The following is a 115343-nucleotide window of genomic DNA, read 5'->3' as shown; positions in this document are numbered from 1 at the left end:
TTATCCAGCGACAATATGGTATTGGAAACCAGATTGATTGAAATACCGGTGCTTTACAACGACCCTTGGACCAATGAAACCGGTGCCAAATTCAGAGAAAGGCATCAAGATCCTAGTTCTACAGATTTGGAATACGCTGCCCGCATCAATGGTTATCCAAGCATTGATGATTTCATTACCGCCCACAGTGCCTCGCCATGGTTTGTATCCATGGTGGGGTTTGTGGCGGGTCTGCCGTTTATGTTTCAGATGGTAGAGCAGGCCAAACAATTGCAAGTGCCCAAATACCTGCGTCCGCGCACCGATACCCCCAAGCTGACTTTGGGCCATGGCGGCTGTTTCAGTTGCATTTATTCGGTGCGTGGCGCTGGTGGTTATCAAATGTTTGGGGTCACTCCCGCACCCATTTATGACCCTGAACAAACCTTGCCTTATTTAAAAGAAATGATGGTGTTTTTCAGGCCGGGTGATGTGGTGAAATTCAAGCCCATTAACCGTCAGGAGTACGATATTGCCATGGAACAAGTGGCGGCTGGAACGTTTGATCTCACGGTCAAAAACATCGTTTTCAATTTGCATGAGTTCTTGGCGAACCCACATCAATATAACCAACAATTGATAGGAGCCCAAGCATGAAGCGCACAGTAAAAATCATCAAACCGGGTTTGGCCATTTCCATCCAAGATCAGGGTCGTCAAGGCTATTACCATTTGGGCATCCCACCTTCCGGTGCCATGGATCAATACTCGTTTGTCGCGGCCAATTTATTGGTGGGTAATCCCAAACATGCGGCGGTTTTAGAGTGCACACTGATGGCGCCTGAATTGGAGTTTAGCGCGGACACGGTGATTGCCATTACTGGCGCGCAACTGGTTGCCAAAGTCAATGGTGAAGAGATTCCAACCAATGCCACTTGTCGCGTGCCAGCTGGCGGTGTTTTGACCTTGGGTTTTATGACGCTGGGAGCCAGAGCCTATATCGCTTTTGATGGTGGTATTGATGTGCCTGAAGTATTGGGCAGTCGCTCATTTTATGGTCTTGGCAGTTTGGGTGGGCTCAATGGCAAAAAGCTGGAAGCTGGGGACGTGTTACCACTCGGACACGCTCATGCAAAAGTGCATGAATGTGTGTTGCCTGAGCATTTGCGTGCACCCTTGAACAAACACCAAGAAATTCGTGTGATTAAAGGTTTGTATGACCACCGCTTAAGCGATACAGGCCGTGACAGTTTTTATGCTGATGAGTGGAAGGTGGCCAGTGAGGCCGATCGCATCGGTTATCGCTGTAAAGGTGGTCAAGCGCTGACTTTTATAGACCGAGAGCCACCTTTTGGTGCCGGATCAGACCCTTCTAATATCGTCGATGCCCCATATCCGATAGGTTCGATTCAAGTTCCGGCTGGCGTGGAACCGATTATTTTGCACCGTGATGCGGTGTCTGGTGGTGGTTATGCGATGGTGGCGACTGTCATCAGTGCCGATATGGATGTCATTGGGCAGTTACAGCCCAACTATGTCATGAAGTTCAAGGCGGTTTCTATGGACGAAGCTTTATTGGCTCGCGCCCAATACCAGCAGCGATTGCAACAATTGGAGGACTTTTTTACGCAAGCATAAATACCATTTTTAAGTATTGAGTAGTTCGCCCGCAAAAAAAGAGATAAAAAAATTCTACTTAGGAGAAAGTCATGGCAGGTGTAATGAAGAATAGCAACGAGCATGAAACAAGCGATGCTTCCACCCAAATCGTCAGTGAACAGGACCGGGCCAATAAAGGGTCTCTGACCATGGCGTGGTGGGGCGTCTGTAGTGCTATGTTTTACATCGTGGTGGGTGTCGCCATGGCCAAAAGCTATGGCACCGTCAATGCCATCATCGGCTTGGTGATTACGGTATTGGCCTATGGCATCATCAATGGCATCATCAGCAAATATGCGATTGAAACAGGTTTGTCTGTGGGTTTGTTTTCACGCGTTTTGTTCGGTTCCAAAGGGGCGGCTCTGGCCACCTTAATCTTTTTTGCCACCGCAACGTATTATGCCATTTTTGAAGGTTCGGTCATTGCCGTCACGCTCAATCATATGTACCCCTCTGTTTCCTATACGGTAGCAGCTTTGGTGGTGGTCTTATACAGCGTGCCATTGATTTTTGGCAGTGTGCAAACATGGTTGGATAAGTTTAATGGGGTGTTGCTGCCATTTTATATTTTAGGTTTGATTGTGGCGGTGATACTGGCCACCAACACCTATGGCTACAGCGATGCATGGCTCAGAATGGGTCCTGAAAATCCATCTCCTACCGGCTGGTGGAATGTCTCTGTGTATTACATGGGTATCTGGGTATTGATGATGTTCACATTCGACTTTGCCCGTTTTGGCAAGAAAGAAGACGTGAAATACCATGTGTTGTTTAATTTTGGAGTGCCATTTTATCTGTTGGCCTTCTTGCTCAGTGGTTTGGTGGGCATTTATCTGGTGGGTACCATGCCGCATTCTGGTGATTTATCAGAGGTGTCGGTGGCTTTCGATTTGGTGAAATTAATGGGTGTTGCCGGTTTGGTGTTTGTGTGGATTACCCAAACCCGTATCAATACCGCCAATTACTTTTTGGCCACCACCAACTTGCAAAGCTTTTTTAAGGATGTGTTCAATATCCATTTAGGTAAAATCGCTTGGGCAGTGGTCGTGGGCATCATTGTCTACCTGCTGATGTTGGTGGATGTGTTTGCGTATATCTTGCAGGCTTTGGCTTATCAAGGCATTTTTGTGGTGGCGTGGGTCGCGATTGCGTTAACCCACATCTTGCACCCCAGACGCAAAGAAATTTTTGGCGACATTCCAGAAATCAGAGCCGAAATGTTACCAAAATTCGATAAAAGCGGCTTGATTGCATGGCTGAGCGCCTCGATTTTGGGTTGTGTCTTGATGAATTTGGGCGACCAGTTTGTGAATTGGTACGCAACAGTCACATTTGTGGTCGCAGCGTCTATGTATTTAATGTTGATGCCCAGAAAGAAACAAATCTTAGTGACGCCATAATGGCTGACGGTTGAATGCCCTTAAGTGAATTAAGGGCATTTTTTAATTCCGTTAGCTTGCATGTGGGTGGGTGTTTGCCTGTGTGTGTCAACTATGGTCCGAGCCATTCTATTCTGGGCAAGCACCGCTGTTTAAGATGAGGGCAAACATCTTAAACTGGGAGAAAAATATGGCTACAGCAAAAGGCTATTGGATTATTGAATGTCAGCCCGTGACCAATCAGCAGGCGATGGCGGCGTATGCGGCTGCATGGGACAGCATTGCCGAGCGTTTTCAGGCGCAGATGCAAGTGTGTACCAACGAATTGCAAGTGGTGGAAGGTGAGGGTGCGACGCGGGTCATTGTGGTGGCGTTTCCCAGCTACCAAACCGCACTTGCTTGCTATCACAGCACGGAATACCAACAGGCCAAAAGCCATGCGCTGCAAGCCATGCAGCGCAGATTCACCATTGTGGCGGGCATGGAAGAAGCCGCGTAGTTCACACCAGTGCTGTGTCAGTGGATGGCAAAAACTCAAGAAGGTATAGCGGCCTGTTGTAAGCCATTTACAGGCCGCTTATTAGCAAAAGTAACCCTTAAATGAACCGCATTCACTGGTATTGGGCAGTGAAAAGTGTGAGGTTAGGTTCTTCAATGGGCAGATTGAACGTATGCAATGCATGCATCGAATGTCAGACAGATGCTGCCTGTAAAGTACAGTCAAACCGAATTTAGAAAATGACACGATGGATGAACCGCATCTTTAAGCCAAGAGCGAGAAGCAGGTGCATGCTGAATCACATGATGAAATAACTTAAACCACACATGAATTGACTCCTAAGCTAAGCAATCCTAATAAGCGGCCTGTAAATGTTTTACAGGCCGCTTGTACGTTAGAACACAGCAAGGTTTAAGAGCAGTAATCGCTTTGTTGGTGGGCAATCAAAGAAACGGCGGCGTCCCACACCATTTGCAAATACTGTGGGGTTTCTTCGGCTTGGAATTGTTGGGCGGTAAATTCACACACTGCGGCATCAGGGTAAACCAATTCGCTGCCAGAAGAGGTGGCTTTGATTTGGGCTTGGCAAGCCCGCTCCAAGAAGTAAATGGTGTAAAACGCATCGGCCACACTGTTGCCGGCGGCGAGCAAGCCGTGGTTGCGCAAAATCATCGCTTTGGTGTTGCCCAAGTCTTGTACCAAGCGCTCACGTTCATCCAAAGACAAGGCGATGCCTTCGTATTGGTGGTAAGACAGGCATTGGTAAAATTTCAATGCGTGTTGGGTCAGGGGCAATAAGCCGTGGGCTTGGGCGGAAACGGCCATGCCGTCGGCGGTGTGGGTATGGATGACGCAATGGATGTCTGGACGCGCATGGTGTATGGCCGAGTGGATGACAAAGCCTGCCACATTGACGTTTTTGCCTTGGTCATAAGCGGCGACGACCTGGCCATCGTGGTCGATTTTGACCAAGTCTGAGGCCTTCATGTGCTCAAACATCACGCCGTAGCGGTTGATGAGAAAGTGATTGGGTTCATCGGGCACGCGTATGCTGATGTGGGTGTCGATTAAGTCGGTCATGCGGTAATGGGCTATCAAACGGTACAAAGCGGCCAAATCACAGCGTGCTTGCCATTCTGCTGCGGATACCGTTTCTTTTAAATTCACTGCGGCTAACATGTTTTCTCCTAGGGATGGTATGGGATTAAACAGCGGATTGCATGGGTTGCTGGCTCACAAAATCGGCGATGTTTTGCATGGCTTGGTTGATCAGGCCTTGCATCGCGTCTTCGCTGCTCCATGCCACATGCGGGTTTAAGATGAAATTGGGCTGTTGGATGAGCTGAAATATGGGATTGTCTCGCTGTATGGGTTCGTCCAGCACCACATCCAAAGCCGCACCGCCCAATTGTTGCTGCAAGATGGCATCAATTAAGGCCGCTTCATTGACAATGCCACCGCGGGCGATGTTGACAATCAAGGCATGGCGCTGCATTTGGGCAATTTCGGCGCGGTCTATCATATTGGTGGTTTCGGGCGTCAACGGACAACACGGGGCGATGACATCGCATTGTTGTAACAAGGTGTTTAAGCTCAAATATTCCGCGCCTGTGTATTTGCCATTGCGGTCGAAATAAAACACCTCCATGCCGACATTGCGCGCCAATTCGGCCAAACGGGTGGCGATGGCACCGTTGCCGATGATGCCGAGTTTTTTGCCGCGCACGTCGCGGATTGGGTAATCAAAATACACGTTTTGCACTGGGGCGGCACCGGTAGCGACGCGTTGCATCAATTGGTGGTAACTGCCGGTTTGGCGCATCAGCATGAAAATCATCGCCAAGGCGTGTTCGGCAACGGTATTGCCAGCATAATCAGGCACGTTGGTGACCCGTATGCCATGTTCTTGGCAATAATCCAAATCCACCATGTCCATGCCGGTTAAGGCCAAGGAGATCATCTGCAATTTGGGCAGTTGTTGCAGCTGTTGGCGTTGCAAAGGCACGGTGCCACAGGTGAGTATGATGCTTGCATCTTGTAGGCGGCTTACAGTATCTTCTGCTTCCGTGTGCTCATATTGCGTCCATTGGTGCGCAAAAGGCAGTTTCAGCAAGTTCACGTTGGGGCTGAGACCGTCAAAATCAGGAAATACGATGTGGTGACTCATGCGAAACCTTTTTGATGTGTGGTGTTGTTGGCGCTTAAGACTCAGACCCGTATGTGGCCATGTTCCAAACGCTATGAAGGTGCAACAGCGGTGTGTTCAAGCACTGACTTTGATTTTAAGCTGAATAAATTATGGCGATAGTAAGAAACGGACAATCCATTGTAGTTTTGTCAGTCGTGCTCAGACAGCAAAGGGCGGCCTTGCAGTGATGGATGTGGCAACAGCAGGGTGGTCTGGCTTAAATGTGCTATCTTCAGTCTTAAATCTCCTATTATGCCGGCCTGTAAAGCCCTATATTGTGCTTAGGGTAATGAAATTGTTTGTGATAAGTTTTTGATATTAATGAGTTATGTGTGAATTTGGGTGGGCACGGTCAATATGCCTACTGGAAATGCGCACACAGTCTATTGAAGGTGGTCATAACCATGATTGAATTGTTCGACAGTCCTTACGATGAGCCCTTGCCTTCGGCAGACGTGTTGTCTGAGTTTCAACCCGATATGCGGGTGGCGTTTATTTTGATGGATAAATTTACCTTGGCACCGGTCACCGGCTTGGTAGAGTCGCTGCGTTTTGCCGCCGACCAATCGTTCCGCAGCCACCAACTGTATTGCCGCTGGGATTGGATTACCATCAATGATGAGCCGATTTTGGCCAGTTGCGGTCTGTCCATCAATCCGACCAAAGCCTTTGATTTGCACAGCTTGAAAACCGAATACGACTATGTGGTGCTTGCCGGTGGTTTGTTGAGTGAAACCCGCCAACCATCCGAGCAATTGCTGCATGTGGTCAAAGAAGTGCATGCGGCCAAGATTCCGCTGATTGCGCTGTGTTCGTCGTCGTTTGTGCTGGGCAACGCCGGCATTTTGGATGGGCGCAAATGTGCGGTGCACTTTGCCATTCGCGATGAATTCATGCGCCGCTTTCCCAAAGCCATCGCCTTGGTGGACAAGAGTTATGCCGAAGACAAAGGCGTGTTTACCTGTCCCGGTGGCATTGCCATTGATTTGGCGGCCAATTTAATCCGCCACCATTGCGGCGATGTACGCGCGCAAAAAGGCTTGGAATACCTGCTGATTAACAATGAAAAAAATTGGTTCAATCCGCACAAAGCGGCGGTGTTTGAAAGCCCAGACATTTATGAAAATGCGCTGGTATCGAAAGCCATTGCCTACATGAGCGACAATTTGAGTGCGCATGTGACTTTAAAACAAGTGGCCGAGTATGCGCGCACCAGTCCCAGACAGTTGCACCGTGCTTTTGTTGCCAGCACCGGCGAAGCGCCGGCCAATTATTGGCGCAAACTCAGGCTAGAACACGCGCGCAAGCTGTTGTCCAACAGCAATATTTACGTCACCACCATTGCCAATGAATGCGGCTTTTCTGATGCCTCGCACTTTATTTTGTGGTTTAAGAAACAATATGGTGAAACACCGTATGCCTATCGCAAACGCCGCCATGGTGTCGACATGCTCAAAATCATCAAAAGCATCTGATTATTGATTCATAAGCGGCCTGTAAACCCGATGCGATGGTTTACAGGCTGCTTTTGTATGGCTTAACAAGGCTTTAAGCCGCCGGTGGTGTTTGGCGGTACACGCTTTGGGTATTGGCTTCAAAATAGGCTAATTCATTCAAACGACGCTGTTCCGACCAAGCCAATATCTTAGCGGCTTGGTGCGACAAGGCTTCGGCGCGGTCTCTGCCCAAATCTGGATTGAGGCCATCGGGCAAACGGCGGCGAATCAAATCCACCAAACGCACCACATGCTCGGTGGCGATGATGTGCTCGATGTCATCCAAGTGAATTTGTGTGCCCTTGAGCAAGCCTTTGGGCGCTGGTTTGCGCTTACCCAAGCGTGCTTCCACCGCTTTGGCCAACAGGCGTCCAGCGTGGCGGTGCAACATGATGGTCGAGCCAGTTAAAGTCAAAATATTGGGGCGGTGCGCCTGCTCACTGACGCGCACCGGCAAATGGGTGGTTTGCCCATCCAAGGTCGAGGTGGGGCGCACGCCGCACCAGCTGTGATGCACATCTTGGCGGCTGAGGTTTAAATCGGGAAACAGCAGATTCATTTCCTGCAAGATGTAGTCGACCTCATGTTCTTGTACTTGTACGGTGTCGGGATGGTCTTTGAACACGGTTTCGGTTGGGCCGATGAAATGGTAATCGCGCCACGGGAACACGTAAAACGGCTCGCCCTTGCTGGAAAACGCTTCCAAGCCGTGTCCTTTATAGGCATCGGGCAGTCGTATCATCACGTTCACCCCTTTGACTCCCAAGACCCGTTGCTCGCTGCCACCACCGCCGGCCACTCGGTCTACCCAAGGCCCGGCGGCATTGATGACCAAAGCGGCCTGTATCACGGCTTGGCCGCTGTGTTCGGGCGTGTTGTCTTGCACGCTCACTTGCCATTGTTGGCCGCAGCGCTCTATGCCGGTGACTTCAGTATAGGTGCGAATCACGGCACCGCGTTGCTGCGCATCCAAGGCCGTGTCAACGCAAATGCGCTCCGGCCAAGCATACATATACTCATCAAACACACCGATGCTGTTCACTTCGGCATTCAGGCCGCTGACCAAGGCGCTTTCGTGGGCGGCCTGTGCTTTTGACAAACGCCGATAGCTTAAAGGAATTTTCCATTTGCCCAAGGCTTCGACCACGCGAAAGCCCATGTCTACCAACCACGGTGGGTAACGGTCATGGCTGCGAAACGGGTAATGGAAGCGGTGTTTGGTCAAATGACTGGGCATGTCTATGGCCAATTCGGCGCGGCAATGCATGATGGCGGCGGTATAGCGCAGGCGTTGCAACACATCCAAAGGGCGAAACAGCATTTGCCATAAAGGATAACGCACCGCCAAATAGCCCAAACCCGAATACAGCATGCGGCTGGAACGGGATGAGGTGCCTGAGGCGATGTCGGCGCGGTCGAGCAACAGCGTTTTGTAGCCCCGACCAGCCATCTCGCGCGCAGCAGCGCAGCCGACGGCGCCCGCGCCGATGATGACCACATCAAATTGGCTTTGGTGCAGTGTGTGTAAGTCCAAATGAGGCATGGGTGTCTTCTCCAACAAGGGCAGTGATAGGGTCTTGTGATGATGAGGCAGAGGACTGCAAATCTGTCCTCAGTGTGCAAGTTATCGGTGGCGGTTTACAGGCCGCATGAACACAGCAAGCGGCCTGTAAACCCAGTTCTCAGCCTTAATCAGGCAAATACGCCGTGGCCTGTATTTCAATCAAATAGTCTGGGCTGGCCAATTGTGCACCGACACAGGCGCGGGTGGGTTTGGCGCTGTCGCTGAGCCAGGCATCGTAAACTTGGTTCATGGCCTCAAAATCGGCCATGTCGGCCAGCCAAATTTGGATGCGCGTGAGTTGGTTTTTATCGGCACCGACGGTGTGCAATAGGGTTTCCAATTGCTTTAACACGCAGCGGGCTTGTGCACCGATGTCGTGATGGCCGTCTTGTGCCACCAAGCCGGCGGTTTCGATGCGTTTGTCACTGATGATGATTTGGCTGATTCTGTCGTTGCTGTGGTAGCGGGTAATCGCGCTCATGGGCTGGCCTTTTAAAAAATGCAATAGGTTTTGCGAAAGTCGGCTTTGATGTCCCACACGCCTTGGGTATGGGCTGGAAAAAACACCGCATCGCCGGCGTGTAAGGTGATGGCTGCTCCTTCATCAGGCGTGAACACACACCAACCTTGTAAGATGTGGCTGAATTCGCGCTCTGCTACCGCACGGCGAAATTGCCCCGGTGAGCTTTCCCAAATGCCAATTTTGGTGCCACTGTCGGTGGCGGTTTGGTCTTGGGCGGTGCGGAAGTGGGCGATGGGTGTGCCCAGTGGCAACAAGGCGGCTTGGGCTGTGCCCAACTCTGCCATCTCGGTTTGTTGCAATACCAAAATATTCTGATTCATCGGCTGCTTTCTGCTAAAAGAGTGCTAAGCGGCCTATAAGGTGTATTACAGGCCGCATGGAGATTAAGCGTTGGCCTTGTTGATGCGTGAGGCTGCATCCAAATCCATGGCATCCACATCGGGTGCCAAAGCCCAAGCCGACCATGCACCAATGAAACAAATGACAGCGGCGACGATCATGGTGGCACCTATGCCCCAATTGACCAAGGCGAAAGGCAATAAATACGTACCTATGGCCGCACCGATGCGAGTAATGGAGGTACCCAAACCCACTGCCGATGCACGCACTTCGGTTGGAAACAATTCATTTGGATACACGTATTCCATCACTTGTGCACCGCCAATAAATACCGCATAGCCACCAAACAACACCAAGACGATGAGCGGCGACGCATCTGGATACAGGCCGAGCAAGAACAGCATCACCCCAGACCATAAAAAACTGTGGAACAACATGCGTTTGCGTCCCATGACTTCAATCAACAAAGTAGCCGCAATACAGCCTATCAAGAATAAGATGGTGATGGCCACTGAGCCCCAAGCGGCCATGTCGCCGGTCAAATGCAAGGCTTGCAACACTTGTGGCGCAAAAGCATAGATGGCGAATAAAGGTAAGATGGCGCAAGTCCAGAAAATATTGACGAATAACATGCGTTTGCCATAGCCAGAGTGGAACAATTCAGATACCGTAACCTTGCTGTCTTCGTCCACATGCTGCTCAGACAAGTCGATAATTGAGTATTCTTGCCCATATATCTTTTTGATGACGTGGTCGGCTTCTTCAATACGGCCTTTATTGAGCAACCAACGCGGTGATTCAGGCGTGCCCGCACGGGCAATCAAGAAGATGGCACCAGGGATGATGGAGCTGGCCAGTACATAACGCCAAGCATCGGTAATGCCAGAACGCATGATCAATTCACCGACAATGTAGGCCACCGCCGCGCCTAAGAACCACACCGATACCATGGCTGCCAAACGCGGTCCACGGCTTTTGCGTGGGAGAAACTCGGCCAGAAAAGAGGTGGCGATGGGGTAATCGGCGCCGACAGCGATGCCGATGAGCAAGCGCCAAACAAACAGCATCCATGCCGATTCCACCCAGAATTGGGCAACCGAAAAGCCAACTATCGCCACCAAGTCTAATAAATACAATACTTTGCGGCCGTATTTGTCGGTAAACCAACCGCCCAAAAAGCCACCGATGAACACACCGATTAAGGCTGAGGCGGCAATCAGCCCTTGCCAAGCGGTCGACAATTGCAAATCAGTGGAGATTTGCAACATCACCACGCCCAAGATGCTCAACACATAACCATCTAAGAATGGGCCACCGGCTGAATAAAAAGTCAATTTTTTGTGAAATGCATTTAATGGAATGTCTTCTAAGGGTATTTTGTTTCTCATGCTGATTTCCTTTTCTCTTTTGTATCGCTAAGGTTGTGGCCTTGCTATTGTTGTTATGCATTGCGCTTTGTTTGGCAATGGCACATGTTCACAGTAAGACTCGTGGGCTGAACACATTTTTATTATTGTCAGGTTTGTGGGTATGGACATATAAAGAGCGAGGCAGAATCTAGTACAAACGGGACAATGTGATTTTCAGCTGGTATCAGACGAAAATAGCGTTTATGTGGCTTGTACAGGAAATAAAAGTGTAGCCAACTGGGTTTGTGCCAATACTGCGGTATTTTCTGCCAATAAGGTGCAGAACTCACTGGCAAATTAACAGTTTTAGCGTGTGTGTTGTGCACCAAATGGGTAGCAAAGTTGAGGTTGATTGGTTTTAAGCAGCACCATGTCATGTTCATACCATATCTTGTGCGATATATCCTATTTCTCTGTCAGATTGCGTTCAATAATGAAGGCACATAAAAACAATCACCGGAGAAACAGACATGAGCACCATTAAGCATTTGCCTAAAGACAACTTAGCTTGCGGTTGGTACCACACCAGTGCCAAACGCACCCCAAAACCTGCATTGACCGGCAATATCGCGGCGCGTTTTGTGGTGGTAGGGGCGGGTTTAACTGGCTTGGCCGCCGCCCGCCAATTGGGTTTGCGTTTTCCCAATGATGAAATCGTGTTGGTTGAAGCGCAAGAAGTGGGTTTTGGTACTTCGGGTCGTAATTCTGGCTTTGCCATCGACTTGCCCCATGATGTGGGTTCGGACGATTACATTGGTGAAATCAACAGCGCCAGACACCAATTAAGATTGCAAAAGCAAGCGCAAGAAATCATCAAATCTGTGGTGGCCGAACACAATATTGATTGCGGTTTGGAACACGCTGGCAAATACCAAGCGGCGATAGAGCCAGAAGGTTTGGCGGTATTGGAGTCTTACAAAAGTGGCTTAGAGCGTTTGGGTGAGTCTTATACCATTATTGAGCAAGACGAATTGCCACAGCATTTGGGCACCTCGTTTTACAAACGCGCCTTATTCACTCCTGGAACCATTTTGATACAGCCCTCGGCCTATGTGAAAGGCGCGGCCGACAGCTTACCCGCCAATGTGACCCTTTATGAGAACACCGCCATTACCTCGGTGGATTACGGTGCCAAAGTGACCTTAGGTCATGCCCATGGCACGATACAGGCCGATAAATTGGTGTTGACCAACAATGCGTTTGCCTCCAGCTTCGGCTTCTTAAAAAATCGCTTATTGCCCATTTTCACCTATGCCAGCATGACCCGCCCGCTGAATGAAGAAGAGCAAGCGGCTTTGGGTGGCAAATCGACTTGGGGCATCATTCCCGCCCACCCATTTGGCACCACGTTGCGCCGCACGCCTGACAACCGTTTATTGGTGCGCAATTCCATGACTTTCAATCCCAATGGCAAATGCACCGATGCGCATTTGAAAACCGCCTATCAGCGCCATGTGCAATCGTACCAAAACCGTTTCCCGATGTTGCCGAATGTGGAATTTGAATACACATGGGGTGGGGCGATGTGTTTGTCGCGCAACCACATGACTTTCTTTGGTGAGTTGGCGCCGAATGTGTATGGCTCTTTGTGCTGCAATGGCTTGGGTATTACCCGTGGCACCATAGGCGGACATTTGTTGGCGGATTGGTTGGCTGGCGATCGCAATGAGTCTATCGATTACCTGCTCAATGCCGAAAAACCATGCGCCAATCCACCCGAGCCTTTGTTGTCTACCGGTGTGAACGCCAATTTGATGTTGGGGCAACGCAAAGCCGGTTTGGAAGCCTAAAGCCTGAGTGATATCAATCTCGATAACAAGCTAAACCAAGCGAGCATCTCACTGTCACTGGGTGTATCGCCAAGATAAGCACATAAGCGGCCTGTAAACCCACATAAGGCTTACAGGCCGCTTCTATCAGCAGGTGTTATGGAGTAACCATTGATTGGAAAGCATGAGCATGAAATTAAACCTGACCCCACCGTTAAAGCGCAGCCATTGGTTGCAAGAAACCTCATTTGCCAACGATGCCATGACCTGTTTACAACACACCGAAGAAGCCGATGTGGCCATCATCGGCGGCGGTTTTGTCGGTTTGTGGACGGCGTTGAGCATCAAAGAGCAAGCGCCCGATTGTAAGGTGGTGATTTTGGAACAAGACGTGTGCGGCGGCGGTGCCTCGGGACGCAATGGCGGCTTTGTGATGTCGTGGTGGCCAAAAATCGCCTCGTTGCGCAAGTTTTGTAGCGCCGAGCAAGCCTTGTTTTTGGCGCAAAGTTCAGAAAACGCCATCAGCGAGTTAGGGCAGTTTTGCCAACAACATGGCATAGATGCCCATTTTACCCAAAAAGGCTGGATTTGGACCGCCACCACCGCGGCGCACATAGACACATGGCAAGACACGATGGCCGCATGTGAGCAATTGGGTGCACAGCCGTTTGAGGTATTGGACGCAGCCGATGTGGCCAAGCGCACGGGTTCCAACAAACATTTGGCCGGTATTTTTGAACAAAGCAATGCCACGGTACAGCCGGGCTTGTTGGTGCGCGGCATGCGTCGCGTCGCTTTGGAACAAGGGGTATTGGTATACGAGCAAAGCGGCGTGAGCGAGATACAGGCGGGCTCAACGGCCACTTTGCTGACGGCGCAGGGCAAGGTGTTGGCCAAACAAGTGGTGTTGGCCAGCAATGCTTGGGCCGCCTGTGTGCCCAGTTTGCAGCAGGCAATGGTGCCGGTGAACAGCTCCATCGTCTTGACCGAGGCCATGCCCGAAACCTTGGCTGACATCGGTTGGGATGGCGAAGAAGCGCTGACCGATTCGCAATTGATGGTGAATTATTACCGCACCACCAAAGACGGGCGCATTGCTTTTGGTAAGGGCACGGGGGCGATAACATATGGTTCGACGATTGGCCCATTGTTCAGTGAGGATGCGGCCTGTATCGATTTGACCGAGCAGCATTTTCGCATGACTTACCCGCAATTAAGCCACATCCGTACGGTGCAAGCATGGTCAGGCCCGATAGACCGCACTTATGACAGCTTGCCGATTTTTGGCCAATTGGCAGGACACAGCAATATTCATTACGGCATAGGCTGGAGTGGCAATGGTGTCGGGCCCAGCCGCATCGGTGGACGCATCTTGGCCAGTTTGGCCTTGGGCAAACAAGACCAGTGGAGCACCTGTGCCTTGGTTAACCGCCATTATCAAAAATTCCCGCCTGAGCCGCTGCGCTATTGGGGTGGTAAAGCGGTGAGGTTGGCCGTGATGAAAAAAGAACAAGCCGAAATGCAAGGGGCAACGGCGCCTCGATTGGCGTTGTGGTTGGCAGGTTTTGCGCCATCGGGTTTGGAAGACAAGGCTTAAGCTGACCATGCTTAAATCAAACCCAGACATGACTAAGATATTGTTTGTTTTGCCATGTATTTGCTGATTTTTTAAGTTTCTATCCTCTCCTTTGTAAGCCGATAGCCCATGACTGCCAGTGGGATATCGGCCTTTTTTTGTGGATTGAGAAACGGTTTGTGCTGTGCTGGCGTTGCGTCATGCCCATTAGTGGGCATCAATGCAGCAAACACGGTATGGCAGCCATGTCTATGGGATGGTTTAAGCGGCCTGTAAATACTGTTTAAAATATCGCATATACTTTTCTGACCGTTTCCAACACGTCCCAACGCCCCGTCCAACCCACTGGCAAAATAATCAAATCGCCGGCGCCGACGGTGGTTTTTTCGCCGGTGCTGTCGTCGGTTAAGATGGCTTTACCGGCGATGATGTAGGTGAATTCGGTGTCTTGGCGGTTAATCACGGGCCAGCCACCGGGTTGGCATTCCCAAATGCCCAAGCTGCCATTGGCTTCGGGCGCCAATTCTTGGATGCCCAATTGTGGGTCGCCGCTATCGGCGCCAGCGCGTTGACCGGCGGCCGCCAAAACGGTTTGGGTGATGTGAGCGTTGTTAACAATGGTCATTTTACTCATAAAGCTCTCCTTGTAAGACTAATGTGCGCCAGTGATGGCGGCTAAAATGGCGGCGATGTTGGAGCTGCGCCGGGTCAGGCGTTCTTCGCTATCGGCCAAAGCGGTGGCGGACAAACCCATGTTCACGCCCAACCAGCGCAGCGGCTCCGGCTCCCACAGCGGTGAGCGGTGGTTGACAATGGGCAAGCTGTTGATGGGTTCATCCAGTTTTAAAATCAAATTGCGCAAGATGCGACCGGCCAAATTGCTGGTGGCAACGCCATCGCCGACGTATTGCCCCGCCCAAGCGATGTTGCTGCGGGCATCCAAGCCGACCGATGGACACCAATCACGTGCCACACCCAAAGCGCCGCCCCAGCGATGGGTAATCGGGACATCACTCAATTCGGGAAAGAAATCGTTGATGCAGGCGCGCAATTTGAGGTGGATGGCATCAGCCAAATCGTATTGCGGCGAGATTTTAGAACCAAAATGGTAAGGTTCGCCACGTCCGCCAAAAATCATGCGGCCATCGGCGGTCATTTGTGCATACACCCGCAAATGGCGCATGTCGTTGAAGGCGAAGCGTTGGTGTAAACCCAAGCGTTCACGCACATCGGCCGCGATGGGTGCGGTCGCCAACACTGAAGAGTACAGCGGAATGACTTGGCGCTGGTGCGCCGCTTGTTGGCAGGTATAGCTTTCGGTGGCGCGCACGATGGTGCTGGCGCTGATGCTGCCGCTGTGGGTGCGGATTTGCCCAGCCGCAATGTCGGTGGCGGCGGTTTGTTCGTAAATCTGCGCGCCCATTTTTTCGACGGTCTGTGCCAATGCACGCACCAATTTTCCCGGATGGACGACGGCGCAATGCGGCGTGTACAGGCCGCCCAAACTGCGACTGATGCCTATGCGTTGCTGCGTTTCTTGCGCGTTTAAAAACTGCCATTGCTTAGGCAAGCCAAAAGCCGTACTGGCCGCCACAGCCGCTTGCGCGCGCTGCAATTGTGCGCTGGAGCGGGCAACCGATAAAAAGCCGTGTTTGCAATAGTCGGCATCTATGTGTTCGGCCTGTAACACTCGCGCTAGCTCATCGACAGTATCGTTGAGCGCGTATTGCAGGTCTAATGCTTGTTGGTGGGAGCTGTTTTGCGCCACTTTGTGCAAAGAGATGGGGAAGATGGCCGAAGCCCAACCGCCATTGCGGCCTGACGCGCCATAGCCAACGTGTTCGCGCTCGATGATGACCACGCGCAAGCTGGGTTGCTGCTTGAGCAAATAATACGCCGTCCACAAGCCAGTATAGCCGGCGCCAACAATGGCGACATCGGCGCTGATGTCTGCGCTCAGTTGCGGTCTTGATGGTGTTTCTTCAAACCAATACGGTTGATTGGGTAATTTGCACAAGGCATCCATTTTGCTGCGCTCCTTCGGGTTTTAGGCCTGCTTATTATTGATTGTTGAGGCATACTAATGGGCGCAGATGCAACAGTCTATTGGCAATGTTAACAGCATAAGCATGATTAATCATACAATTGTCTAATATCTCAATTTGTGGGTGACACATGATTACGGTGCAAGAATTGGTGGACAAGCCTTATTTGGGTTTGGCGTTTCAAGCAGGACAAAGCGGTGGCAATAAAGTGGTGACTTGGGCGCATGCGGTAGATTTGCCCGACCCGTGGCGCTGGATAGAAGCAGGCACTTTGGTGATGTCGACTGGCGCTGGTTTACCCGAAGATGCGGCGGCACAAAGCCTGTGGATACAGCAATTGCAGCAGGCGCAAGCCAGTGCCCTAGTGTTTGCACCCCAACCGGGAGCCGTGAGCCTGACGCCGGCTTTGTTGGCCAAGGCCGATGAAATTGGCTTGCCGGTGTTGAGCGCCAGTTTTGAATTGGAATTTGTCAAACTGTCGCGTTTGGTCATCGAGCAGGTGTTGCGGGCACAAAAAGAGCGTTTTGATGCGGGGCAACGCCTGTTTCAAGTGTATGCAGATGTGTTGTGGCAAGCAGCGGATTTGCCCGAGCGCTTGCAATTATTGGGACAAAAATTGGCCAGCGATTTGCGCATCGTCGATGCGGACAGCGGCGCGGTGTTGTTGACGACAGCGCCAGCCAATTTTGATCAGCCCCCGTTGCTGCGTTTGCCCATTCCCGGTCGCGCCCATGCCGTATTGGAAATGGGCAAGGTGCGCAGCAAATGGGTGGACGATCCTTTATTGGCACGGGTATTGGCCGGCTTGCTGGGGGTGGAATTAGACCGCGCTATGATGGCGCGCAATGACAAACGTGATGAGGGCAAGGCCTTGTTACAAGACTTGATTGCGGGCGAAATGGATTTTAATACCGCCAAAGTCATGTTGGAGCGCCGTGGTTTGCGCGGTAGCCTCGTGATGGTGGCACTGCGATTGCCGGCAGCGCTTACAGGCCGCTTTGAGCAGCTGCACCATGTGCCCGAGCTGTATGGCTGTTTTCCCTTAATGCTGCAAGCCGAACACACCTTATATTTGCTCATCAATGATGATGTAGATTTGCTGCAACACTTGCTTGCCAGCTTGGGCACTGATGCGAAAATGGGCATCAGTCATCCCATTTCTGCGATGATCAGTGTGCAAGAATCGGTGCAACAAGCGACTTTGGCGGTGGCACATGTGGCCGAATCAGATAATACACTTGTGCACTATGCCGATTTGGCCTCAGAATTTGCCTTGGGTCCCAAAACGGTGTCGCAAGCGCAAGCGGTGGTGCAGCATTATTTGGGTCGCCTACTGGACTATGAAGCACAACACCAACTGCCTTTGCTGCAAACCTTAAGCGTGTTTTTACACCAAGATGGCAACTGGAAAACCAGCGCCGCCCAACTGAACATCCACCGCCAAACCTTGGTTTACCGCTTGAAATTGGTGGAAGAGCTCACCGGCATCAAACCCACCAGCAGCCACGGCATCAGCGTGTTTTGGCTGGCTTTGCAGGCACAGCAAAGTTTGAAGTGATGTCTGTATGTCTGCTTAATACAACATAAGCGGCCTGTAAACCTGATAGAGCTTACAGGCCGCTTATGGAAGCTGTAGTGTACAAGAATTTGATATGGCTATCGTTTGCAAAGATTGTGGGTATCGCTTATTTCATCACACCACTAAGTCTGTGATAACAGGTCTATTTCACCAAAAGGGTATGGGTATCAAACATCCCCGCCAATTGCATCAAATTCAATTGCGCCATCAGGTATTGGTATTTGGCTTGGGTGCGTTTGAGTTCGGCATCGTAATACTCTTTTTCTGAGCGCACGCGGTCGGCATTGCTGAGAAAGCCGTATTGGTTGCCAAGTTTGCTGGATTTGACCTTGGTTTGGTTGGTGAGCACCAATTTGTCCAAAGCTTGAATGCGGATTTTACCAGCGCGTACTTTGGCGAAGTTTTCTTTCACGCTCAGCGCCACTTTTTCTTGCGTCACTTGCAATTCTTGTTCGGCTGCATGATAGCCAGCGCTGGCTTGTTTGCTTTGTGCGCGCAATTGCCCGCCAGTAAACAAAGGCAGACTGATACCGATACCGATGTAATTGGCACGGGTTTCATAATCTTGGATGGTGTCGGTGGACTGGTAGTCATTGGGATTGGTGTAATAGCCGGCCGACATTTCCACGGTCGGGTAGCGGTTGGCTTTGGTGGCTTTCATGTCTTGCTCGGTGCTGAGCACAATCAAGCGTTGCAAACGGATTTCGGCATTGTTGGCATCGGCTTGTTCCAACCATTGTTCGGAGCTGAGGCTGGGGAATTGGGCGACATCATGGATGTGGATTAACTCGATTTGTTCGGGATTGAGACCCGTATACGTCTCTAATTGCGCATAAGCCTGTACCAATTGTGAGGTGATTTCGATTTCATCGGCCAAGGCGGATTCGTAACCGGCTTGCGCTTCTTGCACATCGACAATGGTGGACAAGCCTTTTTTAAACAAGGCCTCGGCTTGGGTTTGCTGGGCGGCGAACGATTCTTTGGATTTTTGTACCGTCAGCAGCGATTCTTTCGCCACCAACACATTGAAATAAGCCTCGGCCACTTTCAACAACAATTGCTGTTCGGCCAAATCCAATTGCTTGCCCGCGGCATCGACGATGATTTTGCTTTGTTGGTATTTGCGCCATTTGTTGAGATTAAAAATGGTTTGGCTGGCCGACACTTTCCAGCTGGAGCTGTCTTTGGTGATTTTGCGGGGCTCAAATTGGTTTTGGCGCTGGTGCGAGGCACTGATGGACACTTGCGGTAATAAGGCAGCGCGTGCAATCGGCTTTTGCTGCTCATACCCTTGAAACTGGTATTGTGCTTGTTTCAATTCGGACGAATGCTCACGCGCCGCTTGCCACGCATCGCTCAGATTGAATGCCCATACAGAGGTGCTGCTCAGCAACAGTGTGCTGATGAAGAAGCTCAGTTTTTTCATGTTAGCGCTCCCTCAGGCTTTCATCCACTTTGGTTTGCAGTGGGCTGAGCAAGTAAGAGATGACGCTGCGTTTGCCGGTTTTGATTTCGGCAGTGGCATTCATGCCCGCATCCAAACGCACCGGTTTGCCTTCAATATTTAAGGTGTCGTGGTCTAAGGACACGATGGCGGTATACACCAAACCCAAGTCTTTGTTCTCCACCGCATCAAAGCTAACGGTTTTGACCTTGCCGGTGAGGTAGCCATAACGGGTGTAAGGGAAGGATTCAATCTTCACCACCACTTCTTGGCCGGCCTGTACAAAGCCAATGTCTTTATTGGGCACGATGGCTTCGATTTCCAATTTGTCTTCGCTCGGTACGATGACCATGATCGGCTGTGCCGCCGTGACCACGCCGCCTATGGTGTGGGTAGCCAATTGCTGTACCGTACCATCGACGGGCGCGGTTAAGGTCATCAGTTTTTTGCGCTGTTCGGCTTTTTCGGCTTCGGGCTCGAGTTGGCCAATTTGCTCATTCGCTTGGCGCAACACATCCAAGGTATCGCGTTTGATGGTTTGGGTATTGAGAATGCGTTCGTCTTCGGCCTGCTTGATGGCTTGGGCGATTTGTTGCAGCGTGCTTTGTTGGCTGGCCAAATCGTTCTTGGCTTGGATGTATTTGCTTTCTTGTTCGAGCAACGAGTGTTTGGCCAAATAGTCTTGCGCTACCAATTCGCGGTAATCGCTGACGCGTTGGCCTTCAATTTGCGTCATCGCCGCCAATTTGCTGATTTGCGCTTGCGTGGATGCGCGTTCGGCGATGCGCTGTTCTTTCACCGAGGCCAGTTGTTGGTCTTTGGTCGCCCAAGCTTGGTATTGATTGAGCACCAAGGTCTGAGCTTCGATGATCGCTGATTGTGGGATGGAAGCAATGATTTGCTGTTTGAGATTTTGCGTTACAGATGCTGCCTGTAAACTGTTTACAGCACTGGCAGCGGTGTTGTCTTGATTATGGGTGGTTGACTCTTGTTTGTCGGTGTCTATCGAGCTGCTGAGGCGGGGCGAGTGGCCGTTTTCTATCGCGGCAAGCAAGGTTTCTGAGCGCCATTTGTTTAAGTAGGCGGCGCGCAAAGCTTCTAATGAACGGTTGTAATCGCTGTCTGAGCCTATGCCTGCCAGTTCAAGCAACACCTCGCCTTTTTTCACGGTTTGGCCGTCTTTGACATTGATGCGCTCTACTACAGCAGTTTCCAAGGCTTGGATGGTTTTGCTGCGTCCACCCAAACTGGTTTTGCCTTGGGCGACGGCGACGATGTCGAGTTTGCCAAAGATGGCCCACAATAAGGCAATCAAGGCGAAGAGTATGACCAAACGCGCCGCCCATTTTGGTGCTGCCGACAACGGCGACTCGGTCAATTCCAGATGTGCGGGTAGAAATTCGCGCTCGTCTTGTTCTCGTTTGGGTGGGTCGAGCTGGTCGCGTACCGCCCATACCTGTTTCCACACGCTGCCATAGCGCTGGATGAATTCTTTGAATGCTTGCAAACGCATGCCCATAATGCTGATTCCCTTGAGTCCAAACCTGTGCTGTTTGCTGCTGCACGAGGCTTGGAATGTAATGCGAGTGATGTTGTTGTTATGGTTTAAGCGGCCTGTAAATCGTGCAGGTATTTGTAATAGCCGTTTTGTTCCAACAATTGCTTGTGCGTGCCTTGTTCGATGATTTTGCCCTTGTCCATGGCGATGATGCGGTGACAACGGCGCACCGTTGACAGCCTGTGCGCAATGATGATGACGGTGCGGCCCTTACAAATGCTTTCCATATTGTTCATGATGGCGCGTTCGGATTCATAGTCCAGCGCACTGGTGGCCTCGTCCAAAATCAGTATGCGTGGATTGCCAACCAAGGCACGGGCAATGGCGATGCGTTGGCGCTGTCCACCGGATAAACCCGCTCCTTGTTCACCCACCATGGAATCATAGCCTTCAGGTAATTCCATAATAAACTCATGCGCACCGGCCATTTTAGCTGCGTGCATGATGCGCTCCAGCGGCATGCCTGGATCGGCGAGGGCGATGTTGTCGCGCACGCTGCGGTTCATCAAGATGTTCTCTTGTAACACCACACCGATTTGACGGCGCAGCCACGCTGGATCGGCCAAGGCCAAGTCGTTGCCGTCTATCATCACCCGCCCGTGTTCCGGCACATACAAACGCTGCACCAATTTGGTCACGGTGGATTTGCCCGAACCAGAACGGCCAACAATGCCCAATACTTCGCCAGCACGGATGTTCAAACTGAATTCGCGCAGAATCTCTGGCGCATCGGGACGGTAGCGGAATGACACCCGGTCAAAGCCGATAAAGCCTTTGATGTCGGGTAGAGCCATGCGGCTGGTTGGGTTTTCAGTTGGGGTATTGAGGATGTCGCCCAAGCGCGCCACCGAAATGCCCACTTGTTGAAAGTCTTGCCACAATTGCGCCAAACGAATCACCGGTGCGGCCACTTGACCAGCCAACATATTAAACGCAATCAATTGACCGACGGTCATGTCGCCATTGATGACCAAACGCGCACCAAACCACAGCGTTGCCACTACCACCAGTTTTTGAATCAGCTGCACCCCTTGTTGGCCGATGGTGGCCAAACGGGTGACTTTGAAACCGGCGGCGACATAAGCCGCCAATTGTTGGTCCCAACGCCGCGTCATTTGGGGTTCTACCGCCATGGACTTAATCGTGCCCATGGTTGTGACCGATTCCACCAGGAAAGATTGGCTGTCGGCATTGCGGGCAAACTTGTCATTCAAACGCGAACGCAAGATGGGGCTGATGGTGGCCGACCAAATGGCGTAACAAGGCAGGGAAATCAATACGATCAGAGTCAACCAGCCACTGTAATACCACATCACCGCAATAAAGATGAACGAGAAACACAAGTCCAATACCGAGGTTAAGGCTTGGCCAGTGAGGAAGTTGCGGATTTGCTCCAGCTCGCGCACTCGCGCCACTGTGTCACCGACACGGCGGTTCTCAAAATAGGCAATCGGCAAACTCAACATATGGCGGAACAAGCGCGCACCCAGCTCCACATCAATGCGCGAGGTAGTATGGGCGAACACATACGTGCGCAAACCGCCTAAAACCACTTCAAAAATTATCACTACCAAAAACGCAAACGCAATCACATCCAAAGTGGAGAAGCCGCGGTGCACCAATACCTTGTCCATCACCACTTGAAAGAAGATGGGCGTAATCAGTGCAAACAGCTGTATGACCACAGACACCGCCAACACTTCCATAAAAATGCGGCGGTATTTGATGACGGCAGGGATAAACCAAGTGAAATCAAACTTGGCCAACGAACCCATGATGGAAGCGCGTGAGGCTACCAGCATCAACACACCCGAATAGCGGCTAGCAAATTCTTCCTTACTCAAAATCACCGGCCGACCTTGTTGCAAATCTTGAATCAAATAGCGTTCTTCATCGACCTTGGCCAAGATAAAGTGCTCGCCATCTTCACGCCATACCAAAGCCGGCAAAGCCGCCATGTGCATGCGTTCGAATTTTTGGTGAGAGACTTTGGCTTTCAAACCAATTTCACGCGCCGCCAGTAACCAACCTGATTGGTCGAGGCCTACTCCGTTGACATCGTAGCGGTGTTGGATATCAGCCGCGTTGACGGCGATGCCGTGGAATTGGGCTAAGATGATTAAAGCGCTCAAGGCCCAATCTTGGTAAGCCTGTTGGTCATTATCTGTGACAGGTACGGCCGACGGTGCATCAGGCTGTGGGCGTTGGCTGGAATCGGGTATGTTATTCATAAATATTTAAGGCATTCGCATATTTTGTGATGAAGTTTTATTCCAACGCTGCAAGGGTTGTGGCGGCGATTATAAGCAGCAGTGTGTTGCCTAGGCTGTGTATTCTAGCAATTAAACAGGATAATGTTATTTATGTAAATACAGGTTAATGTGTAGTGAGCATGAAATCAGGATTATTTGCAGTTTGTGCAACGCAGTAATGCGTTGGTATTGCAATAAGCGGCCTGTAATGTTTACAGGCCGCTTGTGTTAATGTTCAGCAGAATGCGCTACCGAAGTATCGTTGACCAAAGACTTGCTTAAAATCAAGCGCAAGGCGTAGATGAGGGCGATGGCGAACACGCTGTAGCCGATGTCGCTGGCAAACAGCGGCACGGTCAATACCGCAGCGGCGGACAAGGGGTAGAGCCATTTGCCCAGACCGTGTAAATGTTGCACCTCGTGCAATACCCACAAGCTGGCGCTGTAAATCAGCAAGGGAATGATGACCAAATATGCGGCCAGCACATCGCTGATGTGGGCTTGGTGGGTGGCGACATCGACGGCGGCGGCCAAGCTGGCGCCTATCATGGCAATGCTGAAGAAGATGAAAAAATGGCCATAGCCCCACACAAAAGCGCGTTTGCGGTTGTGGAGTTTTTCGACGGCGCTGTGGTCGAAATACGCCCACCACATGGTGAACATCAATAACAGACCGCCCACCATCAAAAACAGTAACTCTATGCTGAACAATTGGTTGTTTAAGGCATCGCTGATGGCAATAAAACTGCCGACGATGGACTCACCCAAGACGATGATGGTCAATAAGGCATAGCGTTCAGTGATGTGGTGCGGGTGCCACGGCGTCATCGCCGGCGCTTCGGCCCAAACGGGCACGGCCAATTCGGCCACGACCAAGATGAAAAACAAAGTCACGGTAAAATTGATGGGCGAGAAGTGGAACAACACCCACGCGATTTGCACCAGAAAAATGCCCAAGGCGTAGCGCAAAGCGGTTTTGCGCCGCGGCACATCGCTGTAAGCGGCGCGCAGCCATTGCACCACCAAACTCAAGCGCATGATGGCATAACCGATGATGATGACATCAAAATCATGGTGTTGGAACGCGCTGGGTATGCCGGCGGCGATGACCATGGAACCGATGATTTGGACAAAGGTGAGGATGCGGTAAACCGCATCGTCGTTGTCGTAGGCGGAGGAAAACCAAGTGAAATTCATCCACGCCCACCACAAGGCAAAAAACACCATCAGGTAATTGAGCAAGCCACTGCCCAAGTGGTTTTCTACAAAAGCGTGGTGCAATTGTTGCCCGGCGGTGGCGATGGCGACCACGAAAATCAGGTCAAACAACAATTCCAATGGAGTGGCCACGCGGTGGTTTTGCTGTGGGTCACGGGGTTTTAAGGCCTGCAAGCACGGTGCGAGTTTGATGTGTATGGACATGGAATGCCTCTGTTTTTATTTAATTTGCCAGTTTAGTATGCAAGAAGAATGCCTTGATGCGCTGCAAAAATGTGGGTGTAGGCAGAAAAGTGTGGTGTGGATTTTAGAGAGGTGAGCGTGGTCAGGCTGTTATGTCTCTGGGACTAAGCCTCTGGGTTTTGACTTTGGTAGATGAATGATACGGCTGTGTTCAGCTTAAGCCCTAAAAGAGACCAATGCTGTATGGAAAAATACACAGTGTATGGATAAGGTATTGTATCAGCAGCACACACTTAAGCGGCCTGTAATTAGTTTTACAGGCCGCTTAAGTGTTGCCAGTGTGTTTATTAGGGAAGACTTACTCAGCTGCTGGCGGCGCTGGGTTGTAATTGCTTTTTGCAAATTTCGGCCGCTTGTTCTGGGTCGAGTTTGCTGAATTCGCTTTCAAAGCCTTTGCGGGCGGCTTCGATTTCGGCGTCGCTGCGGTCTTGTTGTTTGAATAATTGCACTTGTTTTTCGACCACTTCATTGCATTCCAATGGCAATTCGCCGCTGTGGGTGCTTTCGCTGGCGCCACCACAGGCAGTCAATAAACTGGTGGCTGCGAGCAAAATAAGGGTTATGCCTTTCATTACATTGTGCTTTCTGAAAAACGGGAATGCTTCATCTTAAGTAGATATGAAATACTTGTCTATGGCATGAACATTTCTTTACGAGCGTTGTCAATGCGGCCTGTAAGCCCGATTTTTTAAATAAAATCAATTGTGATGGGGCAAAGTGGGAGAGAAACATAAGGTATGCACAAGCGCACACCACCGCTGTGAGCGGCATGGTGTGCGCTGCTTGAATGGGGGGCTTAATCTTGTTTCGGAGGCTTAATAAAGCGCTCGCAATAATTGAGAATTTTGACCACCACAAAGGCAATCGGGCAGGCCAAGGCCAATACCGCCAAAAAGCCCAAGGGAGTCGCAGGTTGCAAAATCAAATACGCCAAAAAAATGGCAATCACTACAGGCAGCATCATGATGTGGCTTCTCCATGTTTTGATGTGTAAGGTGGTGGCGCGCCTTTTTTCGTTGGCGCTGCGCCACACTTCATCATAAGCCGTGCTCATAACAGATGCGTTGTGCTGTATCAGACAGCGGTGACAAATAGCTTGAAATAGTCGTTGCCAGTGGCCTGTAACTGTAGGCAAGTCGAAACTGGGCAAGGGCAATAGATGCTTGCGCAGATGCATATCATCTGCGCCTTGGCATGCTATTCGGTTCAGGCTGGCTTGTTGCGCGCCCAAGCCAGTCCCTGCCAGCATAAGAGCACCCAAGCCCATCCAAGTCGAGGATATTACTCAATACAAATCAGTCATTTTGAAAATGCTGGCGCAAGCGCTCGATTTCTTCCAAACGGGTTTTGGTCTGTTCCCAATGCACATTATTGAGCGCGGCAATCAAGGCATCCATTAACAACATGGTGGCGACATTGGTGTCCCAACCGCTTTTACCTTCGGTATACGCAGTTAAGGTGATGTCGGCATGTGCGGCCAAGGGTGAGGTCCATTGGTCGGTAATCAAGATGCGCTTGCATTTGCGCTCGCTCGCCAATTTCATCAAAGGTTGTAATTCTGGCCAATAGCGGCGGATGTCAAACATGATGATGACGTCGTTTTTGCCCATATCGACCAAAGAATCGGCCCAAGTGCGCGGTACCGGCCGCAATAAAGACACTTGGCCACGAATGGTTTGCAAGTGGTTACAAAAATACTCGGCCAAGGGCCCGGTAACGTAACCACCAAGCAGCCACAAACGGTGCCGTGGCTGTGCCAACCAATCGACCACCGTATCAAAATCCTCAGGCAGCAAGTGTTGCGCGGTTTGTTGGATTAATTTTTGGATATTGCTGCTGAAATGGTGCACAAAACCTTGTTGATGGGCATCGGTATTGGGGTCGCGACGCAATAAGGGCGATTGCAATTGTGCATCCAATTCCAAACGCAAGGCTTCTTGAAAGCCGGTATAGCTGTCAAAACCCAATTTGTTCACCAAGCGCAATACCGATGGGCCGCTGACGGCGGCTTTTTGCGCCAATTGCGCAATGGTTTCCAAACCGGCTATCGGGTATTGATTGAGCAGCGCCCGCGCCACTTTGCGTTCGGTCGGTGAGAAAGTGTTGTAATGCTCGCGCAAGCGCACGGCGATGGTGTCCTCACTCATAAGCAACCTGTTATCTCGTTGATTCTCATGGCATGAATTATAGCGCATTTATACTCAAATGCGATGTAATATTTGTTACAAAAACGTATTGACATTGAAAAATATAATAATTATTCTGAGCGAAAATCAGGCGTGGTCGCACCCAAGCGCCATCACCATTCGACTGGAGGAGTCTCGTTATGACCAAGGCGACAAGGAATGAGAATGTGAATACGGCGGCTGACATCAGCCGTTTGATCAGTGAACGCGGCATTACCCATGTCAAAGTCGGCTTTTTTGACATAGATGGGGTGATGGCGGGCAAATTCATGTCGGCGGCGAAGTTTTTGGCGGCATTGGAAAGCAATTACGCGTTTTGCGATGTGGTGTTTGGTTGGGATGTGAACGACCAATTGTTTGACAACATCAAGCTGTCGGGCTGGATTACCGGTTATGCCGACTTGGAAGTGCGTTTATTGCCGGAATTGTGGCGCGAGTTGCCATTGGAAAACAACACCATTTTAGTGCCGGGCGAAGTAGTCGGACGCATGCAGCCTTTGTGTCCGCGTCAGATATTGAAGCAAGTGATGGCACGCGCCGAAAGTATGGGTTTTACAGGCCACGCTGGCTTTGAATACGAATTCTTGGTGACCGATGAAGCGCATGGTGATTTGCGTGCGCGCGATTTTCTCAAGCCCAAACCGCTGGGCGATGGCGCGTTTGGCTATTCGATTTTGCGCACCGCCGTTAACAATGATTTCTATGAAGGTTTGATTGATGTGTGCAATGGCATGGACATACCGATTGAAGGCTTTCATGAGGAAACCGGCCCCGGTCAATTGGAAATCGCCTTGCAAAACATGGAAACGCTGCGCGCTGCCGACGATGCCGCCATGTTCAAAACCTTCTCGAAAGTATTGGCACAAAAACAAAAACGCATGATTTCCTATATGGCCAAATGGGATGAAAGCCATTCTGGTCAAGGTGGCCATGTGCATGTGTCTTTGCAGCGTTTGGATGGCAGCACCGTGTTTTACGATGACAGCAAACCGCACAATCTCAGCGACGAAATGCGCTGGTTTGTCGGCGGTTTGCAAACCTTGGCGCGCGACTACATGGCCATCCATGCGCCCAATATCAACAGCTACCGCCGCTTGGTGCCCGGTTATTGGGCACCGACTTCAGCCTTGTGGGGTGTGGACAACCGCACCACTGCCATCCGCGCCATCACCGGCAGCCCCAAATCCCAACGCATCGAATACCGCGTACCGGGTGCCGATTGCAATCCGTATCTGGTCGCTGCCAGCATTTTTGCAGCCGGCCTGTACGGCATAGAACACAAAATTGAGCCACACCAAGCGTTTGCGGGCAATGCATATGCGCACACGCCGCCACCGGAATTGACTTTGCCACGCACTTTGTGGGAAGCGGCGCAATGTTTGCGCGCTTCGAGCGCGGCGAATGAGTGGTTGGGCAGCGATTTTGTCGACCATTTTGCCGCCACACGTGAGTGGGAAGAACGCGAATTCCAAAAACACGTGACCGATTGGGAGCGCAACCGTTATTTCGAAATCATTTGATGCCGTAGTGGATGGCATTTTAAGCGAGGACAGTCATGAGTGAACGTTTCAGTGTGGTGACCCCGATAGATGGCAGCGAGTTGTGCAGCCGCGAATACGCCAGCAGTGCGGAGATTGCAACGGCGGTACAGGCCGCTCAAGCCGCACAAGCGCCGTGGTTTGAACTGGGTTTGGCCGCGCGCAAAGCCAAAATTGCCGCGGCCATTGATTGGTTGGTGACGCACAAAGATGAGGTGGCGGCGGCGATTACCCACAGCATGGGGCGGCCGATTAGCCAGTCTCCCGGCGAAGTCAAAGGTTTGGAAGAACGCGCCCGCTACATGCTCAGCATCGCCGATGCGGCTTTGGCCGACATCGTGCCGGAAGAAAAAGCCGGCTTCAAACGCTTTTTGCGCCGTGAGCCAGTAGGGCTGGTGTTGGTGATGGCGCCGTGGAATTACCCATTTTTAACCGCGGTCAATGCCATCGTGCCAGCGTTGGCGGCGGGCAATGTGGTCTTGCTCAAGCACTCTTCGCAAACACCGCAAGTGGCGGAATTGTTTCAGGCCGCTTTTGATGCTGCTGGTTTGCCTGCCGGTGTGTTTCAAAGCCTGCACATGAACCATGCCGACACCGATGCCTTATTGCAATCGGATGCGGTGGATTTCGTGGCTTTTACCGGCTCTGTTAACGGCGGTCATCAAGTACAGGCCGCTATCAGCAAACGCTTTATTGGTGCGGGCTTGGAGTTGGGTGGCAAAGACCCTGCTTATGTGCGCGCCGATGCCGATGTGGCCAGTGCGGCAGAAAATTTGGTCGATGGTTCCTTCTTCAATTCTGGGCAGTCTTGTTGCGGCATCGAGCGCATTTATGTGCACGAATCGGTGTATGAACCGTTTTTGCAAGAATTTGTGAGGGTGACCAAGCAATACCGCTTGGGCAATCCTACCGATGCCAACACCAATTTGGGGCCCATGGTGCGCAGTTCGGCCGCGGATTTTGTGCGCGCGCAAATTGCCGAAGCGGTGGCACAAGGGGCGAAAAGCTTGGTTGATGAGGCTGAGTTTCCCGCCAGCCAAGCAGGTACGGCTTATTTGGCGCCGCATGTGCTCGCCGATGTCACCCATGACATGCGTGTGATGCGTGAGGAAAGCTTTGGGCCGGTGGTGGGCATCATGGCGGTCAAAGACGATGCCGAAGCCATCCGCTTGATGAACGACAGCGATTACGGTTTGACCGCATCGATTTGGACACAAGACGCGGCCGCGGCCGAAGCCTTGGCGGCAAAAATCGCCACCGGCACGGTGTTCATGAACCGCTGCGATTACCTCGACCCTGCTTTGGCATGGACGGGTGTGAAAGACACGGGGCACGGTATATCTCTGTCAGAATTGGGCTATGCGCAGTTAACCCGCATCAAGTCTTACCATTTGCGTGTCGCTTAAGGCACAAACAACTGACAGCTTTTGTTTTTTTAATCATTGAATTGCCACACGAGGATGCACACCATGAGTTTAAGCGCTAATTGGAATTACCCCACTGCCATTCGTTTTGGCGCGGGGCGCATCAAAGAATTGCCACAATTGTGTGCAGAATTGCACATGAAAAAACCGTTGTTGGTGACCGATTCAGGTTTGGCCAAGCTGCCGGTGCTGGATGAAGTCAAAGCCTTGTTACAGGCCGCTTATCCTGATTATGGCTTGTTTGACAGCGTGCGCCCCAATCCCGGTGGTTCAGATGTGAATCGAGGCGTAGAACTGTACCGCAGCGGTGGTCACGATGGCGTGGTTTCCATCGGTGGCGGCAGCGCCTTGGATGTGGGCAAGGCGATTGCCTTGATGGCAGGGCAACAGCGGCCGCTGTGGGATTTTGAAGACGTGGGCGACAATTGGACGCGGGTCAATACCGCCGGCGTGGCCCCCAGCATTGCCATTCCAACCACATCGGGAACGGGTTCGGAAGTGGGGCGGGCTTCGTTAATCATTGATGAAGAAGCGCACCGCAAAGTGATTATTTTCCATCCGTTGATGTTGCCCAAAATCGTGTTGGCCGATCCGGCTTTAACCGTGGGTTTGCCGCGCCATTTGACTGCGGCCACTGGCATAGACGCGTTTGTGCACAATTTGGAAGCGTATTGTTCACCGTTTTACCACCCAATGGCGCAAGGCGTGGCCTTGGAAGGGATGAAATTGGTGCACGATAACCTGCCGCAAGCCTGCGCCGATGGCACTGACATCGTCGCGCGCTCGAACATGTTGGCGGCGTCCATCATGGGTGCGACCGCGTTTCAAAAAGGCTTGGGCGGTGTGCATGCGCTGTCGCATCCGATTGGGGCGGTGTTTGATACCCACCATGGTTTGGCCAATGCCATCATGCTGCCCTATGTGTTGGTGCGCAATCGTGAGGCAATTGAGGCGCGTTTGAGCGATGCTGCTCGCTATATTGGCTTACAGGACGCTTCTTTTACTGGTTTCTTGGATTGGATTTTGCGCTTGCGCGCTGATTTGAACATTCCACACAGCTTAAGCGACATCGGCATCGATGACAGCCGCGCCGCTGACATCGGTGCCGCAGCCAAATTAGACCCGAGTGACGGTGGCAATCCCATCAATCTTACCCCCGCAGATTACACAGCCATCTTCATCGCTGCGGTGAAAGGCATCGTATGAAAAAACCCATTATTGGTTTAACGACTTACCCTGCCAGCGCGACCCACGGTTGGCACACGCCAGTGTTGTACGTGGAGGCAGTATTGCGCGCGGGTGGCGTACCGATGATGTTGTCTGGGCAGTGCCCAGATTGTGCCGGCGATTGGTTGGCTGCCTTGGATGGGGTGGTGTTAATCGGCGGGGGTGACATCAATCCTGCCGAGTTTGGCAGTGCCGGCCATGAAACCATTTACAACTTAAGCCCTGAACGCGATGCGATGGAGCTGGCTTTGATGCAAGCCTTATTAGAGCAGCCCAAACCTGTCTTGGCCATTTGCCGTGGCATGCAGATTTTGAACACGGCCTTGGGTGGTACTTTGCATGTGCATTTGCCTGATGTGGTGGGCGAAAGTGTTCTGCACCGAGCGCCGCCGCGCGACCCTATCCAACACAGCATTAAAGTGGCAGCAGACAGTGAGTTGGCCAAAGTCATAGGCACGGAAGTGAGCACGGCTTCTTGGCACCATCAGGCCATAGACCAATTGGGATGCGGCCTGAAAGCGGTGGCGTGGGCACCGGATGGAGTGATAGAGGCAGTGGAATTAGAGGGGCGCGATGATGTGTTGGCGGTGCAATGGCATCCCGAAATCACCGCCGCCGCCGATGTCGGCCAACAACAAATGTTCGATTGGTTGGTAACACAAGCACAGAAATAAACAGAAAGCCATCTTGAAGTTGAATACACAGCATTGCGGGAGGTGAGTAGCTAGGCCTCCAAACAGACATGTTTTAGCACAAACATCAATACACTCATTTGGAGGACTGACTCATGAGCGAAGTAAAACTCAATCAAACCAAGGTGGTGCGGGAGCTGAAGCCCACGTTGGGAGCGATACATTTGTGGGGCATTGCCGTAGGTTTGGTGATTTCAGGCGATTATTTTGGCTGGAGTTATGGTTGGGCTTCGGCGGGAACGCTGGGCTTTTTGATTGCCGTGGCCGTCATCGCCTTGATGTATGTGACGTTTATTTTCAGCTATACCGAGTTAACCACTTCGATTCCACATGCCGGTGGGCCATTTGCCTATGGCTTGCGTGCCTTTGGGCCGACTGGCGGCTATTTTGCCGGTATGGCCACTTTAATTGAATTTGTGTTTGCACCGCCTGCCATTTCCTTGGCCATCGGTGCGTATTTGAATGTGCAATTCCCCGCGTTAGACCCGAAAGTGGCGGCAGTAGGGGCTTACATTGTGTTCATGACTTTGAATATTTTGGGCATGCGCATCGCTGCCAATTTTGAATTGTTTGTCACCATCTTGGCCATTGGTGAGTTGCTGGTGTTTATGGGCGTGGTGGCGCCGCAGTTTTCCATGGCCAATTTCACTGCCAATGGTTGGGCCGGTGGCGAGGCTTTGAATGGCACGGCTTGGATGGGCATTTTGGCATCGATACCGTTTGCGATTTGGTTTTTCTTGGCCATTGAGGGCGTGGCCATGGCAGCGGAAGAAACCAAAGACCCGCGCCGCACCGTACCCAAAGCGTATATTTGTGCCATTTTGACCTTGGTGGCCTTGGCTTTGGGGGTGATGTTTTTTGCCGGTGGTGTTGGCGATTGGCGTCAATTGGCCAATTTGAACGATCCTTTGCCACAGGCGATGAAAGCGGTGGTAGGGCATAACAGTGGTTGGTTGCACATGTTGGTGTGGTTGGGCTTGTTTGGTTTGATTGCCAGTTTCCACGGCATCATCATGGGGTATTCGCGCCAAATCTTCGCCTTGAGCCGCGCCGGTTACATGCCATCGTATTTCTCCAAAGTGAACCACCGCTTCAGCACACCACACCGTGCGGTCATCTTGGGCGGCATCGTGGGCATCATCGCCATCTTCAGTGACAGCTTGATTGTCATCGGTGGCCAACCGCTGACCGCCAACATCATCACCATGTCGGTGTTTGGCGCCTTATTGATGTACATCATCGCCATGTTAAGCCTGTTGAAATTGCGCCGCACTGAGCCGAATTTGGAGCGCCCGTTTACCGCGCCTTTGTATCCCATCTTTCCATGGATTTCGTTGAGCATCGCCGTGGGCGCATTATTGGCCATGGCTTGGTTCAATACCGTGGTGTTCATCATCTTCTTGGCCATCTTGGCATTGGGTTATGTGTATTTCCGCTTGACCGCCAGCCAACGTGCTGCCGCGCCGGTGGATGAAATGTTGGGACAGAAGGCCGAGTAATGCGGCCAGTTTTGTATGTTGGACACTGAGTTTGCAATGTATTGGACAAAACCGCCTGTATGGGCGGTTTTGTTTCGTGTAGAGCGATGCTGTGTTTACAGACCGCATAGCTAGATAAGCAATGATGATGGAAACCACCATAGCGGCCTGTAAATAACAGCAAGTGGTGTCAGAAACATGTCGTCGGTGGCTAAAAATCGGCATTTTTGACTGAAATCAGTGCCCATATTAAGAGGGCAATCTGGCTTGCAAGTGTGTTAAAAATGCGAATATCCGAAAAAATTACCATTTAGCTTTAGTATTTTGGCATAAAACGAGGTATATATAAGCCATGATAACAAACCGCGATGAGGTTTTTATCTGTTTGAAAACAGAACAAATATTTTGGTGTTACCAGCCAAAATGCTGAGTTTAGGCTTGGGTTCTGAAGTATAGAATCAAAACTGTGAAAGTGCGCTCTTTACCACAATTGTGGGAAATATTTCATGATTTAAATCAGTATGCTTACAAATATATTTTGTATAAGCATAAAGTTTAAAATACAATATATTACCTTTTCCAATAAATCAGATGGGAATACATTATGAATTACAATGAATGCGTAACAGAGTTGTTGAAAACAGACGGTGCTTTGGCAGCTGCTGTGGTGGATTATTCTAGCGGTATGTTGTTGGCTGGTGGTGGTAATTCGTCTGTGGATTTGGAGATTGCTGCTGCAGGTAATACTGAAGTGGTGCGCGCTAAAATGAAAACCATGGGCATGTTGGGTTTGAATGACACCATCGACGATATTTTGATTACTTTGGGTGAGCAATACCATTTGTTGCGTCCTGTCAGCAAACAAAATGGTTTGTTCTTGTATTTCGTATTGGATAAAGCCAAATCAAACTTGGCCTTGGCTCGTCGTGCTTTGACAGCAGTAGAAAAAGCCTTGAAATAATTGTGTTAACCGTACTGTAAAAAGCCATGTATATTACCAAAGTATGCATGGCTTTTTATGTTTTTAAGTGTTTGTATCCATTGCTACATTGTGTGCGACTGCAAGCGCAATGCCGTTTGCAGCAAGCTTTTCCAAGCTTAATGAAGAGGCTAAGTTAGGTGCAGACTGAGCGGCTGTTGCGATAAAATGCGTGTTAAAAAGCCCATGCTGGAAAACGATTATGCAAGAACGTTTAAACAATTTACATGCTTTTATGGTGGTCGCGCGTGAACAAAACATCACCCGTGCCGCAACCATTTTGGGCATTTCGCAAGCCTCGCTCAGTCAAATCATCAGTAAGATGGAGCACCAACTGGGCATCAAACTGCTGCACCGCACCACGCGCAGTTTGGCCTTAACCGAAGCCGGCGAACAATTCATCACCTTGATAGGCCCTGCGGTAGAAGAAATTCAACGCGGTCTCAATCAAATCATCGACACCAAAAACAAGCCCAGTGGTACGTTTCGCATTGTCGCCGACGATTTTGTCATCCACAGCTTGTTTTGGCCAAAAATTCAGTCGTATTTACAAGAATTCCCAAACATCCACATCGATGTGGTTTCCGATTATGGCGAAGCCGACATCAGCAAAAACCACTGTGATGCCGGCATCAGCCGTGGCGATTTGATTGCCAAAGATTTGGAAACCGTGCAAATCAGCGCGCCTGTTAAAATGGTGTTGGTCGGTGCGCCCAAATATTTAGAAGGACGTGATTTACCACAAAAGCCCAAAGATTTGGTCAAACATGTGTGCATCAATCAGCGTTTACCCAAACAAGGGGGCATGTTGTACACATGGAAGTTTGTCGAGAAAAAGCGTGAGGTCAAAATTCACGTCAATGGCCGTCTGACCTTCAGCAATATGCACCATGTGTTGGATGCGGCGATAGCCGGTTATGGTTTGGCCTATTTGCCTAGTGCGTTGGTCGCGGATGCCATATCCGTGGGGGATTTATTGACGATGATGCAAGACAAGTGCGTGACCTTGCCGCCGTATTTCATCTATTTTCCCAGTCGCTTGCGCGAGTCGATTGGCTTCGTCAAATTATTGGATGTGTTGCGTCACAGTGATTAATGCTTGATGCGGCCTGTAAGGCAGCTGCAATAGTGATTTCATGCAATGTGGGTTACTGTTACAGGCCGCTTGTTACTTAATCTATCTGTTTTATTTGTTAAAAATTCCATTTAAGTATGTATTTGTACTAAGATGAAGCCGTCGTGGTTTCATCGTTGCTCTTTTTCTTAGCGTTTTTGCTTCATCTGTTTGTCCCCTCAGTCTGCTGCGACAATATGCCACATGTCTTATTAATATGTGCATAGATATAATGAAGTAGCCATCAATTCAGCCAGTTTTATATGACGAAAGAGTGTATCGCTATGCGTAAAAATCGATTGGCTAAGGAAATTGCCGTGATATTGGTGATTAAAATCGCGCTGTTGTTGACCATCAAAGCGGTTTGGTTTGACAAGCCAACCATTCCTAAAAATTACACACCAGAAGTACAACAACATTTACTTGGGACTGATCAATAAATATTTAGGACAAACAAATGATATCAGAAGCCGTTGTAGACCTGTCCAGATTCCAATTTGCAATGACCGCAATGTACCACTTTATTTTTGTGCCATTGACATTGGGTTTGGCTTTTATTTTGGCCATCATGGAAACCACTTACGTCATTTCGGGTAAAGAAATTTACAAAGACATGACCAAGTTTTGGGGGAAATTATTCGGGATTAACTTTGCCTTAGGCGTGACCACGGGCTTGACCATGGAATTCCAGTTTGGCACCAACTGGGCGTATTACTCACATTATGTGGGCGATATTTTTGGTGCACCGTTGGCCATTGAAGGCTTGATGGCGTTTTTCTTGGAGTCCACATTCATCGGTCTGTTCTTTTTTGGCTGGGACAGATTGAACAAATTTCAACACTTGGGCGTGACTTGGTTGGTGGCTTTGGGCTCCAATCTGTCGGCTTTGTGGATTTTGATTGCCAATGGTTGGATGCAAAATCCTGTCGGTGCCGAGTTTAACTTTGAAACCATGCGCATGGAGTTGAGCAGTTTTTCGGAGTTAATCTTTAACCCCGTGGCGCAAGTGAAGTTTGTGCACACGGTTTCTGCCGGTTATGTGACTGGGGCGATTTTTGTGTTGGCCATTTCCAGTTATTACCTGTTGAAAAAACGCGATTTGCCGTTTGCACGCCGCTCGTTTGCCATTGCTGCCGCATTTGGCTTGGCTTCAACCTTGTCGGTGATTGTGTTGGGTGACGAATCCGGTTATGAAATCGGTGATGTGCAAAAAGTGAAATTGGCGGCGATTGAGGCCGAATGGGAAACCGAGCCTGCGCCGGCTGGGTTTAACCTGATTGCCTTTCCTGACCAAGAGGAAATGAAAAACGATTTTGCCATCAAGATACCGTATGTGATGGGCATCATCGCCACGCGTTCTTTGGACAAACAAGTGGTCGGCCTGAAAGACTTGATGGTCAATCATGAAGTGCGCATTCGCAATGGCATGGTCGCTTATGGCTTGTTGCAACAATTGAAAGCGGGCGACAAATCTGAGCAAGTGTTGGCGGACTTTAAAGCGCGCCAACAAGACTTGGGCTATGGCTTATTGGTGAAAAAATACGCACCGAATGTGGTCGATGCCACTGAGGCGCACGTACAGGCCGCTGTGAAAGATTCCATCCCGAAAGTCGCACCGTTGTTTTGGTCTTTCCGCGTGATGGTGTTGTGTGGCTTCAGCATGTTGTTGTTGATGGTATTGGCGGTGTATGCGGTGGTGAAACGCAATATTGAAAAACGCACTTGGTTGTTGAAATTTGCCTTGTTCAGCTTGCCTTTGCCTTGGATTGCGGCACAAACCGGTTGGATCGTGGCCGAATATGGTCGTCAACCGTGGACCATTGCCGAAGTCTTGCCAACGCATTTGTCAGTGTCCAGCATCAGCGCCGGCGATGTGTGGGGTTCGATTACCGCTTTGGTGGCGTTTTACACCGTGTTGCTCATCATAGAAATGTATTTGATGGTGAAATTCTGCAAATTGGGACCGAGCAGTTTGCACACAGGCAAATACCATTTTGAAACCGAAAACCCAGTTGCAGCCAGCAAGGAGTAAAACATGGAATACGAATTATTGCGCGTGATTTGGTGGGTGTTAATCGGGGTCTTGCTCATAGGCTTTGCGCTCACCGATGGCTTTGACATGGGCGCGATGGTGGTGATGCCGTTTGTGGGTAAAACCGACCAACAACGCCGCGCCTGCATCAACTCCATCGCCCCACATTGGGACGGTAACCAAGTGTGGTTCATTACCGCCGGCGGTGCCTTGTTTGCCGCATGGCCGCTGGTGTATGCGGTGGCATTCTCAGGCATGTATTGGGCCTTGTTATTGGTGTTGTTTGCCTTGTTCTTGCGGCCTGTAGGCTTTGATTACCGTTCTAAATTGGACAATACCCGCTGGCGCACAGCTTGGGACTGGGCTTTGTGCATCGGTGGCGCGGTGCCAATACTGGTGTTTGGGGTGGCGTTTGGCAACCTGTTCTTAGGCGTGCCATTTCAATTGGATGAATTGATGCGCTCAACTTACCACGGCAGTTTCTGGGCCTTGCTGAACCCATTTGCCTTGTTGTGTGGGATCGTCAGTTTTGCCATGTTGTGTGCCCACGGTTGCTCGTGGTTGCAAATGCGCACTGAGAAAGAAGTGGAATTGCGCTCACAAAATTTGGGTAAAATCTTTACTGCCGTGTATTTGTTGGTGTTCAGCGTGGTCGGTTTGTGGTTGGCGTTTGGCAATATTGAAGGCTATGCCATTACCTCGGCCATCGATGGCAATGCCCCGATTAATCCTTTAGGTAAAGTCGTGGCGGCCAGTAACCATGGTTGGATGAACAATTACAGTACCTACCCAGCGTTTATGTTGGCACCGGTATTGGCCTATGTCGGCGCTTTGCTCGCTTTGTTGGGCTTTATCAAATCCAAATCGGGCGTGAGTTTCTTGGGCACCAGCATCATGATCATCGGCACGATTTTAACCGCCGGTTTTGCCTTGTTCCCATTCTTATTGCCTTCAAGCTTGGACATGGCATCCAGCCTCACCATGTGGGATGCGACCGCCAGCCATTTGACCTTAACCGTGATGTTTGTGGTGGCCTGTATTTTCGTACCACTGATTTTGATTTACACCTTGTGGAGCTATGTCAAAATGTGGGGACGTATCCACAGCCATGACATCGATGCCAACCCACATGGTTTGTATTAGGAGAACGTGCAATGTGGTATTTTGCTTGGATTTTAGGCGTGTTACTGGCGTGTGCTGTCGGTGTTATCAGCGCACTGTATTTGGAAAACCACCAACATTTGGATGAGTGAATATGGACGCTGGCTTGGTTAAATCGGCACCCATCACCTCATGGTCAAAAATGCCGTGGCGCTTGCTGTCATGGCTATTGGCCACACCGTTAGCGTTGATTCTGTTGCTGCATCCCGCCGCCATTTTGGGTGAGGATGGCAGTTACAGCCACAGCTTGGTGATGTTGGTCATGTATGGCACCAGCATTGGCTTTACCCATGCAGTTGGTTATCGGCCTGTAAAACCGATATTTCGATATTTGATGTATCCGTTGCTTGGTTGGGTATTGATGCTGTGGGGTTATGTGGATTGGTTCCGCTAAACCGGTAAACTGGTAAAAAACAAAGAGGTGATACCGATGTATCACCTCTTTTTTTATGGCTGCGATAACTTAACGCATATGAAACAGCTCTTGGTGAAACTGCTTGCCCAACATGCCGTGTTGTTGTAGTTGTTTTTGTAAAGCCACGCCAAACGGCATCGGTCCGCAAAACCACACACTGGTGGTGTGCCAATGTTGCACTTGGCCGGCGATGGTGTCGGCGGACAACAAGCCTTCAATTTCATCCCGATACCAATGCAAAGTCACCTGTGCTTGTTCGGCCAAAGTTTGCAATTGTTGCTGCGCCTCACGGCTGATGTGTTTTACACAGTGGTATAACACAATGTGTTTGCGCTCGGTTTGTGGCTGTGCGCGCAATTGTTCCAAAGCGGCGATAAACGGGGTAATGCCTATGCCGGCGCCAACCCAAATTTGCGTGTCACAAGTATCTTTGAAGGTAAAGCGGCCATATGGGCCTTCAATGCGCACAGGCATGTTTGTCCGCAGTTTTTGCTGCAAACCTTGGGTGTAATCGCCCAATTCCTTAATCACAAAAGTGAGTTTGGCTGCTTGTGTTTGCCATGCCGAAGCAATGGTAAACGGATGCGCACCGTCTTGGCCATCAAAGCGCAAAAACGCAAATTGCCCCGCTTGATGGCCGCCCCAAGTGTTGCCCGCGACACTGACATCGACAGTGGTGGTTTGGTTGATGCCGTCGTGTTGCAGCGCCGAAATCACGCCAGTGTGGCGGTATTTCTTGCCGATTTTGCCGCATAAGGCCAATAACGCGCAGCAAACGGCGCACAGCGTCAACACCGCCATCACCATGCCTATGGGTTGACGCCAATAGTCAAAATTCATCAACACCACAAAGTGGAAGGCAAAAATCAAATACACAACGCTCATTAATTGGTGGCTGTATTGAAACCAGCGATAGGGAATGCGTTTGTACAAAGCCACTATCATCATGATGACGAAAAAGTAAAACGTCCATTCGCCCAAGGTTTCGGCCAAATGGCGTTGGCTTTGCAACCAGCCTTCAAGCGTGCTCAAATCGGGCAGGCCGCGTTTGGGGCGGTGAGGGCGCTCAAACCAGCCCCAGCCCACCATCCATTTGGTGCCTTTGGTAAACCACCAGTGCACGATTGCTGCACTCAAACCGGCGATGCCCAACCATTTGTGCAAGCGGTACATCTTGTCCAAACCGTGCAAACGGCCTTCAAGCCAGCGCGGTCGCAGCGCCAATACCGTGGCCACACTCATGGCAGTGAAACCGATGATGCCCGAGTATTGGATAAACGGTTTGCGAAAGCTGAAGAAGTTTAACGGGTGCGGTAATAGCGAGTCCGCCATCAGCCACAGTGCAGTTACCACCAAAAAAATTGCCACGAAGGCAATTTTGAAATTTTTCATTGTGTCGTCCTTACCGCTGCTTGTCCGAGTTCGTTTCTAACAAGCCGAGGTTTCATGCTGTTTGTTAGCGGCGTCTGCCGTTAAGAGGCAACAGCATATAACCAGAGTGCTAATTTAGTAAATGATTTTAATTATTATTACAATTGTGGTTTAGAGTGTTGCATACAGCAAAACTGAGAACAGATGTTAAAACAAAGCATTGATAAAAAATCTGAATTTGAGCATCAATCTGAGGTTTACCACAACATAAAGATGTGAATATAAGCGCTCAGATGATGACAGGTACAAAGTCTGCGTATGGCACTCGTAATTAACTGGATGCATCTGCATGATAGACAACCTATTGTATAAATAGGTGTAAGCGGCCTGTAAACCCTATTTCAGGTTTACAGGCCGCTTATATTGCTCATACAAGCAATCAAGCAGGTAAGAATGGTATGGATAGTCCATGCGAAAGCAATGTCCTTGCAGTCACAATGACGGTAGGCAAACCAGTTTTAGGATTGCCATCAGTTAGAAGAAGATTTGTTGCTGTGGGGCGGGGTATAGTAAGTGCGTAATGAGTTGGTCTTAGACTTAGTCGCTGAATTGACTGCCTTTAAGCAGCGGCACCAAGCCGCTGTGATTCGGCATAAGACATCATAATGTGACGACAGCATTGAATGTTGCATGTGCATGTGAGCATACAGACACAGCTAGATTAATCACTGACCTAAGTGGCCATCAATCCGCCAAGATTTTTGCCAATAAAGGCCGCCATTGATCTTGTACTTGGGCGTATTGTTTTTGGGTTTTGTCGAACACGCTTAAGCCTTCTTGCGCCAATTGGTCGTAACACGAGCGCTCCAAAATGGCGGCGGCTGGATTTTGTTCGATTTGCGCAAAAAAAGCCTTGATGTTTTCAACACTGGTGGTATTGGGTTTGAGGCGGTTGGCCAGCAGCAAGATTTTCACCTTGCCTTTGCGGATGCGTTTGATGTCTTGTAAGTGTTTCAAGAAGCGCTTGGTGCTGTCTATGTCAAACACCGACGGTTGCAGCGGCGTGACAATAGCATGGCTTTCGCTCACCAACAATTCTGCATGTTCACCCGACAGCGCACCGGGGGCATCGACAATCAAATAATCCAAGTCTTTCGGCGCATCGCCTATGGCTTTTTCTTGGCGCCAATCAATGGCGACGATGGGAGCGGCGGTATCTGGGCGGTATTTCAACCACTGCAAAGACGATTTTTGCGGATCGGCATCGGCCAAACCCACACGCAAGCCACGATTGGCCAAAGCCGCTGCCAAAGTAATCGCCGTCATGGTCTTGCCACAACCGCCTTTTAAATTCGCCACCAAAATCGTTTTCATCAATCCCACACTATGTTAATTGCCTGTGTCTAGCTTAGCATTATTTGATGACTGTATGCTGACCACAGCCGTATTTATTGCATGTGCATGCAGCCTGTAAAACATGATGGCATTTACAGGCCGCATTCCAATTGTGAAACCGCTTACATGCTTAATACTTCGGCGCCGAATTGCTGCACTTTGTTCCAATCGGTGAATTCGATGTGGGCGTGGGTATTGGTTTCGCCTTTGTTGATTTTCATCACCAGTTTCATCAAATAGCGGTCGACCAAATGGTATTTGTGGTAGGCCAATTCACCGGCAAAAATGCCGATGTGTTTGGGCTGCCACGCGCTTTGTTCTATGAATTTGCGCGTGTAAGTATGGGTTTCAGGGGTAGATTTGTGTGCTTTGTTGGCCAAGATGCTGACGCTGAAAAAGGCGCTGGGCAGGCGATTCAATACTGGCGCTTGCGCCGAGGTAAACTCTGCTAAGCACTTGGCAAAATGGCCGTAACGTATCGAAGCGCCGATGACCACTTTGTCAAAATCACCGACATGCAAATCCGCAGTGTGTTCCAAATTGGCCAGTGTCACTTGTGCGCCTGCATCCAGCCATTGGTGTTTTAAGGCTTGGGCGATTTTCAAGGTTTGGCCAAAACGGCTGGAATACAGAATGAGAATGTGCATGGTGGGACTCAAATGACGACAAGTGCATGAAAAAGCCATTATAACCACTATCTTGGGGCTGTGCATGGGAGTCATGCAAGCAAGTGGTTTACAGGCCGCATCAAATATCTCAATGCGGCCTGTAAACGGTTAGGGTCATGCCCATAAAGGCTTAATGCAGTGATTTCATTGCCACAGGATAGTATTTGCTGATCAATTGCTGGCGGTTTTTGCACTCGGTTTTGTACAAAATGTGGCTGACATAGGTTTTGACAGTGGTGATGCTGCAAAACGCTTGGTCGGCGATTTCCTGATTGGACAGGCCCATGCACAGCATTTTCAAAATCATCATTTCTTTTTTGGTCAAAGCTGGCGCTGCTTGTTCATTGTTGGCGGGCAATTCCATTTTACCGATGAAATGCAGACTGAGTTTTTGAATGGCTTCCAAATAGGCGTAATCACTGCTTTGAAACAAGGGATGCAATTTGTCACGCACCAAGCTGATGCCAAACTGAAAATTTTGATGTGGGGTAATGATTTCGGCCGAGTCTTGAAAATTGAAGAAATTCAAAAAGCTCAAATAGGTTTCGTTCATCGAATACTGATTCAGAAATGAAATTGAGGCTTCGTTTTGCGGCAAATGGGTATAGTGCACGGGGTCGTATTGGTAGGCGAAAGCGGTGTATTCCTGTACCGAATCGTTGTTGACAAAGACTTGGGCATAGCGGTTAGTTTGGGTATTGCGATCGGTCACAAAACACAACAAACCATCAAAAGGCAAGTTCAATGCCAGTACTTGGTAAAAGTCTTGGCATACCTCATGCCATTGTTGCAGCAGTTTTTCCATGATGTGTCTCACTTTGTTGCCAGTATTATTGTTTTTATTGGGTTTTTGTCGCGTTGGTTTGGATATGGATACGCTCTCACCTGTGTCTAGATTAGCGCTTGATTTGACAAAAGTAAAACTTTTTTTACGCTTAAAGTGGATTTATTAGTGGAAAAATACAGAGAGTAAGGCATTGAGTACAGTGATGAATTCCGCTAAATACAGCACTGCCGTGCTTTTGCTGTGGCAAAGGTGAAAATCAAACACCATGCCATAAAAATCATCCTTAAGTAGGATATTGGCGGCGTGAAAAATTTTTTATGATGCGGCTTACCAAAACATAAAAACGAGTGAGAAACCCGCCATGAATTCCCTGTTCCCCCCTTCATCAATCAAAACCCTCAGCGCCTTGGTGTGCGCCGCGGCCTTGTTGCACAGCCCATTGGCTTTGGCGCACGGTCAAGCTGCGCACATGATGCCAATTAGCGAACAAGTACAGGCCACTGGTGGCAGTGTCAGCGTTGACGATTTCACCAAAACCATCGTGTTGCAACAAGACGGTGTCGAAGCGCGCATCAAAATGAACAGCAACCAAGCGCTGGTGAATGGCAAAAAAGTCAAACTGAGCGTGCCGGTGAGCCAAAAAGACGGGGTGTGGGTGGCAGCAGACACTTTGGTGAACGAATTGTTCACGCCGACTGCAGACAAGAGTTTCAAAGTGGAGCAGGTATCGCATCCACTTGACAGTTTGACCGCGAGTGAAATCACCGAGGCGGTGAAAATCATCAAAGCGTCTGGCAACGATGTCAGCAATTACCGCTTTTCGGAATTGCGTTTGAAAGACGAAGACAAAGACGCGGTGTGGGGCAGTGTGTTGGACAACAAACCGATGCAAGCCAAACGCAGTGCGGTGTTCTCGATTTTGGACAAAGACAGCATTGTTGAAGGTGAAGTGGATTTGGCCGCCGGCAAGGTGGTGAAATGGGATGTGCAAAAAGGCAAACACGGCATGGTCTTGCTCGACAATTTCGCTACCGTACAGCAAGCGATGGAAGCCAGTCCTGAATACGCCGAAGCCTTGAAAAAACGTGGCATTACCGATGTGAAAAAAGTGGTGACCACGCCGTTGACCGTCGGCTATTTTGGCGATGAAGACGATTTGAAGCACGATTTGAGCGTGTTGAAAGTAGTGTCGTATTTGGACACTGGCGATGGCAATTACTGGGCGCATCCCATTGAAAACTTGGTGGCAGTGGTGGATTTGAACGCCAAGAAAATCATCAAAATTGAAGACCAAGGTGTGGTGCCTGTGCCGATGGCGGCGCGTCCTTATGATGGCTCAGACCGCAAAGGCGTGAAAGTGAAGCCTTTGTTGATTACCGAACCAGAAGGCAAAAACTACAGCATCAATGGCCGCCAAATCGAATGGGGCAATTGGAAATTCCATGTCAGCTTGGATTCGCGCGTAGGCTTGCAATTGGGCACGGTGACTTACAATGACAAAGGCACGGCGCGCAAGATCATGTACCAAGGCAATTTGGGCGGCATGGTCGTGCCTTACGGTGATCCAGATGCGGGTTGGTATTTCAAGTCTTATCTGGATTCGGGTGAATACGGCATGGGCACGTTGACTTCGCCAATTGAAAAAGGCAAAGACGCACCGACCAATGCGGTGATGCTGGACGCGGTAATCCCAGATTATTTGGGTCAACCGAACAAAATCCCGAACGCGATTGCCGTGTTTGAACGCTATGCCGGCCCAGATTACAAACACCAAGAGATGGGCAAGCCGAATGTCAGCACCGAGCGCCGCGAATTGGTGGTGCGCTGGATCAGCACCGTTGGCAATTACGACTATATTTTTGACTGGGTATTCTCACCAAATGGCACCATAGGCATCAATGCCGGTGCAACCGGTATTGAAGCGGTGAAAGGGGTGAAATCGCGCACCATGCACGACGCCACCGCCAAAGAAGACACGCGTTATGGCACCTTGATCGACCACAACATCGTCGGCACTACCCACCAACACATTTACAACTTCCGTTTGGACATGGATGTGGACGGTGCCAACAACACCATGACCGCCATCGACCCTGTGGTGACCAAAAACAGCCGCAAAGGGCCGCGTAAGAGCACGATGGAAACCGAAACCAAGGTGTTGACTACCGAAGCCAGCGCTTCGCAAAAATTCGACCCAGCCACAGTGCGTTTGATTTCCAATTACAATAAGGAAAACCGCATGGGCAATCCGGTGTCTTACCAGTTGATTCCGTTTGCCGGCGGCACACATCCGGTAGCCAAAGGTGCGAATTTCAGCAAAGACGAATGGTTGTTCAAGCGCTTGAACTTCATGGACAAACAAATTTGGGTGACCGAATACCAACCTAGCGAATTGTACCCTGAGGGCAAATTCCCTAACCGCTCCGACCGCGATACTGGCTTGGGTCAATTCACCTCTGACAATGGCAACATCAATAACAAAGACTTGGTGGTATGGTTAACCACTGGCACCACCCACATTGCCCGTGCCGAAGAATGGCCGATCATGCCGACCGAGTGGGTGAATGTGTTGCTCAAACCGTGGAATTACTTTGACGAAACCGCGACTTTAGACCGTCATTGATTCTGATAAAAGAAGCCCATAAGCGGCCTGTAAAGTGTTACAGGCCGCTTTCAAGATGAAAGAGACCCATGAACACAATCCATTTCCCCGATTACAGCATCATCGCCGGCAAGCAAGTGCGCGGCGAGGGCGAACGCATAGACATCATCAACCCTGCCAATGAGCAGGTATTGAGCAGCATCAGCGCCATCAATCCTGCCCAATTCGACGCCGCTGTCAGCGCCGCGCAAGCGGCATTCCCGTTGTGGCGCGATTTGGGCGATGGCAAACGCACGGAATTATTGTTACAGGCCGCTGATGTGTTGGAACAACACGCCGATGAAATCGCTACTTTGATTACCTTGGAACAAGGCAAAGTCTTGGGTTTGGCACAGTTTGAAATGCAAGGCACGTTGGCATGGTTGCGCTATACCGCCGGTTTGCAGATTCCTGTCGACATCTTGGAAGATTCAGACAGCAAGCGCATTGAATTGCACCATGAGCCCATCGGTGTGGTCGGCTCGATTACGCCGTGGAATTGGCCGGTAATGATTGCGATGTGGCACATGGTGGCGGCGCTGAAAGCCGGCAATGTGGTCATCAACAAGCCGTCTGAATACACGCCGTTGTCGACGGTGCGCATGGTGGAGGTGTTAAACCAAGTGTTGCCTAGCGGTGTGTTGCAAGCGGTGGTGGGCAAAGGCGATGTCGGCGCGGCCTTCAGCGCCCATGCTGGCATCCAAAAAATGGTCTTCACGGGCTCTACCCCGACCGGACAAGCAATCTACAAGAGCGGTGCGGCGTTTATGCGCCCATTGACGTTGGAACTCGGTGGCAACGATGCCGCCATTGTGTTGCCCGATGTCAATGTGGCCGAAGTGGCGGCGAAGATTTATGGCGGCGCCTTCATCAATGGCGGCCAAACCTGTGCGGCTTTGAAGCGCTTGTATGTGCATGAGTCGATTTATGCCGAATTGACGCAAGCCTTGACCGACATTGCCGATGCGGTGGTGTTGGGCGATGGCATGGACGCCAACAGCCAATTGGGCCCAGTACAAAACAAAATGCAGTTTGACAAGGTGAACCACTATTTACAGGACGCTTTGAATAATGGCGCACGCGTGCTCACTCAAAACAGTGCCAAACCTGAATCCGGCTATTTCATCCGTCCAACCATCGTCGTCGACATAGCCAATGCCGTGGCCTTGGTGCGCGAAGAGCAGTTTGGTCCAGTGTTGCCAGTAGTGTCTTACAGCAGTGTTGATGAAGCCATAGCCATGGCCAATGACATGGAATTTGGTTTGGGCGGCTCGGTGTGGTCGCAAGACTTGGCCGCTGCACAAACCATCGCCGCCCAAATGCAAACCGGCACCGTTTGGATTAACGGCCACGCCGAAGTGGCGCCGCACGCGCCGTTTGGCGGTTGGAAGCTGTCGGGCTTGGGCGCTGAATTTGGCATCGATGGTTTGCTCGCCAACACACGTCAGAAAGCGGTGCACGTGTACAAGGCGTAACAGCAAGACATGGCAAGACTATGTGTCGTTGTGGTATTTGGCTGCTTGTTTCAAGCAGCTTTTTTCATGCCAAATGCGGCCTGTAAATCAGGACAGGAGTGGATATGCTATGATGCGCGCTTAAGGAGTGGCTATGGATGAGTTGCGTGAAGTGTTGCCTGCGTGGGCGCACGATTCTTTGGATTTGTTGTTGGTGGCCATCGAAGTCGGCTGCATCGTGTTGGTGGCGTGGTTATTGCGCCGCTATGTGGGCAAATTGTTCGATAAAATCGTCTCCCACCACAAAGTACCGGTGGACGTGGCTGTGCCGATGAAGACCATAGGCGGTTGGGTGATTATTTTTGCCGCTGGCTTGATGGTGTTGGAGCGCTTGGGTGTGTCTGGTCGGGTGTTGTGGACGGCGATTACCGGTTTCGCGGCGGTGGCGGCAGTGGCATTTTTTGCCGCGTGGAGTGTGTTGTCCAACATATTCTGTGCGTTTTTGATTTTTGCCACGCAGCCGTTTCGCGTTGGCGACGAATTGGAAATACTCGATGCGGCCGACAAAGTTGGCATGCACGGCCGTGTGGTGGCCATACACTTGCTTTATACTGTGCTCGAAGAAATGGGGCGTGAAGACGGTCGCGAGACCTTGATTCAAGTACCTAACAGTGCATTTTTTCAAAAAACCATACGCCGTTGGCAACAAGGCGATGGCGAACCCTCAATTTAATGGAACAGAGGACACACATGTCAGAAAAAATTTATGGTGATGCGGCGTTTCGTCGCCAAGGTTTGTTTGGCTCCGCCACCGAAAACACTTACAGCGGCGCCTTGTCGTTTATGCGCCGCAATTACTCGCGCGATTTGACCGATGTCGATGTGGTGGTGTCGGGCGTGCCTTTGGATTTGGCCACCACTTTTCGCTCTGGTGCGCGTTTGGGCCCAGCTGCGGTGCGCGCCGCCAGTGTGCAATTGGCGGAATTGCTGTTGTTCCCGTGGGGTTTTGACCCGTTTGACGATTTGGCGGTGATTGATTACGGCGATTGCTATTTTGATGCCCACAATCCGTGGACGATTAAAGACTCTATCATCCAGCACGCGCGCGACATCATCAACAACAGCCAAGCCAAAATGCTGACGTTTGGTGGCGACCATTACATCACCTATCCCTTGTTGCTCGCACATGCAGAAAAATACGGCAAACCCTTGTCGTTGTTGCATTTCGACGCCCATTGCGACACTTGGCCAGACGATGACCCAAATTCATTGAATCACGGCACCATGTTTTACAAAGCGGTCAAAGAAGGTTTAATTGACCCGAAAACCTCGGCACAAGTCGGCATCCGCACTTGGAACAGCGACTTTATGGGCATGAACATGTTGTTTGCACCGTGGGTGAATGAAAACGGCATCGACAAAACCGTCGAGCGCATTTACGAAACCATAGGCGACAATCCGGTGTACATCACCTTCGACATCGATTGCTTAGACCCAGCATACGCACCAGGCACGGGCACGCCAGTGGCGGGCGGCTTGAGCAGTCACACTGCATTGGGCATTTTGCGCAAGCTGGAAAACCTGAACATCGTCGGTGCCGACGTGGTAGAAGTAGCGCCGGCTTATGACCAAAGCGAAATCACCGCCATCGCCGCCGCGCACGTGGCTGCGGACTTGTTGTGTTTGATGCGCAACCGCAAAGTGGCTGGCAAGTTGTAATCGGTATCTGATGCGGCCTGTAAACTTGAGACAGCATCTTGCTGGTCTGCAAGTCGCATTGAAGTCAGATAATGCTGCAAAGCATTAAAAAGCGGCCTGTAAACATTTACAGGCCGCTTTTGCGGTTCACAACACTTATTGTGCGCTTTGTTCAGGCGCAATCAACACAGGAGGTGGTGCGTCTACCGCTTGCACGCGCATGGCTTTGCGTTCACGTCCGGTGTGGCTGCTGATGGGCCCGCCTTTATTGGAGCTGCATGCCGTTAACACCACCATACACGCGATTAAACCACATAACCATTTCATCTTCATTCCTCTCTGCAACTGGGTTTTAACACGCTGGCCACATTGGCACTGCTGTAAGCGGCGATGTCTTGCCAAGCGCATTGGTAAAAATCTGCTAATGTTTCTGCCACAGCACGCACGAATTTCGGTTCGTTATATGCTTGATTCATGGCAGACGATACCATATACGGGGCATCGGTTTCCAGCACATAATCGCTGCTTGTCAGGTGCGGCAACAATTGGTAAATCTTGCGTGCATTGGGTTTGAGCAAGACCGAGCCCAAACCCAATTTAAACCCCAATTGCAACCACGGCCGCGCTTGCTCTATGCTGCCACTGTAACCATGCAAAAAGCCACCATATTGGAATTGCTGTGTCTTCACCACCGCCAACATGTCATCCAAAGACTGGCGGTAATGCAAGATGACAGGGCGCTGGTATTGCTGCGCTGTTTGCAATTGCGCCGCAAAAAAGTCTTGCTGCAACAGTCGATTGGCATCGCTCAAGTGTTTGTCCGCCCAATCCAAACCAATCTCACCCACCAAAGCCTGCGGATAGGCTTCTAGGTGTTGGCGCAACAAGGCCAACGCGTCATCCAAAGCCAGCTCGTGCACATAAAAAGGATGGACACCAAAAGCAGGGGTGATGTTGGGGTATGGCGTCAGCAAGTTTGCCAACACGGCCATATCATGCGCATGGCTACACGGCACGATGAATGCGCCCACGCCAGACACAAAAGCTGCCTGAATTACTTCAGGCAGCTTACTGAATAAAGGCTCATCGAGTAAATGACAGTGACTGTCAATTAATCGCAAATCAGCTGTTATCGGCTTCTTTGACATCGTTGCTTGCAGCTTCAACCGGTGCCTCAGCTGCTGCTTCAGGTTTGGTGGATTGCATGCAAGGATGGTTTTGGGCAATTTGCTGCTCTTCAGCAGTCACTTCGCCTTTGAATCGACCATTCAAATCAAAACGTTTGCCACCACGAGCCAAGGCTTTGATGTAACGCGGACGACGGCAATGATTGGCCAATACACGTGCAATCAATGTGGCTTCAAATTGTGGCAAGGCGGCAATCAAGTCTTGATCTATGCCCACAGCCAAAGGCTTGAATTTTTTGAATACGTCATATTTTTCGTAAACATGATCAGCAATCATGTCCGTTTGTTTTTTCTTGCTCATTGTTTGCACAGCGGCTTTTAAAGCGGCGCCTATGCTGGTTTCGTTTTGCATGTTTGCTTCAGTCCTTACCACATCAAGACAACGACGACACCCAAAATGCCGTCTGACCCAAGTGCATCTTAACCGATTTTAACCGCTGGGGCAAAGAAACTGTGCGGAAAATGCGGTTGGAATATCGATAATTCGGCATTGGGCTTATTTGCTCTTGTCCTTTTTAGGGGTTTTTTTAGCAGATTCGGCTTTTTTGTCAGTGGCTTTGCTCTTATTGCTGCTGGCCTTGGCCTTGCTGTTGTTATCGCGCTCTGGCGCGGCTTTTTTGTTGTTTTTGCTGTTGTCGTTGGCCTTATTGTCGGTTTTCTTTTTGCTGTTTTTGCTGTTGTCTTCTTTTACATTGCGTTCAGCGGTTTTTTTGCCTTTGCTGTTTTTGTTGTCATCGGCTTTGCTGTCGGCTTTGTTGCGACTGCTTTTGTTTTTGCTGCTGGCTTTTTCTTCAGCGGCATTGGCTTTGCTGTTTTTGCTGCGATTGTTTTTACTGTCTTCGGCTTTATCGGCCTTATTGCGGCTGTTTTTGCTGTCATTGGCCTTGCTGCGGCTGTTGCTGGCGCTTTCTTTGGCCGTTTGTTTGCTGTTTTTGGTATTTTTGCTGGCAGCGGTGGTTTTGCTGTCTTCTTTGGCAGCAGTGTTGTTGACTTTTTTGCGTGTGGCCGCCGCGGCTGTTTTGGTTTTGCTGGTTTCCAGTGCTTTGGTGCTGCTGGTGTTCGGTTTGGCCACGCTGGCTTTAACGCTGCGCGCTTGTACTGGGCTGGTTGCGACTTGTTTGGCGGCAGCGGCCAAATGCGGCGCTTCTTGTGCTGCCATGTTTTGCGCGGCAATTGCCATGGCTGGCGTGACCACTGCGGCTGTGGCAGGCGCAATGATGCTCATGTCGTCTTGGGTTAAATCACCGTGGTTCCACGCACTGCTGGTGGCGCTTGTTGTATTGTTGGCAGGGGTGGCGGTAATGGGTTCGGCAATGGCGACGATGCGCGGAGTGCTTGCTGTGATGGCCGAAGCATTGGCGGCAGTGGCCACTACTTTAGGTGTTACCAATGGACTGGCTTGGTATGCAGCTATATTGCGCACTGGTGTGGTAGCGGCCTGTAACGGCGTGGTCACAGCGGTGTCTTTTACAACGCGTATCGGCTCTGCTTTTACCAATGGCGTGGCTTTAATCACGGCTGGCGCTGCAGCGGCAGTGAACACAGGTTTGCTGCTGTCGGCGATGCTGCTGCCCGATTTGCCAGCTGAGACAAAATCAATGCCGCTTGGTGCTTTCGCACTGGTTTTGCTGCTGCCAGTGTCTTGCGCCAAGGTGGTGGTTTTGCCTTGGCCACATTTGCTAGGCAGTTGTTTCCAGGCGCGCGAGAGCAAATTGCCATTGTCGTACAGTTTGATTTCACTGCTGCCACCTTTGTTGACCACATCCATGGTGATGCCTTCAACTTGGGTGAAAGGATTAATCAAACCTACGCTGTGATTGTTGTCGGTATAGACTTTGTGCGACACAAATTCAGGCGGCAGTTTGAATTCGCTGCTCAGATGTTGTTGCAAGCACAAAGCGGTGCTGCTGGCATTTTGCGTAGACACCGTGGTGCTGAAGGCAGCGGCGCTGCGCTTGGGCATCAATTGGTAATCCAAGGCATTGACCGAGCCTATGGCGGTGCTTTGTTTCAAATTGGGATTTTTGTCTACCACAAACGTCGACGTAGGCGCAGCACAAGCAGCAAGACACGCTAACACAGCGCTAACCAAGAGGCGACGTACAAACATAGTGATTCCCAAACTCAAAAGAATTGGACATTGTAACCAATTAAACCCAATTGGTTCACGGAAAAAATGCAAAGTTAATTAAAGTCTGTGGCTATAAGGTTTGAGTTTCGGTTAAAACCGCCATTACAATGTCGTCGTTTAATGTTTACAGGCCGCTTGGACATGATGTCACCCACAACCATACAAACCGTCACCTTGGGTTTAACCGGTGCTTCTGGCATGCCTTATGGCATACGCTTATTGGAATGCTTGCTGCGCTTGGACAAAACCGTGTGGTTGGTGTATTCGCAAGCGGCGCAAATCGTGGCGCAGCAAGAGATGAATTTGCAGCTGCCGTCTTCTGCCAGCATGTGTGAGGCGATGTTGCAAGAGAAATATGGCGTTGATGGCTCGCGTTTGCGCGTGTTTGGCCAAAATCAATGGTCGGCGCCGTGTGCATCGGGCACGCATGTGGCCGATGCCATGGTGGTGTGCCCGGCGACCATGGGTGCGGTGGCGGCGATTGCGCACGGCACCTCAGACCATTTATTAGAACGCGCCGCCGATGTCAGTATCAAAGAAGGGCGACCCTTGATTATTGTGCCGCGTGAAGCACCGCTGTCGGCCATCCATTTGGAAAACCTGCTCAAACTGGCGCGCTTGGGCGTGTGTGTGTTGCCACCGTCACCGGGTTTTTATCAACACCCAAAAAGCGTTGAAGACATTGTGGATTTTGTGGTGGCACGCATCTTGGATCAGCTGCGCATACCGCATGATTTGTTGCCGCGTTGGGGTGAATAGTGGAGGGTTTGCGGCAATTATTGGAATTGCTGTGGCGTTTCGTGTCATGGGTGATGTGGCTTTTGGATAAATTGGCCGGATAGGTTTGACAAGTGGCAAAAATACGGTTAGTGTGTGCAGCATGAATACTTTAATGACGCAATCTTTCTCTTTTTCTTACTATTGGTACCGCTCAAATCCAGCGGCGCTTTGTCGTGTGTAAGAGAAACACGCAGTCATAAGCAAACAAGCCGCTCAGTTGAGGCGGCTTTTTTTGTACCTGTCCATCGTCTCAACTGCAAGCGCAGCAAACCAACATGCAGTAAAAAAACCTTTCAGGAGACGAGCCATGACCCAATTAGCGATGTGTGAACACACTGAGAAACAAATTCAAGCCAGTCAAACCATGTGTTTGGTGGTGGATGGCAACAGCCATGCCAGCGAGTTGTTACAAGACGCATTGCCACAACACGGTATGTTGGTGAGCGAGGCTTTGTTGCCGCAAATTCGCTTGGTGGCGATGATGATTGCGGCGATGCGGGTGGATTTCAGTCAGCAAGTGCCAGAACAAATCAGCGATGAAGCCGATTGGTTTGCGGCGCGCATGTTGGTATTGGGTGTGCAACAATTTCATTTAGATGTGTCTTTACTCCCCATGCTTAACCGTGCCAATCAACGTGCGGCCGAATTCGCGCACAAACATGGCCTAACGTTTCAAAGCGCCAGCATGAAGATGAGTTTGCATGCCGGTCGTGCCAGCAATGTGTTGTTAATTGAGGTTGCGGCCGATACTTTGCGCCAAGATTTGGGTTTGGTGGCAAATAGTTTGGCCTTGAAGCAGCAAGTTTCGTTACAATCGGGGTTTTGCAACCTGATGTAAGCGAATCATGAATTCATTAATGCAGCAGCTCAATCCGTACCCGTTCGCGCGTTTGCGTGCGTTGATGCGAGACATCAATCCTCCTGAAGACCTGCAACAGGTGATGTTGCACATTGGTGAACCGAAACACGCAACGCCGCAAGTGATACAAGACGCTTTGGTCAACCATCTCGATGGTTTGGCCAAATACCCTGCCAGCAAAGGCATCACTGAACTCAGACAGGCGTGCAGCGATTGGTTGCAACGCCGCTACGACCTCAACGTTGATCCCGAAACCCAAATCTTGCCTGTCAATGGCAGCCGCGAAGCCTTGTTTGCCTTTGTGCAAGTGGTGTTAGACGCGCAAGGTGCGGACAAGCCTGTCGTCATCAGTCCGAATCCGTTTTACCAAATTTATGAAGGTGCAACCATGCTGGCCGGCGGCGAGGTGGTGTACGTCAATTGCAATGCACCTGATTTCATGCCCGCGTGGCAAGACATCAATGCCGCCACATGGCAACGCACGCAATTGGTATTTGTGTGCAGCCCTGGCAATCCATCTGGTGCGGTGATGCAATTGGACGATTGGGCCGCCTTGTTTGCCTTGCAAGACCAATATGGTTTTGTGATTGCCTCGGATGAATGTTATTCCGAAATATATTTTGGTGACGATGCGCCATTGGGCAGTTTACAGGCCGCTTCTTTACTGAATCGCTCGTGGGACAATTTGGTGATGTTCACCAGCTTGTCCAAACGCTCGAATGTGCCCGGTTTGCGCTCTGGTTTTGTCGCCGGCGACGCCAAATTGATGGCTGCTTTCTTGGAATACCGCACTTACCACGGCAGCGCCATGGGTTTGCCAATTCAACACGCCAGCATCGCCGCATGGCAAGACGAAGAGCATGTGCGTTTGAATCAGGCTTTGTACCAACAAAAATTTGATTTGTTTGTCGGTGCTTTACAGGCCGCTTATGAAGTGAGTATTCCCGATGCGTCGTTTTATGTGTGGTTGAAAGTGCCTAACGGTGACGATGTCGCGTTTGCACAGCGCTTGTGGCAAACGCAAGCGGTACAAGTCTTGCCAGGGCGTTTGCTGGCGCGTGACACCCCACAAGGCAACCCTGGGCAGGGCTATGTGCGCATTGCCTTGGTGGCGACGGTGGCTGAGTGTGAATTGGCCGCTGAGCGCTTGCTTACATTTGCACAGCGTGGCTTTTAACCTGTTCTAAGATGGTACGCCATGCCGCGATAACGGGGTCCAGTTCCAATTCAATTGGGTAGATGAAAGACAACATTTCGCTCAGTTTGATGTCGGGCAGGCGGTGGATGTGGGTGTTGGCGTGTTGGTCTAGGTAATGACTGGGCAACAGCGCCAAGCCATGTTTTTGTTCCACCAGCGCCAATAAGGCGTACATATCATCGCATTGCAAGGCGGTCGTGGGTTTCACTTTCCACTGCCGCCAAATTTTTTGTTCAAATTTGGTCAAGGCCGAGAAGGCCGACAGCGAAATCCACGGCAGGTTTTGCATCGCCGCTGAGCTGTTGGCAAACTGATTTTGCCAATCGCTCGGCATCACCACCTCAAATTGCAGCGGCATCAAATCAATCACATGCAAATTGCGATACGGATTGTCACCGACAAAAAAACCGCCTTGCAATTCTTTGCGTCTGACCTGATTCAAAATGATGCCACTCAGACCCAAGCTGAAGGTTTGGTGGATGTGCGGGTATTGGCTCTTGATCAAACTCACGCATTCGGCCAACACCGTCGGTGGCAGCATTTGGATGATGCCAATATCGGCCTGTAAATGGTAATCGTGCTTGATGCTGCCGGCAAACGCATCCAATTGGTGCATTTGTTGCAACATGTCTTCGGCGCGGGGCAACAAGGATTGGCCGGCGGCAGTGAGGCTCATGCCCTGGGCATTGCGGTCAAACAATTGCACGTCTAGGTGTTTTTCCAAGGCTTTGATTTGGGCGGATACCGCGGGTTGAGACAAGTGCAAAGTTTCAGCAGCTTGGGTGAGATTCTGCTGATGGGCCACTGCGACGAAACTTTTCAATTGATTCAAATCCACCGTGGTCTCCGCTTTGAGTAAGTTTTTTATTAATAAAACTTTTTTTGCATTCGCACAAGTTTTTGCCTGTGAAAATTTTCATTGTTTGCGCCAACGCAAAAAAAATTTCTCTATGGTAAAAACCTAATTTTCACGTAAGTTCTTGTTTAAAAATAAATTGTGCACTGCATCATCAGCGATTTAAATCCAAGCAATCCAAAAAAAAAATTGGGCGTCATGGTTTTCTGCCTTTACATTTTCTCACGTGCGACAAGTCAACGTACAAAGGAGAGAAAAAAGTGGAAAAAAATATTGCACAGCAAGTGCTGAATAATCCCAAGTTTCAAAAAATGGCCAAAACGAAAAGTCGCTACTGTTGGACTTTTTCGATTTTGATGTTTGTCATCTACGTGATTTACATTTTGTACATAGGAGCGAGCCCTGAATCTTTTGGTGTCCCTGTAGCTGAGGGTAAGACCACGACGGTGGGTATTTACGTCGGTTTGTTTGTGATTTTGTTTGCCATTGGCATCACCGGTATTTATGTGCGCCAAGCCAACGGTCCATTGGAAGAAATCACCCAAGAAGTGGTACGCGAAGTGACGGCCAGCAATGCGCCAGAAAGCGCTGCCAACACCAAATCATCAGCACCAGCAGCGGACAAACACGTTGCTAAGGAGGCGTAGAATGAAAAAATACTTGCTCGCAAGTTTGGCCATGGCTGCCAGTACTTTTGCCATGGCGGATGCCTTAACCGGAGATGTGGAAAAACAGGCAGTCAACATTCCGGCGATTGTGATGTTCTTTATTTTTGTGGCCGGTACTTTGTACATCACTTACTGGGCTGCCAAACAAAACAAATCCACCAAAGACTTTTACACCGCCGGTGGTGGCATTTCGGGTTTTAAAAACGGCTTGGCGATAGCCGGTGACTACATGTCTGCCGCTTCGTTTTTGGGCATTTCCGCCATGGTGTACACCACCGGTTACGATGGTTTGATTTACTCAACCGGCTTCTTGGTGGGCTGGCCGATTGTATTGTTCTTGATTGCCGAACGTTTGCGCAATTTGGGTAAGTTCACGTTTGCTGACGTGGCCGCTTACCGCTTAAAACAAAAGCCAGTGCGCATGTTTGCCGCTTCAGGCACTTTGTTGGTGGTGATCATTTATCTGATTGCACAAATGGTGGGCGCGGGCAAATTGATTGAATTGTTGTTCGGTTTGGACTACATGTACGCCGTGATTATTGTCGGCGTGTTGATGGTATTGTACGTATTGTTTGGCGGCATGTTGGCCACCACTTGGGTACAAATCATCAAAGCGGTAATGTTATTGTCTGGTGCGACTTTCATGGCCATCATGGTCTTGAAAATGGCCAATTTCAGCCCTGAAGTGATGTTTACCAAAGCAGTAGAAGTACATGCTAAAGGTGACGCCATCATGTCTCCAGGCGGCTTGGTGAAAAACCCGATTGACGCCTTGTCTTTGGGCTTGGCCTTGATGTTCGGTACCGCCGGTTTGCCACACATTTTGATGCGCTTCTTTACCGTGAAAGATGCCAAACAAGCACGCAAATCAGTATTCGTGGCCACTGGTTTCATCGGTTACTTCTACATTTTGACCTTCATCATTGGTTTTGGCGCCATCATGTTGCTCACCAACAATCCTAACTTCTTCCACGAAGTGGTAAAAGATGGCAAACCGGTAATGGAATTGATAGGCGGCACCAATATGGCAGCGGTACATTTGTCCAAAGCCGTTGGTGGTGACTTGTTCATGGGTTTCATCTCTGCGGTCGCGTTTGCCACGATCTTGGCGGTGGTTGCTGGTTTGACTTTGTCAGGTGCGTCAGCGGTGAGCCATGACTTGTATGCAACTGTGTTCCGCAAAGGCCAAGCGACACAACGTGAAGAAATGAAAGTATCGCGCATGACCACCTTGGCTTTGGGTGTGTTGGCCATCATCTTGGGCATTGCCTTTGAAAACCAAAACGTGGCCTTCATGGTGGGTTTGGCGTTCGCCTTGGCAGCGTCGGGTAACTTCCCAGTATTGGTGTTGTCGATGTTCTGGAAGGGCTTGACCACCCGCGGTGCGGTAGTGGGCGGCTTTGCAGGCTTGCTGGGCGCGGCAATTTTGATTATCTTAGGGCCTACAGTATGGGTATCGGTTTTGCACCACGAAACGCCGATCTTCCCTTATGGTAACCCCGCAATCTTCACCATACCTTTGGCGTTTATTGTGACTTGGATTGTGTCGATTACCGACCATTCAGCGCAAGCAGCGCAAGACCGCGCCGGCTTTGAAGCACAGTATGTGCGCTCAATGACAGGCATCGGTATTGCGGATGCATCAGATCACTAACAACAAACTGTAACGGTTACAGGCCGCATCAAGCGGAATCCAGCGGCCTGTAACACAATCAGGAGAAGAGAAATATGGCAGCAATCGAATCAGTATTAAAAGAAAACCGTGTGTTTGAGCCTTCAGAAGACTTTAAAGCGCATGCCAATGTCAGCGGCATGGAAGGCTATAACGCTTTATGTGAAAAAGCCAATCAAGATTACGAAGGATTTTGGGGTGAACTCGCGCAAGAATTGATTACTTGGAAAAAGCCGTTTACCCAAGTTTTGGATGAAAGCCGCGCGCCGTTTTACAAATGGTTTGCTGACGGTGTGCTGAATATTTCTTACAACAGCATAGACCGCCATTTGGCTGACAAAGCGAACAAAACCGCCATCATCTATGAAAAAGACGATGGCAGCTCAGAAAACATTACTTACCAACAATTGTACGAACGCGTGTGCCGTTTTGCCAATGGTTTGAAATCCTTGGGCGTGCAAAAAGGCGACCGTGTGGTGATTTACATGCCTATGGTTCCAGACGCAGTGGTGGCGATGCAAGCCTGTGCCCGCATTGGCGCCATACACTCGGTGGTGTTCGGTGGTTTCTCGTCTGGCGCAGTCAAAGACCGTGTACAAGACGCGGCAGCCAAAGTCATCGTCACAGCCAATGAAAGCGTGCGCGGTGGCAAAAACACACCATTGAAAGCCACAGTAGACGAGGCATTGAAAGACGGCGATTGCACCAGCGTGGAAAAAGTGGTGGTGTTCAAACGCACGGCAACTGAAGTGCCATTTACCGAAGGTCGCGATATTTGGTGGGACGATTTGATTGCCGGCCAAGCCGCCGAATGCGAACCGGAATGGGTAGACGCTGAACACCCATTGTTCATCTTGTACACCTCAGGTTCTACTGGTAAGCCTAAAGGCGTGCAACACAGCACCGGTGGCTATTTGCTCGGCGCCATGGTGTCGATGAAGTGGGTATTTGATTACAAACCCGACGATGTGTACTGGTGTACTGCCGACGTGGGGTGGATTACTGGCCACACTTACATCGCATACGGCCCATTGGCCGTGGGCGCGACCCAAGTGGTGTTTGAAGGCGTACCGACTTACCCAGATGCCGGCCGTTTCTGGCAAGCGATTGAAAAACACAAAGTCACCACTTTCTATACCGCACCAACGGCGATACGTTCTTTGATTAAATTGGGTGCAGACTTGCCTAAGCAATACGATTTGTCCAGCTTGCGCTTGTTGGGCACGGTCGGCGAGCCGATTAATCCTGAAGCATGGATGTGGTATTACGAAGTGGTCGGCGGCGGCCGTTGCCCAATCGTCGACACTTGGTGGCAAACCGAAACCGGCTCCAACATGATTGCGCCTTTGCCAGGTGCGGTGGCGATTAAACCAGGTTCTTGCACCTTGCCTTTGCCTGGCATTATGGTCGACATCGTTGACGAATCTGGTGCATCGGTAGACCAAAGCAATGGTGGTTTCTTGGTGATTTCGCGCCCATTCCCATCATTGTTGCGCACGATTTGGAACGACGATGCCCGCTTCCAAGCCACTTACTTCCCAGAAGAATTGGGCGGCAAATTGTACTTGGCAGGCGATTCGGCCCACCGCGATGAAAAAGGCTATGTGTGGATCATGGGCCGCATCGACGACGTGTTGAACGTGTCCGGTCACCGCTTGGGCACGATGGAAATCGAATCGGCTTTGGTGGCCAATCCATTGGTGGCAGAAGCCGCCGTGGTTGGCAAACCGCATGACGTCAAAGGCGAAGCGGTGGTGGCGTTTGTGATTTTGAAAGGCGACCGTCCCGAAGGCGAAGACGCCAAACGCATCGCGCAAGAGCTGAAAACGTGGGTGGCGCACGAAATCGGCAAGATTGCCCAACCAGACGACATCCGTTTTGGCGACAACTTACCGAAAACCCGCTCCGGCAAAATCATGCGCCGCTTGCTGCGCACCTTGGCCAAAGGCGAGGAAATCACCACCGATACCTCTACCTTGGAAAACCCACAGGTTTTGGATCAATTGAAACACAGCGTGTAAACCACGTTTTACTCAGCTTAAAGCGGCCTGTAAGTTTACAGGCCGCTTTTTTGTCTTATTGAATGCTGTTAATCTTGGCTTTCTGTATCCAACCGAACAATTCATCGCAAGACTGGGTTTTGCGGTTCATGGCCACGGCTTCTGCAATTTTGGCATTGCGCTTTTTGATGTTTGCATCCACCAAACGTTTGGTCTCTTCGGAAGAGAACTGTTGATTTTTGGGGTATGGGTGGTTGGATGAAAAATAAAACTTGAATGGGCCAGTAACTTGTTTGTAAGCAAGTTGAGGATGGGTTTCGATAAGCACAAATTGTGCGCCGGTGGTGTCCTCCAACGGGGCAATTTCGCATTTTGTGCCGTTGGCAAAACGAATGCTGATTCGACTGCCATAGTCTTGCAAGCCAGCAGCGCTGGTTTGCGTGCTATCGAAAACCGTTTCCGCTTGTCCTTTTTTAACCTGCCCATACAACACCACATCGGCGCTGGCCACTATGGAAATTAAGCCAAGTAAGATGCCTAGTTTTTTCAATTGCTGCCTCCTTAGTCACTGTCAGTAATCAATTTATTTCATGCAGACAGTATACTCAATTGCATTAACAAGATACTGTATTGATAAAGTCAACATTATTATTAAAATTCGTTGGTTTTTGTAGTCAATATTGCAGAAATTGTTAGGTTTCTATGCCTACGGCGTGTCTCACTTGCGACGCCGCAAGGGCAGGCAGTTGAAAAGCCAACTACCTACCCTTGGGCTGAGTGTTTTTTGATTGGTAAAGTGTCAAGGGTAAAATGCACGGCTTTGCCGCCCTTGACACTTAAATTCACGGTTTCTAGGGATAATCACGAGCCAAAAAATCAAGAACAAATCGCAATAGAATTTTGTCAAATTAATAAATAAAATTTGTCATTTATAATTGATAGTATCAATTAATTGACAAATTTAATTTTATGTGATTTTTTATTTTAGAATCAAATCAGGGTCAAACTGATTACCTGTTTTCAACACTGTGAAGCAGTAAACCAAGAGCTTGCGCATCATTGCGCAAATAATCTGCTTGTTGGTCTTGCCCTTGTCTTTCAGTCTTTTTATGAATGGTTTGTAAACGGCCATTCGGAAAGCTACCACCGCTGGCATGTACAGTGCTGAACGTATGTACTTGTCGCCCATCTTTGAAATTGCTAAATGTCTTGTTGATTTGTTGCCTGATTGCTTAATGATGGGATTAAGACCAACGTACTTGGTGGCTTGTTTTGCGGTTTTGAATTGCTTGTCTGCAAACAGGGTAAGAATGTGCGGTATTGTGCCGTCGCTGATGGCTGTGATGGACTTTAGAAGCTTTGCCTGTTTATCCAAGTCATTATCAGACTTAATGCGTGACTGAATGACTTTCTCTATGACTTTGATTTCTGCCCTAGTGTTTTTAATGCTGGTTTCAATGTAAGACTTTACGGAATGATGTGCGACTAATGAGCGATTTGTGTGCGACGTGAGCAATTCTTTCAAACCATCTAAATAGCGTGTCAGTGCCTTTAATTCTCTCTCAGACGGTGAAGCAGGTTTATACAACTCTGGTTGATTTCGATGGCAGTAGATCGCAATGCTTTTAGCGTCTTGTTTGTCAGTTTTGACGTTTTGTAACTCACTGGTGACGAATGCTTTAATGCGCAGTGGATTGACTACAGAAATCTTGTGGCCAGTGTCGTGTAGATAGTCAGCTATGGCTTCACTGTATGACCCAGTGGCCTCACAGCAGGCGTAAACCTTGTTTGCAGTGTGTTTTTCTAACCAATTTGTCAGCTTGATGAAACCGTCTTGATTGTTTTCGAATGTGCGATGCAGGTATTTTGTATCGTGCATTAAACAACAATCAATCTTTGCCTTTGCAATGTCTAAACCTAAATACATGAGACTCCCCTTATATGCAAGCTGGCTTACCATCATTGCCGCTTTTGATACTGTTCAGATTTTTAGACAATAGAAAGCCCCAGTTACCAATCTTGTTAACAAGCTCAAGGCTTAGCGGCTAGTACGGTATATCTGGGGCTGGTACTGCTTAAACTAATACTTAATACCTGAGACTTTATAATATTCAAGAATCTCAGTTTTTAATTCAGGAATTTTATCAACATTAATTTCATCATTTCTAATGGACTCAATTAAAGACAGTAAGTGAGCTGAATTAAGAATTGCATAAATCGCAGATTCATTTTTTGGGTAAGATTTAAAACCAGCATGTAAAATTTGCTGAAGATTAAATTTGTGAGCTTCCATTTCTTTATCAAGATTCATTACTGGGCATCCAAGTGTACAGATGGCCTCATTGTGTCTTTTGTCGTGCTATCAGTCAATGACAGTACATTGGCATTGTTTTGTTGCTGGGCTTGTTGATGGCCTTGCTGTACTGGCGGTATTGGGTCACGGTAAGGGTCAAACGGTAAGCCGTCCTTTGCCCACTTCTTACAGAACACATCGGAGACATTAACGACCGTGCCTTGTTGGCTGTAAGCGGTGCATTTGCCTTTACTTATCATGACCCCTTTAACCTGCTCGAATGTTTTTGGCTGGCGTATACCATCGTAGAGTGGTTTTGATTCAGGTTTCTCAGGAATCGTGGGTACGAAGTCGGTAGGCTTTAAAGACTGCCCAGCTTGCTGAGTATTGTTATTTGATACCGAATTGGATCCCTGGACACCTTGCTTAGTAGCGTTTGGTAATACGTCACTTGCCATTTGCGCATCTAACTCTGTTTTTGGGTTTGTATCAATGCCACCAATATCTTGTTTGGCTCGATTACTTAAATGATAGAAACTGTATGCAATAAATAAAATGCCTACCATGAGGACGTAAATAACTGGGCTTACACGTCTTTTATGCTTAATGTGTATTGAGCTGGACTTGTAATATTTGAATGCATTTTTAGGGGGCTTATAAAGCCTCTGTGTGGCATCAGCAAGCGATTGCTTGCTGAGGTTGACCATGCATTCATTCCATTCATAAAGGCGTGTTGTGGCTTGTTTACGGGCAACATGGATGTGTCTTGATACGAGATTGCGAACATAGATATCTATGTTCGCTGGATGTTGCGTCATGATAATGAGTGTGTGGCCCTGATGGCGTAATTCTGTCAGCTTTGATACATACTCTGGAACAACTTTGGCACTGGAACGAACAGGGTAAACATAGTGACATTCATCAACGACTATCAAAGAACCATCGGGGAACAATTCAGCCAGTGGTGCAGACGACATGGTTTCATGGGAGACACGGGATGCGCCAAGCTTTGTGACTTTCAGACCGTCGATGTGTGAGATGTAATAAGGACGTTTTATCCACTCGTAATCAGATGCCTTAGCTGCGGTTTCATCATCGTCATCGGATTCATTTTCGTAATTATAGTCGGGGTATTTCCACTCTTCTTTGCCATCAATACGGACAGGCATTTGCCCCAATTGGTCTTTGTTGTTTGCGATGGCATCAATGACGTAAGAAGTTTTACCCGTACCCATATTGCCTGTAATCAGGATAATCATATACCGACACCTGTAACACCCATCATGATGCGTTTACCGACGTTTAAGGCAATTTTGAAGGCAATGGCACCGAAGATAATCGACAAGGCATAACCTAAACCTGCAATCATCATAATGTTATAAGCCTCGGGCTGTGCTCTACTGAGTTGGGTCAGAATAATGTCTTTGAATTGAGTAAGGAGGTATGCAGAAACACCGCCAGTAACGAATGCTATACCAAAGGCAGCAATCAGCTTGATGACTAAGTAACGAGCAATATACGCAAGAACAGTTGCTAAGACGGCTGGCATCAGTCTTTACTCCTTATGATGAGATACAAACCTACAAGCGATGAAATAATGATGATGAATGGGCGCAACATTTCAGCCGCTTCACAGTGTTTTTCATAACTTTGAACGATGGTTCCCATGCTAAGTGTGATGGTTTTTGGTGCTGGGCAAGTCCCAGTGGAAGGCAAAAAATTGTCTAATTTAAATTCTGATGGATTGGTGATTTCAGGAATTTTGATGTCGGAGAAAATGCTTTCAGCTTCTGAACCATCTCCCATTTTTTCACAACCGAGCGTGTCAGGATATTTGTCGCACTGGACTGGTGTTGAAGCAGGGTTTGTTTCAGGTTTTGTTTCTGGGCTTGTTTCCTTATCATTGTCGGGTATAGGTGTTGGGACTGGAGCAACATCAGTTTGACCTTGTAAATCTGGTCTTAATGTATGGTCTAAAGTAACGGTTTTACCATCAGTGTTAATCGTAATTTTGGTTTCTTTTGCCTTACCGTCGAAAGGGTCTGTATAAGGGTCAGTATTGGCAGTAGCTCCAGATTGAGCAGTAACGCCAACATACGAAAAAGAAGGCGGAGCTTCATTTTGTGAGGGACGTGAATAATTCACCCATGGACTTGGGTCTGCATCAGCCGCAGGCAATGTTAAACGCTCAAAATCATCGTAAGTCATTACACGAGTTTCATTAATGCGGGCTAAAGCTAGAAAGCCTGAACCAGGATCAATGGTTTTATATTGAGGTGAATAGCACTTATTCGTAGATATTGAACCATCTGATACCGCTACAACCTTCACAGGACCACTTGGGCCATAATACGTATGCTCCCAAGAACGACCATTACAGTAGTTTTTAATTACATCAGTTGGTGTTTCATGTGTACTAAGAACTTTGCAAGCAGTAGATTTTGCAGCACATGCCTCTTGCAACTTATCAACAGAATTGAAACCAGTTGTCAAAGTACCCCACAAACCTGAGTTATATCCACTTTCAACTAATACAAAATGATATTTTTGAACAGAAACCCAAGCACCTTTATCTTCATCAAGTATGAATTCATCAATGATATAGGGTATTGCAAAAGAAGCCCCCAATCCCAACCAGCCAGCACGACCAACAAGTGGATTTTTTGCATACTGTGAAACTTTACTGAACATGCTTTGAAGTACTGCTTTTTTTGTGACTTGGTGTTCAAGAACTACGGGAAGAGCAGACTTTGCAACTGCGCCAGAATGCAAATTAAGCCGACCCATGTATTTTGAATCTGCAAACCAAGCTGAATTCGACTTCACTTGATTAGTCATCCAAGCCCTTTGGGCCGCACTATCAATATTAATTTTATCTGCCTTAATAGAACCACGATAATCAACAAAAATTTTAACTTCCTCAGCAAAAGCAAAAATTGGCAGAAGTAAGATAAGTAAAAGTAATAAGCGCATATCAACGCCCCATTGTCAGTATGCCCATCGCAACGATGATGCAAGCAGCTAATCCGAGAAGTGTATAGATAGACATAACGAACCTCACAAACCACGTCTAAGAATGGCAACGCCCACCATTGATACTGCTACTACAATCAAAGCCCAACCCATTTCGATACCGTCTAGAACCTGCTGCAATGGGCTGCATTGGGGGAATGAATCAACGATTTGTATGCCGTTTAATTGCCATTGTTGGCCAACTTGCTCGGGCTGAACCAGTTGGCCGTTTTGATTGATAACAGGGGCAACAGAGCTATATTTATAGTTCTGCGCTTCTTGAAGCGTTTCAAAGCACTGGAAACCTACTTGATAACCCATGTTGCCCCCTGTTAATTACAATGCGCGACGCAAGTATTTAACAACCATGATGGCAACCAATCCTGCAAAGATTGCCCATGCTACCAAGGCACCATCGGTACCAATATTGGTAATCACATTGGTTACGTCCGCTGGAACCTCAGCGTGTGCTGCTACTGCCAATGCTGCCAATGATGCGCCAGCGCCATACTTCACTACCTGGTTAATGCGTTTCATAATGAAACTCCTTGATTAAATGTGTGGCCATGAAAGCGTGACCACTTCGCTTTAAAACTCGTCAAAATCATCTAAATTCAGACTGAACTCTTCTTGCGGCTCTAATTCCCAACCATCGTCGCCAAGGTGTTCGATGTCGCCATCGGGATTCATGCGGTAATCTGAATTTCGGTACTCGTTGCCTTCATCGTCGATTTCACCGCTCATATCGTCGATGTCCCAATAGCCTGTCATTTGTTAGGCTTCATCGGCTGAGCGATGGATTTCATATGGGTTAAGCTGACTTGTGCGTTACCTGATTTGTCGATGTAGGCTGATACAAAGATGGGTAAGCGCAACAAGTCACCTGATTGGAAGTTTTCATCTACAAACTGACAGGTTTCTGCACTGACACGGATGGATGTGCGACCGTCATTGTTGCGGGGTAAACCTGAACACTCTTCCAAATCCATGAAGTACATGGATTCTTTCTTTTCACCGTATTCATGACGGCGAAAGCCTGCGAATACACCAGTGGCCACCAACGGATGGCCGCCAGTACCTGCTGATTTTTGTTTGGGTTCATAAACTTGGCTCATTTCGATACCTCTCATATTTCTTGTGATAAAACGATGTCGCGGCACTTGTAACCCCAAGAGCTGCCGACCATGAAACACATCATTTCGCTGTAATTGTCAGCGTTTAATGTGATTGTGTTGACCATGCCAAATGCTTGTTGCACGCGGTTCCATTGGTCTTGGTTCGTTTCGATGTAAGCTTGGAGCTTCTTGCGCCACAGTGTTGAGCCGTAGCTGAAGAAGGAGAAATTGCTGTTAGCCACTTTCCAGCTATGGCCTGAATCTTGGGAGCATTGGACGAGGCGAACGCCTTTGTCTTTTGCTATGCGTGATTGAACGTGTTTGCTGATGTATTTGCCGACGTACTTGGCAAGACGTGCAGAGCAGGTGCGAATCGGCAGTAATTCGTGACGGCCAAAGCCATATTTTTCCATCGAATCACGGAGCAATTTCCAAATCGCTTTTAAAGCCTTGTTTGCTGACTTGTAACGGCCGTAACGTGGCAATTTTTTGTTGTAAAACTGTTTGAAATCAAAGCCTGTCAGGATGTCTACTTTGCAATCTAAAATCAGGTGGTAATGAATACGGCCATTTTCTTGGCGTTCGTAACAGCGGATGTAATCACCGAAATATTTGTGTAAGCAGTATTTGTAGAATGATTTGAAGCGTTTTTGGGCTTCTTTTGGGCATTGGATGTCATCGGCAAAAGTCAGGGTCAGGAAGCCAATGTTATTAATCGGGTAATAATTGCAAAACGCTTCTACATTCATCTCAAGTGCTGCGGTGGATTTCTTGCCTTGAGAGGACAATTCAAACTTCTCAGATTCAACAATTGCACCTTCGGCGCAGTTGTTACTATTTTGACAAGGAACGTCCAAAACCTTGCGGTTTTGAACGTCTCCAGCAGCAGAATTGCGTGAATTTTGAACGCACACAGAACACAAAGCACCTTCGGTCAACATGAATTTGAACGTGAAAACGCCACAGCCTTTGCACTGGTGCTGTAACTTGAGCGGAACACCATGCATAAATTTAGCCATGATGTACCTCACTGGATGCAGAAGCAGGGGCGGACTCGTCAGCTCGTCCATCCCCTTGCTTCTGTTCTGTTTTATTTGATTGTTTTATGCCACGCTCTTCAAGTGGAGTTACTGCATTCCATCCAACAAACAGGACAAGAAAAAGCATAAAGACTGATATGACGCCTAATCCAGATAAGCCAGTAGACTCACTAAAAAATAAGCTCACAAAACTTGGAGTTTCAGACGCAATAACTTCACGGCACATTTGAACAACTTCAGGCGATGCACTGATATTGGAATTCATACCGCACTCCCCACGCGAATGAGGGGCAAGCCCACAAAATGGGCAAAGACGATGCAACGAACTAAATAACGGAATGTACGGACAGGCGTGCGCTTAGAACCTTGAACCAAAGTGACAATGTATTTACGGTTTGGAGTGCGTGACACTTCAAAATAAGCCGTTTCGCTATCGAAAAATGGTAATGGTCTTTGCATGAAAAACGCCCCTATGAATGAAATCACAAGGGCGTTTTCGCTTATGGATGCAGGTTTTTTAGCAAAATTTCAGCTAACACCTAAGATACTGTTCAAATTGGATTTTTTGCATGCCCATGTGATAGGGCAAAATATAAGCGGCCTGTAAATGTTTACAGGCCGCTTGTTAATACCCAAATCAGGGCTAGGTAGCATTTAGGTATGAATTAAGCCTGTACCTCACGAGCGCTTGCTGCTTGCAGATGCAACTCATTCAGCAACCAATCCCGAAACAGCGTTGCTGCTGGTGGCAAGGGTTTGACTTTGCTGTAAACCAAATAATCGGCTTGTTCGGTTTCTAAGGCCAGCCAGTCTATGGCTTTGAGGATGCCGTCGTCGATGAAGGGGCGGCACATGAATTCCCAGCTTAAGGCGATGCCTTGGCGGTTGAGGCAGGCGGACAAGGCCAGTGTCGGTTGGTTGTACAACAAGGTCTCGAATTGTGGGCGGTATTCGGTGTGGTGCAGTTTCATCCAGCTGTGCCATTGCAGCCAAGTGCCTTGGGCGGGGTCGAGCTGGATGAGTTTGTGGCGCATCAAGTCGTCTATGCTGTGCACATCGCTGATGTCGTAATCGCGGTGGCAAATCGGGAACAGGCGCTCGCGAAACAGAAAATGCTGGTGCAAGCGCGGCCAGTTGCCATCGCCATACAAAATGCCGATGTCGTGTTCGTCCAATAAATCCACATCGACATCGTTGCGGCCAACCATGTGCACTTTGATGTGTGGGTATACCGCATTGAAGCGAAAAATCAATGGCGACAACCAGTATTGCGCCACCGCTTGGGTGCTGATGATTTTCAACACATGTTCGTGGTGGTGTTGGCGTTCTATGCTTTGAATCACGTTCAACACATTGTCCATCAATGGCGCGATGCTGTTAAACAGCAAGCGCCCATCGGCGGTCAAGTCTATGCCGCGGCTGCGGCGGATGAACATGCTGCTGCCCAACGATTGTTCCAGCGCGGTGATTTGTTTGCTCACCGCGCTTTGGGTGAGGTGCAATAGCTGTGCGGCCTTGGTAAAGCTGCCGCAATCGGCCACCACATAAAAACAATGCAGGTATTGCAAAGACACGTTGCGCTTCATAGGTGGCAGTTCCAACAGAGGTTAATCGGCTAATCACTTAAGCGCGCGGCGCTGTGCAAATCCAAATGGCGCGTTTCCGGTGCCATCACAAAACTGATGGCAGCGCCAAAAAAGGTAATGGCCACGGCCAAGTACAAGGTCACGCTCACCCCCAAATAGGCCAAAGACCACGGGATCAAATACGTGGCGCTGGCGGCGGCAACACGGCTCATGGACGAGGCCAAACCTATGGCAGTGGCGCGGATTTCGGTGGGAAACAATTCGCTAGGATACAGGTATTGCATGATTTGCGTGCCGCCCAAACACAGGCCGTACACGCAAAACAAGGCGATGACCCACCACGCGGCTGCAGCCGGCCACACCGCCAAGAGGGCGATGGCCGAACCCGAGGCGATAAAGCTACCAATGAGCAAGCTGCGTCTGGGCACATGGTTCACCATTTTCACCGCCAGCATGCTGCCGAGCAATAAGGTCAGGGTAATCAGCGCCGGTCCCCATTGCAGCCACCAACCCTCGACATGCAGCGCCGCCAAGATTTGCGGTGCAAACGAGTACATCACCACCAAAGGGATGATGGAGCAAGCCCAAAACAAAGTCACAAACCACAGCCGCTGCGCATAGCCATGCAGCAGCAATTGGCGCCAACTGATGCGCGTGGCGGTACTGGCTTCGGCCAAGTGTTGGTGGTGGTAATCAGCGCCATATATGCGTTGGATGATGGCATCGGCCTCAGCGGTGCGCTGTTGATTGAGCAACCAGCGCGGCGATTCGGGCATGTCACGGCGCGCCAAGGCAAACAGCGCGCACACCAACGCCGCACTGACCAAGGCATAGCGCCAACCCGCATCTCCCATGCCCATGCACCAAGCGCCGATGACATAGGCCAAGGCGGCGCCGCCAAACCAACTGACGGTCAAACTGGCAATCAAAGACGCGCGCTGTTTCTTGGGCACAAATTCCACCAGCAAAGGCGTGGCCACTGGGTAATCAACGCCGATGACAAAGCCTATCAGCAAGCGCGACACAAACAGCATCCACGCCGCGTCGATGTGCCATTGCCACAGCGAGATGGCCATCAACAGCCACAAATTGTAGCGAAAAAACCAGCGCCGCCCATATTGGTCGGTCAAAACGCCGCCGAGCAAACCGCCAACGATGACGCCAATTAAGCTGGCAATGGCTATCCACGCTTGCCACAACAGGCTCAATTGCAATTCGTTGCTGGCCGCCGTCAACACCACGCCCATCAAGCTCAACACATAGCCGTCAATAAACGGGCCACCGGCCGCGCCCACTGTCAGTCGTTTGTGGAATGGTAACAGCGGAAAGTCTTCGAGCTTGGCATAGCGCATGGTGCCACCGGTAGATAGGGTTAAGGTCAGGCTAATGTAGCGCATCTGGCACGGGTATGCCAATGATGGTTTTTCAAGTCTACTATTCCAAATTTTCATGTCAGAGTGGATGCCAATATTGCACAGACATGGCAAGGAAACAGCATACCAGTGCATTAAAATACCGCGCTTAAGATGTGTCTGTCATGCACAAGAGCCATGGCTATAAATGGCAATATTCGATGGTGCGGATAGGCTGATATACATGAAATAAGCGGCCTGTAAATCCATGGACAAGTGCGAGTTTATCTTGCCTAAGTATTGTAGACATAAGGGGTCTATGCTGCCGGTAAACTTGTAGCGTGAGTGCTAGGGTTTACAGGCCGCATGTTTATTAGGCACTCGTTGATGTTTGCAGAATAGATATGGATTGGATGGCTGTGAACAGAAATAAGTGCTTGGCAGCGACAGTCAGAGGAGGGGTTAGACTCAGCCAGTCAGATAAGAAGATTGATGATTGTATCTGTATTGTGCAAGCAAACCATGGCGGTGGTGTGTATGTTGGAGCTAGCAAAGCGATTAAGCAAGCGGCCTGTAACACTGTGTACAGGCCGCTTCATTTGATTCAATCAGCCAGAGGAAGTATTCAGTATTGAATCTGTAATACTCAAGTCAAACACGGCAATGATGTGAGTGTTTAATCCAGTCATTTCATCTCACAAGCGGCCTGTAAACATGATTCACAGGCCGCTTGTGTGCTGATTGAGGCTGAATATGAGTCTGCAAAACCATGTACAGCATATGTTGATGGTGTCGCCACCATCGGTTTCAATACTCAACGCTGCTTGGGGCACGCGGGCATGCGCTCGATAAAACTGCGGCTGAGTTGGGTGTCGGCATGTTGTGGCCCCAATAATTGCACCCGCCCTTGCCATGCAGCTTGCATGTGGGTGCAGGCCTCGGCATCGCGCTGTAAACCCAATAACACCACCGCCAAATTGTGGCGCGATAATAAGGTCGGCGGCGTTAGCGCCTAAGACGTGCTGGCGCAGCGTCCACGCCTCAGTAAATGCCGCTTCAGCCGTCGGCAGCTGGCCTTGTTGGGCGAGGGCCACGCCAAGATTGTTTAAGGTGGCGGCGCGGTTGCGCTGAGTGCGTGCATCGGTGGCGGTCAAATCGGGCAAGGCTTGTTGGTAGTATTGCTGCGCCTGCGCATACAGCCCTTGCTCTGCCAAGGCATGGCCATGATTGTTCAACGCGATGCCACGCTCGGCCGCGCTGGCGTCGGTTTGAGCGCTAGCCAGATTGGCGCTACACGCCAGCAGCAGCAACAAAACAGGTTGTAAGACTGGGCGGCTGCGCAAGGATAATAAAGTCAATAAATGCGGCATGGCGGGACTGAGTATGTCGGTAAGTAAGATAAGCGCAGGCTAAAGTGTCTGCAGCGGCCTGTAAAGTCCTGATGGCAATAGTGTGGTCATGTCGCCAACGCGGTACACGCTGGCGCAAGGTTTTGTACGGTTTGTGCGCCCGTTCACGGTATATTAAGGTCTACACAGGGAATGCAATGGAACACACATGGATTACACCCGCAGACGCATCGTGACATGGTTATTGGCTGGCACAGCGTTAACGCCGGCGGCTTGCATCCATTTCAATCCGCTGGGCAAGTCGCAACCGGCGACCTCGCGCACCGAACCTATGGCGTTTGATGGCTTGAAAGTGTATTACAACGACGAGGCGCTGGTGTATTTAAGCCCCAGTTTTCAATTGGTGTTTAAACGTGTGAGCAATGGCCGTGCCTTTGATTTTCGCAAACTGCCCAAGTCGCTGCTGCAAAAGGCTTATGCACAGATGCAACACCAGAGCATCGGTTCGGTATCGGACAAGGGGCGGCGCAGTTATGGCAATGCACAATACATTGTGTTGACGTTTCGCGCCGAGGACTTGAGCACAGCGGAGCAGCAATTGTTGGCGTCGTTGCAACTGCGTGCCACAGAGGAAGGTGGCAGCGCTTACACCAATCCGATGATTAACCATGGCTATTTGCAAGAAAAGCAGCTCGCTTACGATGGCTATATTTCCTTGAGCGGCGATTTTAACAATGTGTTTTTCGATGGCCGCTATCCGGTAGGATTTTTTGCCGATGGTTTGCGCCAACAGCAAACCGGTGGCCGCTTTTGGGACATCCCCTTGGATGCAGTCGCGGCCAAACGCCAGCAACAGCTGTTCGCCGAGGCACGCACACCCATCACCATAGGCAGCGATGGCAGCGTGCACTATCGTGGCAAAGCCATGCGCAATTTGGCCGACGATGTGCATCTGTTTATCGACACCCGCACCCGCGATGCCATGCCGGCGGTAGTGAACAAAAAACGTGTGCCTCAGCCATGAGTGTGTTTGTTATGGCGAGGCTAAAGGTCAATAACAGATAGGAATGGCAATAAAATCACTAACGGTCTAGCCATCAGCTTATTGAACAGATCAAGCGGCCTGTAAACAGTCTTAGGCAAGAGCACTTAACACAGATACAAGCCCATTGCTCTATATTGGACCTATATTGGATAAGTATTGTAATCAAACGATGTTGAGAAATATGGACGCTGTTGGCAGCAAACACCGCGGCTGATTAACGCCCATATCTGACAAGGCGCAATTGGCTGACCGCAAGTAGCAGCACAAAGCATGCATGCGGTAAGTAGCATAAATAATCGCCCAAGATGCGGTATAAACAGCGTCAGCGCGCTTCGCTGCAGTCATCTGTCTGGCAGTGTCGCGACACTCAATCTGATGCAGACACACAAGGAGTTTGCTTATGTACACACGTCGTCAAATATTGCTGTGGGGAATGGCCGGCGTTGCCATGACGCAAGCCGGCTGCATCACGCCCACGCACCAAGACACCTCGCCGCAAGCGACCAGTCGCAAACAGTTGTTCGATGTCGGTGGTGGCATGAAAATCTACCGCAATGAGGCGGTATTGGCCTTGTTAACACCGCAATTGCATTTGCTGTTCAAGCAAGTGAGCAATGCTGGCTTGGACATACGCCGTTTGCCCTTGTCCTTGCTTAACAAAGCCCATGCGCAGCTCATGCCCATCAGCTTGGAAAGCCGCAACGAGGGCAAGACCGCGTTTGGCAATGCCCAAGCCATCAAGCTGTATTGGCTGGCGCAGCAATTGAGCGCGGCTGAAACAGCATGGCTGGAGCAAACGCTGCGGCTGCGCCCACAAGGTGTGCGTGCCCAACATGGCTTACAGCAACAAGGCATCGCACCAGTGGGGGCGCCGTTTTACAGCAGCTATGTGCCGCTAGACCATGACACCAACAATGTGTTTTTCCCCAAGCAACCAGCGCCGCAACAGTTCTACGCCGATGCCATGCCCTCCAGTGCGGTGAGCCAAGTGTGGTTGGTGCATGCGCTGAACGATGTGTGGGCGCAGCGCCAAGATGCGCTGTTTGCCGCCGCTGCGTCACCGCTGCAAATAGACGCTCAAGGCACAGTGCATTATCAAGGTCAGGTATTAACACGGCTGGACACGCAATTGCAGTGGTTGCGGGCTGCTGAGTAAACAGTTGCAGTGCATGGCGGTATGTTACAGGCCGCTTGCTATGATGATTTACCCACAATGCATTTTTACTGGCTTGTCTGGTGGCAATACGCGTTTACACGGTATGATGCGCGTTCTGTGATGGAGTGCTGCCTTGATGTCCAAACCGATTTTGTATTTTGCCCATGCCAATGGTTTTCCTGCCGCGTGTTACCAAACTTTATTGGCACATTTTGAGGCCGATTATGCGGTGCGTTATCTGCCGGTCATCGGCATGAATCCGCAATACCCGCACACGCCGACATGGCATTTGTGGGTAGAGGAATTGATTGCCGACATCGAGGCGCAAGCGCAAGGGCAGGCGGTGGTGGGCTTGGGGCATTCGTTTGGCTCTTTATTGCTGTTGATGGTGGCGTACAAACGGCCTGATTTGTTTCATAAACTGGTGTTGCTCGATCCGCCGTTTTTAATGGGCAAGAAAACCGCCTTATTGGAAGTGGCGCAAAAATTCAAACTCAGTCTGATTGACCGCGCCACGCCGGCGCTGTTGGCGGTGAAACGGGTGGATTTTTGGCCTAACCGCGAGGCCGCCTACCAAAGCCTGCGCCACAAATCCATCTTCAAACGCTTTGACGAGGCCTGTTTTCAAGCCTATATCGAGCATGGTTTGGTTGACGATGGCGAGCGCGGCGGCGTGACGCTGCGCATCCCCAAAGCCTTAGAAGCAGACATATTCCGCACCGTGCCGGCGTGGTGGTGGCGCACGCCCAAAACCCCGCCGCAAGTGCCGGTACACTTGCTTACCGCCAGCGACAGCGTGTTTTACCAACACGGCTTTCCGCAATTGATACACGAGCATTATCGCATCCCGTATTCGGTGTTTGACGGCGCGCACATGTTCCCCTTGGAGCAGCCACAGCAAACGGCAGCGACGGTGCAAGACTTGCTGCGACAATTGTCTTAACAAATTCGCTGGTGCATAACGCTAGCAGGTGTTTACCCTTTTACCGAGATATGCAGCTAAGCGACCTGTAAACTTTGTTTGAGCATTGCGCGTGGCAAGAGCAAGTCATTGCCACTCAGCTCACGATTTGGGGTCGCTATGTTTGACTCACATTAAACTATCCTCGCATTAATCCGCTAAATCATTTCTTATTCATATGGTAATGTTACAATCGCCATTTGTTTGAGAGCTTAGCGAGGTTTGCGAAATGACGTTTCCCAGTTGTCCACAATGCCAATCCGAATACACTTACAGCGATGGGGTGATGTTGTTGTGCCCCGATTGCGCGCATGAATGGCATGCCGATGCAGACGAGGACGAGGCTGCGGCGGTGGTAAAAGACGCGTATGGCACGCTGTTGCAAGACGGCGATACCGTGACTTTGATTAAGGATTTGAAGCTCAAAGGCTCGTCTACCGTGCTCAAAGTCGGTACCAAGGCCAAAGGCATACGCTTGCAGCCAGACGCGGCCGACGGCCATGACATAGACTGCCGCATCGAAGGCATGGGCGCGATGAAGCTCAAATCTGAGTTTGTGAAAAAAGCCTGAAGCTGTAGCGTTTAAATATCTTGCTGCGCTCGATACCCAGTAGCAACACAGCAACTCCAATTTAAGCGGCCTGTAAATATTTACAGGCCGCTTTTTGCTGCGAGTTTTGGTGTAAGAATGAATTGGTATGGGCTTGTCTATACAAGAATGGGCGTGCGCTTGATGTGCGACAAACTTGGCTGCATGATGTTTGCGCCAAGCTTGCAATCATCGTTATATTCAAATCTCTTTTTCAATCAACCCTATGAGAGGCGCTATGAAAACCTCAGGACAGTGTTTGTGTGGGCAAGTGGCGTTTGCCTTAATTCCCACTTCGCTGCAAGTCGGTGTGTGCCATTGCAATATGTGCCGACGCCAAAACAGTGGGCCGTCGATGTCGCTGGAGTATGTGGCAGACAGTTTGGAATACCACCAACAAGACAGTGTGCAGGTTTACGATTCTTCTACGTGGGGGCAGCGGGTGGTGTGCTCACATTGCGGCACATTTTTATTTTGGCAAAGCAAAGACTTGTCGCAGAACTTTGTAAACGTGTTTGCCTTGGACGTGGATTTGGATGGTGTGAACTTGGACACTGAGGTATTTATTGATGAGAAGCCTGCGTTTTACCACTTTGGCAATGCCACTCAACAATTAACGGGTCAACAAGTGGTCGACATGTTTCAACTCGATTGAGGTCATGGCATGCGGCCTGTAAATGCTTACAGGACGCTTGCGTGCATATTGAACAGGCACATCAGTATTTTAATTGTATGCTGTTGATGCTGTTGCCGTAAGAATACAGTTGGGCAGGATTGCCGCTGCCGTCGTCTAAGGTTTCATCGTGCATTTTCACATACACATAGCGCTGTTGGCGCATGAACGCAAGATAGTCGGCTTGCGCACGCACGTGGATGCCGGTATCGGTTTGGTAGCGGCTGTTGACCCGAAAACGCAGCGCGGGTGTGCCACTGACGGTCAGGGTTTTGAATTGGGAAATGCTGCGGCTGGCATTTGCACCGGCGGCAGCATATTGGCTGTAACGCTGCTTGATTTGGGCGATGACGCTGGGGTGGTGGATGAACTTAGGGTCGCTGGCGGCCACGCCCAAGGTGTCGGCGTCGAAAAACTCGTCCACGCTTTTGACTTCGATTTCTACCGAGGCCAGCGGCCAGTTGGTGTGTAAGAATTCGGCGATGCTGCTGTCGCTGTTGTTGAGGATTTGTTTCCAGCGACCTGCTTGGTCATCGGGCAAATCAAATGAGACGTTCAAATCGGGCAAGATTTTGGGATGGTTGACGCTGAAATGTTGGGCGGCGGCGAGGGCGGGCAAGCTGCAAAGCGCACATAAGGCGGCGCTGCGCAGTATGTTTGAGTCAATCAACATGGGCACCGTCATGGTTGTGTAGGGATAAGGCTTTTTAGACTAACACATTGCGTTAGCGTGCTGGCCGTTGGTGTGGGGTGGGCTGCTGGAGTGTGGTTTCTGTTACAGCATTTGTGTTGCTTATCTGAGTAGATAAACGCACAGCGATACTTGATTAATGAATACACAAGCGGCCTGTAAACATTTACAGGCCGCTTTTTAATGGCTTAACACACCGTGCAGATTATTGTTCCGGTATTTGTTCTACCCATGCCTTGGCTTGGTTACGCAAGGCGAATTTTTGTACTTTGCCGGTAGATGTTTTAGGGATGTCGGTGAAGGCGAAGTATTTCGGCACTTTAAAGCGCGCCAAATGCTCGCGGCAATAGTCGCGCAATTGGATGTCGGTCAAGCTGGCACCTTCGCGCAATTCGATAAAGGCAAACGGCACTTCGCCCCATTTTTCATGCGGTACGGCCACGACGGCACAATTCATCACATCAGGGTGTTTGTAAATCACGTCCTCCACTTCAATGGATGAGATGTTTTCACCGCCAGAGATGATGATGTCTTTGCTGCGGTCTTTGATTTGTACATAGCCATCGGGATGGACCACGCCCAAGTCGCCGGTGTGGAACCAGCCGCCAGCAAACGCTTCGTCGGTGGCTTTCGGGTTTTTCAAATAACCTTTCATAACGATGTTGCCGCGGAACATCAATTCGCCTATGGTCGCGCCGTCGTGTGGCACTTCTTCCATGCTGATGGGGTCGCGCACGCTTAAACCATCTTGCAGATTCGAGCGCACCCCTTGACGGGCATTCATGGCCGCACGTGCGGAAATGTCCATGTCGGCCCAATCGTCGCGTTGCACGCAGACGGTGGCAGGGCCGTAGACCTCGGTCAAGCCATACACATGGGTGATTTCAAAGCCCATGGCTTCCATCGCCGCCAATACCGCTTCCGGAGGCGCAGCGCCGGCAATCGAGCCTTTGACCACATGGTCTATGCCTTGCTTCAAATCATCGGGCGCATTGGCCAAGCTGGAATGCACAATCGGCGCGGCGCTGTAATGGGTAACGCCAAATTCTTTAATCAAACGGAAACACACGCGTGGGTCGAAACGGCGCAAACACACGTTGACACCGGCACGCGCCGCGATGGTCCACGGGAAACACCAGCCATTGCAATGGAACATCGGCAGTGTCCACAAATACACTGGGAATTTGGACATGTCCCAATCCATGATGTTGGAAATCGAGTTCATCATTGCGCCGCGGTGGTGGTAAACCACGCCTTTGGGGTCGCCAGTGGTGCCGGAAGTGTAATTGAGCGCAATCGCGTCCCACTCGTTTTCAGGCAAGACCCAATTGTCTAAATCTTCAGCCGATTGCAACAGGCTTTCATAATCGGTGTCGGCAAACGCCGCCACTTCAGGGCCCAAGGCATCGTTGACTTGGATGATTTTTAAATCGGGTAAGGCGGCCTGTATTTGTTTCACTTCTTCGGCAAACTCGGTATCGGCCAATAAGATTTCGGCTTCGCCATGGCGCAGGCAGAATATCATTGCCTCCACATCCAAGCGGATGTTGAGCGTGCACAACACGCCACCCGACATCGGGATGCCAAAGTGTGCTTCCACCATGGCAGGGGTATTGGGCAACAATACTGCCACGGTGTGGTTGCGGCTGATGCCCAATTGGCGCAAAGCAGCGGCCAATTGTTTGCAGCGGGTAAAAGTGTCGCGCCAGTTTTGACGCAAATCACCGTGGACGATGGCCAAATGTTCGCCATACACCTCGGCGGTGCGCACCAAATGGTCTATGGGGGTGAGTTGGGCGTAATTCGCGGCTTGAGCGGACAAATGGGTATCGAAATCTGCCATGCTATTTCCTCGTTGTAGAGACATTGTAGAATTGTTGGTATTGTCATTTTTTTGATATTAATAAATATTTTCTCTAAACTTGTCAATCACAAAATTCATCAAGCATTGATGCCAGTCAGGTTTGAAGCACATAAATGCCAAGCATAATTATTCTAATATGAATGAATTAGCCCAAAATACGGGCTAGGTCAGCGTGCCCAGCCCGTTATTTTTTGTGGTTTATTCGCCCAAAACAATGCCTTCACGCCGTGGGTCGGCGCCACCAAACCAACCGCTGTCTGTGCGCTGTATGCCTTGCAAGCCGCTGGTCATTTCCAGTGTTTTCACTTCTTGGCCGGTTTGCTTGAGCGCATTGGCATAAGCATCGCCCAACAAGCCTTGCTCCAATTGCATGGCGCCATTGTTGCTGCCGAAATTGGGCAAGTTGATCGCTTGTTGGGTGTTCAAGCCCCAATTCAGCGTACCGTACAGGGTTTTGGCGGTGTAATGGATGATGTTGGCACCACCCGGACTGCCCAAGCTCATCAACAGCTTGCCGCGTTTGCCATTCGGCAATTTTTCATATACCAAGGTCGGCGACATGCTTGAGCGTGGGCGTTTGTTGGGTTCGACGCGGTTGGCCACCGGTTTGCCCGCTTCATCGCGTGGGCTAAAGCTGAAATCGGTCATTTCATTGTTGAGCAAGAAGCCGCCGGCCAAGCCTTTGCCGCGGTTGACCATCAGTTTGGAGCCGAACTGCGATTCTATGGTGGTGGTCATCGCCAAGGCATTACCGTATTTGTCGACAATGCTGATGTGTGAAGTGCCATATTCTTTTTGGTTAGGCATGTTGGCATAAGCGGCCTGTAAAGCCTTGGGTTGGCCTGCTTTGGCGGTATTCATCGATTTGGGCTGTGCCGATAAGTCTATTAAGCTGGCGCGCTGGCGCAAGTAATCGCCATCCAGCAAACTCATCCACGAGCCAGCCGGTGCTTGGACAAAATCTGGGTCGCCGATGTATTGGTTGCGGTCGGCAAAAGCCAAGCGCGAGGCTTCACCGTAACGGTATAACCAGTCTGGATTCAGCGCACCATTATTGAGGCCGAAGCGTTCGGCGTCGGTGTGCGCCAAAATGCCCAAAATCTGCGCGATGGTGAGTGAGCCTGAGCTCGGTGGCGGCATGCCACAGATTTCATAGTTTTGTGCGCGGGCGGTGTAATCAAAACACAATGGCGCGCGTTCGCGCGGTTTGTATTGGCGCAAATCGTTTAAAGACAAGCTGCCTTTATTGGGATGGCTGTGCACTTTGTTGACGATGGTTTGTGCCACTTCGCCTTGGTTCAAGCCTTTGGGACCTTGAGCGGCTATCAAGCGCAAAATGGCCGCGTACTCAGGGTTTTTCAGCATATGCCCAACTGGCACCGCCTCGCCATTGGCTTGGTAGAAGTAGGCCTTGGCATCGGCATCGTTGGCGGCCAAGAATTTTTCCGAGCGCAACAATTTGTTCAAGCGCGCCGATACTGGAAAACCGTTGTCGGCCAAGCGTATTGCTGGTTGCAATAAGTCCGCCCAAGCCAGCTTACCGTGTTTTTGGTGGGCAGCGTACAACATGCTCACCACTGCTGGTGTGGCCACTGAGCGACCGCCGACCACTGCATCATCAAAAGACATGGGCTTGCCATCGGCACCGATGAACACATCTTCTTTGGCACCTGCTGGTGCGGTTTCACGTCCATCGTAAGCGGTAATTTGACCTTGGTCGTCGTACAGCAAAAACGCACCACCGCCGATGCCGCTGGATTGTGGCTCCACCAAACCCAACACCATTTGCACGGCAATGGCCGCATCCAAGGCATTGCCGCCTTGCTTCAAGATTTGCAAACCAGCCTCAGTGGCCATCGGGTTGGCCGCAGCAACGGCCGATTTTTCCGTGCGCCAACCATCTTTGTGTTGCCAACCACTGGCGACTTCTGGGGTGTTGGCATTGATTTGGGATGTCTGGGCATTGGGGGAGTGGGTTTGGGAACAAGCGCCGACAAATGTCAGTAAACCCAGGTTAAGCCATAAAGCATTTTTGAGCAGCATGGTGAACTCCAAAATGAATGAGGACAGGGGGGAGGGCTAAGGTTTTGAAAGCAAAGACAACTGATTCAGCTTATTTAAAGCCACGCTGGCGGTCAATCTTTTGTGTGCAGAAAATGTTAGGAATTGTTAGGAAATCGGCATTGATATTGCATGCAATGAAATACAGTGTTGCTGAATAAATAGTTTATTAATAATCTAATGTCATATATTGTTAAACAGTTGAATTTTGTAGGGAGGAAAGCGATAACAATCAATGCCCAAAAGTAATAGACAGGATTGGTATTTCATTGATGCAACATAATAAAAATAATGATGTTCTATATAATAATATCTTAATCTCATTTAAATGCCGCACCAGTTCAAATCATAAAAGCGCATCAAAATGATGAAACACATCTTCAATCATGAATGGCAGCAGTCGGCAAAGGAAGTTCATCAATTATGGATACAATCAAAGCGATACAGGTTTTTGTGGAAATTGCCCAACAAGGCAGTTTGACCAAGGCTGCAGAAAAACTGAATATGTCACGCGCCATGGTGTCGCGTTACTTGGAGTATTTGGAAAACCGTTTTGGCGCGCGCTTGATGCAGCGCAATACCCGACGTGTGTCTCTCACCCAAGCCGGTGAAGAAGCGTTGGTACATTGCCAAACCATCTTAGAACAAGAGCAAATGCTGACGAATTTGAGCGCTGAGAAACACACCAGCGGTGTGATACGTGTGACCGCTGCGCATTTTCTCAGTCGTGAGTATTTGCTGGATGCCATCGTGGGGTTTAACAACCTCATGCCCGATGTGCAATTTGATGTGGTTTCGTTGGAGAGCACACTCAATTTGATGGAACACAATATCGATGTGGCGATACGCATTTCCAATAAAGTGCCTGATGGCTATGAAAGCCGCGATTTGGGCGAATTGAAGACGTGTTTGGTGGCCAGTCCCGAGTATTTGGCGGCGCGGCCAGAATTGACCACGCCACACCAATTGAAAAACCAACAGTGTTTGGTGCACAGCCATGCGGCGTGGCAAAGCTGGGTATTGACCAATGAAAAAGGCCAAAGCCGCAGTTTCCCCATCCGCAGCTATTTTCACAGCAATGACATTTACGTCTTACTGGAAATGGCGCTGCGCCACCAAGGCATCACCATGTTGCCCAAGGCCATGGTTGCCTCTGCTTTGGATACAGGCCGCTTGGTAGAGGTATTGCCGACTTACCAATTGGAGCCGTTCCAATTGGCCATCGTGTATGTGTCGTCCAATCACACGCCGCAAATGGTGCAAAAATTCATCGAATTCTTATTGGATTTTTTTGGTAAGCACCAGCGCGTGCTGGACTGATATTACCCCGCTTCACGCGCGTTTTTGCCACCATGTTGCCAGAATCGAGCCGGAGATATTGTGCCACACGCTGAAAAGCGCGCTGGGCACGGCGGCCACTGGCATGGTGGCAAAATGCACTGCCGCCAAAGCCACGCCCAAGCCTGAGTTTTGCATGCCCACTTCGATGGCAATGGCGCGGCGGTCGGGCACGGGCAGGCCAAAAAATTTGGCGCTCAGATAGCCAAACAGCAAGCCAAAACCATTGTGCAAGACGACCAGCAACAATAAGAACATGCCTGAAGAAATCAGCGCCGCCTTGCTGTTGGCGATGATGGCGGCGACGATGATGATGATGGCGGTGACCGACACCAACGGCATGATTTGAATCGAGCGGCTGAGCTGTTGTTTGAATAAGGTGCGCGCCGCCAAGCCCAAGACGATGGGCAGTAACACCACTTCCAATACCGACAACATCATAGCGCTTGCGTCTATGTCTATCCATTGGTTGGCAAACAGGTAAAACATCAGCGGCGTTAATAGCGGTGCCAGCAAGGTAGACACGGTGGTACAAGCGATGGACAGACCGACATTGCCTTTGGCCAAAAACGTAATCACATTCGAGGCTGTGCCACCAGGGCAACAGCCCACCAACAACACTCCTATGGCCATGTCCAGTGGCAAACCAAACACCACCGTCAACACATACGCCACCGTCGGCATGATGATGAATTGCGCCAACACGCCGATGACCACGCCTTTTGGGTGCTCAATCAAGGTTTGAAAATCGGCCAGCGTCATGGTCATGCCCATGCCAAACATAATCACGCCCAAAAACCAGGTGATGTAATGGGTCAACCAAGCAAAGGCTTGCGGGTAGATAAAGGCCACTGCACTGACCAACAACAGCCACAGCGCAAAGGTTTTTTGTATGAATTGACTCAAGCGCACAAACACATTCACCGGCATCGTCCTAGAAAACAAAGTGCGGCGATTATACTCAGGAATGAGCATAAATCCATGCAACAGTGCTCAAATGCGGCCTGTAAATGTGCTGGAGCAGGTAGGGATTACGGGCTGTTGGCCTCGTCATCCAAGCTTTTGAGCCATTCCAGTTTTTGCTTTAATTTGATTTCCAAGCCGCGTTCTACCGGTTGGTAAAACTCGGGCTCGTCCATGCCTTCTGGCATATAGGTTTCGCCAGCAGCGTAAGCATGCGGCTCATCATGGGCATAGCGGTAATCGTGGCCGTAGCCCAATTCTTTCATCAATTTGGTCGGAGCATTGCGCAAATGTACCGGCACTTCGCGCGTCGCTTCTTGCTGCACCCAAGCGCGCGCTTGGTTGTAGGCATTGTAGCCGGCATTGCTTTTGGCGGCGCAGGCCAAATAAATCACCGCTTGTCCTAAAGCCAATTCGCCCTCGGGCGAGCCCAGACGCTCATAGGTGCTGGCGGCATCGTTGGCAATTTGCATCGCACGCGGGTCGGCCAAACCGATGTCTTCCCACGCCATGCGCACAATGCGCCGCGCCAAATAGCGCGGGTCGGCGCCGCCATCGAGCATGCGCGTGAACCAATACAAGGCGGCGTTGGGATGGGAGCCGCGCACCGACTTGTGCAAGGCGGAGATTTGTTCGTAAAACGAGTCGCCGCCTTTGTCAAAACGGCGCAATTGCGTGCCCAAACTGTTGCTGAGCAGTGCGGTGTCTATGCTGTTGAGGTTTTGACTGATGGCGGCCTGTAAGCTTTGTTCAAGCAGATTGAGCATGCGTCTGCCATCGCCATCGGCCATTTGGATTAACACTTGTGCGGCATCGCTGTCTATGGTCAGCGCCGCGTATTCGGGCAGGCGCAATGCCTTGTCGATCAATTGCTGCAAATCGGCTGCTTGCAAGGATTTGAGCGTGTACACCTGCGCGCGACTGAGCAGGGCGGGATTGACTTCAAAAGAAGGGTTTTCGGTGGTGGCTCCGATGAAGGTGAGCAAGCCATTTTCCACATAAGGCAAAAACGCGTCTTGCTGTGCCTTGTTAAAACGGTGCACCTCATCAACAAACAAAATGGTGGCTTGGTCGCGCTGCAAAGCCATTTGCGCTTGTTCAACGGCGGTGCGTATGTCTTTGACGCCGCTTAACACCGCCGACAAGGGAATGAACTGGGCATGAAAGCTGTTGGCCAAGATACGCGCCAACGTGGTTTTGCCCACGCCGGGAGGTCCCCACAACAACATGGAATGCGGTTTGCCACTGTCAACAGCAATGCGCAGCGGTTTACCGGCACCGATTAAATGCTGTTGACCACTGACTTCATCCAAGCTGTGTGGACGCAAACGCTCGGCCAATGGTGGCAGTGCTTGGCGGCTGAACAAATCCATGTGCGCTCATTCCAAAGTAAAGCGCCATCATACCATTCTTACAGGCCGCTTGAGTTTACGGCGCAGAACAGGGGATTGTTAAACTGTTCATTTCATCTGCATATTTGCGCGAAAATAGTCCAGTTTTTGATAGTATTTATATCGAAATGTAAAACTGTTTATGTTGCACAGCAACATTACAAAAGCTTGCTATATATCAATTTAAGAGATATGTTTACGCTTAATTAGATTGAAATAACTTAAAAATTGCACCATTAAATTCTAAGTAATTAATAAATTAAGAAGGAACATCATGTCACCAGAGCGTATTAAAGTAGCATCTCTTTTAGACAAAGTCATGACCGCAGCTGAGGCTGCAAAATTGTTTGAAAACGGCATGGTGGTCGGCTCGAGTGGCTTTACCAAAGCAGGCGACAGCAAAGAGGTTTTGCCGGCGTTTGCAGAGCGCGCTGCCGGTGAAGACATCCAAATTACTTTGATGACAGGTGCGTCTTTGGGTCATGGTACCGATGGCAAATTGGCCGCAGCGGGCGCCTTGAAAAAACGCATGCCGTTCCAAGTGGACGCGACTTTGCGCGGCAAAATCAACCAAGGCGAAGTGTTGTTCATGGACCAACACTTGAGCGAAGCGGCGGAATTGCTGCACAACGGCACCATCAAAATGGATTTGGCGGTATTGGAAGTGGCCGGTATTGAAAAAGACGGCAGCTTGATTCCCACCACTTCTGTCGGCAACAGCGCCAGTTTCGCCGCTTTGGCCGATAAAGTGATTTTGGAAATCAATGAGTCTGTGCCATTAGATGTTTTGGGCATACACGACATTTACATGGCCGAAAACTACCCTTACCGCAATGTGATTCCTGTGGTGGCCGTTGACAACAAAATAGGTCGTCGCACCATACCGCTGGACCTCAATAAAGTGGTCGGCATTGTGTTTACCAACCGCCACGACAGCCCAGCCGACATCGCTGCGCCCGATGTGAAAACCTCAGCCATCGCCAGCCACATTTTGAATTTCTTGGAAAAAGAAGTGGCGGAAGAACGCTTGACCGAACGTTTATTGCCGTTACAGGCCGGCATCGGCAAGGTGGCGAATGCGGTATTGACCGGTTTCCAACATTCCAAATTCAAACACCTGACCATGTTCTCAGAAGTGTTGCAAGACTCGACGTTTGATTTAATCGACGCCGGCATCATGGACTTTGCATCGGCTTCATCGATTACCGTGTCTGCCGATTGCTACGAACGGGTGATGGGCGACTTGGACCGCTACCGCGACAAAATCGTGTTGCGCCCACAAAACATTTCCAATACCCCAGGCTTGATTCGCCGTTTGGGCGTGATTGCCATCAATACCGCGATTGAATTCGACATTTACGGCAATGTGAATTCTACCCACATCGGTGGCAGCCGTTTGATGAACGGCATCGGTGGTTCTGGCGATTTTGCGCGCAATGCTTACTTGTCGATTTTCGTGACCCAAGCCGCGTCCAAAGAAGACCGCATTTCGCATGTGTTGCCTATGGTGTCACACGTGGACCACACCGAACACGATGTCGACATCTTGGTGACCGATGTGGGTTTGGCCGATTTGCGTGGTTTGGCGCCACGCGAACGTGCGTTGGAAATCATCAACAATTGCGTGCACCCTGATTACCGTGCTGAATTGTTGTCTTACTTCGAGCGTGCGTGCGCGCAAGTCGGTGGTCAAACCCCACACATCTTGAGCGAAGCCTTCTCTTGGCACATCCGTTTGGCCGAAACCGGCAGCATGAAAAAAGCCGAAACGGTGAATGCAGCTTAATTGCACCCGTATGCATCTCTAACAAGCGGCCTGTAAACATTTACAGGCCGCTTTTTTATTGCGTTGGAGTCATGCAAACACAGGAGTTTTGGGTATAATCGGGACTTTATTTGAATTTGGTGGCAAAGCATGGCAAAACGGTATTTGGTAATCAAGCTCAGACATCATGGTGATGTGTTGCTGATTACACCAATCGTTCATGCTTTGAAACAGCGCGAGCCCGATTGTGAAGTCGATGTGCTGATTTATCAGGAAACCCGCGATATGGTCGCGGCCTATGCCGACATCCACACCATCCATTGCATAGACCGGCAGTGGAAAAAACAAGGCACACGTGCGCAAATCAAGCATGAATGGGCGTTGCTACAAGCGGTGCGCCAGCGCCGTTATGATGCGGTGGTGTGTTTGGCCGACCAATGGCGCGGTGCTTTGTTGACCCGTGCCAGCGGCGCCAAGGTGCGCATAGGCGTGGATTTTCCGTATCGGGCAGGGCGTTTGTGGCAACACTGTTTTACCGATTTGGTGCCGGCTTTGTCCATGGAGCGTCACACCGTCGAACAAAACCTGATTGCCTTAGAACCGTTGGGCATCGCGCTCAATAAAAATACCCCCACTACCATGGCATACCGGCCTGAAGACCAAGCGCATGTAGCACAGATGTTGCGCGAGCAAGGTTGGCAAGGCGAAGACTATGTGGTGATGCACCCCGGTTCGCGTTGGTTTTTTAAATGTTGGGACGACGACAAAACCGCCGCCATTGCGCAGCGCCTGCTCGACCGCAATCTGACCGTGGTGCTGAGCGCTGCACCCGATAAACGCGAATTGCAACTGCTGCAAAGTTTACAGGCCGCATTGCAAGTGCGTACAGGCCGCTTATTGGTGTTGGCAGGGGTGATGAATTTGCGTGAATTGGGTGCCTTAATCGATGGCGCAGCCTTGTTTGTCGGCGTGGATTCGGTGCCCATGCACATGGCCGCGGCCTTGCAAACGCCGGCTGTGGCTTTGTTTGGCCCATCGTGGTTGTCGCGTTGGCACCCGTGGTCGGACACGGCTACCGTGGTGTATGCTGGCGATTATGGCGATTTGCCCCATCCTGACAGCATCGATGTCAATACCCAAACCCGTTACTTGTCCGCCATACCCGTCGAGGCGGTATGGCAAGCGATACAAACACACTTACCTTATTTAGGAGAATCCTCATGAAAGCTTTGATTATCGGCGCGGTGGCAGCATTGTCTTTGGCTGCGTGTGCAGGCGGTAACGGTGGCAGCGATTTGGGCGGCTTGTTGGGCGGCGGTACCACCAGCAGCAATGGCAGTAACGGTGGCGCGGCCACCGCTATTGGCAAAAGCCTGATCCAAAACTATGCCCACAACCAATGCTCAGTAGAATTGAACAAACGCCAAGAATGGCGCTTGATGGCCTTGGCAGTGAGCGCTGAGAAACAACAGCAATGGGAAGACCAAATTTGTGGTTGCGTGTCTGAAGAAGCACCGAACAGCGTGACCGTGACCGACTTGGTGCAAGCGGCCACCAACCAAAGCGCTCGCAACACCATTGTTGCCAATGCCGTGACCAAAACCGTGACTTCGTGTTTAAGCCGTTTCGTTAAAAAATAAGGATGATCATGCAATACAAAAGTACCCGTGGCGCTACCGAAGCCCGTTCGTTCAGCCAAGTATTGTTAATGGGTTTGGCGCCTGACGGCGGCTTGATGATGCCTGCAACCTACCCGCAAGTGGATGCCGAGTTGTTGGCCAAATGGCGCCAATTGTCTTATGCGGAGTTGGCGTTTGAAATCATGTCTTTGTTCATCGACGACATTGACCGCGACGATTTGCGCGCGATGTTGGCACGCACTTACACGCAAGAGGTGTTTGGCAGTGCCGACATCACGCCAGTGCGGGCTTTAAAAGACGGCATCTTGGTGCAAGAATTGTCCAATGGCCCGACTTTGGCCTTCAAAGACATGGCGATGCAGTTTTTGGGTCAGGTGTTTGAATACGTGCTCGCGCGTGAAAACCAAGTATTGAACATCTTGGGCGCCACCAGTGGTGACACCGGTTCAGCGGCCGAGTACGCAATGCGTGGCAAACAAGGCATCAATGTGTTTATGTTGTCACCAGAAGGCAAAATGAGCGCCTTCCAACGCGCGCAAATGTACAGCTTGGCCGATGAAAACATCCACAACATCGCCGTGCGCGGTTTGTTTGACGATTGCCAAGACATTGTTAAAGGCGTACAGGCCGATGCCGAGTTCAAAGAGCAATACGCCATCGGTACGGTGAACTCGATTAACTGGGCGCGCATTGTTGCGCAAGTGGTTTACTATTTCAAAGGCTATTTCGCGGCAACGCAAAGCAATGACGAGCAAGTGTCGTTCTGTGTGCCATCGGGCAATTTTGGCAATGTCTGTGCCGGTCACATTGCGCGCCAAATGGGTTTGCCGATTGGTCGCTTGATAGTCGCCACCAATGAAAACGATGTGTTGGACGAGTTCTTCAAAACTGGCGCTTACCGTCCGCGCACGTCTGAACACACCTTCATTACCTCTAGCCCGTCTATGGACATTTCCAAAGCCTCAAATTTTGAACGCTTTATTTTCGACTTGGTTGGCCGCGACAGCGAACAAGTGAAGGTATTGTGGGCAGAAGTGAATGCCGGCAAAGGCTTTGATTTGGGCTTTATGTTGGACAAAATCCAAGGCGAGTATGGTTTTGCATCGGGAAAATCTACCCACCAAAACCGTTTGGACACCATGAAAGCGGTGTATGCCGCCGGCGATGGTTTTGTTGACCCGCACACCGCCGATGGCATCAAAGTGGCGCGCGAACTGCGTTTGGACGGTGAAACCATCGTGTGTTTAGAAACGGCATTGGCGACCAAATTCGATGCCACCGTGCACGAAGCCTTGGGTAGCGATGTGCAAATCCCACGCCCAGCGGCTTTGGCTGGCTTGGAAGACTTGCCACAATACGTGATCGAAATTGCCAACGATGTGGCGGTGGTGAAAGACATTATCCGTACCGCAGTGAAGATTTAATTTGGGTAAATTTTCCCCAATACCTTGTTGATAAAGCGTCCTGTAAGTTTACAGGACGCTTTTGTGTCTATGCAGCTTGATTGTTCTTGCGCCTGATTTCGCATACAATAAGCCCCTTTATTTGAGTTGGACCGACGCCACCGTATGGGCTCATCTGCAAAACCCGAGATTTCCATGTCTGGCTGGACTTTATACCGCCGCATCTTTCAATACTTACGCAATTATTGGGGCTTGTTTTTCGTCTCCATTGTTTCCATGGCGCTTGCCGCGGCAACCGAGCCTGCGTTTGTGGCTTTGTTAAAGCCGCTGATTGACCAAGGTTTTGTGGCCAAAAATGTGTCGGCCATGCAGTGGATTCCGTTTGCCATCATCGGTTTGTTTGTGTTGCGCGGCGTCACCAGTTACATCAATGAATACGCCACCGCGCAATTGTCGGGGCAATTGGTGCTGAAAATGCGCACCGAATTGTTCAACAAATTGTTGAATTTACCGATGGAGTATTTTGCCGACAACAAGAGTGGGCGCATGATTTCGCGCATCACCAATGACGTCACCCAGATTTCCAATGCTGGTTTTAACATCATTACCGTCACCGTCAAAGACGGCATTACCATTATGGGTTTGCTCGGTTGGCTGTTTTACACCGATTGGCAATTGACGCTGATTACCTTTGTATTGTTGCCGGTGGTGGCGGTGTGTGTGCGCTATGTCAGCAAACGTTTGCGCAGTTTGTCGCGCCGCAATCAGCAATACATGGGCGAGATGACGCAAGTATTGAGCGAGTCTGTGCACGCGGCCAAAGTGGTGAAAATCTATGGCGGTCAAGCACAAGAGCAGCAACGCTTTGGCGAATCCATCCACAATGTGTTGGTCAACAATGTTAAAAAAAGCGTGACCTCATCGCTCAATACTGGCATTACCCAATTGATTATTGCGGTGGCCTTGTCGGCGATTTTGTATTTTGCCGCTGAACGTGCACGTAACAATGCGTTTACTGCTGGTGACTTTATGTCGTATTTGTCGGCAATGTTGATGTTGTTTGCACCGTTCAAACGCATTACCAATATGTCGCAAACCATGCAGCAAGGCTTGGCTTCGGCCGAGAGTGTGTTTGGCTTTTTGGATGAAAAAAGCGAACCTGATACCGGCAGCAAGACCTTGGCGCCGCTCAAACACGCGATTACCTTGGAAGACGTGGTGTTCCGCTATCCGAATGCTGAACGCGATGCGATTAACCATCTGAACCTGACCATAGAGGCGGGCAAAATCGTCGCCTTGGTCGGTGCTTCTGGTTGTGGCAAAACCACGCTGGCGAACATGTTGTCGCGCTTCTTAATCGCCGATACAGGCCGCATTGCTTATGATGGTGTCGACATCAATGACCTGGATTTGAAAAGCCTGCGCAGCCAAATCGCCTTGGTCAGTCAAGATGTGGTGTTGTTCAATGGCACCATCATGGACAATATTGCCTATGGTGAATTGAACCAGCACAGCCGCGAAGAGGTGGAACGCGCTGCCAAAATGGCCAATGCGTGGGCATTTATTGAGAAATTGCCGCAAGGTTTGGACACCTTAATCGGTGAAAATGGCACCAAATTGTCGGGCGGTCAGCGCCAACGCATCGCCATAGCACGGGCCCTGTTGAAAAACGCCCCGATTTTGATTTTAGACGAAGCGACCAGTGCCTTGGACAATGAGTCTGAGCGTTTGGTACAGGCCGCTTTGGAACAACTCATGCAAGCGCGCACCACCATCGTGATCGCCCACCGTTTGTCTACCATCGAACAAGCAGATTTGATTGTGGTCATGGACAACGGGCAAGTGGTGGAGCAAGGTAGCCACACGGAATTACTCCAAAAACAAGGGCGCTATGCGCATTTGCACTCGGCACAACTGATTAAACATACCCCCGAGTGATAGATTGATATTTAAGGAAATAAAACATGGCAGCATTTAACAGCATGAAAGTTTTGTCTGTACACCATTGGACAGAAGCGTATTTTTCATTCACTTGTGAGCGTGATGAGAGTTTGCGTTTTGAAAACGGCCAATTTGTGATGGTCGGTTTGATGGTCGATGGCAAGCCTTTGATGCGTGCTTACAGTGTCGCTTCAGCCAACTGGGAAGAGCATTTAGAATTTTTCAGCATCAAGGTCCAAAACGGCCCATTGACCAGCCGCTTGCAACATTTAAAAGTCGGCGATGAAGTGTTGATCAGTAAAAAACCGACTGGCACGTTGATTGCCAGCGATTTGAATGCGGGCAAAAACCTGTATTTATTGTCAACCGGTACTGGTTTGGCACCATTCTTGAGCGTGACCAAAGACCCAGACATTTACGAGCAATTTGAAAAAGTCATTTTGGTGCACGGTGTGCGCTACAAAAAAGACTTGGCTTATTACGATCATTTCACACAAGAATTGCAACAACACGAGTATTTGGGCGAATTGGTCAAAGAAAAATTGATTTACTATCCGATTGTGTCGCGTGAAGAATTCCCACACCGCGGCCACATGACCGATTTGATGAAATCTGGCCAATTGTTTGAAGACATCGGCTTGCCATTCATGAATCCAGAACACGACCGCGCGATGTTGTGTGGTGGTCCTGGCATGTTGCGCGACGTCAGCGCCATGTTGGACGAATTCGGTTTGCAAGTTTCGCCAAAAACCGGCGTGCGCGGCGACTATGTGATTGAACGCGCGTTTGTAGAAAAATAATTCGTCTTGTCAGAAGACAGTGCCGGTCTGCAGTTTACAGGCCGGCATTTATTTAGGTCAGAGTGTTAAAGGACAGAGCAGATGTTGGATTTGGTGTTGTGGATATTGTTGCCTTTGTGTGTGGGCTTTGCTGTGCGTATCAGCAACAGCAAGCAATTGCACCTGATTAATGAGTCGCTCACCATCATTGTGTACCTCATCTTATTGCTCATTGGCATGGAGCTCGCGCAAGTAGAGAATCTTGGGCGCGAGCTCGGGTTTATCTTGGGCGTGAGCATGCTGTTCTTGGCGGTCAACATCGCCTGCAACATCGGCATGGTGATGTTGCTAGACCTTAAATTTCCGCTGCGCTTAAAGACCCACAAAACCCAAGCCAATTCGGTTAAACACGCCATCTTGGGCAGCTTAAAGCAAATCGGCTGTGTGTTAGCCGGCTTTATCGCGGCCAAATTATTGGCTGGTTGGTGGCTGCCGCCGCACATCAGCATCAGCATCGCCTTGGCCTTGTTGCTGTTCTTAATCGGCGTGCAATTGCGCAGCACCGGCATCAGCGTTAAGCGGGTGTTTTTCAACCGCCGTGGCGTGGTGTTGTCGCTGGCCTTGGTCTTGAGTTCGTGGGTGGCGAGCGTGATTTTGTATTTCGGTTTGAACCTGTTTTTGGACAAACCGGTGTTGCTGAGTCAAACCTTGGCCATCAGTTCGGGCTTTGGTTGGTATTCCTTGTCTGGCATCATCATGACCGACGCTTATGGCGCGGTGTGGGGCAGTGTGGCCTTGGTCAACGACTTGGGGCGCGAGTTTTTTGCCTTGATGTGCATCCCCATGCTGATGCTGCGCTACCCAAGCACTGCCGTGGGCGTGGGCGGTGTCACCAGTTTGGACTTTACCTTGCCAACGATACAGCGCGCCGGCGGCGTGGCCATCGTGCCTTTGGCCATCAGCTTTGGTTTTATTATGAACGTGTTATCGCCCATCTTGATGGCGTTTTTCGCGCATGCAAAATTCTAAAACAAACATTTTAAGCTGAGCCTTGCGCACTATCGAACATTTTGGCACAATTTAGCCTTTAAGTTACTACCCTGAAAAGTGGTTAAAAAAATGACTTTGCGTTCCCCACGCCATGAAAGAATCGTTGCCTTGGTGCGCGACAGCGGCTTTATGCCCATTGAGGAATTGGCCAAGGTGTTGGATGTGACCCCACAGACCATCCGTCGTGACATCAATCAACTGTGTGAAGACAATATTCTGCGCCGCTATCACGGTGGCGCGGCCTTGGGCTCCAGTGTCGTCAATGACGATTACACCGCGCGCAAAGACAAAAATCAGCAGGAAAAATCGCACATCGCCGAGATGATTGCGGCGCACATTCCTGAAAATTCTTCTTTGTTCATGAGCATAGGCACCACCATAGAAGCGGTGGCACAAGCCTTGGTGAACACGCACAAAAACCTGTGCATCATCACCAATAATATTCATGTAGCCTCCATCGTGTCTTCACGCCCCGATTATCAAATCATGATTACCTCAGGCGTGGTGCGTGCCAGTGATGGTGGCATTACCGGTGTGGCGACTTTGGATTTCATTAATCAGTTCAAAGTCGATTACGCCATTTTAAGCGCTGCCAGCGTGGAATCTGACGGCTCGTTGCTTGATTTTGACTACAAAGAAGTGAGCGTGGCGCAAGCGATGATGGAAAATGCACGCCAATCGGTCTTGGCGGTAGACCACACCAAATTCGGCCGCAATGCCTTGGTGCGCATGGGCGACATTTGCGAATTCAACGCCGTCTTCACCGACTTTACCCCCAGCGAAGGCTTACAACGCCGCTTAGAAGAAGCGGGTGTGGAGTGGCATTTGGCTGAACGTGAGCCTGATTAAATCACGCTACAACATCATTAAAAGCGGCCTGTAAACCTGATGTAGGATTTACAGGCCGCTTTTTTTATGGCATTAAGGCAGCAAACGCCATCTGAGCCACCACCGTATTCGCATCTTTTTAGGAGCAAACATGTTGCTAAAACTGGCACCTTACTTGGAACAATTGGCTAATTGGCCCACCAACGGTCGTCACATCATGGCACAAGCCGATGGCAAAACCATGGTGGTTTATCAATCGTACTGTCCAGAAATTGGCAAGCATGCGGTCCGACACCAGCGCTTTGGTGGCGATTTCAGTTTCGAACGCATGACTTGGATTAAGCCGAATTTTTTGTGGATGATGTACCGCAATGGCTGGGGCAGCAAGCTTGGGCAGGAATGCGTATTGGCCATCCACCTGCGCCAACAAGCCTTTGAGGACTATTTGCGCCAAGCGGTGTATTCGTCTTATCACGATGGACTGGGCATGGAGCGAGCCAAATGGCAGGCGCAAGTCAAACAGTCTGAAGTGCGTTTGCAATGGGACCCTGATCACGACCCTTATGGTGAAAAGTTGCCGCGCCGTGCCATACAATTGGGCCTGCGTGGCAGTGTTATTAAGCGTTTTGCCGATGAAGACATTGTGTTGATAGAAGACATCAGTGCTTATGTGCACGAACAGGCCGAACATGTGCACAAGCAGCAATTGCAGCATTTGCTGTTGCCACAAGAAAGCCCATTGCAAATAGAAGATGCGGCTTTAAGAGCCTATTTGCAATTGGATACCTGACAAGCGGCCTGTAAACCTTAAAACAAGGCTTACAGGCCGCATTAATAGCTGAATCATGACATTCTGAATCACATTATTTAAGCATGCGTGTCTTCATCCTCAAACGTGCGCGCGATTTTGTCGATGTTGAGGCTTTTGGCCATGGCATCGAAGATTTTTTTGTAGGCGCCGCCTTGGTGGTACAAATCGTCGTGTTCGCCATGCTCGGCCACCATGCCGTCCTCGAGTACATAGGTGTAATCGGCGTCGATGATTTGCGACAGGCTGTGCGAAATCATGATGACGGTACGGCCTTGCTTGATGGCATCGAGCGACAGTTTGATTTGCTCGGTGGCAATGGCGTCGAGGCTGGCGGTGGGTTCGTCCAAGAAGATGATGGGCGGATTCTTGAGGAACATGCGCGCCAAGGCAATGCGCTGTTGTTGGCCGCCAGAGAGCATGGTGGCATCGCTGGCGTAGCCGCGTTCTAAGGCCATGATTTGCTCGTGTACCGACGCTTGTTTGGCCGCGGCCATTACCTCGTCATCGCTGGCGCTCATTTTGCCATAGCGGATATTGTCGGCAATGCTGCCTTGGAAGATGTGGTTTTTCTGTAAGACCAAACCGATGTGTTCGCGCAAATAAGCGGTATCAATGTCGTTGATGTCGACGCCATCGACGGTAATCGTGCCCGAACTGGCTTGGTAAAACTTGTCGAGCAAGCTGATGAGGGTGGATTTGCCCGCGCCAGACAAGCCAACCAAGGCGGTGATGCGATTGGGCTTAATCACCATATTGATGTCTTTTAAGGCCGCATGGCCATTGGGGTAGTGGAAATTGACGTTGTGCAACACAAACTCGCCACGCAGCGGCGATGGTTGCAAGCGGCCTGTAGGCTCGATTTCGTCGTCTGCTTCAAGGATTTTGAAGAAACTTTCCGAATAAATCAGCGCGTCGTTCATCTCATCGTAAATGCGGTGCAAAGAGCGGATTGGCGCGGTGACATTGTTGAACAGCAACACATGGTACATGATCATGCCTATGGTCATTTGGCCGTGTAACACCAAAAATGCGGTAAGGATGATGATGATGACCACGCCCAATTGTTCTATCAGTGATTTGCCGCTGTCAAAGGCGAAACCGAGCTGGCGCGTGTGCATCTGGTTCAAAGTTAACTGATGTTGCAGTTTTAATTGTTTTTCGGCCTCGATGTGTTCGCGGTTAAACGATTTGATGACAGCGATGGAATTGATGATGCTCAAAATGCCTTGGCTTTTTTGCTCGCGGCTGTCGCGAAAACTGCGGCGCCAACCGCCAAGCTTTTTCGCCTGCAAATAGGTAATCCAAAAATACACCGGCACGGTGAGCAAACCGACCAAGCCCACCCACACATTGGCATAAAACATCAAGCCAAGCGCGATGGCGGCGCTGCTGAACAGCGGCAAAATATCAATGAAAAAGATTTGCACCAAACGCGTGAGCGAGGCGATGCCGCGGTCTATGCGCGTTTGCAGCTTGCCGGCTTGGTTGTTTTCATCCGAGAAAAACGCCAAGCGGTAGCGCAAGAATTTTTCGATGATGGCTTGAGCTAAGTCTTGCGACACCAAGATGCGCAGTTTTTCACCATAATACTTTTGCCCAAAACTGACGACGGTATTGATGATTTCCTTGCCCAGCAACACCACCGAAATGATGAGGAGGATTTTTGCGCCTTCATTAAGGCCGCCGCCGCTTTCGACCACGCGGTTGATGCTGTCTACCGCGTATTGCAGCGTCAGCGCATTCACTTGCGCGGTGACCGAGCCGATTAAGGTCAATAACAGTGTGGCGATGACCAATGCGCGATAGGGCCGCACAAACGGGCGCAATTTTTGAAACAATTGCCAAAGATTCATCTGCATTCCATCTGAACAAAACAAGCATGAAGTGTAACGCAGATATGGCGGTTAGCGCAGTTTTGCACGGTTTGCGCGGGTTGGATGTTTCGCGGCACTGATTTCGTCATCAAACTGTCATGCTAGTGTTGTAATTTTTTCCATATGTTGCGCAGCAATAATATGCGTCTTGAGTTTTTACTTGGCTTGCATTAGTATGCAGACACTATTGCAAAACAAACAACAAAATAAGGGAATAATCATGAGCGATGCGTACGAATCAACGGTGGTGGCGGTGGCCAATCAAGACTTAGACGAAGTAATGTCGGTGAAAGAATGGCTGATTACCTTATTGATATTGTGCATTCCCTTGGTGAACATCATTATGATGTTTGTTTGGGGATTTGGCAGTGCTACCAAGCCAACCAAAGCCAATTTCTGTAAGGCTTATTTGATCATCACAGCGATTTTTGTCGTGTTGTATGTGTTGTTAATCATGGTGATTGGCATCGGCGCTGCTGCCAGTAGCGCTGCCGGCTAAGACGCTTGCTCATTGCAATCAAGCGGCCTGTAAATATTACAGGCCGCTTTTTTATGCACATCAACATGAGGTGGATGACTGTGCATCAGCCATGCTCCTTCATCTTTATGGACTGGTTTCGTCTATCTTCAATTGCAACATCACGCTGCCGCCGGACAATAAATCGGTTTGAATGGCGATTTTGGCCGCTTGCGGGTCTTTTTCCTTGATGGAACGCACCACCAAATAATGGTAATCAATCATGTGGCGGCCGCCTTTGCTGTAGCTTTGGGCGATTAAGGGGCCGATTTTGATCCACAATTGGTGCAAGATGCTGGTCAAGATGGGCATTTGCGCGATGCGGCACAGCTCAAAATGAAAGCTTTGGTTCAATTCTAAACCGGTTTGTGCATCGGCATTGCCCAGTGCCGTCTCATTGTGCGCCAACATGTCTTCCAACTGGCGTATGTCATCAGGCGTGGCCAATAAAGCGGCTTTGGCAGCAATCATGCCTTCCAATTCCAAGCGGATGGAACGGATTTCCAAATACTCGGTTAAGGTGAGGCTGCGCACGCGGATGTCGCGCGGCGATGGCATGATGAGTGCGCCATCTTGTACCAAGCGCAACACCGCATCGCGCACAGGTGTGACGCTGGTGCCCATTTTTTCGGCCAAATCACGTATTTTTAAGCGCTCATTTGGCAACAATAAACCATTCATCAGCGAATTGGCCAAGCGGGCATAGATGATTTCTCCTTTATTATCAGACTCTAATAATTCTTGTAGGTGATCCATTTAGCCATCCTTAATGTGATGTATATCAAATGCTGTGATGCATCATAATGAAACTCTAATATAAAATACCTTATAAAACATAAACTTAAAAATATTCAAATTGATCATATTTAAATAATCATTGCTTATGATGCATCATCGTTACTATACTGAATGTGACAGTTTGATGGCAATCACAATTCATGTTGCAGTTGCATATACTTGAATATATTAATAAAAAATAGGCACAGTCACTTAAGTTTTTAGTTTAAAGTTTTTTGATGCAGGTAAGGCCTGCATTACGCACAAAACGCTATTAAGGAATTAGATGTGAGCATTTTAATGGTTTCACCACCAGTGGTAACGGTAGATGATGCATCAAAAGTGGCCAGCAGTTTGTACGGTTGGCAGGCAGCAGCAGAGGCTTTGACCGGAGAGCGCGATAAAAATTACCTGTTGCGCACCCAAGAAAGCGGCGATGTGGTGTTGAAGTTCATCAATCCCGCCGAAGAAGCGGCCGAAACCGATTTGCAAATACAGGTATTGCTGTGGTTGGAACAACAACAGTGTGCGGTAGAGGTACCGAAAGCCTTGCGCAATCTTGCGGGTGAATTGGTCAGCGATTACAGCGTTGGTGAGCAAAACTATAAAGTGCGTGCGTATACCTATCTGAATGGCGTGTCGGTAGCACAGGCGCAAATGGGCATGGAGTTGCAAGCCTCGTTTGGCGAACGGGCGGCGCAATTGGTGCGCGCCTTGGACGGTTTTGATCATGCGGCTTTGTCGCGGGTGTTGTTGTGGGATGTGATGCATTTGAACCAATTGCGCGCGTGGGCAGAAGAAGTATTGCCGCGCGACGACATGGGGCAATTTGTGTTTGCCTTTTTGGACAAGTTTGAACGTGAGATTTTGCCGCAACTGCAAGCCTTGCCACAGCAAGTGATTCATGGCGACATTTCCAAGAGCAATACTGTGGTGCAACACGCCGCTGCCACTGCGATACACGGCGTGTTGGACTTTGGTGATTTGTGCAAAGCGCCGCGGGTGGTGGAATTGGCCGTGGCCGCCTCGTATGCACTTGATGCTGAGAATGGCGATTTACAGGCCGCATTGGCTCGCATTGTTGCCGCTTACCAAGCAGTGGTGGATTTGAGCGCTGCTGAGCTAGCATTAATTCCCGATTTGATCATCGCCCGTTTGGTGCAACGCATCGTCATTTCTGAATGGCGCGCCAGCCATTTCCCCAATAACCGTGATTATATTTTGCGCAGCAATGCCCAAGCGCGCCAATTATTGGGCCGCTTGATGCGCGTATTTCCCTATCCAGACCAAGTAAAGGACACACAAATGCTGAAGGAGTCGGCCGGCTTAGAGGCCATGTTGGCAAAACGCGAAGTATTGGGACCTGCCTACCGTTTGTTTTATGAAGAGCCTTTGTATCCGGTAAAAGGCGAGGGCGTGTGGTTGACCGACCACCAAGGCCGCCGCTATTTGGATGCGTATAACAATGTGCCGGTGGTAGGACATTGCAATCCCAAGGTGGTGGCGGCGATGACGGCGCAAGCGTCGACGCTGTGCACGCACACCCGCTATTTGCACGATGGCATTTTGACCTATGCCGACCGTCTGTTGGCGCATTTCCCCAGCTATTTGAACCGTTTGATGCTCACGTGTACCGGCAGTGAGGCCAATGATTTGGCCATACGCATTGCCGAAGCGGTGACCGGCGGTACGGGCGTGGTGGTGACCAGCAATGCTTATCACGGTGTCAGCCATTTGTTGGCAAAATTGTCGCCATCGTTGGCACCGATAGCCGACTTTGTGCGCGTGGTGGCACCACCGCGTGCCAGTTTGGATGCGGCCGACAATACCGAAGAAGCGCACCGCTTTGCGGCGGATGTGGCGCGTGCGTTTGAAGATTTACAGGCCGCTGGTTTTAAACCATGTGCCTTATTGATGGACATGATTTTTGCCAGCGATGGCATCTTGCCACCGACAGCAGGTTTGCTCAATGAAGCGGCACAAGCGACGCATGCGGCCGGTGCGGTGGTCATCGCCGATGAAGTACAGTCTGGTTTTGGCCGCACTGGCGACAATTGGTGGGGTTTTGTCGATGCGGCTTTGCAACCGGACATTGTCACCATGGGCAAACCGATGGGCAATGGTTATCCGATTGCAGGCGTGGTAGCCGGTGCCGACATGGTGGCCACATTCGCCGCCAAAGGCCGTTACTTCAATACCTTCGGTGGCAATCCGGTGGCAGTGGCCACAGGCATGGCGGTATTGGATGAGTTGGAACAAAGACAATTGCCAGCCAAAGCTGGGGTATTGGGACAAGGTTTACAGGCCGCATTTGCCCAAGCCGTAGCGGGTTTGGGCGTGGTTGAGGTGCGCGGTAAAGGCTTGTATTGGGGCATAGAAATCGCTGCCGACGGTGCGGAAACCGCCACGGCACGTGCCACGCGCATCACCAATCACATGCGCCAAAACGGCGTCTTGCTCAGCAATTCTGGCCCGGATGCCAAAGTATTGAAAATCCGCCCACCATTGGTGTTTGAACAAGAGCATGCCGATATGTTGGTTGCCGCGTTGAAACAAGCATTGCAAGCTTAGAAAGGGGAACACGCGCACACACAATCACATCGAGTTTTGAGTAGTTACGTCTGTTTCATGTTTGTGGCTGTGGCCACGGGTTGGCACCCAAACAACACAAGGGAGTGTTGGGCTGACCGTGTTGCACACAGCTTGCGGTAATGATGTACCGAGAAGCCTTGGCGGGTAGAGTCCACACATTCTGCTGGGCCATGGTTCTCAAATAAGAATGCATTAAGCATATACTCAACTTATGGAAGGTAATCAAAATGAACATAACTCGTCTTGCTCTGTTAATGGGAACCTTGGCAATTGCTGCGTGCGGCGGTGGCGGTTCCAATACTGCTCCAACCAACGGTACGCCAGCAGCTTCCAATGCGCCGGCTTCAGCCGCACCCACCACCAGCTCATCTGGTTCACGTGATTTGACCATTGCTTCTTGGGGCGGTAACTACCAAGATGCACAACGCAAAATCTATTTCAAACCGTTCTCAGAAAAATTGGGTAAACCGGTATTGGATGAAAACTACGATGGCGGCTATGGCGTGATTCAAGCCAAAGTCCAAGGCGGCAGTCCAAACTGGGACGTGGTGCAAATTGAATCAGAAGATTTGGCGCGTGCTTGTACCGACGGCTTGTTGGAAAAACTCGATTGGAACAAATTGGGTGGCAAAGACAAATTCATTGATGGCGCTGCTACCGATTGTGGTGTGGGCGCGATTGTGTGGTCTACTGCCATCGCTTACGACGGCGACAAACTCAAAGAAGCGCCTAAATCTTGGGCAGATTTCTGGGACACCAAAAAATTCCCTGGCAAACGCTCATTGCGCAAATCAGCCAAATACTCATTGGAATTCGCCTTGCTCGCTGATGGCGTGAAGAAAGAAGAATTGTACAAAGTCTTGGGCACGCCTGAAGGTGTGGACCGCGCCTTCAAGAAATTGGATGAGTTGAAACCGAACATCGTGTGGTGGGAAGCCGGCGCGCAACCATTGCAATTCTTGGCGTCTGGTGAAGTGGTGATGGCCTCTGCTTACAATGGCCGCATCGCAGGCTTGAACCGCACTGAAGGCAAAAACTTCAAAGTGGTATGGCCACAAAGCATTTACGCCATCGACAGCTGGGCCATCTTAAAAGGCGCGGCCAACAAAGATTCTGGCATGGACTTCATCGCTTTTGCCAGCTTGCCTGAAAACCAAGCCAAATTGCCTGAGTTCGTGGCCTATGGTTTGCCTAACAAAGAAGCGGCGACCAAAGTACCAGAGAAATTTGCCGCAGAATTGCCTACCACTGCTGCCAACATGACCGATGCCATTCCTTTGGATGTGGATTTCTGGATAGACCACTCAGAAGAGTTGACCGAACGCTTTAACGCTTGGTTGGCCAAGTAAGTAAGAAGTGTTCCACCTGCGCCAGTGGGTGGAACATTTTTGCAGCAATGCCATAAGAAGAAGGGGAATCACATTGGAAAATAACGCTCACATTCGTTTCGATAACATCAGCAAGTTTTACGGTGACGTCAAAATCATCGAAGACTTGGATCTCAACATCAAAAAAGGCGAATTCATCAGCTTATTGGGCCCATCTGGCTCAGGCAAGACCACATTATTGATGATGTTGGCAGGTTTTGAATCGGCGACCAAGGGCACGGTATGGCTTAACGATAAAGCCTTGAACGACATTCCTTCCTACAAACGCAATATCGGTGTGGTGTTTCAAAACTATGCATTGTTCCCACACATGACGGTCGCACAAAACATCGCTTTCCCACTGCAAATGCGCGGTGTCAGTAAGGCCGAAATCAATGAAAAAGTCGAAAAAGTCTTGGGCATGGTGCAATTGGCGGCGATGAAAGAGCGCAAGCCAGCGCAATTGTCCGGTGGTCAACAACAGCGTGTGGCTTTGGCGCGCGCCTTGGTGTTTGAACCGGAAGTCATCTTGATGGACGAACCTTTGGGCGCTTTGGACAAGCAATTGCGCGAACAAATGCAATTGGACATCCGTGCCTTGCACCAACGCTTGGGTGTGACCATCGTGTTCGTGACCCACGACCAAGAAGAAGCCTTGACCATGTCCGACCGCATTGCCGTGTTTAACAAAGGCAATATCGAACAAATCGCCAGTCCGCGCGAAATTTACGACCGCCCACAAACCAAGTTCGTGGCCGAGTTTATTGGCGCGACCAATTTAATTGAAGGCAAAATTACCGCTTTACAGGCCGATAAAGCCCAAGTATTGCTGGCCAACAAACAAAGCATTTGGGTACAGGCCGCCAAAGACGTGTCGGTAAACGAAGACGTGTATGTGTCGGTACGGCCTGAAAAATTGCACCTAACTCAACAAAGCGGCGCTTACGACAACCACTTTCCAACCACGATTAAAGACATTGTGTATTTGGGCAACCACTTGCGCGTGCAATTGGACGAAAACGCCCACCATTTCATCGTCAACCAAGACCGCAAAGCGGTGGAATGGACTAAGGGGGCCGCTGTGGTGGCTGGGTTCAATGCTGCAGACTGTTGGATGATTAAGCGATGAAACTACTCAATAGCAAAAAGACCCGTGCTTATATGTTGCTGACGCCGCTGGTGTTGTTTGTGGTGGTGTTCTTCTTATGGCCCTTGTTGGTGATGATGAAGCAATCTATTTCAGATGATGCCGTCTCCAGCGTGTTAAAAGAAACCGCCAGCGTCATTCATGAGTGGGACGAAAAATCACCGCCAACCGCAGCGATGCAACAGGCGTTTATCAAAGACATTCAAACCGAACAAGATCCGCAAGCCATCGGCAATATGATCCGCAAACTCAACAGTGAGCAAGCGGGTTTTCGTACCTTGTTGACCAAAACCTCAAGCAAAATCAACGGCACTCCTACGGTGACCGATTTGGTCAGCATAGACTCACGTTGGTCAGACCCCAAGTATTGGCAAGCGATTAACAAATTGCTGTCGCCAGTGACCGACCGTTATTTGCTCGCCGCCGTGGACATGAACCGTGATTTGAAAGGTGACATTCAAAAAATGCCAGCTTCGCAATCGGCGAATTTGGACATCATGCTGCGCACGTTTTGGATTGCGGCTTTGGTGACGCTCATCTGTGTGCTTATCGGCTATCCATACGCGATTTTGCTGGCTTCGAGCGAAGGTTGGGTGAAAAACGTGTTGTTCATGGCGGTGTTATTGCCGTTGTGGACGTCGCTGTTGGTGCGTACCGCCGCTTGGTTTATTTTGCTGCAAGACCAAGGCTTGATTAACGATGCCTTGAAAGCGATAGGTTTGATTGACCAGCCGCTACATTTGATTTTCAACCGCGTCGGCGTGGTGATTTCGATGACGCATGTGTTGTTGCCGTTTATGGTATTGCCTATCTACAGCGTGTTGAAAACCATTCCGGGCAATTTGATGCCGGCGGCTTCATCGCTGGGCGCAGCGCCATGGAAAGCCTTCTTGCGCGTGTTATTGCCTTTGAGCTTCCGCGGCATCTTGTCGGGCATGTTGTTGGTGTTCATGACGTCAATTGGTTACTACATCACGCCGGCTTTGATTGGCGGCGCGGGCGACCAAATGATCAGTTCCATCATCGCTTACTATGCGACAGGTGCAGCAAACTGGGGCATGGCCGGTGCATTGGGTGTGATTTTGCTGGTGGTGTGCTTGGTGTTGTTCACGGTTTACGAACGCATCACCACCGATAACACAAGGAGCGCATGATGTTGGGTAAATTTTCCAAAATCCTGTTTGGCTGTGCGGCCGTGGCATTTTTGTTGGCACCATTGTTCGCCATCTTGCCACTGGGCTTTACTTCGGGCGGCTTCTTGACTTACCCGACGCCGGGTTGGTCTATGCGCTGGTTTCATGAATTGTTCGCCGCTGATTCGTGGCGCCGTTCCATCGTCAACAGCTTGATTATCGGCGGTGCGACCACGGCCTTGGCGACGGTATTGGGTACGATGGCGGCTTTGGGCTTGCGCAATAAAGGCATCTTCTTGGCTGGCCCCATCCGCATCTTGTTTGTGCTGCCTATGGTGGTGCCTGCGGTGGTATTAGGTGTGGGCATGCAATTGTTGTTCACGCGTTTGGGCATCGCCAATACCTATTTCGGTGTGGTGGTGGCGCACACGGTGATTGCCATTCCGTTGGTACTCATCAGTGTCAGCGGCGCTTTGGCCGGCATAGACAGACGGGTAGAGCTGGCGGCAGAAAGCTTGGGCGCGGGTCCGGCGACGGTATTGCGCAAAGTCACTTTGCCTTTGGCAGGCCCCGGTATCATTTCAGGTGCGGTGTTGGCGTTTGCCACTTCGCTCGATGAAGTGGTGTTGACCATGTTTGTGGCCGGTCCCAACCAACGCACTTTGGCGCGACAAATGTTCTCGACCATCCGTGAAAACATCAGTCCCACCATCGCCTCAGCCGCGTTCATCTTCATCATCGCCACCATCTTGTTTGGCTTGGCAACGGTGTTGGTGAAAAAGAAAGTCAACGCACTGAAACCTTAAACATGCGGCCTGTAAAGTGGTGTGATGCTGCTTTACAGGCCGGGAGTGTGAGTATGGAAACGAAATACATGTTGTTAACCGGCGCCAGCCGTGGCATAGGACATGCCACGGTCAAGGTGTTTCAAGAGCAAGGCTGGGAAATTCTCACCGTGTCGCGGCAGCCGTTTTCTGAGCGCTGCATGTGGCCATCGGGTCGGGAAAACCACATACAGGCCGATTTGGCCGACACAAGCAACATTGATGCGCTCGCCGACATTGTGCGCAGCAAACTCAAAGGCGGCAAATTGGCGGCGATGGTCAACAATGCCGGCATTTCTCCCAAAGGCCCGAATGGCGAGCGTTTGGGCGTGCGCGACACCGATGCGGCGACATGGATGCACGTGATGAATGTGAATCTGATTTCGACCGCTTTGTTGGTACGCGCACTGACGCCGGAATTAATCGCAGCCCAAGCGTCGATTGTGAATGTGACTTCCATCGTTGGCTCGCGCGTACACCCGTTTGCCGGCGTGGCCTATGCGGCTTCAAAAGCAGGACTGGCGGCCTTAACGCGCGAATTGGCGCACGAATATGGCTCGCTTGGCGTGCGCGTGAACGCGATTGCACCAGGGGAAATCAGCACCGATATTTTGTCACCGGGCACCGAGAAAATCGTCAACGATTTGGTGCCGATGAAACGCTTGGGCACCACTTTGGAAGTGGCACGTACCATCCGCTTTTTGTGCTCAGACGAATCGTCTTACATCAATGGTGCCGAAATCCACATCAATGGCGGCCAACACGTTTAGCCACCCACAACACACATTAAGGGAAAAACCATGTTAGAAGAAGTGGTGTTAAAAGATTTGGTAAGCCACAGCGAATGGCAAGCCCGTTGCGAACTGGCGGCTTTGTACCGCTTGATTGCACACTTTCGCATGACTGATTTGATTGATACCCACATCAGTGTGCGCGTGCCGAATGAGCCGAATCATTTTTTGATTAACCGCTACGGCGTGTTGTTCGACCACATGAAGGCATCGGACTTGGTCAAAATCGACCACGATGGCAACATCGTTGGCGAATACGACCAAGGCAAAAACGTCAACCGCGCAGGCTTTGTCATCCATTCGGCCATACACCACGCCCGTCCTGAAATCAATTGCGTCATCCACACCCACACTGCCGATGGCATGGCGGTGTCGACGCAGAAAAACGGCTTATTGCCACTGACGCAACACGCGCTCAAATTCTATGGCTGTCTGTCTTACCATGCCTATGAAGGCGTGGCCTTGTCGTTGGAAGAGCGCGAGCGCTTGGTCGCCGATTTGGGTCAAAACCATGCCATGGTCTTGTACAACCACGGCTTGTTGTCGGCCGGCGAAAGCGTGGGTGCGGCCTTCCACACCTTGTATTTCTTAGAACGCGCGTGCCAAGCGCAAATCAAAGCGCAATCGGCTGGGGCAGAATTGATTTACCCAAGCGAGGCCGTGTGTGCCCACACGGCGCAGCAATTTGCCGATGAAGACACGCCTGAATATGTGCAAATGGTGTGGGAGGCGGCGTTGACTTTGATTGCCAGCCAAGCCGAAGACTATTGTTCTTGAGTTGGGCGCGGAAGTTGATGCACATCAAACACGGTTGATTTCATGGCGTTTTAGATTGCATTAGAGGGCAGAGAACCGTTAGATTTAGAATACATTACTAAATACAAACGGGAGCGATGGCATGGCTTTAATGGACAGTGCAGAAGCCTTGTATTTGGCAGCCACTTTTTTAGGCAGCAGCAATGTGGGTGAAACCACACCGAACAAAATCAAATCCTTGTTCGATACCGCGGAAATGATACAACAAGAGTATGAGCGGCGCTTTATTCATGAGGCCAAATACCGCCGCACCGATTTTTATGGTTAATTTGGTGGTATGTGTGGCTTGATGTCATGTTGTAAGCGGTATAAGTAAAAAGCGGCCTGTAAACAAGTTACAGGCCGCTTATGGTTTGCGTCATGTTGTTAAGCTTTAAGTACTGGCATCTTAATCACGGTGGGCCAAGGTATTGCCATCGCGGCGGTGCAATTGGCGGAACACCAAACTGGATAAGATGGTGAGCACACCTATGGTGATGAAGGTGTATTGAAAGGCCAATTGGGTGTTTTGGTGGGTAATGGCGTCGTTTTGCTGGTAAAAGCGCAAAATCAGTGAGCCCAAGGCGATGCCGAAACCCATGGCCAATTGTTGATTCACCGCCATCAAGCTGTTGCCACTGGTGTTTTGGTACGGGCGCAAATCGGCGAGGGTGATGGTGTTCATCGAGGTGAATTGGATGGAATTACAGCCGCCCAAGATGAAGAAATGCAATACCAGCAACCATTTTGGGCTGTCGGGGCCATGCAAGGCAATGCTCAACATCAATACGCCGACCAAGACGGTATTGGCCAACAGAATCTTGCGGTAGCCAAAGGTTTGCAACAGTTTTTGCATCAACGGTTTGGTCAACATCGCTGCCAAAGCCATCGGTGCGATGATCCAGCCGGCTTCGCTGGGCGAGTAACCAAACGACACTTGCAATAACAGCGGCAACAATAAGGGAATGGAGCTGATGCCCAAGCGTGACAGCAAATTGCCGTTCAGGCCGACACGGAAGGTGCGCACCGACAACAGGCTCAACGGGTAAATGGCATTGTTGTGGGTTTTGGCATAGCGGTAATAGCCGAACAATAAGGCTGTGCCAGTCGCCAAGGTCAACAAGGCAAAGGCGAGCGCATTGTTATTGCTGCCCAAAAATTCCAAGCCTATGGTAAGAAAGAAGGCCGCACCGCCAAACAACAAGATGCCAGGCATGTCGATGTGGGTGTCTTGCTCGGTGTAATTGGGCATGTAGCGCCAACCGGCCAAGAAGCACAGCAAGCCCACCGGCAAGTTGATTAAGAAAATCCAATGCCACGACACCCATTCCACCACATAGCCACCGACCAACGGCCCCATAATCGGCGCCATCAAGGCCGGCATGATGGCGAAATTCAATACCCGCAGCAATTCCGACTTTTCATACGATTTGATTAAGGCCAAGCGCGCCACTGGCGTGAGCAAGGCGCCACCTATGCCTTGGACGATGCGCGAAAACACCAGCATCGGCAGCGTCGGCGAGACCGCACACAATAAGGAACCAAAGCTGAACAAACCGATGGCGGCCAAAAACACTTTTTGGGTACCAAAACGGCCACTCAAATAGCCGCTGATGGGAATGAGCAAGGCCAGCGTCAGCGCGTACGACACAATCACCGATTGCATGTTCAAAGGCGAGACGTTTAAGTCGGCCGCCATCGCCGGCAAGGCGGTATTCAGGACGGTGGTGTCCAGCATTTGCATGAAGATGGCCATGGCCAATAAAAACGGCAAATAGCGGCGAAAATTCTGAGGAAGTTGCTTGGGCAGGGGCGCCGGAAGTTGAGCATTCATAAGGTGCCTGCGATGTGGATAAGTTACAAAACCACATTCTAGCGTTAAGCAAAAACAAGATAAAGTTATCTTGCAGTATAACTGTTTTGTTAAATGATAAAGTTTTAACTTAAGCGATTGACAGGCAGTATTTTTACAAGCAATGTATCGGTTTTTACGGGTGAAAATACACCTGTTTTTTGTGCATATCGCATACGACGACGCAAAGGAGCAACATACATGTTTGATTTTGCCAAAGAGCAAACACCATTACGCAATAACATCACCGATTTGTACCGCGTTGATGAGGCCACGGCCATCAATGCCTTGGCCAGCCAATTGGATTTAAGCCAACAATCGACGCAGATTGAGGATTGGGCACGCCAATTGATTGCACAAGTGCGCTCCAAACGCCAAAAAATGGCCGGCGTCGATGCCTTGATGCACGAATTCAGCTTATCGAGTGAAGAAGGTGTGGCCTTGATGTGTTTGGCAGAAGCCTTGTTGCGAGTGCCGGACAAGCAAACCCAAACCTTGCTCATTCGTGACAAATTGTCACGCGGCGATTGGAAGAGCCATGTCGGACAAGGCTCTTCTTTGTTTGTGAATGCAGCAGCATGGGGTTTGTTGCTCACGGGTAAATTGTCACAACCAGCCAACGACCAAAGCCTGAGCAGCGCGCTTAATCGCATGCTCAGCAAAGGCGGCGAACCGATGATACGCAAAGGCATGGACTACGCCATGCGCATGTTGGGTCAACAATTTGTCACCGGTCAAACCATAGAAGAAGCATTGAAAAACGGCCATGAGCGCGAAGGCCGTGGCTACCGCTTCTCGTTTGACATGTTGGGCGAAGCGGCATTAACGCAATTGGACGCCGAGCGTTATTACCAAGACTACATCAATGCCATCCACGCCATCGGTCGCGACAGCAAAGGCCGCGATGTCTACGACAGCAATGGCATTTCGGTGAAATTGTCAGCGCTACACCCGCGCTACAACCGCAACCAACACGAACGGGTGATGAATGAGTTATTGCCCAAGGTCAAATACCTGTATTTGCTCGCCAAAGAATACGACATCGGCCTGAACATCGATGCCGAAGAAGCCAACCGCTTGGAATTGTCGTTGGATTTGCTCGAAGCGATTGCCCAAGACGAAGATTTGGCCGGCTTCAAAGGCATCGGTTTTGTGGTACAAGCCTACCAAAAACGCTGCCCAGCAGTGTTGGATTTCATCATTGATTTGGCGCGCCGCACCAACCATCGCTTTATGATCCGTTTGGTGAAGGGTGCGTATTGGGACAGCGAAATCAAGATTGCCCAAGTCGATGGCTTAGAAGGCTATCCGGTGTACACGCGCAAAGTGCATACTGATGTGGCGTATTTGGCTTGCGCACAAAAATTATTGGCCGCGACCGACGTAATCTTCCCGCAATTCGCCTCGCACAATGCCTATACCGTGGCCGCGATACGTGCCTTGGGTGGTGACAAAGACTTTGAATTCCAATGTTTGCACGGCATGGGCGAAACCCTGTACGACCAAGTGGTGGGTGAGAGCAATTGGCAGCGCCGTGTGCGCATCTACGCACCGGTGGGCACGCACGAAACCTTGCTGGCTTATTTGGTGCGCCGTTTGTTGGAAAACGGTGCCAACTCTTCGTTTGTGAACCAAATCGTCGATGAAAACATCGACATCGATTCCTTGGTGCAAAACCCATTAAAACAATTGGCCATTACCGGCGGCCAACCGCACCCAGCGATACCATTGCCGCAGAATTTGTATGGGCAAAGCCGTGCCAATTCACAAGGCATAGACTTGAGCAATGAATACCGTTTGCAAGCTTTACAGGCCGAGTTAAACCAAGCCGGTGCGAAGCAATACCGCGCTGAGTCTTTGACGGCGGCCGAGATTGCCCAACAAGCAGTACACCCAGTGAAAAACCCCGCCAATTTAAGCGAGCAAATCGGTGAGGTGGCGTATGCCGCTGCCAGCAGCGTACCGGCGATTATCGATGCCGCCTTAGACGCACAAGGCGCGTGGCAGCAAAAATCGGCAGCCGAACGCGCCGCCATCTTGCGCAAAACCGCCGATTTGATGGAAGCGCAGCAAGCGACGCTGTTGTATTTGGCGATTAAAGAAGCGGGCAAAACCCTGACCAATGCCGTCGGTGAGATTCGTGAGGCGGTGGATTTCTGCCGTTATTACGCGCAGCAAATCGAGGAGTTCGTGCCTAACCATGCCGCCGCACGCGGCGTGATTGTCGCCATCAGCCCGTGGAATTTCCCATTGGCGATTTTTGTCGGTCAAATCGTCGCTGCCTTGGCTGCAGGCAATGCGGTGGTGGCCAAACCGGCAGAACAAACCTCGTTGATGGCACACGCGGCGGTGCAACTGATGTTGGAGGCAGGCGTGCCTGTGGGCGCGGTGCAATTGATTTTGGGCGAGGGCGACATCGGTGCGGCTTTGACCGCCGATGAGCGCATTGCCGGCGTGTTGTTCACCGGTTCAACTGAGGTGGCACAATTGATTAACCGCACCTTGTCCAAACGTGCCGACATGCCGCTATTGCTGGCTGAAACCGGTGGCCAAAATGCGATGATTGTCGACAGTACCGCCTTGCCTGAGCAAGTGGTGCAAGACGTGTTGTTGTCGGCGTTTGATTCGGCCGGTCAGCGCTGCTCGGCCTTGCGCGTGTTGTGTGTGCAAGACGACATCGCCGACCGTGTAATCGAAATGCTCAAAGGCGGCCTGAAAGAGTTGAACATCGGTCGTCCACACCAATTGGATGTGGATGTGGGCCCAGTAATCGATGCCGAAGCGCAGCAACGTTTGTTGGGCTATATCGAGCGCAAACGCTCGGTCGCCACCAAGGTGACGCAATTGGACATTCCGGCTGACATTAACGACGGTGGCACGTATGTGGCGCCGACGATTTTGGAATTGAAAGACTTGGGCGATTTGACCCAAGAGGTGTTTGGCCCTGTGTTGCACGTGGTGCGTTTTAAAGCCGGCGAATTGGACCAATTGATTACCCACATCAATGCGCAAGACTATGCTTTGACCCACGGGATACACAGCCGCATCGACGGCCAAATTGAGTACATCGCCAGCCGCATCGAAGCGGGCAATGTGTATGTGAACCGTAATATCGTTGGCGCTGTGGTTGGCGTGCAACCGTTTGGCGGCCATCACCAATCGGGCACCGGCCCGAAAGCAGGCGGTCCGTTCTATTTGCAACGCATGACCACGCTCAATCCATGGCGCTTGCCGCAAGGCAGCGAAGTGGGTCAGCCGAATGTGGACACACAAGCCTTGGCGCGCAGCCTCAACATCAGCAGCGACGAGAACTTGGCTTGGCAAGCACACGTGACTTGCTTGCTCAACAGTGTGCCGAACAGCAATGGCGTGTTATTGACTGGCCCAACCGGCGAAGCCAACAGCTTGAATTGGCATTTGCCACGCAGCGTGTTGATTGCGGGTGGTGATGAGCTCAGCGTTGCCGCCTTGGCCGCGGTGTTGAAAGCCTTGAAAGTGGCGGTGCACTTGAGCCCGAACCATGCTGCCAGCGCGCGCTTGGAAGCGATAGGCGTGCGCGCCTTGACCGAGGCGCAATTGCAAACCGTGCCTTTGGAAGTGTGCGTGAGCTTGGGCGCGTGTGATGCTGGCCTCAAATCCAGCTTGGCCACGCGCAAAGGCACTTTGGTGAAATTGGTGGACTTGAGTGCCGGTTTAGATTTGGCGCCGCTGTTGCACGAAATCAGCCGCAGCACCAATACTGCCGCCGCCGGTGGCAATGCCGCCTTGATGACCTTGCAGCAGTAATGCTGGCGTAAGCCACACACAAGCGGCCTGTAAATCTTTAGGGGGTTTACAGGCCGCTTTTTATGGCTGTGTCGCAGGTATGGAATCAGATGGAGCGTGTTGCTGGCAAACAAACTGAGGTGGTGCAAGCATGGGCTGTCATGGGTTTACAGCCAGGTTGCCAAGCAGTTTGAGTGGTGTGAGATGAAGATTGAAATCAACTTATCACAGCCTATACAGACTTACAGGCCGCTTGATGCTTGGAAACACATTGTATGAGTTGAACATATTGAATAAGCAACAAGCTGTGTGGTGTTAAATCAGGGTGGGCATAGGATATATCCTCTTTATGGCGTAAAGAGGTTTGTATGCAATGCTCTCGCAGAGCACTGGCGATACATCGGTTTTAAATCTAAAAAGCGGCCTGTAAATCGCATAACAAGGTTTTACAGGCCGCTTTTACTGTGATTGCTAATGCAGATATATGGATTGAGCTAAGTCCTTGTTGAGCCGCAGATTTAGATGGCAGTGGCTTGATGGCGTCAAGAGGTTTGTGTGCAATGTTTTCGCAGAGCACTGGTGACATCGGTTTTAAATTCAAAAGCGGCCTGTAAACCCCATAACAAGGTTTACAGGCCGCTTTATTACCAAATGACTGCTTCAGTCACTTAACGCCCAGCATAAGCCTCGGCAAAAATGGCCATCACTTCATCGTGGGTCGGCTGTATTGGGTTGGTCAAGCCGCACACATCTTTCATCGCATTGTCGGCCAATACCGCAAAATCGCTTTGTTTCACACCGAGTTCTTGCAAGGATTTCGGGATGGCAACGATGTCGGCGAGTTTCTTAATTGCGTCTATCACATTCAAGCCTGCCAAATCGGCATTGTTGGCGCCCAAGATGGCACCGACCTCATCCAAACGCTGTTTGGCGACGCGGTAATTGAATTGCTCCACATGGGGCAACAACAAGGCATTGCACACGCCGTGCGGCAAATTGTAGAAACCGCCCAACTGGTGCGCCATCGCGTGCACATAGCCCAATGAGGCATTGTTAAACGCCATGCCGGCCATGAATTGTGCATACGCCATTTGCAAACGCGCTTCGGCGTTTTGCGGCTCGTACACCGCCGTGGGCAAGAATTCGGCGATTAAGGCGATGGCTTTCACCGCCACGGCATCGGTAATCGGCGTGGCGCTGGTCGACACATAGGCTTCAACCGCATGCGTGAGCGCATCCATGCCGGTGGCGGCAGTGAGCGCGGCGGGCATGGCGTACATCAATTCGGCATCGTTGACCGACAACATCGGCGTGACGTGGTCGTCGACGATGGCCATTTTCACATGGCGGCTTTCATCGGTGATGATGGTAAAGCGTGTCATTTCTGAGGCGGTGCCGGCGGTGGTGTTGATGGCAATCAGCGGCAATTGTGGTTTGGCCGAGCGGTTAACGCCTTCGTAGTCTTCAATCTTGCCGCCATTGCTTGCCAATAAGGCAATGCCTTTGGCGCAATCGTGTGGTGAACCGCCGCCCAAAGAAATCACCACATCGGCGCCCACTTGCTGCAATTGCGCCAAACCGGCGTTGACATTGGCAACAGTGGGATTGGGTTGCACACCGGCAAACACGCTGACTTGCACGCCACGCGCGCGGATTAAATCGGCCACGGTTTGCGCCACACCCAATTGTTCTAAGGCCGCATCGGTGACTATCAGCGCGTGTTTGAAACCAAAACTGGCGATTTTGTCACAGGCCATGGCCAAAGCGCCGGCGCCGATGATGTTGCGTGAGGGCATGAAAAATTCTGAAATCACGGTGTGTCTCCTTAAGGTTTAGCACAAGGGAAACGAACATCATGGCAGCTTAGCAGGCAGGGCATCTTATGCTGGGTCAAACGATGTGTTGCTGGGATGCAATGATTCCATACGGATAATTGGGTGCCAAACATTGCTGAAAGCTTGAGGAATATCAAGTATCTCTCGAATAATAGAGTTTTGGCTTAGTATTCGATTGTTAATTATACTCAAATAGAGCACAATTTAAGTGCAGCGTGATGTGTGTAAGCGCAGCGATGCCTTCCAAAGCCTCCCATATTGGCTAATAAACTTGGGGAGTTTGGTCAACTACACAGTTCGACTGCATCCGCATTCAGTTTGATTAAACAGTGTGTGTTTTGATTAAAGTCAATGCCGATGCCATGTGTGCTTCAAGTGTGGAAGCGCACAAAGACCTCTAAATACCTGTTGCGTTTGCAGCAGGTATTTTCTTTTGTGGGCGCTCAGCATCAACTGTCGCGCAGCTGATGTGCGTCAGTACCAGCGTCGTGATTAGGGTTTAAGCTGCGCTCATTTGGTGTCAGTCACCCCAACTGCAGGAGGAACGCATGGACGAACAAGAATTCAAATTGTATGAACTGTATTTGCGCATCCAAACATTGGAAAGCTCTGTGGCGGCAGTGTTTGCGCTGTTAGCACAGCAACACTCGGACAGTGCGGCGGCAGTGGTGCAGGCCTTGGACACGATTCAAGACAGCACCGCGAGAACTTTGGCACATTTGCAAGACTTGGATTTCAGTGCCGAACAAATCCAGCGCTTACAGGCTGCTGCCTTGGGCATACAAGACTCATACGAGGCGATGCTGGCACAGACAGCAACCGACAGTGTTTAACATGGGGTAACAACGCATATGCACTGCGACAGATTCAATAAGCGGCCTGTAAGGTTTACAGGCCGCTTATTTTGTGGGGGGGTGTCCGCTTTTAAACCAGAGTGAGAGTAATTAAAAATGGCCTGAAATCCTTAACTGTCTTGGATTTCGGCCATTTTATTTCGTGTTGTTACACGCATTGCCTTTTGAACCAAAATAGGCAAATATTGATAATAT

General features: G+C 50.2%; 104 protein-coding genes (1 of these 104 running past the window's edge). 56 read left to right on the top strand and 48 right to left on the bottom strand.

From position 1 onward, the window contains the following. The 4 genes from BN3003_RS04855 to BN3003_RS04840 all read left to right on the top strand — a co-directional run. Positions 1-636, top strand: partial view of a 5-oxoprolinase subunit B family protein gene (locus tag BN3003_RS04855; protein ID WP_058305609.1) — the 3' portion only. 234 nt of this gene lie to the left of the window's left edge; only the last 636 of its 870 coding nucleotides appear in the window; the start codon falls outside the window, past its left edge; it ends in the stop codon at positions 634-636. Further along, the gene (locus BN3003_RS04850; protein WP_058305608.1) at positions 633-1616 is read left to right on the top strand and encodes a 5-oxoprolinase subunit C family protein; all 984 of its coding nucleotides are present in this window, start codon (positions 633-635) and stop codon (positions 1614-1616) included. Before BN3003_RS04855 ends, BN3003_RS04850 begins: the two co-directional genes overlap by 4 nt. Before the next feature lie 83 nt (positions 1617-1699). Beyond that, a complete protein-coding gene (locus BN3003_RS04845; protein WP_234333025.1) occupies positions 1700-3037 on the top strand; it encodes a purine-cytosine permease family protein in 1338 nt (445 codons plus the stop codon). Positions 3038-3206: 169 nt separating this feature from the next. Continuing rightward, on the top strand, positions 3207-3515 hold the full coding sequence (locus tag BN3003_RS04840) for a DUF1330 domain-containing protein (RefSeq protein ID WP_058305606.1): 309 nt from the start codon (positions 3207-3209) through the stop codon (positions 3513-3515). A gap of 411 nt (positions 3516-3926) precedes the next feature. Here the strand turns inward: BN3003_RS04840 and BN3003_RS04835 are convergent, their stop codons facing one another. Continuing rightward, positions 3927-4694 (bottom strand): class II aldolase/adducin family protein, encoded by a 768-nt coding sequence (locus BN3003_RS04835; protein WP_058305605.1) that lies wholly within the window; start codon positions 4692-4694, stop codon positions 3927-3929. A gap of 25 nt (positions 4695-4719) precedes the next feature. After that, positions 4720-5682 (bottom strand): NAD(P)-dependent oxidoreductase, encoded by a 963-nt coding sequence (locus tag BN3003_RS04830; RefSeq protein ID WP_058305604.1) that lies wholly within the window; start codon positions 5680-5682, stop codon positions 4720-4722. Positions 5683-6107: 425 nt separating this feature from the next. Here BN3003_RS04830 and BN3003_RS04825 point away from each other — a divergent pair, with 425 nt between their 5' ends. Beyond that, positions 6108-7178, top strand: a complete 1071-nt coding sequence (locus tag BN3003_RS04825; RefSeq protein ID WP_058355655.1) for a GlxA family transcriptional regulator — start codon at positions 6108-6110, stop codon at positions 7176-7178. A gap of 73 nt (positions 7179-7251) precedes the next feature. On the opposite strand, the gene BN3003_RS04820 is transcribed toward BN3003_RS04825, so the two are convergent. The 4 genes from BN3003_RS04820 to BN3003_RS04805 form a co-directional block, all read right to left on the bottom strand. Beyond that, positions 7252-8742 carry an FAD-dependent oxidoreductase gene (locus tag BN3003_RS04820; RefSeq protein ID WP_058305603.1) on the bottom strand — a complete coding sequence of 497 codons (1491 nt, stop codon included), beginning with the start codon at positions 8740-8742 and terminating at the stop codon, positions 7252-7254. 145 nt (positions 8743-8887) lie between these two features. Continuing rightward, a complete protein-coding gene (locus BN3003_RS04815) occupies positions 8888-9244 on the bottom strand; it encodes a RidA family protein (protein ID WP_058305602.1) in 357 nt (118 codons plus the stop codon). Positions 9245-9255: 11 nt separating this feature from the next. Further along, on the bottom strand, positions 9256-9606 hold the full coding sequence (locus BN3003_RS04810) for a cupin domain-containing protein (RefSeq protein ID WP_058305601.1): 351 nt from the start codon (positions 9604-9606) through the stop codon (positions 9256-9258). A 63-nt stretch (positions 9607-9669) separates the two neighbouring features. Continuing rightward, positions 9670-11013, bottom strand: coding sequence for an MFS transporter (locus BN3003_RS04805; RefSeq protein ID WP_058305600.1), 1344 nt, complete (start codon positions 11011-11013; stop codon positions 9670-9672). A 491-nt stretch (positions 11014-11504) separates the two neighbouring features. Here BN3003_RS04805 and BN3003_RS04800 point away from each other — a divergent pair, with 491 nt between their 5' ends. Beyond that, entirely contained in the window at positions 11505-12824 is a 1320-nt protein-coding gene (locus BN3003_RS04800; protein ID WP_058305599.1) for an NAD(P)/FAD-dependent oxidoreductase, read from the top strand. A gap of 163 nt (positions 12825-12987) precedes the next feature. Then, the gene (locus BN3003_RS04795) at positions 12988-14400 is read left to right on the top strand and encodes an NAD(P)/FAD-dependent oxidoreductase (protein WP_199822550.1); all 1413 of its coding nucleotides are present in this window, start codon (positions 12988-12990) and stop codon (positions 14398-14400) included. A 262-nt stretch (positions 14401-14662) separates the two neighbouring features. Here BN3003_RS04795 and BN3003_RS04790 read toward each other — a convergent pair whose 3' ends face one another. Together BN3003_RS04790 and BN3003_RS04785 are read right to left on the bottom strand one after the other, a co-directional pair. Then, the gene (locus BN3003_RS04790; protein WP_058305598.1) at positions 14663-15013 is read right to left on the bottom strand and encodes a cupin domain-containing protein; all 351 of its coding nucleotides are present in this window, start codon (positions 15011-15013) and stop codon (positions 14663-14665) included. Positions 15014-15031: 18 nt separating this feature from the next. Then, positions 15032-16405: an NAD(P)/FAD-dependent oxidoreductase gene (locus BN3003_RS04785; RefSeq protein WP_058305597.1), complete on the bottom strand. Its 1374-nt coding sequence runs from the start codon at positions 16403-16405 to the stop codon at positions 15032-15034. A 149-nt stretch (positions 16406-16554) separates the two neighbouring features. Between BN3003_RS04785 and BN3003_RS04780 the strand changes: the two genes are divergently transcribed. After that, the gene (locus tag BN3003_RS04780; protein ID WP_058305596.1) at positions 16555-17982 is read left to right on the top strand and encodes a helix-turn-helix domain-containing protein; all 1428 of its coding nucleotides are present in this window, start codon (positions 16555-16557) and stop codon (positions 17980-17982) included. 163 nt (positions 17983-18145) lie between these two features. Here the strand turns inward: BN3003_RS04780 and BN3003_RS04775 are convergent, their stop codons facing one another. From BN3003_RS04775 to BN3003_RS04745, 7 genes are all read right to left on the bottom strand, one after another. After that, a complete protein-coding gene (locus BN3003_RS04775) occupies positions 18146-19429 on the bottom strand; it encodes a TolC family outer membrane protein (RefSeq protein WP_058305595.1) in 1284 nt (427 codons plus the stop codon). 1 nt (position 19430) lies between these two features. After that, the gene (locus tag BN3003_RS04770) at positions 19431-20960 is read right to left on the bottom strand and encodes an HlyD family type I secretion periplasmic adaptor subunit (RefSeq protein WP_058355653.1); all 1530 of its coding nucleotides are present in this window, start codon (positions 20958-20960) and stop codon (positions 19431-19433) included. Positions 20961-21052: 92 nt separating this feature from the next. Beyond that, the gene (locus tag BN3003_RS04765; protein ID WP_082625549.1) at positions 21053-23236 is read right to left on the bottom strand and encodes a type I secretion system permease/ATPase; all 2184 of its coding nucleotides are present in this window, start codon (positions 23234-23236) and stop codon (positions 21053-21055) included. A gap of 249 nt (positions 23237-23485) precedes the next feature. After that, positions 23486-24679, bottom strand: a complete 1194-nt coding sequence (locus BN3003_RS04760; RefSeq protein ID WP_058305594.1) for a low temperature requirement protein A — start codon at positions 24677-24679, stop codon at positions 23486-23488. Positions 24680-25020: 341 nt separating this feature from the next. Then, positions 25021-25290: a hypothetical protein gene (locus BN3003_RS04755; RefSeq protein WP_058305593.1), complete on the bottom strand. Its 270-nt coding sequence runs from the start codon at positions 25288-25290 to the stop codon at positions 25021-25023. Positions 25291-25514: 224 nt separating this feature from the next. Then, positions 25515-25772, bottom strand: a complete 258-nt coding sequence (locus BN3003_RS04750) for a hypothetical protein (protein ID WP_058305592.1) — start codon at positions 25770-25772, stop codon at positions 25515-25517. Between the two features lie 241 nt (positions 25773-26013). Then, entirely contained in the window at positions 26014-26865 is an 852-nt protein-coding gene (locus BN3003_RS04745) for a MurR/RpiR family transcriptional regulator (RefSeq protein WP_058305591.1), read from the bottom strand. A gap of 206 nt (positions 26866-27071) precedes the next feature. Between BN3003_RS04745 and BN3003_RS04740 the strand changes: the two genes are divergently transcribed. The 12 genes from BN3003_RS04740 (at position 27072) to BN3003_RS04690 (ending at position 38943) form a co-directional block, all read left to right on the top strand. Beyond that, positions 27072-28424 (top strand): glutamine synthetase family protein, encoded by a 1353-nt coding sequence (locus BN3003_RS04740; RefSeq protein WP_234333024.1) that lies wholly within the window; start codon positions 27072-27074, stop codon positions 28422-28424. A gap of 35 nt (positions 28425-28459) precedes the next feature. Continuing rightward, complete coding sequence (locus tag BN3003_RS04735; protein ID WP_058305589.1) at positions 28460-29848, top strand: aldehyde dehydrogenase family protein; 1389 nt, start codon at positions 28460-28462, stop codon at positions 29846-29848. Between the two features lie 63 nt (positions 29849-29911). Then, positions 29912-31072, top strand: coding sequence for an iron-containing alcohol dehydrogenase (locus BN3003_RS04730; protein WP_058305588.1), 1161 nt, complete (start codon positions 29912-29914; stop codon positions 31070-31072). Continuing rightward, positions 31069-31767 (top strand): gamma-glutamyl-gamma-aminobutyrate hydrolase family protein, encoded by a 699-nt coding sequence (locus BN3003_RS04725; protein WP_058305587.1) that lies wholly within the window; start codon positions 31069-31071, stop codon positions 31765-31767. Before BN3003_RS04730 ends, BN3003_RS04725 begins: the two co-directional genes overlap by 4 nt. 113 nt (positions 31768-31880) lie before the next feature. Beyond that, positions 31881-33284 carry an ethanolamine permease gene (gene eat, locus BN3003_RS04720; protein ID WP_058305586.1) on the top strand — a complete coding sequence of 468 codons (1404 nt, stop codon included), beginning with the start codon at positions 31881-31883 and terminating at the stop codon, positions 33282-33284. Positions 33285-33867: 583 nt separating this feature from the next. Next, positions 33868-34224 carry a hypothetical protein gene (locus BN3003_RS04715; RefSeq protein ID WP_058305585.1) on the top strand — a complete coding sequence of 119 codons (357 nt, stop codon included), beginning with the start codon at positions 33868-33870 and terminating at the stop codon, positions 34222-34224. Between the two features lie 220 nt (positions 34225-34444). Then, entirely contained in the window at positions 34445-35338 is an 894-nt protein-coding gene (locus tag BN3003_RS04710) for a LysR family transcriptional regulator (protein ID WP_058305584.1), read from the top strand. Positions 35339-35640: 302 nt separating this feature from the next. Next, the gene (gene cydP, locus BN3003_RS18960; RefSeq protein ID WP_187119845.1) at positions 35641-35796 is read left to right on the top strand and encodes a cytochrome oxidase putative small subunit CydP; all 156 of its coding nucleotides are present in this window, start codon (positions 35641-35643) and stop codon (positions 35794-35796) included. Between the two features lie 17 nt (positions 35797-35813). Beyond that, positions 35814-37388: a cytochrome ubiquinol oxidase subunit I gene (locus BN3003_RS04705; RefSeq protein ID WP_058305583.1), complete on the top strand. Its 1575-nt coding sequence runs from the start codon at positions 35814-35816 to the stop codon at positions 37386-37388. 3 nt (positions 37389-37391) lie between these two features. Continuing rightward, complete coding sequence (gene cydB / locus BN3003_RS04700) at positions 37392-38531, top strand: cytochrome d ubiquinol oxidase subunit II (RefSeq protein ID WP_058305582.1); 1140 nt, start codon at positions 37392-37394, stop codon at positions 38529-38531. 11 nt (positions 38532-38542) lie between these two features. Then, the gene (gene cydX / locus BN3003_RS04695; RefSeq protein ID WP_058305581.1) at positions 38543-38641 is read left to right on the top strand and encodes a cytochrome bd-I oxidase subunit CydX; all 99 of its coding nucleotides are present in this window, start codon (positions 38543-38545) and stop codon (positions 38639-38641) included. A 2-nt stretch (positions 38642-38643) separates the two neighbouring features. Beyond that, complete coding sequence (locus BN3003_RS04690) at positions 38644-38943, top strand: cyd operon YbgE family protein (protein WP_058305580.1); 300 nt, start codon at positions 38644-38646, stop codon at positions 38941-38943. 69 nt (positions 38944-39012) lie between these two features. Here the strand turns inward: BN3003_RS04690 and BN3003_RS04685 are convergent, their stop codons facing one another. From BN3003_RS04685 to BN3003_RS18955, 4 genes are all read right to left on the bottom strand, one after another. After that, entirely contained in the window at positions 39013-40356 is a 1344-nt protein-coding gene (locus BN3003_RS04685) for a ferredoxin reductase family protein (protein ID WP_058305579.1), read from the bottom strand. Positions 40357-41079: 723 nt separating this feature from the next. Then, complete coding sequence (locus tag BN3003_RS04680) at positions 41080-41709, bottom strand: ParA family protein (RefSeq protein ID WP_058305578.1); 630 nt, start codon at positions 41707-41709, stop codon at positions 41080-41082. A gap of 143 nt (positions 41710-41852) precedes the next feature. Further along, complete coding sequence (hemG, locus tag BN3003_RS04675; RefSeq protein WP_058305577.1) at positions 41853-42377, bottom strand: menaquinone-dependent protoporphyrinogen IX dehydrogenase; 525 nt, start codon at positions 42375-42377, stop codon at positions 41853-41855. Between the two features lie 151 nt (positions 42378-42528). Further along, positions 42529-43203 (bottom strand): response regulator transcription factor, encoded by a 675-nt coding sequence (locus tag BN3003_RS18955; RefSeq protein ID WP_058305576.1) that lies wholly within the window; start codon positions 43201-43203, stop codon positions 42529-42531. A 343-nt stretch (positions 43204-43546) separates the two neighbouring features. Here BN3003_RS18955 and tynA point away from each other — a divergent pair, with 343 nt between their 5' ends. From tynA to speB, 4 genes are all read left to right on the top strand, one after another. Beyond that, on the top strand, positions 43547-45808 hold the full coding sequence (gene tynA, locus BN3003_RS04665; protein ID WP_058305575.1) for a primary-amine oxidase: 2262 nt from the start codon (positions 43547-43549) through the stop codon (positions 45806-45808). Between the two features lie 68 nt (positions 45809-45876). Further along, positions 45877-47301 (top strand): aldehyde dehydrogenase family protein, encoded by a 1425-nt coding sequence (locus BN3003_RS04660; RefSeq protein WP_058305574.1) that lies wholly within the window; start codon positions 45877-45879, stop codon positions 47299-47301. 133 nt (positions 47302-47434) lie between these two features. After that, entirely contained in the window at positions 47435-48013 is a 579-nt protein-coding gene (locus tag BN3003_RS04655) for a mechanosensitive ion channel family protein (protein ID WP_058305573.1), read from the top strand. Positions 48014-48030: 17 nt separating this feature from the next. Next, positions 48031-48999, top strand: coding sequence for an agmatinase (speB, locus tag BN3003_RS04650; RefSeq protein ID WP_058305572.1), 969 nt, complete (start codon positions 48031-48033; stop codon positions 48997-48999). A gap of 135 nt (positions 49000-49134) precedes the next feature. Here the strand turns inward: speB and BN3003_RS18775 are convergent, their stop codons facing one another. The 4 genes from BN3003_RS18775 to BN3003_RS04635 form a co-directional block, all read right to left on the bottom strand. Further along, the gene (locus BN3003_RS18775; protein WP_159061393.1) at positions 49135-49305 is read right to left on the bottom strand and encodes a hypothetical protein; all 171 of its coding nucleotides are present in this window, start codon (positions 49303-49305) and stop codon (positions 49135-49137) included. Positions 49306-49307: 2 nt separating this feature from the next. Continuing rightward, on the bottom strand, positions 49308-50126 hold the full coding sequence (locus BN3003_RS04645) for a TatD family hydrolase (protein ID WP_082625546.1): 819 nt from the start codon (positions 50124-50126) through the stop codon (positions 49308-49310). Beyond that, positions 50101-50517 carry a ProQ/FINO family protein gene (locus tag BN3003_RS04640; RefSeq protein ID WP_058305570.1) on the bottom strand — a complete coding sequence of 139 codons (417 nt, stop codon included), beginning with the start codon at positions 50515-50517 and terminating at the stop codon, positions 50101-50103. The genes BN3003_RS04645 and BN3003_RS04640 overlap by 26 nt, the downstream gene beginning before the upstream one ends. 144 nt (positions 50518-50661) lie before the next feature. Further along, the gene (locus tag BN3003_RS04635) at positions 50662-52275 is read right to left on the bottom strand and encodes a hypothetical protein (RefSeq protein WP_058305569.1); all 1614 of its coding nucleotides are present in this window, start codon (positions 52273-52275) and stop codon (positions 50662-50664) included. Between the two features lie 162 nt (positions 52276-52437). Here BN3003_RS04635 and BN3003_RS04630 point away from each other — a divergent pair, with 162 nt between their 5' ends. The 3 genes from BN3003_RS04630 to dapC all read left to right on the top strand — a co-directional run bounded on the left by BN3003_RS04630 (position 52438) and on the right by dapC (position 55112). Further along, positions 52438-53055: a flavin prenyltransferase UbiX gene (locus tag BN3003_RS04630; RefSeq protein WP_108721490.1), complete on the top strand. Its 618-nt coding sequence runs from the start codon at positions 52438-52440 to the stop codon at positions 53053-53055. A 328-nt stretch (positions 53056-53383) separates the two neighbouring features. After that, positions 53384-53914: a hypothetical protein gene (locus BN3003_RS04625; protein ID WP_234333022.1), complete on the top strand. Its 531-nt coding sequence runs from the start codon at positions 53384-53386 to the stop codon at positions 53912-53914. Positions 53915-53921: 7 nt separating this feature from the next. Further along, positions 53922-55112, top strand: a complete 1191-nt coding sequence (gene dapC, locus BN3003_RS04620) for a succinyldiaminopimelate transaminase (RefSeq protein ID WP_058305568.1) — start codon at positions 53922-53924, stop codon at positions 55110-55112. On the opposite strand, the gene BN3003_RS04615 is transcribed toward dapC, so the two are convergent. After that, complete coding sequence (locus tag BN3003_RS04615; protein WP_058305567.1) at positions 55087-55971, bottom strand: LysR family transcriptional regulator; 885 nt, start codon at positions 55969-55971, stop codon at positions 55087-55089. The genes dapC and BN3003_RS04615 overlap by 26 nt on opposite strands. Before the next feature lie 278 nt (positions 55972-56249). Between BN3003_RS04615 and BN3003_RS04610 the strand changes: the two genes are divergently transcribed. The 3 genes from BN3003_RS04610 to acs all read left to right on the top strand — a co-directional run bounded on the left by BN3003_RS04610 (position 56250) and on the right by acs (position 60350). Next, the gene (locus BN3003_RS04610) at positions 56250-56636 is read left to right on the top strand and encodes a DUF485 domain-containing protein (protein WP_058305566.1); all 387 of its coding nucleotides are present in this window, start codon (positions 56250-56252) and stop codon (positions 56634-56636) included. Between the two features lies 1 nt (position 56637). Next, positions 56638-58311 carry a cation acetate symporter gene (locus BN3003_RS04605; protein ID WP_058305565.1) on the top strand — a complete coding sequence of 558 codons (1674 nt, stop codon included), beginning with the start codon at positions 56638-56640 and terminating at the stop codon, positions 58309-58311. Positions 58312-58385: 74 nt separating this feature from the next. Further along, a complete protein-coding gene (gene acs / locus BN3003_RS04600) occupies positions 58386-60350 on the top strand; it encodes an acetate--CoA ligase (RefSeq protein WP_058305564.1) in 1965 nt (654 codons plus the stop codon). A 55-nt stretch (positions 60351-60405) separates the two neighbouring features. On the opposite strand, the gene BN3003_RS04595 is transcribed toward acs, so the two are convergent. The 15 genes from BN3003_RS04595 to BN3003_RS19360 all read right to left on the bottom strand — a co-directional run bounded on the left by BN3003_RS04595 (position 60406) and on the right by BN3003_RS19360 (position 72085). After that, entirely contained in the window at positions 60406-60879 is a 474-nt protein-coding gene (locus tag BN3003_RS04595) for a hypothetical protein (RefSeq protein ID WP_058305563.1), read from the bottom strand. Between the two features lie 429 nt (positions 60880-61308). Beyond that, positions 61309-62256: an IS110 family RNA-guided transposase gene (locus BN3003_RS04590; RefSeq protein WP_159061389.1), complete on the bottom strand. Its 948-nt coding sequence runs from the start codon at positions 62254-62256 to the stop codon at positions 61309-61311. Positions 62257-62409: 153 nt separating this feature from the next. Then, positions 62410-62640, bottom strand: a complete 231-nt coding sequence (locus BN3003_RS04585; RefSeq protein ID WP_058305561.1) for a hypothetical protein — start codon at positions 62638-62640, stop codon at positions 62410-62412. Beyond that, the gene (locus BN3003_RS04580; protein ID WP_058305560.1) at positions 62640-63881 is read right to left on the bottom strand and encodes a zonular occludens toxin domain-containing protein; all 1242 of its coding nucleotides are present in this window, start codon (positions 63879-63881) and stop codon (positions 62640-62642) included. Before BN3003_RS04580 ends, BN3003_RS04585 begins: the two co-directional genes overlap by 1 nt. Then, positions 63878-64171 carry a DUF2523 family protein gene (locus BN3003_RS04575; protein WP_058305559.1) on the bottom strand — a complete coding sequence of 98 codons (294 nt, stop codon included), beginning with the start codon at positions 64169-64171 and terminating at the stop codon, positions 63878-63880. The genes BN3003_RS04580 and BN3003_RS04575 overlap by 4 nt, the downstream gene beginning before the upstream one ends. Next, a complete protein-coding gene (locus tag BN3003_RS04570; protein ID WP_058305558.1) occupies positions 64171-65595 on the bottom strand; it encodes an IgG-binding virulence factor TspB family protein in 1425 nt (474 codons plus the stop codon). Before BN3003_RS04570 ends, BN3003_RS04575 begins: the two co-directional genes overlap by 1 nt. Positions 65596-65679: 84 nt before the next feature. Then, complete coding sequence (locus BN3003_RS04565) at positions 65680-65955, bottom strand: hypothetical protein (RefSeq protein ID WP_058305557.1); 276 nt, start codon at positions 65953-65955, stop codon at positions 65680-65682. A 15-nt stretch (positions 65956-65970) separates the two neighbouring features. Then, the gene (locus BN3003_RS04560; protein WP_058305556.1) at positions 65971-66171 is read right to left on the bottom strand and encodes a major capsid protein; all 201 of its coding nucleotides are present in this window, start codon (positions 66169-66171) and stop codon (positions 65971-65973) included. A gap of 51 nt (positions 66172-66222) precedes the next feature. Continuing rightward, positions 66223-66405 (bottom strand): hypothetical protein, encoded by a 183-nt coding sequence (locus BN3003_RS04555; RefSeq protein WP_058305555.1) that lies wholly within the window; start codon positions 66403-66405, stop codon positions 66223-66225. Beyond that, positions 66402-66749, bottom strand: coding sequence for a hypothetical protein (locus BN3003_RS04550; RefSeq protein ID WP_058305554.1), 348 nt, complete (start codon positions 66747-66749; stop codon positions 66402-66404). The genes BN3003_RS04555 and BN3003_RS04550 overlap by 4 nt, the downstream gene beginning before the upstream one ends. Positions 66750-66760: 11 nt before the next feature. Then, positions 66761-67819: a rolling circle replication-associated protein gene (locus BN3003_RS04545; protein WP_147645337.1), complete on the bottom strand. Its 1059-nt coding sequence runs from the start codon at positions 67817-67819 to the stop codon at positions 66761-66763. After that, entirely contained in the window at positions 67761-68054 is a 294-nt protein-coding gene (locus tag BN3003_RS18770; RefSeq protein ID WP_147645335.1) for a hypothetical protein, read from the bottom strand. The genes BN3003_RS04545 and BN3003_RS18770 overlap by 59 nt, the downstream gene beginning before the upstream one ends. 400 nt (positions 68055-68454) lie before the next feature. Continuing rightward, positions 68455-69375 carry a LysR family transcriptional regulator gene (locus BN3003_RS04540; protein WP_058305552.1) on the bottom strand — a complete coding sequence of 307 codons (921 nt, stop codon included), beginning with the start codon at positions 69373-69375 and terminating at the stop codon, positions 68455-68457. A 29-nt stretch (positions 69376-69404) separates the two neighbouring features. Then, positions 69405-70772 carry an MFS transporter gene (locus BN3003_RS04535; protein ID WP_199822548.1) on the bottom strand — a complete coding sequence of 456 codons (1368 nt, stop codon included), beginning with the start codon at positions 70770-70772 and terminating at the stop codon, positions 69405-69407. Between the two features lie 674 nt (positions 70773-71446). Next, positions 71447-72085 carry a tetratricopeptide repeat protein gene (locus BN3003_RS19360; protein WP_159061387.1) on the bottom strand — a complete coding sequence of 213 codons (639 nt, stop codon included), beginning with the start codon at positions 72083-72085 and terminating at the stop codon, positions 71447-71449. 199 nt (positions 72086-72284) lie between these two features. On the opposite strand from BN3003_RS19360, the gene BN3003_RS04520 reads away from it, so the two are divergent. The 5 genes from BN3003_RS04520 to BN3003_RS04500 all read left to right on the top strand — a co-directional run bounded on the left by BN3003_RS04520 (position 72285) and on the right by BN3003_RS04500 (position 76482). Continuing rightward, positions 72285-73100, top strand: a complete 816-nt coding sequence (locus tag BN3003_RS04520; RefSeq protein WP_058305549.1) for a hypothetical protein — start codon at positions 72285-72287, stop codon at positions 73098-73100. A 421-nt stretch (positions 73101-73521) separates the two neighbouring features. Then, on the top strand, positions 73522-74277 hold the full coding sequence (locus BN3003_RS04515; RefSeq protein ID WP_058305548.1) for a hypothetical protein: 756 nt from the start codon (positions 73522-73524) through the stop codon (positions 74275-74277). Between the two features lie 136 nt (positions 74278-74413). Next, positions 74414-75220, top strand: coding sequence for an alpha/beta hydrolase (locus BN3003_RS04510; RefSeq protein ID WP_058305547.1), 807 nt, complete (start codon positions 74414-74416; stop codon positions 75218-75220). A gap of 247 nt (positions 75221-75467) precedes the next feature. Beyond that, on the top strand, positions 75468-75809 hold the full coding sequence (locus BN3003_RS04505; RefSeq protein WP_058305546.1) for a zinc ribbon domain-containing protein YjdM: 342 nt from the start codon (positions 75468-75470) through the stop codon (positions 75807-75809). Positions 75810-76065: 256 nt separating this feature from the next. Then, positions 76066-76482: a GFA family protein gene (locus tag BN3003_RS04500; protein ID WP_058305545.1), complete on the top strand. Its 417-nt coding sequence runs from the start codon at positions 76066-76068 to the stop codon at positions 76480-76482. Between the two features lie 61 nt (positions 76483-76543). On the opposite strand, the gene BN3003_RS04495 is transcribed toward BN3003_RS04500, so the two are convergent. The 3 genes from BN3003_RS04495 to ggt all read right to left on the bottom strand — a co-directional run bounded on the left by BN3003_RS04495 (position 76544) and on the right by ggt (position 81098). Then, positions 76544-77173, bottom strand: coding sequence for a hypothetical protein (locus BN3003_RS04495; protein WP_058305544.1), 630 nt, complete (start codon positions 77171-77173; stop codon positions 76544-76546). Positions 77174-77396: 223 nt separating this feature from the next. Then, positions 77397-79034, bottom strand: a complete 1638-nt coding sequence (locus BN3003_RS04490) for an acyl-CoA synthetase (RefSeq protein ID WP_058305543.1) — start codon at positions 79032-79034, stop codon at positions 77397-77399. A gap of 219 nt (positions 79035-79253) precedes the next feature. Continuing rightward, positions 79254-81098: a gamma-glutamyltransferase gene (gene ggt, locus BN3003_RS04485; protein ID WP_058305542.1), complete on the bottom strand. Its 1845-nt coding sequence runs from the start codon at positions 81096-81098 to the stop codon at positions 79254-79256. Positions 81099-81539: 441 nt separating this feature from the next. Between ggt and BN3003_RS04480 the strand changes: the two genes are divergently transcribed. Next, positions 81540-82436 carry a LysR family transcriptional regulator gene (locus BN3003_RS04480; RefSeq protein ID WP_058305541.1) on the top strand — a complete coding sequence of 299 codons (897 nt, stop codon included), beginning with the start codon at positions 81540-81542 and terminating at the stop codon, positions 82434-82436. A 12-nt stretch (positions 82437-82448) separates the two neighbouring features. On the opposite strand, the gene BN3003_RS04475 is transcribed toward BN3003_RS04480, so the two are convergent. Both BN3003_RS04475 and BN3003_RS04470 read right to left on the bottom strand, forming a co-directional pair. After that, positions 82449-83378, bottom strand: coding sequence for a bile acid:sodium symporter family protein (locus tag BN3003_RS04475; RefSeq protein ID WP_058355648.1), 930 nt, complete (start codon positions 83376-83378; stop codon positions 82449-82451). 107 nt (positions 83379-83485) lie between these two features. Beyond that, positions 83486-84790 (bottom strand): replication-associated recombination protein A, encoded by a 1305-nt coding sequence (locus BN3003_RS04470; protein ID WP_058305540.1) that lies wholly within the window; start codon positions 84788-84790, stop codon positions 83486-83488. Positions 84791-85082: 292 nt separating this feature from the next. On the opposite strand from BN3003_RS04470, the gene BN3003_RS04465 reads away from it, so the two are divergent. The 9 genes from BN3003_RS04465 to BN3003_RS04425 all read left to right on the top strand — a co-directional run bounded on the left by BN3003_RS04465 (position 85083) and on the right by BN3003_RS04425 (position 95004). After that, positions 85083-86594 (top strand): succinate CoA transferase, encoded by a 1512-nt coding sequence (locus BN3003_RS04465; protein ID WP_058305539.1) that lies wholly within the window; start codon positions 85083-85085, stop codon positions 86592-86594. A 129-nt stretch (positions 86595-86723) separates the two neighbouring features. After that, positions 86724-87797: a putative lipopolysaccharide heptosyltransferase III gene (gene rfaQ / locus BN3003_RS04460; protein ID WP_058305538.1), complete on the top strand. Its 1074-nt coding sequence runs from the start codon at positions 86724-86726 to the stop codon at positions 87795-87797. Beyond that, the gene (locus BN3003_RS04455; protein ID WP_058305537.1) at positions 87794-88213 is read left to right on the top strand and encodes a hypothetical protein; all 420 of its coding nucleotides are present in this window, start codon (positions 87794-87796) and stop codon (positions 88211-88213) included. The genes rfaQ and BN3003_RS04455 overlap by 4 nt, the downstream gene beginning before the upstream one ends. 8 nt (positions 88214-88221) lie before the next feature. Beyond that, positions 88222-89637, top strand: coding sequence for a threonine synthase (thrC, locus tag BN3003_RS04450; RefSeq protein WP_058355647.1), 1416 nt, complete (start codon positions 88222-88224; stop codon positions 89635-89637). A 144-nt stretch (positions 89638-89781) separates the two neighbouring features. Continuing rightward, positions 89782-91554: a lipid A export permease/ATP-binding protein MsbA gene (gene msbA / locus BN3003_RS04445; protein ID WP_058305536.1), complete on the top strand. Its 1773-nt coding sequence runs from the start codon at positions 89782-89784 to the stop codon at positions 91552-91554. A gap of 26 nt (positions 91555-91580) precedes the next feature. Continuing rightward, entirely contained in the window at positions 91581-92357 is a 777-nt protein-coding gene (locus BN3003_RS04440) for a ferredoxin--NADP reductase (protein WP_058305535.1), read from the top strand. Positions 92358-92438: 81 nt separating this feature from the next. Further along, positions 92439-93365, top strand: coding sequence for a LysO family transporter (locus BN3003_RS04435; RefSeq protein WP_058305534.1), 927 nt, complete (start codon positions 92439-92441; stop codon positions 93363-93365). A 90-nt stretch (positions 93366-93455) separates the two neighbouring features. Beyond that, a complete protein-coding gene (locus BN3003_RS04430; protein WP_058305533.1) occupies positions 93456-94235 on the top strand; it encodes a DeoR/GlpR family DNA-binding transcription regulator in 780 nt (259 codons plus the stop codon). Between the two features lie 130 nt (positions 94236-94365). Beyond that, the gene (locus BN3003_RS04425) at positions 94366-95004 is read left to right on the top strand and encodes a DUF4291 domain-containing protein (RefSeq protein WP_058305532.1); all 639 of its coding nucleotides are present in this window, start codon (positions 94366-94368) and stop codon (positions 95002-95004) included. A 77-nt stretch (positions 95005-95081) separates the two neighbouring features. On the opposite strand, the gene BN3003_RS04420 is transcribed toward BN3003_RS04425, so the two are convergent. Next, positions 95082-96878 (bottom strand): ABC transporter ATP-binding protein, encoded by a 1797-nt coding sequence (locus BN3003_RS04420; RefSeq protein ID WP_058305531.1) that lies wholly within the window; start codon positions 96876-96878, stop codon positions 95082-95084. A gap of 241 nt (positions 96879-97119) precedes the next feature. On the opposite strand from BN3003_RS04420, the gene BN3003_RS04415 reads away from it, so the two are divergent. Continuing rightward, positions 97120-97398, top strand: a complete 279-nt coding sequence (locus tag BN3003_RS04415) for a hypothetical protein (RefSeq protein WP_058305530.1) — start codon at positions 97120-97122, stop codon at positions 97396-97398. A 105-nt stretch (positions 97399-97503) separates the two neighbouring features. On the opposite strand, the gene BN3003_RS04410 is transcribed toward BN3003_RS04415, so the two are convergent. Next, positions 97504-98172, bottom strand: coding sequence for a GntR family transcriptional regulator (locus tag BN3003_RS04410; protein WP_058305529.1), 669 nt, complete (start codon positions 98170-98172; stop codon positions 97504-97506). Between the two features lie 309 nt (positions 98173-98481). Here BN3003_RS04410 and BN3003_RS18340 point away from each other — a divergent pair, with 309 nt between their 5' ends. The 8 genes from BN3003_RS18340 to BN3003_RS18765 all read left to right on the top strand — a co-directional run bounded on the left by BN3003_RS18340 (position 98482) and on the right by BN3003_RS18765 (position 107131). Next, positions 98482-100764 (top strand): aminotransferase class III-fold pyridoxal phosphate-dependent enzyme, encoded by a 2283-nt coding sequence (locus tag BN3003_RS18340; protein ID WP_082625542.1) that lies wholly within the window; start codon positions 98482-98484, stop codon positions 100762-100764. 248 nt (positions 100765-101012) lie between these two features. Beyond that, positions 101013-102134, top strand: a complete 1122-nt coding sequence (locus tag BN3003_RS04400) for an ABC transporter substrate-binding protein (RefSeq protein WP_199822547.1) — start codon at positions 101013-101015, stop codon at positions 102132-102134. 73 nt (positions 102135-102207) lie between these two features. After that, on the top strand, positions 102208-103281 hold the full coding sequence (locus BN3003_RS04395; RefSeq protein WP_082625541.1) for an ABC transporter ATP-binding protein: 1074 nt from the start codon (positions 102208-102210) through the stop codon (positions 103279-103281). After that, positions 103278-104453, top strand: coding sequence for an ABC transporter permease (locus tag BN3003_RS04390; protein WP_058305527.1), 1176 nt, complete (start codon positions 103278-103280; stop codon positions 104451-104453). The genes BN3003_RS04395 and BN3003_RS04390 overlap by 4 nt, the downstream gene beginning before the upstream one ends. Then, positions 104450-105238: an ABC transporter permease gene (locus tag BN3003_RS04385; protein ID WP_058305526.1), complete on the top strand. Its 789-nt coding sequence runs from the start codon at positions 104450-104452 to the stop codon at positions 105236-105238. The genes BN3003_RS04390 and BN3003_RS04385 overlap by 4 nt, the downstream gene beginning before the upstream one ends. Before the next feature lie 53 nt (positions 105239-105291). Further along, complete coding sequence (locus BN3003_RS04380) at positions 105292-106026, top strand: SDR family NAD(P)-dependent oxidoreductase (RefSeq protein ID WP_058305525.1); 735 nt, start codon at positions 105292-105294, stop codon at positions 106024-106026. Between the two features lie 30 nt (positions 106027-106056). Continuing rightward, a complete protein-coding gene (locus BN3003_RS04375) occupies positions 106057-106824 on the top strand; it encodes a class II aldolase/adducin family protein (protein ID WP_058305524.1) in 768 nt (255 codons plus the stop codon). A 121-nt stretch (positions 106825-106945) separates the two neighbouring features. Then, positions 106946-107131, top strand: coding sequence for a hypothetical protein (locus BN3003_RS18765; protein ID WP_147645333.1), 186 nt, complete (start codon positions 106946-106948; stop codon positions 107129-107131). Positions 107132-107251: 120 nt separating this feature from the next. Here BN3003_RS18765 and BN3003_RS04370 read toward each other — a convergent pair whose 3' ends face one another. Continuing rightward, entirely contained in the window at positions 107252-108676 is a 1425-nt protein-coding gene (locus BN3003_RS04370; RefSeq protein ID WP_058305523.1) for a DHA2 family efflux MFS transporter permease subunit, read from the bottom strand. 219 nt (positions 108677-108895) lie between these two features. Here BN3003_RS04370 and putA point away from each other — a divergent pair, with 219 nt between their 5' ends. Continuing rightward, positions 108896-112480 (top strand): bifunctional proline dehydrogenase/L-glutamate gamma-semialdehyde dehydrogenase PutA, encoded by a 3585-nt coding sequence (gene putA / locus BN3003_RS04365; protein ID WP_058305522.1) that lies wholly within the window; start codon positions 108896-108898, stop codon positions 112478-112480. Positions 112481-113127: 647 nt separating this feature from the next. Here the strand turns inward: putA and BN3003_RS04360 are convergent. Continuing rightward, positions 113128-114273 (bottom strand): iron-containing alcohol dehydrogenase, encoded by a 1146-nt coding sequence (locus BN3003_RS04360; protein ID WP_058305521.1) that lies wholly within the window; start codon positions 114271-114273, stop codon positions 113128-113130. 569 nt (positions 114274-114842) lie between these two features. On the opposite strand from BN3003_RS04360, the gene BN3003_RS04355 reads away from it, so the two are divergent. Further along, positions 114843-115127: a hypothetical protein gene (locus BN3003_RS04355; protein ID WP_058305520.1), complete on the top strand. Its 285-nt coding sequence runs from the start codon at positions 114843-114845 to the stop codon at positions 115125-115127. Positions 115128-115343: the final 216 nt, after the last annotated feature.

Source organism: Vitreoscilla massiliensis (assembly GCF_001457815.1).
Lineage (GTDB): Bacteria > Pseudomonadota > Gammaproteobacteria > Burkholderiales > Neisseriaceae > Vitreoscilla > Vitreoscilla massiliensis.
Note: the sequence above shows the minus strand (reverse complement) of the source record. Positions and strands in the feature narration are given on the sequence as shown.

Coding starts and splice junctions, on each gene's coding strand:
- BN3003_RS04850 (WP_058305608.1), top strand. CDS start 633: ATGAAGCGCACAGTAAAAATCATCAAACCGGGTTTGGCCATTTCCATC.
- BN3003_RS04845 (WP_234333025.1), top strand. CDS start 1,700: ATGAAGAATAGCAACGAGCATGAAACAAGCGATGCTTCCACCCAAATC.
- BN3003_RS04840 (WP_058305606.1), top strand. CDS start 3,207: ATGGCTACAGCAAAAGGCTATTGGATTATTGAATGTCAGCCCGTGACC.
- BN3003_RS04835 (WP_058305605.1), bottom strand. CDS start 4,694: ATGTTAGCCGCAGTGAATTTAAAAGAAACGGTATCCGCAGCAGAATGG.
- BN3003_RS04830 (WP_058305604.1), bottom strand. CDS start 5,682: ATGAGTCACCACATCGTATTTCCTGATTTTGACGGTCTCAGCCCCAAC.
- BN3003_RS04825 (WP_058355655.1), top strand. CDS start 6,108: ATGATTGAATTGTTCGACAGTCCTTACGATGAGCCCTTGCCTTCGGCA.
- BN3003_RS04820 (WP_058305603.1), bottom strand. CDS start 8,742: ATGCCTCATTTGGACTTACACACACTGCACCAAAGCCAATTTGATGTG.
- BN3003_RS04815 (WP_058305602.1), bottom strand. CDS start 9,244: ATGAGCGCGATTACCCGCTACCACAGCAACGACAGAATCAGCCAAATC.
- BN3003_RS04810 (WP_058305601.1), bottom strand. CDS start 9,606: ATGAATCAGAATATTTTGGTATTGCAACAAACCGAGATGGCAGAGTTG.
- BN3003_RS04805 (WP_058305600.1), bottom strand. CDS start 11,013: ATGAGAAACAAAATACCCTTAGAAGACATTCCATTAAATGCATTTCAC.
- BN3003_RS04800 (WP_058305599.1), top strand. CDS start 11,505: ATGAGCACCATTAAGCATTTGCCTAAAGACAACTTAGCTTGCGGTTGG.
- BN3003_RS04795 (WP_199822550.1), top strand. CDS start 12,988: ATGAGCATGAAATTAAACCTGACCCCACCGTTAAAGCGCAGCCATTGG.
- BN3003_RS04790 (WP_058305598.1), bottom strand. CDS start 15,013: ATGAGTAAAATGACCATTGTTAACAACGCTCACATCACCCAAACCGTT.
- BN3003_RS04785 (WP_058305597.1), bottom strand. CDS start 16,405: ATGGATGCCTTGTGCAAATTACCCAATCAACCGTATTGGTTTGAAGAA.
- BN3003_RS04780 (WP_058305596.1), top strand. CDS start 16,555: ATGATTACGGTGCAAGAATTGGTGGACAAGCCTTATTTGGGTTTGGCG.
- BN3003_RS04775 (WP_058305595.1), bottom strand. CDS start 19,429: ATGAAAAAACTGAGCTTCTTCATCAGCACACTGTTGCTGAGCAGCACC.
- BN3003_RS04770 (WP_058355653.1), bottom strand. CDS start 20,960: ATGCGTTTGCAAGCATTCAAAGAATTCATCCAGCGCTATGGCAGCGTG.
- BN3003_RS04765 (WP_082625549.1), bottom strand. CDS start 23,236: ATGAATAACATACCCGATTCCAGCCAACGCCCACAGCCTGATGCACCG.
- BN3003_RS04760 (WP_058305594.1), bottom strand. CDS start 24,679: ATGTCCATACACATCAAACTCGCACCGTGCTTGCAGGCCTTAAAACCC.
- BN3003_RS04755 (WP_058305593.1), bottom strand. CDS start 25,290: ATGAAAGGCATAACCCTTATTTTGCTCGCAGCCACCAGTTTATTGACT.
- BN3003_RS04750 (WP_058305592.1), bottom strand. CDS start 25,772: ATGAGCACGGCTTATGATGAAGTGTGGCGCAGCGCCAACGAAAAAAGG.
- BN3003_RS04745 (WP_058305591.1), bottom strand. CDS start 26,865: ATGAGTGAGGACACCATCGCCGTGCGCTTGCGCGAGCATTACAACACT.
- BN3003_RS04735 (WP_058305589.1), top strand. CDS start 28,460: ATGAGTGAACGTTTCAGTGTGGTGACCCCGATAGATGGCAGCGAGTTG.
- BN3003_RS04730 (WP_058305588.1), top strand. CDS start 29,912: ATGAGTTTAAGCGCTAATTGGAATTACCCCACTGCCATTCGTTTTGGC.
- BN3003_RS04725 (WP_058305587.1), top strand. CDS start 31,069: ATGAAAAAACCCATTATTGGTTTAACGACTTACCCTGCCAGCGCGACC.
- eat (WP_058305586.1), top strand. CDS start 31,881: ATGAGCGAAGTAAAACTCAATCAAACCAAGGTGGTGCGGGAGCTGAAG.
- BN3003_RS04715 (WP_058305585.1), top strand. CDS start 33,868: ATGAATTACAATGAATGCGTAACAGAGTTGTTGAAAACAGACGGTGCT.
- BN3003_RS04710 (WP_058305584.1), top strand. CDS start 34,445: ATGCAAGAACGTTTAAACAATTTACATGCTTTTATGGTGGTCGCGCGT.
- cydP (WP_187119845.1), top strand. CDS start 35,641: ATGCGTAAAAATCGATTGGCTAAGGAAATTGCCGTGATATTGGTGATT.
- BN3003_RS04705 (WP_058305583.1), top strand. CDS start 35,814: ATGATATCAGAAGCCGTTGTAGACCTGTCCAGATTCCAATTTGCAATG.
- cydB (WP_058305582.1), top strand. CDS start 37,392: ATGGAATACGAATTATTGCGCGTGATTTGGTGGGTGTTAATCGGGGTC.
- cydX (WP_058305581.1), top strand. CDS start 38,543: ATGTGGTATTTTGCTTGGATTTTAGGCGTGTTACTGGCGTGTGCTGTC.
- BN3003_RS04690 (WP_058305580.1), top strand. CDS start 38,644: ATGGACGCTGGCTTGGTTAAATCGGCACCCATCACCTCATGGTCAAAA.
- BN3003_RS04685 (WP_058305579.1), bottom strand. CDS start 40,356: ATGAAAAATTTCAAAATTGCCTTCGTGGCAATTTTTTTGGTGGTAACT.
- BN3003_RS04680 (WP_058305578.1), bottom strand. CDS start 41,709: ATGAAAACGATTTTGGTGGCGAATTTAAAAGGCGGTTGTGGCAAGACC.
- hemG (WP_058305577.1), bottom strand. CDS start 42,377: ATGCACATTCTCATTCTGTATTCCAGCCGTTTTGGCCAAACCTTGAAA.
- BN3003_RS18955 (WP_058305576.1), bottom strand. CDS start 43,203: ATGGAAAAACTGCTGCAACAATGGCATGAGGTATGCCAAGACTTTTAC.
- tynA (WP_058305575.1), top strand. CDS start 43,547: ATGAATTCCCTGTTCCCCCCTTCATCAATCAAAACCCTCAGCGCCTTG.
- BN3003_RS04660 (WP_058305574.1), top strand. CDS start 45,877: ATGAACACAATCCATTTCCCCGATTACAGCATCATCGCCGGCAAGCAA.
- BN3003_RS04655 (WP_058305573.1), top strand. CDS start 47,435: ATGGATGAGTTGCGTGAAGTGTTGCCTGCGTGGGCGCACGATTCTTTG.
- speB (WP_058305572.1), top strand. CDS start 48,031: ATGTCAGAAAAAATTTATGGTGATGCGGCGTTTCGTCGCCAAGGTTTG.
- BN3003_RS18775 (WP_159061393.1), bottom strand. CDS start 49,305: ATGAAATGGTTATGTGGTTTAATCGCGTGTATGGTGGTGTTAACGGCA.
- BN3003_RS04645 (WP_082625546.1), bottom strand. CDS start 50,126: ATGTCAAAGAAGCCGATAACAGCTGATTTGCGATTAATTGACAGTCAC.
- BN3003_RS04640 (WP_058305570.1), bottom strand. CDS start 50,517: ATGCAAAACGAAACCAGCATAGGCGCCGCTTTAAAAGCCGCTGTGCAA.
- BN3003_RS04635 (WP_058305569.1), bottom strand. CDS start 52,275: ATGTTTGTACGTCGCCTCTTGGTTAGCGCTGTGTTAGCGTGTCTTGCT.
- BN3003_RS04630 (WP_108721490.1), top strand. CDS start 52,438: ATGATGTCACCCACAACCATACAAACCGTCACCTTGGGTTTAACCGGT.
- BN3003_RS04625 (WP_234333022.1), top strand. CDS start 53,384: ATGACCCAATTAGCGATGTGTGAACACACTGAGAAACAAATTCAAGCC.
- dapC (WP_058305568.1), top strand. CDS start 53,922: ATGAATTCATTAATGCAGCAGCTCAATCCGTACCCGTTCGCGCGTTTG.
- BN3003_RS04605 (WP_058305565.1), top strand. CDS start 56,638: ATGAAAAAATACTTGCTCGCAAGTTTGGCCATGGCTGCCAGTACTTTT.
- acs (WP_058305564.1), top strand. CDS start 58,386: ATGGCAGCAATCGAATCAGTATTAAAAGAAAACCGTGTGTTTGAGCCT.
- BN3003_RS04590 (WP_159061389.1), bottom strand. CDS start 62,256: ATGTATTTAGGTTTAGACATTGCAAAGGCAAAGATTGATTGTTGTTTA.
- BN3003_RS04585 (WP_058305561.1), bottom strand. CDS start 62,640: ATGAATCTTGATAAAGAAATGGAAGCTCACAAATTTAATCTTCAGCAA.
- BN3003_RS04580 (WP_058305560.1), bottom strand. CDS start 63,881: ATGATTATCCTGATTACAGGCAATATGGGTACGGGTAAAACTTCTTAC.
- BN3003_RS04575 (WP_058305559.1), bottom strand. CDS start 64,171: ATGCCAGCCGTCTTAGCAACTGTTCTTGCGTATATTGCTCGTTACTTA.
- BN3003_RS04570 (WP_058305558.1), bottom strand. CDS start 65,595: ATGCGCTTATTACTTTTACTTATCTTACTTCTGCCAATTTTTGCTTTT.
- BN3003_RS04565 (WP_058305557.1), bottom strand. CDS start 65,955: ATGGGTTATCAAGTAGGTTTCCAGTGCTTTGAAACGCTTCAAGAAGCG.
- BN3003_RS04560 (WP_058305556.1), bottom strand. CDS start 66,171: ATGAAACGCATTAACCAGGTAGTGAAGTATGGCGCTGGCGCATCATTG.
- BN3003_RS04555 (WP_058305555.1), bottom strand. CDS start 66,405: ATGACAGGCTATTGGGACATCGACGATATGAGCGGTGAAATCGACGAT.
- BN3003_RS04550 (WP_058305554.1), bottom strand. CDS start 66,749: ATGAGCCAAGTTTATGAACCCAAACAAAAATCAGCAGGTACTGGCGGC.
- BN3003_RS04545 (WP_147645337.1), bottom strand. CDS start 67,819: ATGGACGAGCTGACGAGTCCGCCCCTGCTTCTGCATCCAGTGAGGTAC.
- BN3003_RS18770 (WP_147645335.1), bottom strand. CDS start 68,054: ATGAATTCCAATATCAGTGCATCGCCTGAAGTTGTTCAAATGTGCCGT.
- BN3003_RS04540 (WP_058305552.1), bottom strand. CDS start 69,375: ATGAAGCGCAACGTGTCTTTGCAATACCTGCATTGTTTTTATGTGGTG.
- BN3003_RS04535 (WP_199822548.1), bottom strand. CDS start 70,772: ATGCGCTACATTAGCCTGACCTTAACCCTATCTACCGGTGGCACCATG.
- BN3003_RS04520 (WP_058305549.1), top strand. CDS start 72,285: ATGGATTACACCCGCAGACGCATCGTGACATGGTTATTGGCTGGCACA.
- BN3003_RS04515 (WP_058305548.1), top strand. CDS start 73,522: ATGTACACACGTCGTCAAATATTGCTGTGGGGAATGGCCGGCGTTGCC.
- BN3003_RS04510 (WP_058305547.1), top strand. CDS start 74,414: ATGTCCAAACCGATTTTGTATTTTGCCCATGCCAATGGTTTTCCTGCC.
- BN3003_RS04505 (WP_058305546.1), top strand. CDS start 75,468: ATGACGTTTCCCAGTTGTCCACAATGCCAATCCGAATACACTTACAGC.
- BN3003_RS04500 (WP_058305545.1), top strand. CDS start 76,066: ATGAAAACCTCAGGACAGTGTTTGTGTGGGCAAGTGGCGTTTGCCTTA.
- BN3003_RS04495 (WP_058305544.1), bottom strand. CDS start 77,173: ATGTTGATTGACTCAAACATACTGCGCAGCGCCGCCTTATGTGCGCTT.
- BN3003_RS04490 (WP_058305543.1), bottom strand. CDS start 79,034: ATGGCAGATTTCGATACCCATTTGTCCGCTCAAGCCGCGAATTACGCC.
- ggt (WP_058305542.1), bottom strand. CDS start 81,098: ATGCTGCTCAAAAATGCTTTATGGCTTAACCTGGGTTTACTGACATTT.
- BN3003_RS04480 (WP_058305541.1), top strand. CDS start 81,540: ATGGATACAATCAAAGCGATACAGGTTTTTGTGGAAATTGCCCAACAA.
- BN3003_RS04470 (WP_058305540.1), bottom strand. CDS start 84,790: ATGGATTTGTTCAGCCGCCAAGCACTGCCACCATTGGCCGAGCGTTTG.
- BN3003_RS04465 (WP_058305539.1), top strand. CDS start 85,083: ATGTCACCAGAGCGTATTAAAGTAGCATCTCTTTTAGACAAAGTCATG.
- rfaQ (WP_058305538.1), top strand. CDS start 86,724: ATGGCAAAACGGTATTTGGTAATCAAGCTCAGACATCATGGTGATGTG.
- BN3003_RS04455 (WP_058305537.1), top strand. CDS start 87,794: ATGAAAGCTTTGATTATCGGCGCGGTGGCAGCATTGTCTTTGGCTGCG.
- thrC (WP_058355647.1), top strand. CDS start 88,222: ATGCAATACAAAAGTACCCGTGGCGCTACCGAAGCCCGTTCGTTCAGC.
- msbA (WP_058305536.1), top strand. CDS start 89,782: ATGGGCTCATCTGCAAAACCCGAGATTTCCATGTCTGGCTGGACTTTA.
- BN3003_RS04440 (WP_058305535.1), top strand. CDS start 91,581: ATGGCAGCATTTAACAGCATGAAAGTTTTGTCTGTACACCATTGGACA.
- BN3003_RS04435 (WP_058305534.1), top strand. CDS start 92,439: ATGTTGGATTTGGTGTTGTGGATATTGTTGCCTTTGTGTGTGGGCTTT.
- BN3003_RS04430 (WP_058305533.1), top strand. CDS start 93,456: ATGACTTTGCGTTCCCCACGCCATGAAAGAATCGTTGCCTTGGTGCGC.
- BN3003_RS04425 (WP_058305532.1), top strand. CDS start 94,366: ATGTTGCTAAAACTGGCACCTTACTTGGAACAATTGGCTAATTGGCCC.
- BN3003_RS04420 (WP_058305531.1), bottom strand. CDS start 96,878: ATGAATCTTTGGCAATTGTTTCAAAAATTGCGCCCGTTTGTGCGGCCC.
- BN3003_RS04415 (WP_058305530.1), top strand. CDS start 97,120: ATGAGCGATGCGTACGAATCAACGGTGGTGGCGGTGGCCAATCAAGAC.
- BN3003_RS04410 (WP_058305529.1), bottom strand. CDS start 98,172: ATGGATCACCTACAAGAATTATTAGAGTCTGATAATAAAGGAGAAATC.
- BN3003_RS04400 (WP_199822547.1), top strand. CDS start 101,013: ATGAACATAACTCGTCTTGCTCTGTTAATGGGAACCTTGGCAATTGCT.
- BN3003_RS04390 (WP_058305527.1), top strand. CDS start 103,278: ATGAAACTACTCAATAGCAAAAAGACCCGTGCTTATATGTTGCTGACG.
- BN3003_RS04385 (WP_058305526.1), top strand. CDS start 104,450: ATGATGTTGGGTAAATTTTCCAAAATCCTGTTTGGCTGTGCGGCCGTG.
- BN3003_RS04380 (WP_058305525.1), top strand. CDS start 105,292: ATGGAAACGAAATACATGTTGTTAACCGGCGCCAGCCGTGGCATAGGA.
- BN3003_RS04375 (WP_058305524.1), top strand. CDS start 106,057: ATGTTAGAAGAAGTGGTGTTAAAAGATTTGGTAAGCCACAGCGAATGG.
- BN3003_RS18765 (WP_147645333.1), top strand. CDS start 106,946: ATGGCTTTAATGGACAGTGCAGAAGCCTTGTATTTGGCAGCCACTTTT.
- BN3003_RS04370 (WP_058305523.1), bottom strand. CDS start 108,676: ATGAATGCTCAACTTCCGGCGCCCCTGCCCAAGCAACTTCCTCAGAAT.
- putA (WP_058305522.1), top strand. CDS start 108,896: ATGTTTGATTTTGCCAAAGAGCAAACACCATTACGCAATAACATCACC.
- BN3003_RS04355 (WP_058305520.1), top strand. CDS start 114,843: ATGGACGAACAAGAATTCAAATTGTATGAACTGTATTTGCGCATCCAA.